Annotated in this window: 96 protein-coding genes (1 of these 96 running past the window's edge); 27 read left to right on the top strand and 69 right to left on the bottom strand. The window is 66.1% G+C overall.

The annotated features are described in order from the left end of the window. From FB600_RS25955 to FB600_RS25930, 6 genes are all read left to right on the top strand, one after another. On the top strand, positions 1-440 hold the 3' end of the coding sequence (locus FB600_RS25955; RefSeq protein ID WP_043216233.1) for a helix-turn-helix domain-containing protein. Its footprint begins 505 nt before the window's first position; the window shows 440 of its 945 coding nt (coding positions 506-945); its start codon lies beyond the left edge, outside the window; it ends in the stop codon at positions 438-440. 290 nt (positions 441-730) lie between these two features. Further along, complete coding sequence (locus FB600_RS25950) at positions 731-2170, top strand: APC family permease (protein ID WP_017918300.1); 1440 nt, start codon at positions 731-733, stop codon at positions 2168-2170. A 263-nt stretch (positions 2171-2433) separates the two neighbouring features. Next, positions 2434-3879, top strand: coding sequence for an aldehyde dehydrogenase family protein (locus FB600_RS25945; protein WP_098182633.1), 1446 nt, complete (start codon positions 2434-2436; stop codon positions 3877-3879). Between the two features lie 54 nt (positions 3880-3933). Beyond that, a complete protein-coding gene (locus tag FB600_RS25940; protein ID WP_098151771.1) occupies positions 3934-5298 on the top strand; it encodes an aspartate aminotransferase family protein in 1365 nt (454 codons plus the stop codon). 170 nt (positions 5299-5468) lie between these two features. Then, positions 5469-6032 (top strand): cytochrome b, encoded by a 564-nt coding sequence (locus FB600_RS25935; RefSeq protein ID WP_098151770.1) that lies wholly within the window; start codon positions 5469-5471, stop codon positions 6030-6032. Between the two features lie 179 nt (positions 6033-6211). Further along, on the top strand, positions 6212-7360 hold the full coding sequence (locus FB600_RS25930; RefSeq protein ID WP_145757569.1) for a porin: 1149 nt from the start codon (positions 6212-6214) through the stop codon (positions 7358-7360). A gap of 19 nt (positions 7361-7379) precedes the next feature. On the opposite strand, the gene FB600_RS25925 is transcribed toward FB600_RS25930, so the two are convergent. Beyond that, complete coding sequence (locus tag FB600_RS25925) at positions 7380-8432, bottom strand: porin (RefSeq protein WP_145757570.1); 1053 nt, start codon at positions 8430-8432, stop codon at positions 7380-7382. A 238-nt stretch (positions 8433-8670) separates the two neighbouring features. Between FB600_RS25925 and FB600_RS25920 the strand changes: the two genes are divergently transcribed. Continuing rightward, positions 8671-9399, top strand: a complete 729-nt coding sequence (locus tag FB600_RS25920) for an IclR family transcriptional regulator (RefSeq protein ID WP_098151767.1) — start codon at positions 8671-8673, stop codon at positions 9397-9399. A gap of 49 nt (positions 9400-9448) precedes the next feature. On the opposite strand, the gene FB600_RS25915 is transcribed toward FB600_RS25920, so the two are convergent. From FB600_RS25915 to FB600_RS25840, 16 genes are all read right to left on the bottom strand, one after another. Continuing rightward, positions 9449-10900, bottom strand: coding sequence for an NAD-dependent succinate-semialdehyde dehydrogenase (locus tag FB600_RS25915; RefSeq protein ID WP_186023397.1), 1452 nt, complete (start codon positions 10898-10900; stop codon positions 9449-9451). An 85-nt stretch (positions 10901-10985) separates the two neighbouring features. Beyond that, positions 10986-11315, bottom strand: a complete 330-nt coding sequence (locus tag FB600_RS25910; RefSeq protein ID WP_047837908.1) for an NIPSNAP family protein — start codon at positions 11313-11315, stop codon at positions 10986-10988. Next, positions 11305-12933: a bifunctional 3-(3-hydroxy-phenyl)propionate/3-hydroxycinnamic acid hydroxylase gene (locus FB600_RS25905; protein ID WP_145757571.1), complete on the bottom strand. Its 1629-nt coding sequence runs from the start codon at positions 12931-12933 to the stop codon at positions 11305-11307. The genes FB600_RS25910 and FB600_RS25905 overlap by 11 nt, the downstream gene beginning before the upstream one ends. Before the next feature lie 3 nt (positions 12934-12936). Next, positions 12937-13815: an alpha/beta fold hydrolase gene (locus FB600_RS25900; protein WP_098153165.1), complete on the bottom strand. Its 879-nt coding sequence runs from the start codon at positions 13813-13815 to the stop codon at positions 12937-12939. 27 nt (positions 13816-13842) lie between these two features. After that, entirely contained in the window at positions 13843-14448 is a 606-nt protein-coding gene (locus FB600_RS25895) for an amino acid synthesis family protein (protein WP_098153164.1), read from the bottom strand. A 51-nt stretch (positions 14449-14499) separates the two neighbouring features. Beyond that, a complete protein-coding gene (locus FB600_RS25890; protein ID WP_098151764.1) occupies positions 14500-15015 on the bottom strand; it encodes a VOC family protein in 516 nt (171 codons plus the stop codon). A gap of 12 nt (positions 15016-15027) precedes the next feature. Next, complete coding sequence (locus tag FB600_RS25885) at positions 15028-16065, bottom strand: WD40/YVTN/BNR-like repeat-containing protein (RefSeq protein ID WP_098151763.1); 1038 nt, start codon at positions 16063-16065, stop codon at positions 15028-15030. Between the two features lie 14 nt (positions 16066-16079). Then, the gene (locus FB600_RS25880) at positions 16080-16892 is read right to left on the bottom strand and encodes an SDR family NAD(P)-dependent oxidoreductase (protein WP_145757572.1); all 813 of its coding nucleotides are present in this window, start codon (positions 16890-16892) and stop codon (positions 16080-16082) included. Positions 16893-16938: 46 nt separating this feature from the next. Then, a complete protein-coding gene (locus tag FB600_RS25875; RefSeq protein WP_098151761.1) occupies positions 16939-18516 on the bottom strand; it encodes an acetolactate synthase large subunit in 1578 nt (525 codons plus the stop codon). An 815-nt stretch (positions 18517-19331) separates the two neighbouring features. Next, entirely contained in the window at positions 19332-20858 is a 1527-nt protein-coding gene (locus tag FB600_RS25870; RefSeq protein WP_145757573.1) for a UxaA family hydrolase, read from the bottom strand. Then, on the bottom strand, positions 20855-22015 hold the full coding sequence (locus tag FB600_RS25865) for a mannitol dehydrogenase family protein (RefSeq protein WP_145757574.1): 1161 nt from the start codon (positions 22013-22015) through the stop codon (positions 20855-20857). Before FB600_RS25865 ends, FB600_RS25870 begins: the two co-directional genes overlap by 4 nt. A gap of 31 nt (positions 22016-22046) precedes the next feature. Further along, complete coding sequence (locus FB600_RS25860; protein ID WP_013689624.1) at positions 22047-23057, bottom strand: zinc-binding alcohol dehydrogenase family protein; 1011 nt, start codon at positions 23055-23057, stop codon at positions 22047-22049. A gap of 72 nt (positions 23058-23129) precedes the next feature. Further along, positions 23130-24146, bottom strand: a complete 1017-nt coding sequence (locus FB600_RS25855) for an aldo/keto reductase (RefSeq protein WP_145757575.1) — start codon at positions 24144-24146, stop codon at positions 23130-23132. An 83-nt stretch (positions 24147-24229) separates the two neighbouring features. Next, a complete protein-coding gene (locus FB600_RS25850; protein ID WP_046580384.1) occupies positions 24230-25177 on the bottom strand; it encodes an ABC transporter substrate-binding protein in 948 nt (315 codons plus the stop codon). A gap of 55 nt (positions 25178-25232) precedes the next feature. Further along, positions 25233-26264 (bottom strand): ABC transporter permease, encoded by a 1032-nt coding sequence (locus FB600_RS25845; protein WP_098151756.1) that lies wholly within the window; start codon positions 26262-26264, stop codon positions 25233-25235. Beyond that, positions 26257-27810: a sugar ABC transporter ATP-binding protein gene (locus FB600_RS25840; RefSeq protein WP_046580386.1), complete on the bottom strand. Its 1554-nt coding sequence runs from the start codon at positions 27808-27810 to the stop codon at positions 26257-26259. Before FB600_RS25840 ends, FB600_RS25845 begins: the two co-directional genes overlap by 8 nt. 225 nt (positions 27811-28035) lie before the next feature. Between FB600_RS25840 and FB600_RS25835 the strand changes: the two genes are divergently transcribed. The 4 genes from FB600_RS25835 to FB600_RS25820 all read left to right on the top strand — a co-directional run bounded on the left by FB600_RS25835 (position 28036) and on the right by FB600_RS25820 (position 32049). Further along, positions 28036-28737 carry a FadR/GntR family transcriptional regulator gene (locus FB600_RS25835; RefSeq protein WP_046580387.1) on the top strand — a complete coding sequence of 234 codons (702 nt, stop codon included), beginning with the start codon at positions 28036-28038 and terminating at the stop codon, positions 28735-28737. 150 nt (positions 28738-28887) lie between these two features. Further along, positions 28888-30126 carry a chromate efflux transporter gene (chrA, locus tag FB600_RS25830; RefSeq protein ID WP_186467880.1) on the top strand — a complete coding sequence of 413 codons (1239 nt, stop codon included), beginning with the start codon at positions 28888-28890 and terminating at the stop codon, positions 30124-30126. 316 nt (positions 30127-30442) lie between these two features. Next, a complete protein-coding gene (locus tag FB600_RS25825) occupies positions 30443-31360 on the top strand; it encodes a LysR substrate-binding domain-containing protein (RefSeq protein ID WP_145757576.1) in 918 nt (305 codons plus the stop codon). Then, positions 31357-32049, top strand: coding sequence for a DUF6196 family protein (locus FB600_RS25820; protein WP_233632219.1), 693 nt, complete (start codon positions 31357-31359; stop codon positions 32047-32049). Before FB600_RS25825 ends, FB600_RS25820 begins: the two co-directional genes overlap by 4 nt. Before the next feature lie 79 nt (positions 32050-32128). On the opposite strand, the gene FB600_RS25815 is transcribed toward FB600_RS25820, so the two are convergent. The 13 genes from FB600_RS25815 to FB600_RS25755 form a co-directional block, all read right to left on the bottom strand. Then, positions 32129-33316, bottom strand: a complete 1188-nt coding sequence (locus tag FB600_RS25815) for a M20 aminoacylase family protein (protein WP_145757577.1) — start codon at positions 33314-33316, stop codon at positions 32129-32131. A gap of 81 nt (positions 33317-33397) precedes the next feature. Further along, positions 33398-34867 carry an aldehyde dehydrogenase family protein gene (locus FB600_RS25810; protein WP_096752667.1) on the bottom strand — a complete coding sequence of 490 codons (1470 nt, stop codon included), beginning with the start codon at positions 34865-34867 and terminating at the stop codon, positions 33398-33400. Beyond that, positions 34864-36141, bottom strand: coding sequence for an NAD(P)/FAD-dependent oxidoreductase (locus tag FB600_RS25805; RefSeq protein ID WP_145757578.1), 1278 nt, complete (start codon positions 36139-36141; stop codon positions 34864-34866). The genes FB600_RS25810 and FB600_RS25805 overlap by 4 nt, the downstream gene beginning before the upstream one ends. Positions 36142-36224: 83 nt before the next feature. Continuing rightward, the gene (locus FB600_RS25800; protein ID WP_046580394.1) at positions 36225-37550 is read right to left on the bottom strand and encodes an NAD(P)/FAD-dependent oxidoreductase; all 1326 of its coding nucleotides are present in this window, start codon (positions 37548-37550) and stop codon (positions 36225-36227) included. A gap of 2 nt (positions 37551-37552) precedes the next feature. Then, positions 37553-38287, bottom strand: coding sequence for a cupin domain-containing protein (locus FB600_RS25795; protein ID WP_096752666.1), 735 nt, complete (start codon positions 38285-38287; stop codon positions 37553-37555). 120 nt (positions 38288-38407) lie between these two features. Continuing rightward, positions 38408-38854 carry a helix-turn-helix domain-containing protein gene (locus FB600_RS25790; RefSeq protein ID WP_096752665.1) on the bottom strand — a complete coding sequence of 149 codons (447 nt, stop codon included), beginning with the start codon at positions 38852-38854 and terminating at the stop codon, positions 38408-38410. 23 nt (positions 38855-38877) lie between these two features. Next, on the bottom strand, positions 38878-40155 hold the full coding sequence (locus tag FB600_RS25785) for an NAD(P)/FAD-dependent oxidoreductase (protein ID WP_046580489.1): 1278 nt from the start codon (positions 40153-40155) through the stop codon (positions 38878-38880). A gap of 170 nt (positions 40156-40325) precedes the next feature. Beyond that, entirely contained in the window at positions 40326-42206 is a 1881-nt protein-coding gene (locus FB600_RS25780) for an ABC transporter ATP-binding protein (protein WP_145757579.1), read from the bottom strand. After that, positions 42206-43165, bottom strand: coding sequence for an ABC transporter permease (locus FB600_RS25775; RefSeq protein WP_145757580.1), 960 nt, complete (start codon positions 43163-43165; stop codon positions 42206-42208). Before FB600_RS25775 ends, FB600_RS25780 begins: the two co-directional genes overlap by 1 nt. 29 nt (positions 43166-43194) lie before the next feature. Continuing rightward, on the bottom strand, positions 43195-44148 hold the full coding sequence (locus tag FB600_RS25770) for an ABC transporter permease (RefSeq protein WP_013689607.1): 954 nt from the start codon (positions 44146-44148) through the stop codon (positions 43195-43197). Positions 44149-44227: 79 nt separating this feature from the next. Continuing rightward, positions 44228-45811 carry an ABC transporter substrate-binding protein gene (locus FB600_RS25765; protein WP_096752662.1) on the bottom strand — a complete coding sequence of 528 codons (1584 nt, stop codon included), beginning with the start codon at positions 45809-45811 and terminating at the stop codon, positions 44228-44230. A gap of 533 nt (positions 45812-46344) precedes the next feature. Then, entirely contained in the window at positions 46345-47883 is a 1539-nt protein-coding gene (locus tag FB600_RS25760; protein ID WP_145757581.1) for a methyl-accepting chemotaxis protein, read from the bottom strand. Positions 47884-48090: 207 nt separating this feature from the next. Then, a complete protein-coding gene (locus FB600_RS25755) occupies positions 48091-48759 on the bottom strand; it encodes a haloacid dehalogenase type II (RefSeq protein WP_145757582.1) in 669 nt (222 codons plus the stop codon). Between the two features lie 314 nt (positions 48760-49073). On the opposite strand from FB600_RS25755, the gene FB600_RS25750 reads away from it, so the two are divergent. The 4 genes from FB600_RS25750 to FB600_RS25735 all read left to right on the top strand — a co-directional run bounded on the left by FB600_RS25750 (position 49074) and on the right by FB600_RS25735 (position 53009). Next, complete coding sequence (locus tag FB600_RS25750; RefSeq protein ID WP_046580399.1) at positions 49074-49934, top strand: GNAT family N-acetyltransferase; 861 nt, start codon at positions 49074-49076, stop codon at positions 49932-49934. 11 nt (positions 49935-49945) lie between these two features. Next, positions 49946-50872, top strand: a complete 927-nt coding sequence (locus FB600_RS25745; protein ID WP_017917765.1) for a 2-hydroxyacid dehydrogenase — start codon at positions 49946-49948, stop codon at positions 50870-50872. Between the two features lie 162 nt (positions 50873-51034). Next, on the top strand, positions 51035-52435 hold the full coding sequence (locus tag FB600_RS25740) for an aspartate aminotransferase family protein (protein ID WP_145757583.1): 1401 nt from the start codon (positions 51035-51037) through the stop codon (positions 52433-52435). An 82-nt stretch (positions 52436-52517) separates the two neighbouring features. Further along, entirely contained in the window at positions 52518-53009 is a 492-nt protein-coding gene (locus FB600_RS25735; protein ID WP_013689600.1) for an Lrp/AsnC family transcriptional regulator, read from the top strand. A 287-nt stretch (positions 53010-53296) separates the two neighbouring features. Here FB600_RS25735 and hpaR read toward each other — a convergent pair whose 3' ends face one another. From hpaR to FB600_RS25685, 9 genes are all read right to left on the bottom strand, one after another. Continuing rightward, positions 53297-53713, bottom strand: coding sequence for a homoprotocatechuate degradation operon regulator HpaR (gene hpaR, locus FB600_RS25730; RefSeq protein ID WP_046580402.1), 417 nt, complete (start codon positions 53711-53713; stop codon positions 53297-53299). Positions 53714-54437: 724 nt separating this feature from the next. Beyond that, positions 54438-54806 carry a hypothetical protein gene (locus tag FB600_RS25725; RefSeq protein WP_127837744.1) on the bottom strand — a complete coding sequence of 123 codons (369 nt, stop codon included), beginning with the start codon at positions 54804-54806 and terminating at the stop codon, positions 54438-54440. 346 nt (positions 54807-55152) lie between these two features. After that, on the bottom strand, positions 55153-56775 hold the full coding sequence (gene groL / locus FB600_RS25720) for a chaperonin GroEL (protein ID WP_036054076.1): 1623 nt from the start codon (positions 56773-56775) through the stop codon (positions 55153-55155). A gap of 90 nt (positions 56776-56865) precedes the next feature. Continuing rightward, complete coding sequence (gene groES / locus FB600_RS25715) at positions 56866-57183, bottom strand: co-chaperone GroES (RefSeq protein WP_013689591.1); 318 nt, start codon at positions 57181-57183, stop codon at positions 56866-56868. 173 nt (positions 57184-57356) lie between these two features. Further along, positions 57357-57992: a diguanylate cyclase gene (locus FB600_RS25710; protein WP_098182616.1), complete on the bottom strand. Its 636-nt coding sequence runs from the start codon at positions 57990-57992 to the stop codon at positions 57357-57359. A 279-nt stretch (positions 57993-58271) separates the two neighbouring features. Beyond that, positions 58272-60932 (bottom strand): 2-oxoglutarate dehydrogenase E1 component, encoded by a 2661-nt coding sequence (locus tag FB600_RS25700; protein WP_145757584.1) that lies wholly within the window; start codon positions 60930-60932, stop codon positions 58272-58274. Between the two features lie 237 nt (positions 60933-61169). Beyond that, positions 61170-62792 (bottom strand): methyl-accepting chemotaxis protein, encoded by a 1623-nt coding sequence (locus tag FB600_RS25695; protein WP_098151749.1) that lies wholly within the window; start codon positions 62790-62792, stop codon positions 61170-61172. An 876-nt stretch (positions 62793-63668) separates the two neighbouring features. Continuing rightward, positions 63669-63974, bottom strand: coding sequence for an H-NS family nucleoid-associated regulatory protein (locus FB600_RS25690; RefSeq protein ID WP_096752650.1), 306 nt, complete (start codon positions 63972-63974; stop codon positions 63669-63671). A 122-nt stretch (positions 63975-64096) separates the two neighbouring features. Continuing rightward, on the bottom strand, positions 64097-64423 hold the full coding sequence (locus tag FB600_RS25685) for a flagellar transcriptional regulator FlhD (RefSeq protein WP_227742735.1): 327 nt from the start codon (positions 64421-64423) through the stop codon (positions 64097-64099). Positions 64424-64669: 246 nt separating this feature from the next. Here FB600_RS25685 and galU point away from each other — a divergent pair, with 246 nt between their 5' ends. From galU to FB600_RS25665, 4 genes are all read left to right on the top strand, one after another. Next, the gene (gene galU, locus FB600_RS25680) at positions 64670-65554 is read left to right on the top strand and encodes a UTP--glucose-1-phosphate uridylyltransferase GalU (protein WP_145757585.1); all 885 of its coding nucleotides are present in this window, start codon (positions 64670-64672) and stop codon (positions 65552-65554) included. Positions 65555-65567: 13 nt separating this feature from the next. Continuing rightward, the gene (locus FB600_RS25675; protein WP_145757586.1) at positions 65568-66161 is read left to right on the top strand and encodes a phosphatase PAP2 family protein; all 594 of its coding nucleotides are present in this window, start codon (positions 65568-65570) and stop codon (positions 66159-66161) included. Positions 66162-66495: 334 nt separating this feature from the next. Continuing rightward, the gene (locus FB600_RS25670; RefSeq protein WP_145757587.1) at positions 66496-67689 is read left to right on the top strand and encodes a hypothetical protein; all 1194 of its coding nucleotides are present in this window, start codon (positions 66496-66498) and stop codon (positions 67687-67689) included. A gap of 62 nt (positions 67690-67751) precedes the next feature. After that, on the top strand, positions 67752-68888 hold the full coding sequence (locus FB600_RS25665; protein WP_244116450.1) for a sialidase family protein: 1137 nt from the start codon (positions 67752-67754) through the stop codon (positions 68886-68888). A 62-nt stretch (positions 68889-68950) separates the two neighbouring features. Here FB600_RS25665 and FB600_RS25660 read toward each other — a convergent pair whose 3' ends face one another. The 13 genes from FB600_RS25660 to FB600_RS25600 all read right to left on the bottom strand — a co-directional run bounded on the left by FB600_RS25660 (position 68951) and on the right by FB600_RS25600 (position 82296). After that, positions 68951-69886 (bottom strand): SIS domain-containing protein, encoded by a 936-nt coding sequence (locus tag FB600_RS25660; RefSeq protein WP_036040556.1) that lies wholly within the window; start codon positions 69884-69886, stop codon positions 68951-68953. Beyond that, the gene (gene kdsB, locus FB600_RS25655; protein WP_145757589.1) at positions 69864-70670 is read right to left on the bottom strand and encodes a 3-deoxy-manno-octulosonate cytidylyltransferase; all 807 of its coding nucleotides are present in this window, start codon (positions 70668-70670) and stop codon (positions 69864-69866) included. The genes FB600_RS25660 and kdsB overlap by 23 nt, the downstream gene beginning before the upstream one ends. Beyond that, positions 70654-71205: a KdsC family phosphatase gene (locus tag FB600_RS25650; RefSeq protein WP_145757590.1), complete on the bottom strand. Its 552-nt coding sequence runs from the start codon at positions 71203-71205 to the stop codon at positions 70654-70656. Before FB600_RS25650 ends, kdsB begins: the two co-directional genes overlap by 17 nt. Continuing rightward, positions 71202-72047 carry a 3-deoxy-8-phosphooctulonate synthase gene (kdsA, locus tag FB600_RS25645; protein ID WP_145757591.1) on the bottom strand — a complete coding sequence of 282 codons (846 nt, stop codon included), beginning with the start codon at positions 72045-72047 and terminating at the stop codon, positions 71202-71204. Before kdsA ends, FB600_RS25650 begins: the two co-directional genes overlap by 4 nt. Before the next feature lie 63 nt (positions 72048-72110). Beyond that, positions 72111-73193 carry a glycosyltransferase gene (locus FB600_RS25640; RefSeq protein WP_096752642.1) on the bottom strand — a complete coding sequence of 361 codons (1083 nt, stop codon included), beginning with the start codon at positions 73191-73193 and terminating at the stop codon, positions 72111-72113. A 55-nt stretch (positions 73194-73248) separates the two neighbouring features. After that, positions 73249-74223 (bottom strand): glycosyltransferase, encoded by a 975-nt coding sequence (locus FB600_RS25635; RefSeq protein ID WP_145757592.1) that lies wholly within the window; start codon positions 74221-74223, stop codon positions 73249-73251. Then, positions 74220-74750, bottom strand: a complete 531-nt coding sequence (locus FB600_RS25630; RefSeq protein ID WP_096752640.1) for a serine O-acetyltransferase — start codon at positions 74748-74750, stop codon at positions 74220-74222. Before FB600_RS25630 ends, FB600_RS25635 begins: the two co-directional genes overlap by 4 nt. Further along, positions 74747-75952, bottom strand: a complete 1206-nt coding sequence (locus FB600_RS25625) for a capsular biosynthesis protein (protein ID WP_145757593.1) — start codon at positions 75950-75952, stop codon at positions 74747-74749. The genes FB600_RS25630 and FB600_RS25625 overlap by 4 nt, the downstream gene beginning before the upstream one ends. Before the next feature lie 28 nt (positions 75953-75980). Next, a complete protein-coding gene (locus FB600_RS25620) occupies positions 75981-77213 on the bottom strand; it encodes a lipopolysaccharide biosynthesis protein (protein ID WP_145757594.1) in 1233 nt (410 codons plus the stop codon). Positions 77214-77279: 66 nt separating this feature from the next. Continuing rightward, positions 77280-79517, bottom strand: coding sequence for a polysaccharide biosynthesis tyrosine autokinase (locus FB600_RS25615; protein ID WP_096752638.1), 2238 nt, complete (start codon positions 79515-79517; stop codon positions 77280-77282). 52 nt (positions 79518-79569) lie between these two features. Continuing rightward, positions 79570-80004: a low molecular weight protein-tyrosine-phosphatase gene (locus tag FB600_RS25610; protein WP_013689571.1), complete on the bottom strand. Its 435-nt coding sequence runs from the start codon at positions 80002-80004 to the stop codon at positions 79570-79572. After that, positions 80001-81170 (bottom strand): polysaccharide biosynthesis/export family protein, encoded by a 1170-nt coding sequence (locus FB600_RS25605; protein WP_145757603.1) that lies wholly within the window; start codon positions 81168-81170, stop codon positions 80001-80003. Before FB600_RS25605 ends, FB600_RS25610 begins: the two co-directional genes overlap by 4 nt. 64 nt (positions 81171-81234) lie before the next feature. Further along, positions 81235-82296: a sugar transferase gene (locus FB600_RS25600; RefSeq protein WP_145757595.1), complete on the bottom strand. Its 1062-nt coding sequence runs from the start codon at positions 82294-82296 to the stop codon at positions 81235-81237. Between the two features lie 34 nt (positions 82297-82330). Between FB600_RS25600 and FB600_RS25595 the strand changes: the two genes are divergently transcribed. Next, positions 82331-82711 carry a hypothetical protein gene (locus FB600_RS25595; protein WP_145757596.1) on the top strand — a complete coding sequence of 127 codons (381 nt, stop codon included), beginning with the start codon at positions 82331-82333 and terminating at the stop codon, positions 82709-82711. Positions 82712-83012: 301 nt separating this feature from the next. On the opposite strand, the gene FB600_RS25590 is transcribed toward FB600_RS25595, so the two are convergent. The 4 genes from FB600_RS25590 to hisN all read right to left on the bottom strand — a co-directional run bounded on the left by FB600_RS25590 (position 83013) and on the right by hisN (position 88892). After that, positions 83013-83948 (bottom strand): helix-turn-helix domain-containing protein, encoded by a 936-nt coding sequence (locus FB600_RS25590; protein ID WP_227743997.1) that lies wholly within the window; start codon positions 83946-83948, stop codon positions 83013-83015. A gap of 1240 nt (positions 83949-85188) precedes the next feature. Next, positions 85189-86793: a methyl-accepting chemotaxis protein gene (locus tag FB600_RS25585; RefSeq protein WP_145757597.1), complete on the bottom strand. Its 1605-nt coding sequence runs from the start codon at positions 86791-86793 to the stop codon at positions 85189-85191. A 492-nt stretch (positions 86794-87285) separates the two neighbouring features. Beyond that, positions 87286-88056 (bottom strand): DeoR/GlpR family DNA-binding transcription regulator, encoded by a 771-nt coding sequence (locus tag FB600_RS25580; RefSeq protein ID WP_098151736.1) that lies wholly within the window; start codon positions 88054-88056, stop codon positions 87286-87288. Between the two features lie 44 nt (positions 88057-88100). After that, the gene (gene hisN, locus FB600_RS25575) at positions 88101-88892 is read right to left on the bottom strand and encodes a histidinol-phosphatase (protein WP_096752632.1); all 792 of its coding nucleotides are present in this window, start codon (positions 88890-88892) and stop codon (positions 88101-88103) included. 276 nt (positions 88893-89168) lie between these two features. Between hisN and FB600_RS25570 the strand changes: the two genes are divergently transcribed. From FB600_RS25570 to FB600_RS25555, 4 genes are all read left to right on the top strand, one after another. Continuing rightward, the gene (locus FB600_RS25570; protein WP_175427826.1) at positions 89169-90185 is read left to right on the top strand and encodes an ABC transporter substrate-binding protein; all 1017 of its coding nucleotides are present in this window, start codon (positions 89169-89171) and stop codon (positions 90183-90185) included. Positions 90186-90266: 81 nt separating this feature from the next. Then, the gene (locus FB600_RS25565; RefSeq protein WP_036054117.1) at positions 90267-91283 is read left to right on the top strand and encodes an ABC transporter ATP-binding protein; all 1017 of its coding nucleotides are present in this window, start codon (positions 90267-90269) and stop codon (positions 91281-91283) included. Beyond that, positions 91280-92965, top strand: a complete 1686-nt coding sequence (locus tag FB600_RS25560) for an ABC transporter permease subunit (protein ID WP_098153161.1) — start codon at positions 91280-91282, stop codon at positions 92963-92965. Before FB600_RS25565 ends, FB600_RS25560 begins: the two co-directional genes overlap by 4 nt. Positions 92966-93541: 576 nt before the next feature. Further along, positions 93542-93904 (top strand): NirD/YgiW/YdeI family stress tolerance protein, encoded by a 363-nt coding sequence (locus tag FB600_RS25555; protein ID WP_096752630.1) that lies wholly within the window; start codon positions 93542-93544, stop codon positions 93902-93904. A 39-nt stretch (positions 93905-93943) separates the two neighbouring features. Here the strand turns inward: FB600_RS25555 and FB600_RS25550 are convergent, their stop codons facing one another. From FB600_RS25550 to FB600_RS25505, 10 genes are all read right to left on the bottom strand, one after another. Continuing rightward, complete coding sequence (locus FB600_RS25550) at positions 93944-95596, bottom strand: APC family permease (protein WP_096752629.1); 1653 nt, start codon at positions 95594-95596, stop codon at positions 93944-93946. A 175-nt stretch (positions 95597-95771) separates the two neighbouring features. Further along, positions 95772-96638: a glycine betaine ABC transporter substrate-binding protein gene (locus FB600_RS25545; protein ID WP_096752628.1), complete on the bottom strand. Its 867-nt coding sequence runs from the start codon at positions 96636-96638 to the stop codon at positions 95772-95774. Between the two features lie 159 nt (positions 96639-96797). Then, positions 96798-97943 (bottom strand): hybrid-cluster NAD(P)-dependent oxidoreductase, encoded by a 1146-nt coding sequence (locus FB600_RS25540; RefSeq protein ID WP_096752627.1) that lies wholly within the window; start codon positions 97941-97943, stop codon positions 96798-96800. Between the two features lie 37 nt (positions 97944-97980). Continuing rightward, positions 97981-99222: an aromatic ring-hydroxylating oxygenase subunit alpha gene (locus FB600_RS25535; RefSeq protein ID WP_013689557.1), complete on the bottom strand. Its 1242-nt coding sequence runs from the start codon at positions 99220-99222 to the stop codon at positions 97981-97983. 54 nt (positions 99223-99276) lie between these two features. Further along, a complete protein-coding gene (locus FB600_RS25530) occupies positions 99277-100062 on the bottom strand; it encodes an electron transfer flavoprotein subunit beta/FixA family protein (RefSeq protein WP_145757598.1) in 786 nt (261 codons plus the stop codon). Further along, positions 100059-101222 (bottom strand): electron transfer flavoprotein subunit alpha/FixB family protein, encoded by a 1164-nt coding sequence (locus FB600_RS25525; RefSeq protein ID WP_098153160.1) that lies wholly within the window; start codon positions 101220-101222, stop codon positions 100059-100061. Before FB600_RS25525 ends, FB600_RS25530 begins: the two co-directional genes overlap by 4 nt. A gap of 4 nt (positions 101223-101226) precedes the next feature. Continuing rightward, positions 101227-103152: a (Fe-S)-binding protein gene (locus FB600_RS25520; RefSeq protein ID WP_096752625.1), complete on the bottom strand. Its 1926-nt coding sequence runs from the start codon at positions 103150-103152 to the stop codon at positions 101227-101229. A gap of 2 nt (positions 103153-103154) precedes the next feature. Continuing rightward, positions 103155-105218: an NADH:flavin oxidoreductase gene (locus tag FB600_RS25515; RefSeq protein WP_145757599.1), complete on the bottom strand. Its 2064-nt coding sequence runs from the start codon at positions 105216-105218 to the stop codon at positions 103155-103157. Between the two features lie 50 nt (positions 105219-105268). Continuing rightward, the gene (locus FB600_RS25510) at positions 105269-105811 is read right to left on the bottom strand and encodes a DUF5943 domain-containing protein (protein WP_017917800.1); all 543 of its coding nucleotides are present in this window, start codon (positions 105809-105811) and stop codon (positions 105269-105271) included. A 118-nt stretch (positions 105812-105929) separates the two neighbouring features. Next, positions 105930-106901, bottom strand: a complete 972-nt coding sequence (locus tag FB600_RS25505) for a dipeptidase (RefSeq protein WP_013689551.1) — start codon at positions 106899-106901, stop codon at positions 105930-105932. 510 nt (positions 106902-107411) lie between these two features. On the opposite strand from FB600_RS25505, the gene FB600_RS25500 reads away from it, so the two are divergent. Together FB600_RS25500 and FB600_RS25495 are read left to right on the top strand one after the other, a co-directional pair. After that, positions 107412-108437, top strand: coding sequence for a GlxA family transcriptional regulator (locus FB600_RS25500; RefSeq protein ID WP_145757600.1), 1026 nt, complete (start codon positions 107412-107414; stop codon positions 108435-108437). 59 nt (positions 108438-108496) lie between these two features. Continuing rightward, a complete protein-coding gene (locus tag FB600_RS25495) occupies positions 108497-109753 on the top strand; it encodes a glycosyltransferase family 9 protein (protein ID WP_145757601.1) in 1257 nt (418 codons plus the stop codon). 93 nt (positions 109754-109846) lie between these two features. On the opposite strand, the gene fdhA is transcribed toward FB600_RS25495, so the two are convergent. From fdhA to FB600_RS25480, 3 genes are all read right to left on the bottom strand, one after another. Beyond that, positions 109847-111043 (bottom strand): formaldehyde dehydrogenase, glutathione-independent, encoded by a 1197-nt coding sequence (gene fdhA, locus FB600_RS25490; RefSeq protein ID WP_017917801.1) that lies wholly within the window; start codon positions 111041-111043, stop codon positions 109847-109849. A 276-nt stretch (positions 111044-111319) separates the two neighbouring features. Next, entirely contained in the window at positions 111320-112393 is a 1074-nt protein-coding gene (locus tag FB600_RS25485; protein ID WP_226285043.1) for a glycosyl hydrolase family 18 protein, read from the bottom strand. Positions 112394-112460: 67 nt separating this feature from the next. Beyond that, on the bottom strand, positions 112461-112706 hold the full coding sequence (locus FB600_RS25480) for a hypothetical protein (RefSeq protein WP_127840913.1): 246 nt from the start codon (positions 112704-112706) through the stop codon (positions 112461-112463). Between the two features lie 277 nt (positions 112707-112983). On the opposite strand from FB600_RS25480, the gene FB600_RS25475 reads away from it, so the two are divergent. Further along, entirely contained in the window at positions 112984-115209 is a 2226-nt protein-coding gene (locus tag FB600_RS25475; protein ID WP_127840912.1) for a DUF4157 domain-containing protein, read from the top strand. Positions 115210-115343: the final 134 nt, after the last annotated feature.

Here is a 115343-nt window from a genome sequence, read left to right as displayed (position 1 = left end):
CGCTGACGGCGCGCGATGCGTTCGACGAGCGCCTGCTGGCCGACTGCGTCGTCGGCATCTTGCTCGACCTCGTGCAATCCGAAGACGCGGATGCCGGGGCGCTGCCATCGGCATCGACGCAGAGCTACATCGTGCGACGCAGCCAGGAGATCGCCCTGGAAAGCGACGAGGTGCCGACGGTCATCGATCTCTGCCACCATCTACGGATCAGCCGCCGCACGCTGCAATACAGCTTTCAGAATGTGGTCGGCACCACGCCGACGGCCTACCTGCGCTCGATCCGGCTGAATGCGGTGCGACGCTTCCTGATGACGACCCCCGAGACGATGCGCATCGGCGACGCCGCGGCCCAATTCGGCTTTTGTCACTTCGGGCGTTTTTCCGCCTATTACCAGCAGCACTTCCACGAACTGCCGTCGCACACCCCGCGACTGAGCTGACGCTTCCGTCAAGGCCAGCACCGTGCGCCATCCGGCCCGGATACGGGTAAATCCCTGGCATGCGGCATGCGCGGATTGCCGATAGCGGACAACGTCCGCTTTTTCGACGCCTTAGATTTTCTCGTCGGCTCCCCATGTACCTCACGGGCAGCCGTCAAAGCGCAGACCTGCGTCGCCGGCGGCCGGCGGCATCGCTTGCCGGATCGCGGGAATCGACCCGCGGCGCAGGGACCTTGACCAGGCATGCCGGTGTCGATTCCTGACGGACGATCCGGTCAGCGGAACTACTCATGAACGAATCGTCACCCCGGTCCGAGGCAGGACTCAGCAGGAACGCCGTCGGACTGTCGCACATCGTGTTCTTCGTCGTCGCCGCGGCGGCACCGCTCACCGCGATGGTGGGCGCCACGCCGGCGGCGTTCTCGCTGGGCAACGGTCCCGGCGTGCCCGGGGTCTTCGTGCTGGCGGGTTTGATGTACCTGATCTTCAGTATCGGCTACGCGGCGATGAGCCGGCACATCTCCAATGCCGGCGCGTTCTATGCCTATATCGCCAACGGCCTCGGCCGCCCGGTCGGGGTCGGCAGCGCCTTCGTCGCGATCGTTGCATACAACGCCGTGCAGATCGCGATCTACTGCATGTTCGGCTTTTTCCTGAACAGCGGCATCCAGCAGCGCTACGGGATCGACATTCCGTGGTGGGTATTCGCCGGGGCCTGCGCCGCAGCCGTGCACGTGTGCGGCGCGCGGCGCATCGAGTTCAGCGGCCGCCTGCTGGGCATGCTGATGCTCGGCGAGATCGCGATCGTGATGCTGCTCGATCTGGCCATCGTGATACATGGCGCCAGCACCGGCGGCTTGAGCGCCAAGCCGTTCAGCCCTTCGCTGGTGTTCACCCCGGGGCTGGGCACCGCGCTCGTGTTCGTGCTCGGCTCCTACATGGGCTTCGAGGCCACCGCGATCTTCTCCGAGGAGGCCCGCGACCCCAAACGCACCATTCCGCGTGCCACCTATCTGGCCGTGATCCTCATCATGGTGTTCTACGCGATCTCGTCCTGGGCGATCGTCGAAGCGTGGGGAGAGGGCCGCATCGCCGCGCAAGCGGCTCACGATCCGGCCAACCTGTGGTTTGCCGTGAGCGGCCGGATGCTCGGCGGCGTCGCGACCGACGCCATGAACGTGCTGCTCGTCACGAGCCTGTTCGCGGCCATCCTGTCGTTTCACAACACCATCACGCGCTACTTCTACGCGATGGGCCGTGAGCGCGTACTGTGGCGCGAGCTCGGCAGGACCTGCCCGGTGCATCGCTGCCCCGACGTCGCCGGCAAGGTGCAGACGCTGATCGCGCTCACGGCCATTGCCGGCTCCGCCGTGTTCCGCCTCGACCCCTTCGCAATCGTATTCTCGTGGATGAGCGCGCTGGCCACGATCGGCATCATCATGGTGCAGATCCTGGTGGCGGCCTCGGTGATTGCCTTCTTCGCGCGAGACCATCGCGACACCGGCCTGCTACATCGCCTGATCTCACCGCTGTCGAGCATCGTCGCGCTGGGCGGCTGCCTCGTGCTGGTGGTACGCAACCTGCCCGTGCTGAGCGGCTCGGATTCGGCCTGGGTGGCGATGTTCCCGTACTTCCTGCTCGCCGTGGGCGCGCTCGGCATCCGCGCCGCGCTGCGATTGAAGCGCAGCGACCCCGACCTGTACCGCGAACTCGGACGCGCCGTCCAGTAGCCCGCGTCCGGCAGGCCTCGCCGCGGCCGATGCCGCGGGCACGTCCCACTTCCCGACACACGCACTCGTCGCCGCGACGCACGCTGCGTCGCGCCGGCGTGTCCGCGTACCGGGTAATCCCTATCGCGATCGGGTGACGGGATTGCCGAAAGCGGACAAGACCCACCATTTCATCGACTTACATTGGACGCGACGTCGACGCCGGAGCATGCAAGCCTTCACCGGCCCGGCCCTTCGACTCTCCCCTGGCAAACACGGACATCATGATGAACATTCAGAACCTGATCGGCGGCCGACACATCGCGGCATCTGCCGGCCGCACCTTCGAGAAACGGGCGCCGGCGACAGGAGACAGCGTCGCCGCCGTAGCGGCGTCGAGCGCCGAGGACGTCGATCGCGCGGTGCGCGCCGCGCATCGCGCGCTGCACGACGAGGCCTGGGCGCGCGCCGGCGGAGCGGCCCGCGCCCGCTGGCTGCTGCGCCTGGCGGAACTCGTCGAGCGCGAGCGCGATGCATTGGCGGAACTGCTGGCCGTCGAGCAGGGACGCCCTCTCGCCGAGATGCGCATGATGGACATCCCGATGTGCATCGACACGCTGCGCTACTTCGCCGGCTGGGCCGACAAGCTCGAGGGCCGCACGATCCCGACCGACGGATTCATGGGACGTCCGACACTCAACTACACGAGGCGCGTGCCGGTGGGCGTGGCCGCGCAGATCATCCCCTGGAACGCGCCCTTGATGATCGCGGCGTGGAAACTCGCCCCGGCCCTCGCGGCAGGCTGCACGGTGGTCGTCAAACCCTCGGAGGACACGCCGCTGGCGCTGTCGCGGCTCGGCGAACTCGTGGGCGAGGCGGGATTTCCCGACGGCGTCGTGAACATCGTTCACGGCTTCGGCTCGGAAGTCGGCGCGGCATTGGTCGCGCATCCGCTGGTAAGCAAGGTCAGCTTTACCGGCAGCACCGAGGTGGGCCGCACGATCGCCCGCGAGGCAGGCAGGAGCTTCAAGCGCGTCACGCTCGAACTCGGTGGAAAAGCCGCGCAGATCGTGTTCCGCGACGCCGATCTCGAGCGCGCGATTCCGTCCCTGATGGCGGGCATGTTCGCCAATCAGGGGCAGACATGTGCCGCCGGCTCGCGCGTGCTCGCGCACCGCTCGATCGCACCGGAGCTCGAAGCGCGGCTCGCCGAAGCGGCCCGCGCAATCCGCATCGGCCCGCCTTCCGAACCCGGTGTGCAAATGGGCGCGCTCATCAATGCCGGCCACCTCGCTCGGGTTCGCGCGCACGTCGAGGCGGCACTGGCCGAAGGCGCGGTCATGCTCGCCGGCGACGAGCAGGTGCCGGCGAGCGGCTGCTTCATGAGACCGACCATCCTGGCAGGCGTGCATCCGGACATGCGCATCGCCCGCGAGGAGGTGTTCGGGCCGGTCGGCATGGTCATGCCCTTCGACACCGAAGACGAAGCGATCCGGATCGCCAACGACACGCCGTTCGGCTTGTCCGCCTCGGTGTGGACGCAGGACCTGGACACCGCGCATCGCGTCGCCGAGCGGCTCGATGTGGGCGCGGTGGCCGTCAATGCCTGGAGCCCGATCGACGCCCGGCTGCCGTGGGGCGGCACCAAGCAGAGCGGGATCGGACGCGACCTGTCCAAGGCCGCGCTCGATTCCTACCTCGAGGAAAAAACCATCACCCTGGCCCTGTGATCGACGACGCACACCGTGTCCCGATCGATTCCCACACTTCTTGACAAAGACATCATGGACTATCAACAGCGACAGAAACGATTCTGGCATCCCATGAGCTCGGCTGCCGCCGGGCATACCACCCCGACCGTCATCATCGAGCGCGGCGACGGCAATCATGTCTACGACGTCACGGGCCACCGCATGCTGGACGGCGTCGGCGGCCTGTGGAACGTCAACGTCGGGCACAACCGGCCCGAGGTCAAGGCCGCCATCGCACGCCAGATGGACCAGCTCTCCTACTACCAGACATTCGACGGCGTGGCGCATCCCCGCGTATACGATCTGGCGGACCGCCTCTGCGCGATGTTCGAGCAGGAGGACATGCAACGGGTCATGTTCGGAAGCGGCGGCTCCGACGCCATCGAAACCGCGCTGAAGATGGCTCGCCAGTACTGGGTCGCAGCGGGCGAGCCGTCCCGGACGAAATTCCTGTCGCTGCGCAACGGCTACCACGGGGTACATATGGGCGGCACGTCGATCGGCGGCAACGGCGTGTACCACTACAATCACGGCCCGCTGCTGCCCGGCTGCGTGCTGCTCGATACCCCCTGGCTGTATCGCAATCCGTGGAACTGCGAGGATCCCCAACAACTCGTCGACCACTGCATCCGGCAACTCGAGGAAGCCATCTCCTTCCATGGCGCTCAGACCATCGCCGCGTTCGTGGCGGAACCGGTGCAGGGCGCGGGCGGGTTGATCGTGCCTCCCGCCGACTACTGGAAGCGAGTGCGCGCCGTGTGCGATCTACACGGCATCCTGATGATCGCCGACGAGGTGGTCACGGGATTCGGCCGCACCGGCAGCATGCTGGGCAGCCGGGGCTGGGGCGTCGCCGCCGACATCCTCTGTCTGGCCAAGGGCATCTCGGCAGGTTACGTGCCACTCGGCGCGACGCTGTACAACGGGCGGGTCGCGCGCGCCATCGAGCAGGGGGCGGGCTTCTCGCACGTCGTCATGCACGGCTATACCTACAGCGGGCATCCGCTCGCATGCGCCGCATCGCTCGCGGTACTGGACATCGTGGAAGCCGAGGATCTTCCCGGCAACGCGGCGCGAGTCGGCCAGCGCCTGCTGGAATCGCTCATGCCCCTGAAGAGCGCATTCGAGACGGTGGGCGACGTGCGCGGCAAGGGCCTGATGCTCGCGCTCGACCTGGTGGTCGACAAGGCAAGCCGCGCCCCACTGGACCCGGCCAGGGGTTTCGCGGCGCGCGTGGCCGATGCGGCCCGCAAGCGCGGCGTGCTGGTGCGTGCGATCGCCAACAAGGTCGTGATGTCGCCTCCGTTGACGCTGCTGCCCGAGGAAGCCGACCTCATCGCGACGACGCTGCGCGAGGCGCTCCAGGAATGCTGCGCGGATGCGCGATCGATCGCCTGAGCGGCCTCGCCCCTACGGATCCGTACGGCATGCCCGGGAGCGGCGCATGCGTTCCATGGGGGCACCTGGACCGCCATCCGGCCTCGGCGCCCACGCCGACGGCCGCGGGCGCCGCGCGCCGGAGCCGGCGTCCCGCGTTTCTCAATCTCGCATCAGGGAAGGCAAGCCAAATGGAAAACCCGTCCGTTGCACACGCAGTCAACAAATACCCGCTCACGATGCGGCTGCTTCACTGGGCCAGGGCAATCCTGATCGGCGCGCAGCTTTGGACCGGATGGACCATGGTCCGGCTCGACGACAACCTGCCCGCCAAGTTCGATTGGTACTACCCGACCCACAAGGAATTCGGCGTGCTCACGCTGCTGCTGGTTCTGACTCAACTGGCGATCCGCTCGGGCAGGCCGTTGCCGCCGTTGCCGGCCAGCCTGCCGAGCCTGGACAGGCGGCTCGCCAGGCTCGCCAATTACCTGCTGTACGCACTGGCCATCATCGTCCCGCTGATGGGTTACTCGATGTCCAGCACGTTCACGCAGAGCGACGGCGTGCCCTTCTTCTTTTTCCGCCTCCCCGAGTTGTTGCCGAAGAACGACCACTGGTTCGTGGTATTCCAGTGGCTGCACCGAACCCTCGCCTATACCCTGCTCGCCCTCATCGTCCTGCACATCATGGGCGCGCTGAAACACCGCTTCTTCGATCCGAACCGAGAAAACGACGTGCTGCGCCGCATGCTGTGAGGCGGCCCCGCCACGGCATCGCTACCCGTACTCGAGCCGCGTTGTTCCAGCGGCTCGATTTATTTTCCCGTTATCAATTCGTTATACAAAACAAATTTCCTCCGCATCGCGTGTCGGGCAAGTCCCGGTCATGAGAAGGCGGCAGTGCATGGCATACCTTCCCCACCTGGAGATCAATGATGAAGAAGATGATTGCGGCCCTGTCGGCCGCCGGCCTCATGGGATTCAGCCTGATGGCCCACGCGCAGAGCAGCGTGACCTTGTACGGGCTGATCGACGAGGGCGTCAATTTCACGAGCAACGCGGCAGGCAGTCGCGCCTACCAGGCGGTCAGCGGCGACACGGTCGGCAGCAACTGGGGGATCAAGGGAGCGGAAGACCTCGGCGGCGGCACCAGGGCGATCTTTCAACTCGAGAACGGCTTCAACACGAACACGGGAGCGCTCGGCGTGACGTCTCGGATGTTCGGCCGGCAAGCCTACGTCGGCCTCGACTCGGAACGCATGGGCATGCTCACGTTCGGCCGCCAGTACGATCCGACGCTCGACATGTGGAGCACATTCACGGCAACCGGCAACTGGCTGGGCGACTTCGGCGCCCACCCGTACGACAATGACAATGCGGACTGGGACTATCGCATCCAGAACAGCGTCAAGTACGTGTCGCCCGCATATGCCGGCTTCAAGGGTGAGGTGCTCTACGGATTCTCGAACCAGGCAGGCAGCTTCGTCCGCAACCGCGTCTACAGCGCGGCGCTCCAGTATCAGATGGGCGCCTTGTCCGCCGCCGTCGCCTACCTGAAGTCGAACAGCGGCGGCACCACGGCGGCCGGCGCGTTGTCGAGCGACGATACGGTCTTCAGCGGCAGCGCCCAGCAGAATATCGATGCGGGTCTGTCCTACAAGGTGAGCGACAAGCTGACCCTGTCCGCCGCCTACTCGCATGTCGACGTCGACGACCCGGAATCGAATCTCTACTTCACCAACCAGCCGGCGGCGCGCTCGCAGAACGCCTGGAAGTTCGACAACTTCGAGGTCAACGGCCAATATTTCTTCCAGCCGGATTTCTGGTTCGGCGCCGACTATACCTATACGCGGGCACACGTCGACACCGTCACGGGCAATGGCTCGCCGAGCTGGCAACAACTGTCGATGATGCTCGACTATGATCTCAGCAAACGAACCTCGACCTACATCCAGGGCGCGTATCAACATGCTGCCGGCAGCACCGGCACCGACTTCGATTACGCGCATGTGCTCGGCACGGCCGCGCAATCGTCCGGACGCAATCAGCTGGCCCTGCGCGTCGGCATGATGCATCGATTCTGAGCCCATGCCTGCGCCGCCTTCAGAATGAGTGGCGCAGGCCGATGCGCATCACGCTCTGCGACGAACCGGCGGCCGCGCCACCGAGCGCGGCCTCGATTCGAGCGCCATAGGCACTGTCGTGCCCGCGTGCGATCACCGCGTAGACATCGGTTCTCCTCGACAGGGAATAGTCCGCCGTCAGACTGATCTGGCTGGCCGAGCCGGCTCCGCCGCGCTGCTGGAACTGGAAACCGGCACCGAGCTGCAGCGCGGGCCGCAGGGCGAAAACCAGGCCCGCCTCGTAGCTGGTGGCCCGCGACGCTTCGGTGTCGCTGATGCGCACGTCCGACACCATGCCGAAGCAGCGGAACCGGCCGAAGTCGTAGCCTGCGCCGCCGGAGAGGTTGCGCAGATTGCCGCCGGCGGCCACGTCGTGCTGGCCGAAATAGGCGAGCGCGGCGCTGAAAGCACCCCGTGTGTAAGACAACATCACGCTGCGCGCGCTGCCGCGCGCGAGCGTGCCGGCAACCTCGCCGAACCCCCACATGCCGCCGAGCGCCCAGCCGTCGAGCGTCGGGCTCAGGTACTTCACGGCATTGTCGACCTGCACGCCCCATACGCGGTTGTCCAGGGCGCCGCCGGCAGCGGCATTCGCAGGCAGCCCCCACGCGATCAGACCGGCCGGCGTGTTCGCGCCAATAGCGAAGGCCGGCATCAGATCGCCGACAAAATCGAATTGCCGCCCCAGCGTCACGGTCCCCCATTCGCCACTCAGTCCCACATACGCCTGCGAGCTGAACGCGGAACCCGGCACGGTCGAGGTGCCGTCCGAGGACTGGAACTGGCTTTCGAGCCGGAACACGGCGAAGTTGCCGTCGCCGAGCGCTTCCCTGCCCGTCAGCCCCCACACGTCGTTGCGCGACACGCCCGCCTGCAGTGCCAACTGATGCCCCGCGCGGGATGCCTGGGCCAGGTTGCTGGTATAGGTGACGCCCACGTCCAGCGACCCGTAGAGCGTCACGCTCGACTGGGCAAACGCTGGAACGACGGCTCCGCATCCGCACCAGGCCAACATCCGGACCCATGTCTTCATCGATCGTTCCTCTTCAAATCTCACCTCCTGAACGCCGCGCACGCGGCCGCCACCGCCTCTGGTCGACCAGGAAGACCGGCTTGTGATGCGTCGGATCGGAGCCTGGGCCGACTCGCCGCTCGCGCCGCCCGGACGACTTCAGTTAGACTACGCGCGGCGCCGCACGGTCCGCTGACGCCAGCCGCGCCCCGATTTTTCCGCGCCACTGCCACGAGCTGCCTGAATCCCGGATCACGTCATGTCGAGCCTGACCAAAATGCTGTCCATCCTCGATGTCTTCTCGTCCTCCGCGACTTCGCTGACGGCCGAGGAGATCGCCGAGCGCCTGGGCTTCTCGCGCACCACGTGCTACCGCTACGTCAAGGAACTGGCTTCGGTTGGATTGCTGGTCGGCAACAACGGCCGCTACACGCTGGGCCCGCGCATCATCCATCTCGACTACAACATGCGCCAGTCGGACCCGACGCTCACGGCAGCGAAACCGGTCATACAGAAGCTGGTCCAGGTCACCGGCGGCGACGCGCTGGTCTCGACGATATTCGACGAGCAGATCATCAACGTGATGCACGAAACCGGCGCGGAAAACCTGCAGTTGGGCTTCGGCCGCGGGCGCATCATGCCGCTGTTCCAGGGCGCCTCCTCGAAGGTGATCGTGGCCGCACTCTCTCGCGCGCGTCTGAAGCGCCTGCACGAGCGACGCAATATCGAGCTCGGCGAGTTCGCGGCCGACTGGCCGCGGTTCTGGAAGCATTGCCAGCAGATCGTCGAAACCGGCTACTGCATCTCCCGTGGCGAACTCGACGAGGGCTTCGTCGGCATCGCCTCACCGATTCGAACCGCCAGCAGCGGCGAGATCAACAGCAGCCTGTCGCTGATCTTCCGGGCCGACCATTTCGCGCTGTTCGACGAGCAGGTGCTGGGCAACCTGCTGATCGAGGCGACCGCCCGGATCGGAGCGGCGACCTGAGGCGTCGCGCAACTGCGCACCGGGCACCAACAGGCCCACGCGGGGCTGGTCAATTCAGCTGCGTGATGAATTTCGTCACCAGGTAGCCGTCGAAGGTCTCGGTACCGCCCTCGCTGCCGAAGCCGCTGTCCTTCACCCCGCCGAACGGAATTTCCGCCGGCCCCATGCCGAAGTGATTGATGTTGACCATGCCGGCCTCGAGCGCGCTGCCGATCCGATGCGCGTTGCGCAGCGAAGTCGTGAAGGCATAGGACGCGAGCCCGAACGGCAGGCGATTCGCCTCGTCGAGCGCCTCATCGAGTACGTCGAACGGCACGATCCCCACAATCGGGCCGAAGGGCTCCTCGTTCATCAGGCGCGCATCGCGCGCCGGGGCAAGCACCACCGTCGGCGCGAAATAGTGCCCGGGACCCGGCAACGCCGCGCCGCCCGCGGCGATCTCCGCGCCTTTCGCCCTGGCATCCGCAACGAAGGCCTCGATGGCGGCCACGCGTCGCGCATGCGCGAGCGGCCCCATCGTGGTGCCTTCGTCGAGCCCGTAGCCGACCCGGATCTTGCCGACCGCCTCGAGATAGGCGGCGACGAAGCGGTCGAACACCGGACGCTGCACGAAGAATCGCGTCGGCGACACGCAAACCTGTCCGGCATTTCGAAACTTGTAGGCGGCCAGCATCGTCGCGGCACGTTCGACCTCCGCGTCGGCGCACACGATCACCGGCGCATGCCCGCCGAGCTCCATCGTCATGCGCTTCATGTGCGCCGCGGCCAGCGCCGCCAGCTGCTTGCCCACCGGCACCGACCCGGTAAACGATATCTTGCGCACCAGCGGCGACTCGATCAGACGCGTGGAGACCTCGCTCGGTACGCCCCAGACGATATTCAGGCAGCCGGCGGGCAAGCCGGCGTCGTGGAAGATGCGTGCCAGCGCAACGATCGCGCTCGGCGACTCCTCCGGGCCCTTCAGCACCAGCGTGCATCCGCAGGCGAGCGCGGCCGCGATTTTGTGGACGGCCTGGCTGAACGGGAAGTTCCAGGGCGAAAACGCCGCGCATACGCCGATCGGCTCCCGCAACACGGTCTGCGTGACGGCGGGCAGACGCGCCGGCACGATCCGGCCGTAAATGCGGCGGCCCTCCTCCGCATGCCATTCGAGCTGCTCGGCCGACGAACTCACCTCGGCGATCGCCTCGTGCAGCGGCTTGCCCTGGTCCATGGTGATGTGGCGGCCGATTTCAGCGCACCGCTCGCGCACCAATCGCGCGGCTCGGCGCAGGATCTCGGAGCGCAGCAGCGGCGATTCGCACCGCCAGGCGGCGAACGCGCGGTGCGCGGCGGTGACGGCCGCGTCGATGTCGCCCAGCATGGCGTGCGGCAGTTGGCCGAGCACGCCGCCGGTGCCCGGATCGAGCACCGCTTGCGTGCGGCGACCGTCCGCGTCCAGGAATCGGCCGTCGATGTACAAGTGCAAGGAGGCATAGTCCGACGACGGATCGGATGCCATGCGGGACGCCCGCGGCGTGAGCGGAATCAATTCGGATACCTCGCAGGAGACGGCACGGTATGGGCCTGGTCGATGGATGATCGGTTCACGGCAGATGGGACTCGGACAGCCGCCCGGCGATCTCCTGTCGAAGGATCTGGTTGTCCTGCCTGACGAGCAGGTGCCGGACCTTGCCGCGAAACGACTTGAACTCGGGATCGGCCATCAGCACGGCGCGCCGCCTGGCGCGATCGTCCAGCGATTCGAAGGCCCAGAGATAGACCAGCTGGTTCAGCGGTCCGATCTCGCTCGAGAAGCAACCGATCATCGCGCCGAGCGCTCGCTCCTGGGCCTGCCTCCCGCATTCGGCATACACCCGCAGATATTCCGGCACGCTGCCCGGCACCAGGGTGTAGGTGCGTTGTTCAACAAACATGTGCTTCCTCCCTTCGTACCGGCGCGAACGCATGGAATGCCGCCGTCACGCCGGACATTCCGGCGACATCCGTCTGCGCCGCCACATAACGGTCGGGGCGCACTACCACCAGGGGGCCTGGATGCCGGTCGAACCACGCCGCCAGCGCGTTGTCCACGTCCTCGACGCACACGCTGCCATGTTCGCTACTCAGGCGCGCCGCGCGCCCGGGGCCGCTGCGCGAGCGGCTGACCTGCACGAATCGCGCCCCCAACGAGCTCCAGTAGGCGCGGTCCTCCGCGCTCATGCCGGCCTGCGGATCGCAGCGCCAGCCAAGGATCGAGAACCAGGGTCCCAGCACCTCGTCGAGCTTGCATCGCGTTCCGTCGGCGGTTTCGACGTCGGGCTGTGCCAACATCGTGCCCACCGCGTCCGATCCCCCCGGCAGCACGACGCCGCGCCGGTAGCTCGGCATCGGCTTGAAGCGCATCTGTACGACATAGTCCTTCAGGCCCGGTACATAGCGCGTGAATCCGAGGAAGCGATCGCGCAGAAAAGCGACCAGTCGGTTGGTCGGCATCAGCATCGCGCCGAAGGCGTCCGCCAGCTCGATCATTGCTTTCGCATGGTCGTGACGCTCCGCTTCGTAGCTCAGGATCACCTCGGGTCGCCACGTTCCGTTGACGACTCCGGCCAGCTTCCAGGCGAGGTTGCCCACGTCGCGCAAGCCGGTGTTCAGGCCTTGTCCGATCCAGGGGGGCGTCAGATGGGCGGCATCTCCCACCAGTGCCACGCGACCGACCACGAAGCGCTCGGCGATGCGGGAATGGTGGGTATAGGTCCTGGCCCGCACGATCTCCAGACGGCCCACATCCTCGACGTAAGGCGCGATCAGCGCACGCACCGACTCCGGCGACGCGATGGCCGCTTCGTCCTCGTGCGGGAACACCAGGAATTCCCAGCGCCGGAAATCGAACGGGAGATGAATGCAGACGTTCGGGCGCCGGGGATCGCAGTTCAACGCCGTGCACGGCTGGTCGAGTCCGGCATTCCTCACGTCGACCACCAGCCACTTCATCGGATGCGTGGTACCCGCCAGCCTGACGCCCAGCATCTCGCGCAGCGGGCTGCGCCCGCCGTCGGCCGCCACCACGTAGTCGGCCATGAGAGTGTGGTGGCGCCCGTCGCCGAGACGCACCTGCAAGGTCACGCCGTTTTCGTCCTGGCGAAGGCCGATCACTTCCTCGCCGGTGCGCAGCGAAACGTGCGGATAGCGAGCCAGCGCCTCGCGCAGGGTGCGCTCGGCCAACTGCTGCATGAAGATGTTGCGCCGCCACCAACCGAACACGCGAGTGGTCGGACGAATGTCGGCGAAACACTGGCCATTCGCTTTGTACATGCGCAGCGGCACGTTCTGGATGATGTCCCGGCTCAACTCGTCCGCCAATCCGACTGTCTGGAACAGCCTCAGCGCCTCGTCGTCGATGCCGACCGCGCGGGGAAACTCGACTATCTGCTCCGTCTTCTCGAGGATCACCGTCTCGATGCCATACAGGCCGAGCAGGTTAGCCATCGCTACCCCGTTCGGGCCCGCGCCGACGATCGCGACCGAGGTACGGTTCGGTGGGCTATCCATCATGCGTCAGGCTCCCGAACGCCATGTCCGATCGTCGAGGCGATCGAGCCAGGCACGCAATTCACGATTGAAGGCAAGAGGCTGGTCGTCGTGCACGTAGTGGGTCGCGCGCGGAATATCCACCCGTTCGATCCAGCGGTTGGCGGCGGCCATCTCGTCGGCCACGCCTGCCGACAGGAAATCCGAATCGCCGCCGCGCAGCAGCAGCGTCGGCACTTGCAGATCACGCACCAGCGGCCAGAGGTCGACTAGTTGCTGCGGCGAGGCGCCGAGCCGGGCAGCGGCGATGCCGGCGGCGTCGTGCCGCCACGCGATGCGCCCCGGCTCCGACTCTCTCAGCGAATGGATGAGGCGGGAGGCAAGTGCGGCCTCCGTGAGGTTCGGACGCTGGCGGCGCCAGAACGCGCGCGCCTCGTCCCACGAGGAAAACGCCTCCGGCGTCTCCAGCAGCTCGCGCCTGATGCGCTGCGATCCCGATGATCCGACCGAGGCGCCGGGCCCCATGTCCTCGATCACGAGGCCGGCCAGGCGCTCCGGCCAGGCGGCCGCGTAGACGAACGCATTGGCGCCCCCCATCGAATGCCCGACCAGGACGAACCGCTGCAGGTCCAGCGCTGCCACCAGCCCCTCGAGATCGCGCACATAGGCCTTCGCATAGTAGTCGCGCCGCGGATCCCAGTCGCTTCGCCCGCGTCCGCGCTGGTCGAGCGCGACCACCCGATAGCGATCGGCCAACGCGTCGGCGACCGGCTCCCAGGTATGCGCGTAGCTGCGCAAGCCGTGCAGCATCACCAGGCTGGGCGCATCCTCGCGCCCCCAGCTCACGTGGCGCAGACGCAAGCCGTCGCTCTCGATCCATCCCTCCTTCACGGCGCTCCTATCCATCATGTCGTCTCCACGGCGCGCCGGCACTCACACCAGGCCGTCCCTGCCGACGATCTCGCTGGCCTTCAGGCCGCCGAGCCGGGCATGTAGGCGTCCACGCGTCGCGAACGCGAAGATCACCAACACCTCGTCGTCGTTCGGTGCATCGGGAAAGAGGCAGCTCACCGTGTCGTAATGCGAGCGCACATAGAGCGCGTCCTTGTGCGCGAGCGGCACATCGATCACGGTATTGATCGGGCCGCGCTTGCCGCTCGACGGCACCCAGGCCTTGCCGCCGCCGAGCGCCCTGCGGATCGGCTCCGCGAAGATCGAGGTGAGGAACGCATTGCCATGTTCGTATTCGCCGGCGGAGCCGACCAGGCACGCCTTGCCGTAGCTCTGGACGGGCTGGTCCGCCGCGAGTGCCGCGATGCGCCGTGCGAATTCCTCGCCGAGCGCCGGCGACGGCCGCACCAGTTCATCGAGGTTTTCGCTGAACCGCCCCGCATAGGGATTGTGGACAGCCGCGGCAATCACGATCTTGCGCAAGGGCTCGCCATCCGCGATCTGCCCGGATTCGTTCGCGAGGGAATCCTCGATCTGCGTGTACCACTTGCGGATATGAAATCCCGCGAAATTTTCCGACTTTTTCATCTGCATTCCTATATAAAAACCAGTCGATCGGGAGGCTGGATGACCGACACCTCAGTCGAACAGGGGATCGAGGCTCGTGGGATCGCTGGGTGCGTTGTAACGGTTTAGAACCCGCTTGCCCTCCTCGTCGTCGGTAACGGTCTCGCAGAAGAATTCGAGGCGATTGCCGTCGGGATCGAGGAAGTACACGCCGATACCCACCTTGTGATCGGTAATCTTGACGATCGGCACCCTGCGGCGGATCAGCATGCCGTACAGGCGACGCAATTCGATCAGGCCGCCGGCGATTTCAAGGCCGTAATGCTGCAACCCGATGGTGCCGAGCTCCGCGTCGGAGGCCGCGCGAATCAGTGCGATGTCGTGGTGCTTCTGCCCGAAGGACATGAACACCCATTGCTCGCCTCGCGCGGTCTCCGCCATGCCCAACACCTCGGCATACCACCGGCTCGAGCGCAGCGGGTCGCGCACGAACAGCGACAGGTGCGTGCGCTGGATGCGCGGGCTCGGCAAGGGCAAGCCGCTGGCATCGGCCCGGTCGGCCAGTTTCCGGAACTCGGACGGTATCATCGCTAGCTCCGCTCAATGGGTGGATTGCGCGTGCGCGACGAGCGGCGCCTCGAACGGCGTCCACGCCAGCGCGGTGATCTCGCTGAAATCGCGCCACACCTTGACCCAGCTGCGGCCGCCGTCGCGCGAGCAAAACAGGTGGCCATACTTGGTGCCCGCATAAACCAGCCCGGGCTGCGCCGCATGAACGCCGAAGGCCCAGAATGTCGAATTGGGCGGCGTGCGAAGATCCGTTTCCTGCCATGCCTTGCCACGATCGGCGGAGCGGTAGATGCGGCTGCGCGTGCCCGGCGTGCCATCACCGATCGCCATCAGCAGGTCCCCTCCGGGCTCGGGCAACTGCACCACCGTGCGCGTGTAATACAGACCGTCGAAGCGATCCCGCGAAAGCTTGCCGTCCCAGGTCAGGCCATCGTCCTCGCTGACATGCACCGCGTTCACGGTCAGCAGCACGGTGGTCTTCGGCCTGCCCTGAACGGCGGACAGAACGGCGATCGCATGGATGTCGCTGTTGCGGATCGCGCTGCCGGGGCCGTCCACGCGCGACCAGCTCGCACCGCCGTCGCGGCTGCGCCACGCACCGCCCTCCTCCACGCCGTACCATACGTTGCGGCTATCGTCCGGGTCCACGCAGATGGTCAGCAGCCGCGGGCGATTGACGCCCGAGCAGAACTCCGGGAACTCGGGTGCGGTTCGCACCCAACTCAGGCCGGCGTCGACCGATTTGTACAGCGCAGCACGCGACGGCGCACCGGTGCCGGCGTAGAGCACCGATGGGTTGGCGGGATCGATCGCGATGGACCACACCGTCTGCCCGTTCAAGAGGTTGTCGGGTCGGAACCAGTGGGCACCGCCATCTTCGCTGATGCACAGTCCGGCATCCGCGCCTGCGTAGACACGCGACGGCGTCGCGGGGTCCACGGCGAGCGCGCGCACGATACCGTCGAACTCGATCGGCTCGGCCAGGCCGAGGCGATGCCAGGTCACGCCCTCGTCATTCGAGCGCAGGATGCCCTGCCCGGCCGTGGCCACCAGTACGGTTGAAGTCATGAATGCTCCCGGTGTCAAAGAAAGATGCCGCGCGTGAGGCCGCCGTCGCAGCCGATCGACTCGCCGGTGATGGAGCCGGCTCGCGGCGAGGCCAGGAACGAAACGATCCAGCCCATTTCCTCCGGCTGCAGCACACGCCGGATCGGCGTGACCTTCACGTAGTTGGCTTCGACCTCCTCGGCTGTCAGCCCCTGTTTTCGGGCTTCCTTTTCGTAGAGTTCGTGAATGTGCGGCGTCTCGACCACGCCGGGGTGAATCGTGTTGACCGTGATGCCGAATGGGCCGAGCTGGTCCGACAGGGTTTTGGTCAGGTGGACGATCGCCACGTTTCGCATTCCCGAGATCTGCTTGCTGCCGCGCCCGGTCAATCCGCCCACATTGACGATGCGACCGAAGCCGTTGAGCCGCATATACGGTGCGGCTGCCTTCGCGCAACGCAGATAGCCGACCACCTTGATATCGATATCCTGGAGCAGGCCCTGCGGGTCCGCGTGCTCGAGCTCCGCGCGGACCAGGCCACCCGGGTGGGCCGCGCCGTTCAGCAGGATGTCGAGCCGCCCGAAGCGCTCGACGCACGCCGCCATCGCGGCTTCGACGGACAACATGTCGGTGGTGTCCAGCGTGACCGGCAGGATCGCGCCGGCCGCCGCGCGCAGCGGGGCGAGCGCCGTGCGGATCTCGGCGGCGGCGGCCTCCAGATGTTCCATGCGCCGCGCGGCGATGGCGACATTGACGCCCTCGCGGGCCAATTCCAGCGCGACCGCCTTGCCGATGCCCATGCTGCCGCCGGTGATGAACGCGGATTTTCCTTTGAGTTGCAGATCCATGACGAGGAAGAGTGAAAGTCGATTGATGGGAACGCAGCGAGTCCGCTCAGGACAGGCGCATTTCGATGAGTGTCGGGCCGTCGGTGCGCGCGAGCGCGTCGTCGAGTGCTTGGGAAAGCGCCTGCACCGTACCCGCGCTCTGCGCCGGTACACCGTAGCCGCGTGCCAGCGCGAGCCAGTCGATGGGCGGGTCGTCGAGCAGCGTCAAGCGGCTGGCGTGCGGCGTGTCGGCCGGCAGGCCGCTGCGCGCGAGTTCGGTCTGCAGGATCCCGTAGCGCCGATTCGACGCGATCAGCACGACGATCGGCAGCCGCTCGCGTGCCATCGTCCAGAGCGCCTGGATCGTGTACTGCGCGCTGCCGTCGGACTGCAGCGCGAATACCCTGCGAGCCGGGCAGGCAATGGCGGCACCCAGCGCCACCGGCAGGCCCTGGCCAATCGCGCCGCCGGTATTCGTCAGGATCGTGTGGCGACGCGCACGCGCCGACGCCGTCACGAACGGGTAGCCGCAAGTGCCGCCTTCGATCGAGACAATCGCGTCGTCGGGCAAGGCATTCGCCAGCACGCGTCCGACGGCCTCCGGCTTGAGCGCGCCCTCCCCGACCGGCCAGCGCTCGAGCGCCACGCCGCCCGCTTCGCGGGGTGTGCCGATGCGCTCGGCCAGGGCATCCAGTGCCTCGTCCGCGGCGTCTCCGGGCTCGGCCAACGTGAGGATGTCCTCGGGGCGGGCCAGTTCGCCGGGGATGCCTTCGTAGCCGAAGTAGGTCACCGGCGCGAGGGCCCCGGCCAGCACCACATGCCGGCCGGCAAGCACGGCGCGCGCCGGCTCGGGGAAATAAGGCAAGCGGTCGATGTCCGGCAGGCCGCCGCCGCGCTCCGAGCGCGCCGGGAAGGTTTCGCTGAAACAGAGGGCACCGGTGGCTGCCGCGATGCGTGCAGCAGCGCGCTGCCCACGGGCGGACAGGGCGCGGCCGCCCAGCAGCAGCACCGCCGGATGGCCGCCACGCAACGAGCGCGCAACCTGCTCGAGCCGGGCGGCGTCGAACGATACGCTAGTCGCGTGTACGCGTGCCGCATCCGTGCGGCCCACCGCGACCGACTGGAGATCCACCGGCAACACGAGCGTCGCGACGCCGCGTTGCTTGCCCATCGTCGCCGAAATGGCGTCGGCGGTATCGGTGGCGAGATCCTCGCTGCGCGCCACGCTGCGATACCAAACCGATACCGGACGGGCGAGAGATTCGATGTCGGAGGTCAGCGGCGCGTCATATTTCAGATGCGCGCGCATGTGGTCTCCGACGATGTTCAGGATCGGCGTGCGGGCGCGGCGCGCATTGTGCAGATTGGCGATCCCGTTCGCGTGACCGGGCCCGAGATGCAGCAGGGTCATGGCCGGCTTGCCCGCCATGCGGCCGTAGCCGTCGGCGGCGCCCGTGCATACCCCCTCGAACAGCCCGAGCACCGAGCGCACGCCGCTGACCGCGTCGAGCGCGCCGACGAACGGCATCTCGGTCGTGCCGGGATTGGCAAAACACACGTCGACGCCCGCATCGCGCGCCGTGGCGAGCACCACGCTCGCCCCGCTTTGCGTCCCGACGACGCCGTCCAGTTGTGGAATTTCCATGCGATCGCTCGAGATTTGAATGAAGTGGAATGAACTCTAATCCCGAAATACGGGATTTGTCAAACAATCATCCAAGGATCGAGCGCTTGCCCCGATCTGAACATGGAACCTCATTATTGCGATCATTCTGAGGATTACGATTCCATGACGAGCATCCAAAAATAAATAATATTCCCTCAATATGGAATTGATGCCAACATCGCCCCGCCCCACCAACGTCATCTCGTGTTCCCTCGTGCCGACCCGGGGCCGACACCATGCCGCCCACGTCGGCGCCGGCGCCGCCACGCGCCTGATGGCGGGAACGCGATGAACGCACGGCCGCTCGCGACAAGCTCCGGTCGTGGCGGGGCCCGGTCCGGGCAAGTCAGGATGGAAAGGGGGTGGCGTCACGCCGTGCTGTCGCGGCGTGATCCTGAAAGGCAGGAAAAGGAACCGGTTCCCCGGTCTGGGCCGGCGTCACGGCGGGCCCATCGGGCGCGAACGACTGCATTCGTGCGCGAGGAACTCGCGCGTCACGCGGTCACCGACAGGTTGCGACCGGCAGTCTCATTGCTGCTGGATCATGCTTTCCAGGGGCGATCGCCCCATGGCTTCGGATCATCTTCGATTCATCGGTGATCGCGCCGCGGCGGCCGCGTCATGCGCGCACCGCGCGCAGGGTACAGGTCGACGCCGAGGGGCCGAGGCGGCGTCGGCCCGACCGCCGGGAGGAGCGCAAGATCGGGATCGCCGCTCCCGCTCTGCGTCATGCCGCGGCGCGACGGCATCTGCCCGGTCCTTCTATTGCCGCCCGCCAGCCTGGAAGCGGCGCGCTACATCACCGCGCCGCGCAACCAGGGCACGAACTCGCGCTCGCCCACGCCGTTGTCCTCGCTGCAGGTCCGGCGCCCCGAGGCGACCTCCAGGATCAGCCGATAGAGATGCGCGCCGGCCTCCTCGACGTCGAGCGTCCCGTCGACGATCACGCCGCTGTTGAAATCCATGTCGGCGCGCATCCGCTCGAACAGCGCGGTCGTGGTGGCGATCTTGAGGGTGGGTACCGGCTTCGAGCCGAACACCGAACCGCGGCCGGTGGTGAAGCACACGAGATTCGCGCCGCCGGCGATCTGGCCTGTCGCCGAGACGGGATCGTAGCCGGGCGTGTCCATGAACACGAGCCCCTTGCCGCGCACCGGCTCCGCGTAGTCGTACACCGCCTCCAGCGGCGAGCTCCCCGCCTTCGACACCGCGCCGAGCGATTTCTCGAGGATGGTGGTGATGCCGCCGGCCTTGTTCCCCGGCGAGGGGTTGTTGTTCATCTCGGCGCCGTGCTGCCGCGTGTAGCCTTCCCACCAGCGCAGCTTGTCCATCAGGCGCCGCGCCACCTCGGCCGACGCGGCGCGCTCGGTCAGCAGATGTTCGGCGCCATACACCTCGGGCGTCTCGGAGAGAATCGCCGTGCCGCCGCTGCGCACCAGCAGATCCACCGCCACGCCGAGCGCCGGGTTGGCACTGATGCCGGAATAACCGTCCGAGCCGCCGCATTGCAGCCCGAGCTTCAGCAGCGACGCCGGCACCGGCGTGCGCGTGGCGCGATTCGCGGCTTCCAGTTCCTCGCGAACGATGGCGATGCCGCGCGCCACGGCTTCGCGCACGCCACCCTCGTCCTGGATCACCAGGGTGCGCACCGGCCGGTCGGACGCCGCGTCGAGCTGCTCGGTCAGCCCCGTCACCTGGTTCACCTCGCAGCCCAGGCCGACAAACAGCACGCTCGCGAAATTGGGATTTCGCGCATAGCCGGTCAGCGTGCGGCGCAGCAGGTCCATCCCCTCGCCCGCCGAGGACATGCCGCATCCGCTCTGATGCGTGATCGCCACCACGCCGTCCACGTTCTCGAAGGCCGCGAGCGCATCGCCCCGAAAAGCGTCCGCGATCGCGTGGCAGACGGTGGCCGAGCAGTTCACGCTGGCAATCACGCCGACATAGTTGCGGGTGCCGGCCTGGCCGTCCGCGCGCGGGTAGCCGAGGAAGGTATCGGCGCGGGGAGCCGGCGCGGCGTGCCGGGCCGTTGCGGCTGCCTGCGCCTCGCTGCGATGCAACGGCGGCATGCCGAGATTGTCCACATGCACGTGTTCGCCTGCCGCGATGTCCCGCAACGCGATGCCGATGGTCTGCCGATACTTGGTGATGCGCTCGCCGTGCGCGATATCGCGCACGGCGAGCTTGTGCCCGGCAGGGATGGGCGAGCGGATCCGCAGCGCCCGGCCGTTCAGTTCCAGGCGCGCATCGGCTTCCAGCGCCCGCATGGCGACCGCCACGTTGTCGTCGTCGTGCAGCGCGATGAGATCGCGATCCTTCATGATGCAAGCACTCCTTTGCCGGACGAAGACAGCCCGTGCTCCGCCAGCATTTGCCTCAAGCGCGGCTGCGCCGTCGGCAAGGACAGGGACTCGGCCAGCTCGACGAGTGGCAAGACCCGGCGTTCGACCTTCTGCCGGTGATTGACGGCAATGTCGGCGATGCGATGCGCGAGGAAGGGGTTCAGGAATCGCTCGCGCACCGTGTCGAGGTAGGCTTGGGCATCACCCTGCAAGGCCAGCGCGCCGAACACGGGCAACACCTCGTCGTGCCACACGCTCTCCAGCGCCTCGCGCACGCGGGGCGTGCGCATCGCGTCGAGCACGGTTTCATTCTCGGCACGACGCTCGCCGAGCCACTGCCCGGCCAGCCAGGTATGGCCGAGGTTGAGGAAAAACAGCTTGAGCCGCGCGTGGCGGCTCAGTTCGTCGGTGAGCACGATCTGTTCGTGGATGCAGGGCAGCGTCATACCCGCGCGTCGCTCGATCGCCCACAGCGCATAAGGCTCCGCCACCGCGCCGACCGGCTCGAGCGGTGCCGACACGATGCGGTCGACCAGCGAATTCACCCACACGCAATGCGTCTCCAGATAGCGGAGGAACGATTCGGGCAGCGTCCATCGCCGGGCCAGGCCGAGCACGATATCGCGCAAGATGTCGCCATTGCGCTCGATCAGCTCGCATGGATAGAGCGACACGCCATGCCCTGGCCGCTCGCGCCAGCGCGCATGCAGCAGCACCAGCAGCTTCGCGGGATAGCTGCGCGGCACCCTCGTCTCGTCGGCGAGCAGTTCGGCCGAGTCGTGCTCGTCGAGCGCGTAGCCGGCGTCGCCGGTATTCGAGACGATGACGCGCGCCTCCCCGATCGCCACGCGACGGATCGCGGCCCAGTCCGTATCGGCCGTCCAGGCATGGCGCACCGCCGTGCATTCGACCCGGCGGTCCACCACGCGGCCGCCTTCGCGGCCCTGTATATGCACCGGGTAGCGGCCGGTCCCGGCCAGGGCCGCGATTCGCGCGCGGCTCGCCGGGTTGGCGGTGGTCTGCACGATGCCGATGGCGCCGATCGCATCTCCGCGCGCCAGCGCCTCCGAGACGAACAGCGCGACGTGCGCCAGCAGGAAACGGCTGGTGCCGAATTGAAGGATCGGTGTACTCATGCAGGCGGTCCTGGTTGAGCAGCGGCGCGCTTCAGCATTCGACCAGCGCCTTCACCACCGTTTGCCCCGGTTCGAGCAAACGCGGAAACGTATCGGGCAGCTCGGCCAGGCGCAGTCGATGCGTGTTGAGCGCCTGGTCCGGAATCCGGCCGGCGCGCATCGCCTCGAGCACCGTTTCGAAATCCTCGGCGGTGGCGTTGCGGCTGGCGAGCAGGGTGGTCTCCCGCTTGTGGAACTCCGGATCGGAAAAGCTGATCGTGCCGGGCACGATCGAAATGAGCGTGTAGGTGCCGCCGTGCGCCACGAAGCCGAAGCCGCGGTTCATCGCGTCGACGTTGCCGGTGGCATCGAACACCACGTCGAAGAACTCGCCGTTCGTCAGCGAGGAAAGCCGTGCCGTGTCGTCGGGACCGACCGGCACGGCGGCGTCCACGTCGAGCTGCGAGCGGCAGAATTCGAGCCGGTCGGCGCGCGTGTCCAGACACACGACCTTGCCGCCGCGCAGCTTCGCGAAGATCATGGCCGCCATGCCGATCGGCCCGGCGCCCACCACCAGCACCCGCTGCCCCGCCTCCACCCTGGCGCGCCGCACCGCGTGCGCGCCGATCGCGAGGAATTCGAGCATGGCCGCCTGGTCGAGCGACACGCCTTCGGCCTTGTGGACGAACTGGGCCGGCACGCTCAGGTACTCGGTCATCGCGCCGTCGCGATGCACGCCGAGCACCTTGATGTTCACGCAGCAGTTGGTCTTGCCCTGTCGGCAGGCCACGCAGTGCCCGCAGGACAGATAGGGCATCACGTACACGCCGTCGCCGGCGGCGAGCCCGGCATCGCCGTCGGCCTCGACGACCACGCCGGACAGCTCGTGGCCCATCACGCGCGGGTATTCGAGGTAGGGCTGGTTGCCGGTGAAGATATGGAGGTCGGTGCCGCAGATACCGACCCGGCTCACACGCAGCAGCACCTCCCCGGCCTTGCGCTCGGGCAGCTCGGATTGGTGCGCGCGCAGCACGCCGGGAGATTCGCAGATTACGCTGAGCATGTAGAGGTCCTCATGAATGGAAAACAGTCGGCTCGCCGGGCGCGTCGACCAGCCGGATGGTCGGCGGGAACATCAGGTCGCCTCCCCGGGCAGCGGCGCGCGGGCATCGACCAGCCCGGCCTCGCGCAGCGCGCGCCAGAGTTCGTCGGGTATCGGCCGTTCCAGCCAGGCGATGTTCTGCTGCAGTTGCGCTGCATCGCTCGCGCCGACCAGGCACGACGCCACGGCCGGGTGCGCGAAGGGAAATTGCAGCGAGGCCGCGGGCAGCGGCACCTCGAAGCGCGCGCATACGGCCGACAGCCGGCTGACCTTCTCCAGGATGTCGGCGCTCGCCCGCGCATAGTTGAACTTGCCGTTGCCCACCAGCACGCCCGAATTGAAAACGCCACCGACCACGATCGCAGTGCCCAGGCGCGAGCAGGCGTCGAGCAGGGGCGCCAGCGCGCCCTGCTCCAGCAGCGTGTAGCGGCCCGCCAGCAGGATCGCGTCGAGCTCGGCCTCGTCGAGCGCGTCGGCGGCCACTTGCCATTCGTTGACGCCCAGCCCGATGCCGCCGATCTCGCCGCCGGCGCGCAACGCCAGCAAGGCGCGAAAACCGCCGCCCTCGGTCAGTTGCGCCCAGTGCCGCGCGTGCTGCCCGCCATGGGTCATGCGGCCGATATCGTGCACGTAGAGCAGGTCGATGCGCGCCAGCCCGAGACGCTGCAGACTGTCCTCGTAGGAACGCATGATGCCGTCGTAGCTGTAGTCGAACACCGGGCGAAACGGCAGCGGCTCGGCCCAGTTGTCGTCGCCGGGCCTGACGCTGGCGTCGGGGCGCATCAGCCGGCCCACCTTCGTGCTCAGCGTATAGGCGCCGCGCTCGCGCGCGCCGAGCGCCTGCCCGACACGCCGCTCGGAAAGCGTATAGCCGTAGAACGGCGCGGTATCGAAGTAGCGCAGGCCCGCGGACCAGGCGGCGTCGGCCAGCGCGGCGGCGTCGGCTGCCGCCATCGGCTGGTAGAGCCCGCCGAACTGCGAGCAGCCGAGGCCGAGCGCCGTCAGCGTCAGCCCGCTGCGCGGCAGGGTGCGTATTGCGCTTGCCTTCATGAGCGGTAGGAATTCATGAATTCGTTGTGCCGAATCGTCGACGGGACCCGTGCCCGTGCCAAGGCGCGGGTCGCCGCCATTCGTCAGTAGAGGACGTTCTTCGCCTGCTGCGAATCGAGGTTCTGCTTGTCGACCATCACCACGCCCGTATCGATCTGCTTGGGCACCGGCTTGCGCTCGATCACGCCGATCACCGTCTCGATGCCCTTGTGCCCCATCTGCCACGAACCCTGCACCGCGATCGCCTGCATCGTGCCGTCGCGCACGAAGCCTTGCAGGTCCTCGTTGCCGTCGAAGCCGATCGCCACCACCTTGCCGGCCTTGCCCGTCTGCTTGAGCGCGCGCCCGACGCCCACCGCGGTCGGCTCGTTGGCGCCGAAGATGCCCTTCAGGTCGGGGTTGGCCGACAGCACGTCGGTGGTCTGGTTCAGCGCCATCGCCATCTGCGACTGCGAGTAGTACGGCCCCACCACCTGCAGCTTGGAGTGGCTGGCGATGTACTTGCGGAAGCCGCCGACGCGGCTCACCTCGGAGCCGGCGCCCGGCACGTAGGACATGATCGCGATCTTGCCGGTCTGCCCGACGCGGTCGATCAGGGCCTGCGCGCAAAGCTCGCCGGCCTTCTCGTTGTCGGTCGAGAGGAAGGACTGGTAATACGACTTGCCGGAAGGAGAAATCGCCGAATCGATCAGGACCACCGGGATATGCGCGTTCCAGGCCTGCTTGATGGCCGGCACCAGCGCGTCGGGATCGGACGGCGCCAGCACGATGCCCGCCACATGCCGGTTCACCGCGTTGACCACCATGTTCACCTCGTCGGCGATATCCGATTCGGCCGCCGGGCCCTGGAACGTCATGGTGTAGCCCTTCCGGTCGGCCAGCGCCGCGTTGGCGCCCTTCTGCACGTTCTGCCAATAGTTGGAATTGACCGTCTTGACGATCACGGCGATCTCGCCGCCCGCCGCCTGGGCGCCGGTACTGAACGCGGCCCATAGCAGCGCGGAGGCCGCCAGCATCGGGAATGTCTTCATGTCTCGCTCCTGTCTTTGGTGGTTGGACTTCTTATGACTGCCTGTGCGACTGGGTTCAGCGCTTGCGGTTGCGAAGCTGGTCGATCCAGACCGTGCCGAGGATCACCACGCCGATGATGATCTGCTGGATGAAGCTGGACACGCCGTTCATGTTCAGCCCGTTGCGCAGCACGCCGATCACGAAGGCGCCGATGGCGGTGCCGGAAATGGTGCCGACGCCGCCCATCAGCGAGGTGCCGCCGATCACCGAGCTGGCGATCGCGTCGAGTTCGTACATCACCCCTTCGTTGGGCTGCCCGGTCACCAGCCGGGACATCAGCACGCAGCCGGTGACGCCGGCCAGCACGCCCGACAGCACGTAGGTGAACAGCTTGACGCCCTGCACGTTGACGCCGGAAAGCCGCGCCGCCTCGGCGTTCGATCCGACCGCGTAGATGTGGCGGCCGAGCGAGGTCCTCGACAGCAGCACGGAAACCACCACGAACAGCAGGATCATGATCACCACCGGGTAGGGAATGCCCGGGAAGGTGGTATCGGGGAAACCGTCGGGCCCGAGATGGGAGACGCGGAACAAGGCGCCGTTGCCGAGCGCGCCGAAGGCGTCGCCGAGGTCGGACACGGGACGCGCGCCGGTGATCTGCAGCGCCATGCCGCGCGCGACCAGCATCATGCCGAGCGTGGCGATGAACGGCGGCAGGCCCATGCGCGTGACGCAGATACCGTTGATGAAGCCGCACAGCGCGCCGACCAGGACCCCGCCCAGCATCGCCAGCGGCACCGGCACGCCGGTCTTGGCGAGCAGCGCCGCGCACACGCCGGCCAGCGCCAGCACCGAGCCGACCGACAGATCGATGCCGCCGGTGATGATCACGCAGGTTGCAGCCACGCCGAGATAGGCGATCGAGGTGACCTGCAGGCCCACCGTCATCAGGTTGTCGACCGAGAAGAACGCGGTGCTCGTGATCGAGAACGCGATCACGAGAATCACGAGGCTGCCCAGCGCCGCGAATTTCTGAATGAGTTCGCGTCGCCGCTGCTGGGCGGATCGATTGGCGGTGTGAGTGCGATCCGATGTCATTTCAAGCATGGGTGCGCCCCGAAGCGTAGTGCATGATCTCCTCCTGACTGGTGTGTGCCGTGTCGAGCACGGCAGTGATGCGGCCTTCGTGAAACACGGCGATGCGGTCCGTCATGCCGAGCAGCTCCGGCAGCTCCGAGCTGATCAGCACCACGCCCACGCCCTCGGCGGCGAGCCGGTCCATCAGGCCGTAGATCGCGAACTTCGCGCCGACGTCGATGCCCCGCGTGGGCTCGTCGAAGAACAGGATCCGCGAGCCGCGATAGAGCCACTTGCCGATCACGACCTTCTGCTGGTTGCCGCCGGAAAGATTGCGCGCGACCTGGTTGACCGAGGGCGTGCGGATCGCCAGCTCCTGCACGTAGCGCTCGGCCACGCGCGCCTCCTCGTGGAAGCGCAGGAAGCCGGCGCGCGAGGCCACGCCGCGCACGTTGGCCAGCGTCACGTTGGCGGCGACCGGCATGCCCAGCGCCAGGCCTTCCTTCTTGCGGTCTTCCGAGAGGTAGGCGATGCCATGGCGGATCGCCTCGCGCGGCGAGCGGATCGTGACCGGGCGGCCGTGCAGCGACACCGTTCCGCCGTCGAGCGGATCGGCACCGAAGATGGCGCGCGCCACCTCGGTGCGGCCCGCGCCCATCAGCCCGGCGAAACCGAGGATCTCGCCCTTGCGCAACTCGAAGGACAGCGGCCCGAACACCCCTGCTCGCCGCAGGCCGTCGACGCTCAGCAGCACCTCGGCGGTCGGCACCGATTGCCGCCGCGGATAGGCATCGTCGAGCGAACGCCCCACCATGCGCGCCACCACGTCGTTGACGGTGAGCGCGGCGAAATCGTCGGTCGAGATATGGCGGCCGTCGCGCAGCACCGTGACGCGATCGACCACCTCCGCCATCTCGTCGAGACGATGCGAGATGTAGAGGATGGCCACGCCCTCGGCGCGCAATTCCTTGATGATGCGAAACAGATGGACGGTTTCCGATTCGGTCAGCGAGGACGTCGGCTCGTCCATGATCAGCACCTGCGCATCGAGCGACAGCGCCTTGGCGATTTCCACCATCTGCTGCTGCGCGATGGACAGCGCGCCGACCTTCGTGGTGGGCGCAAGCGAGAGCCCGATACGCGCCAGGCATGCCGCGGCATCCGCGTTGAGCCGGCGCCGGTCGACGAAGGGGCCGCGCTTGGGCTCGCGCGCCAGGTAGAGGTTCTCGGCGATGGACAGGTCCGGAACCAGGTTCAGTTCCTGGTGGATGATCGCGATGCCGGCCGCCTGCGCATCGGAGGTGGAGCGGAACTCCACCGCCTCGCCGCGATACCGGATGCTGCCGCCGTCCGGGCGGTACTGGCCGCTGATGATCTTCATCAGCGTCGACTTGCCCGCGCCGTTTTCGCCGCAGATGGCGTGCACCTCGCCGCAGCGCAGGTCGAGGTTCACGCCATCGAGCGCGATGACGCCGGGAAACTGCTTGCGGATGCTCTCCAGTCGCAGGATCTCGCGATCCGCGGCCAGGTGGTTCGACTTGCCGGCAAGGTCCCGCTGGCTGCGAGGCGTGCTCATCCTGTCTCCTGTGACGGCTGGCCTCGTGCCGCTGGCCAGTCCAATTTCGGCACATTAAAACGCAATCTCCCAGATCGGTCAAGCCAATTTGTAAATTTACAAATTGACCTGACCAAATCCGGCGGCATGCCGCCGACGGCACATTTGCGGGGCGGCATCGGCCGCTGCTAGACTGCGCCACGACGCTATTCCAGGCGTTTTCCGTGGACTGGATGCTGGCTGTTTATGAAATCACAAGAGCCCAAGCGGCTTTACCAATCGATAGCCGCCGATATCCTCACGCTGATTCGCCAGGGTGAGTTTCCCGTCGGCGAGCGCTTGCCGGCCGAGCGCGAGCTCGCGCTAAGGTTGGGCGTGTCGCGTCCGTCCTTGCGCGAGGCGCTGATCGCGCTGGAGATCGGCGGCCGCGTCGAGATCCGTGTGGGCTCGGGCGTCTATGTGCGCGATCCCGGCGCCGACGATGAAAGCGCTGTGGGCGCGCTGGGCGACAGCCCTTCGGAGCTGATGCAGGCGCGCGCGGCCATCGAGGGCAGCGTCGCGGCGCTGGCGGCTGCGCGCATGACGGCCGCCCTGGCCGATCGATTGAAGCGAACGGTGGACCGCATGCACCGGTTCGCCGCGGCCGGCAAGACGCCGGTGGATGCCGACCGGCAATTCCACATGCTGATCGCCGAGGCGGCCGGCAATTCGGTGCTGGCGCGTTTCGTGGGCGAGCTGTTCGACAGCCGCCACGACCCGATCGCCGCGGCGATGCGCGGCCATACCGAAAGCGCGCAAACCTGGACCGATGCAGTCAACGAACATCGGGAAATCCTGCGTGCGTTGCAGTCGGGCGACCCGATCGCCGCGCAGACCGCGATGCGGGCCCATCTGATGGCCTCCGAAGCGCGATGGGTCGGCGGCGCGCTGAAGCGGGACGCGGAATGAGGCCGCCTGGCGTGGCCGTTGGCGAGGCCCTGTCCACTGCGTAGCGGAACCTCGCGATGACTTGGCCGGACTCGCCATCCCGGCTCCCGCGTCGAACCACCCGGCGCCTCCCACGCGCGACGAACTTTCATCCTTGAGATTCCGATACCCATGGACGCCGATCGCATGCCCTCGTCGAACCCGCCGCGCGGCGGCACGGCGTCCGAGGTTCTCGCGGTCTTCCTCAAGCTGGGGCTGAGCAGCTTCGGCGGTCCCGTCGCGCATCTGGCCTACTTCCGCCGCGAGTTCGTCGAGCGCCGCCGATGGCTGGACGACGAGGCCTATTCGGATCTGGTCGGCTTGTGCCAGTTCCTTCCGGGGCCGGCCAGCAGCCAGGTCGGCTTCTCCATCGGCCTGCTGCGGGCCGGCTGGCTCGGAGGGCTGGCCGCCTGGCTCGGATTCACCCTGCCCTCCGTCCTGCTGCTGATCGCCTTCGCGGCCCTGGCCCCGAGCCTGGGCGGCCCGCTGGGCGAAGGCCTGGTTCACGGCCTCAAGCTGGTGGCCGTCGCCGTGGTCGCGCAAGCCGTGTGGGACATGGCGCGGCGACTCTGTCCCGATCGCCGCCGGGCCTTTATCGCGCTCGCGACACTCGCCCTGCTGGCGGTCCTGAGAACGGTGTATGCGCAACTGATCGGGATCGCCCTCGGCGCGGCGCTCGGTCTTCTGCTCTGCAGGGGCGCGACCTTGCCGGGCACGAACCGCAGGCAGCTTCACGCGGATGCATTCAGGGTGTCGCGACGGGCAGGCGGTATCGCGCTGCTGCTGTTCTGCGTTTTGCTGGCCGGGCTGCCGACCCTGGCGCCATCGACTGCGAGCCGCGCCCTTTCCGTGTTCGACGGCTTCTACCGCTCGGGCGCGCTGGTGTTCGGGGGCGGCCATGTGGTGCTGCCGCTGCTGCAACAACAAACGGTGGCGACCGGCTGGGTCTCGCCGAACGCCTTCCTCGCCGGCTATGGCGCCGCGCAGGCGGTGCCGGGCCCGCTCTTCACCTTCGCCGCCTTCCTAGGCTGGATCATGCCCGCGGCACCGAATCATTGGGCCGGTGCGCTACTGGCCACGCTCGGCATCTTCCTGCCCGGGCTGCTGCTCGTGCTTGCCGCGCTGCCCTATTGGCAGGCGTGGCGGGCCCGGCCCGCCATGGCGGCGGTGCTTGCCGGCGTCAACGCGGCGGTCGTCGGGCTGCTGGCAAGCGCGCTCTACTCGCCCGTGTGGACCAGCGCGGTGAACGCCTCGATCGACTTCGCCGTCGCGGCGATCGGATTTTTCCTGCTGGCTCGCTGGAAAATACCCCCGCTCGCGGTCGTCCTGCTCGGTGCGCTGGCCGGCGTTGCCGAAGCCGTGCTGCGGTAAGGGGCGCGGGCAATCGACGCGCGCCGCCGCGGGTCGCGCAGCCGAGTGGCGTGGCTCATGTCGTCGTCGGCCAGCTCGCCTCGCACCGCCTGCGGCTCGTCGCATGTCGCGATTGTTCGGTTGGGTTGCCTCCCGCGATACATCGCTTCGTGGCCTTGCCGGCACGGCAAGACCACCGGCATGCGTGCATCGGCAAACGGAATCCGAGCCCCGTGCGTGACACGGCCGGCCGAGGCGGATGAAGCGATGCAGCGTGCGATAATCCCAACCCGACATGGGTCGCGCTCGACCACCTCCATCGCAAGTATTTCGATACATGGCTGCTCGAACCAATCTCGACATGGACGTGCTGCGGACCTTCGTCCTCGGTTTCCAACTGGGCAGCTTCGCACGTGCCGCGGAGCGGCTCGGACGTTCCCAATCCGCCGTGAGCACCCAACTACGGAAGCTCGAGGATCAGGTCGGCGCGCAACTGGTGCGACGCACCGGAAGAGGCCTCGCGCTGACCGCCGCCGGCGAGGCCTTGCTCGGGTATGCGCGGCGTCTGCTCGAACTGAACGACGAGGCGCTCGACACGGTTCGCGGCACCGAGCTCGAAGGCTGGATTCGGCTCGGCATGCCGCAGGATTTCGCCGATACGTTCCTGCCGGGCGTGCTGGGGCGGTTCACTCGGGCCCATCCGAAGGTGCGGGTCGAGATGCACGTCGAGCGCAGCGCACCCTTGAAGCACAAGGTCCTCAAGGGCGCGCTCGATGTCGCGCTCGCCTGGAACGACGGCGATCCGGCGTCGCGCGAATACCCGATCTCCGACGTCCCGATGGCATGGATCGGCCGCCCGGACTTGCTCGATCTGGAAACGCTCGCGGCGGGCCCGGTTCCGCTGATCGTGTTCGAGCAGCCCTGCCCATTCCGCGCCGCCGCCATTTCGGCCTTGGACAAGGCTGGAATCGCCTGGAACCTGGTGTTTTCGACGCCAAGCCTGTCCGGCATGTGGGCGGCAGCCGAGGCGGGGCTCGGCGTGGCCGTGCGCACCGCCGTGGCCGTGCCGCATGGTGTGGAGGTGCTCGATCACGCCGCGCTGGGCCTGCCGGCACTGCCCAGCATTGCGCTCGCGCTGTACCGCGCCGACAGCGACGCCAGCCCGGCCCACGAGCGGCTTGTCGAACTCGTTCTGGACGCGGTGCGCGAAGCCATCGGCCGACAAGGCAAACGGAACGCCGATACCTCGGCTTGACGCCCGACTTCGAAAACGCCGAAGTCAGTCTTCGGAATTATCAAATTCCCCCGCGAAAGTCGAGTGTTAGATTGTTGCCAGCCGAGCATCGCGACACGACGAGCCATACAGCGAGCAAAACGGCGCGCTCCGGCCATCCGGCCCGAGCGAACCGCAGGTCGCCGGCGATGAGACGATCGCCGCGCGAGTTCATCGAGAGTGCCCCGATGGTCGATATTTCACGCGAAACCGCCGAACAAACCGAGTTGCGCCTGCGGCGCGTCATCACGCAGGCGCAGTTGGTCGTCTATCCCGGTTTGTACCGTTTCGACGAATTTCCGCTGGACCGGTTTCCCGACGCGGCGAGAAGCGACGCGCTTGCCTTGGTGCGCGACGATCACGTCTGGAGCCAGCTGGTTCCGTGCGACGAGACACGATACGAGCGCTTCGGCCTGTTCCGCTTCCATTTTCCCGAGGACGCCGACAACAGCGGCTTCGTCGGCTGGCTCGCCACGCATCTCAAGCGCCGCTTCGGTACGGGCGTATTCGTGACCTGCGGGCAGAACAGCGCCGCCGGCGGCATCTTCGATTACTGGGGCGTGCCCGCCGAGCTGGCGGACATGGTCTTCCAGGAAGTCGGTCGACTGGTGCAAGGCGACGTGAATTCCGCGCCCGTCGTCAACGGCGAACCAGGTGTCGAGGTTCGGTAACTTCGCGGCTCATGGGCACGCGACACGTCGTCCGTCACGGACCGTTCATCCCGCCAAAGCCGCTCGCCACGAACGAAGTTCACGGTGAGCGCATGAAGTAATGCCGTGCCAGGGCGACCCAGTATCGAACGCCCGCCGAAATGATGTCGTCGTTGAAGTCGTATTTCGGATGATGCAGTGCCGGGGCGGCAGCGCCGGCCCGCGCATTGCCGATCAACACGTAGGCGCCGGGCCGCTCTTCCAGCATGAAGCCGAAATCCTCGGAGGTCATGTTCGGCGGCACGTCGCGACGAAGACGTGCTTCACCGAAGGTCTCGCGAATCACCGCTTCGCACAATGCCGTCTCGGCCGGCGCATTGACCGTCGCCGGATAGTACTGGAAGAATTCCACGTCGACCTGCGCGCCGTAGGCGCGGGCAAGTCCGGCACACGCCAGTTGAACGTCCGTCTGCAGCTTCTGCTGCAACGCCGACGACAGCGTGCGGATCGTGCCGCGCAGTTCCGCCGTGTCGGGAATGACGTTGTCCGTCGTGCCTGCCTGGAACATGCACACGGAAATGACGGCGGGGTCGACGGGATCCTTGTGCCGTGCCGCGATGGTCTGGCACTGCAGCACCATCGAGCAGGCCAGCGGTATGGGATCGATGCCCAGATGCGGCTGCGCCGCATGGGCCCCCTTGCCGGTGACCTTGATCCTGAAGCGCGAACCCGCCGCCATGATCGGGCCGGTGCGCAGCCCGAAGTGCCCCGCCGGCAGACCAGGCCAGTTGTGCATGCCGAATACCGCTTCCGTCGGACATTGCTCGAAGAGCCCGTCGTCGATCATCTTGCGCGCGCCGGCGCCGCCCTCCTCTCCCGGTTGAAACACGAAGTGGACGGTACCGGGCAACTGCGGCAGCGCCTTCATCGCGCGCGCGGCCCCGAGCAGCATCACCGTATGACCGTCATGGCCGCATGCGTGCATGATCCCGTGCGCGCACGATGCGTGCGCGAAATCGTTGGCTTCCTGGATCGGCAACGCGTCCAGGTCGGCACGCAACACGATGCCGCGGCCCGGGTCCGCGCCCGGCAGGCTGGCTACGACGCCGGTGCCGCCCAGCCCGCGCGACACCGCATAACCGAGCGCCTCGAGCTCGCGGGCGACGACGTCGGCCGTCCGGTGCTCCTCGAATCGCAGCTCGGGATGCGCATGCAGGTCGCGCCGCAGTTGCGCCCAGTGTGCATGATGGTCTTGCAGCCAGGAATCCGGAATGACGGGATTGTCCAATTTCGGTACCTTCGAAAGGTGGGACGCTTTTACTCTCAGCCGCGGTCCGATCGGCGCGGCGCACGCATCAGTCGTAAAGAATCAGTCGTAGAAACCGACGATCGACTTGATCTCCATGTACTCCTCCATGCCCTCGATACCGTACTCGCGCCCATTGCCGGACTGCTTGTAGCCGCCGAACGGCGCCTGCGGGTCCCATGCCGGATAGTTCAGATGCACCTGTCCCGCCCGGATCCGGGCGGCCACCTCGCGCACGCGCTCCCGGTCGGTGCCCTGCACATGGGCGCCGAGCCCGTAGACCGTATCGTTCGCGATGGCGACCGCCTCGTCGACGCTGTCGTAAGGCAGGATCGCGAGAACCGGGCCGAAGATTTCCTGCTGCGCGATCGTCATGTCCGTGCGCACCTCGGAAAAGATCGTCGGCCGCGCATAGAAGCCGCGGTCGTATCCCGCGGGCCGTCCGGGGCCGCCGGCGACGAGCTTCGCCCCGTCGTCCAGGCCCGCCTCGATCATTCGCGCGACCCGCTCGAACTGGGCGCGATTGGCCAGCGGCCCATGCGTGGTGGCCGCCTCGAACGGATCGCCGACGACCATGTCCTGCATTGCCCGCTCGGCCAGTGCCTCGACCTGGCCGAGCGCGCCGCGCGGCACGATCATGCGGGTCGGCGCGCTGCATGATTGCCCCATGTTGCGAAACGCGGCGGCCACGCCGGGCGCGATCGCCCGCTGCAGGTCCGCATCCGGCAACACCAGGTTCGGCGACTTGCCGCCCAGCTCCTGCGCGACGCGCTTGACGGTTGGCGCGGCCGCCTGCGCGACCAGCACGCCCGCCCGGGTCGAGCCGGTGATCGACACCATGTCGACCTCCGGGTGACAGGACAGCGCGGCCCCCACCTGTTCGCCGCTGCCGCTGACCAGGTTGAACACCCCCGCCGGCACGCCGGCATCCGCGACCAGTTCCGCGAACAATATCGCGCTGAGAGGCGACAGCTCGCTGGGCTTGAGCACGACCGTGCAGCCTGCAGCCAGCGCCGGCGCGACCTTGGCCGTGATTTGGTAGATCGGCCAGTTCCACGGCGTGATCAGCGCGCACACGCCGATCGGCTCGCGCGCGATCGCGGTCGTTCCGCGCCGCCTGATGAAGGGGTAGTCCGCCAGGTTGTCGCGTGCGACGCGGATATGTTCCGCCGCGAGCGGCACATGGGCACCGCGCGCATAGCCGATCGGCGCGCCCATTTCCATCGTGAGCGCCATCGCGAACTGCTCGGCGCGCGCCAGCATCAAGGCATGCATGCGCCCGAGCAGCGCGGCGCGCTGCGCGGGCGAGGTGGCGGCCCAGCCCTCGAACGCGTCCCGCGCGGCCTGCACGGCGCGCTCGGCGTCACGGGCGCTGCCGAGCGGGATCTCGCACAGCCTGTCCTCGGTGGACGGGCAGACCAGTTCGGCCCGTGCGCCGCCCTCGGGCCTCACCCAGTCGCCGCCGACGAAGAAGCCGTCCAGTCTTCCCGCCTGCGCCAGGCGGGAAATCGTTGAATCGACACGTGCATTCATTGCAGGAAGTCCTTGATTCGATACCATGCGCCGACCATCGGCAGGAACCATGGTTTGCCGAAATGGCCGGGAATCGCCGGCCAATCGAAACTGCTCCATGGATTCAGATCGGCGCGCCCGTCCATGATCTCCGCCATCAAGGTGCCCATCAGGGTGGCCATGTGCGTTCCGTGGCCGCTGTAGCCCATCGAGTAATACATGCCGTCGCGCTCGCCCGCGCGCGGCAGCCGGTTGGCCGTCATGTCGACCATGCCGCCCCAGCAATAATCGATGCGCGCCGTGGCCAGCTCGGGGAACACGGCGACCATCTGCCTTTGCAGAATCCGTCCGCTCTTTTCATCCGATCGCGGATCGGACGCGGCAAATCGCGCACGGCCCCCGAACAGCAGCCGCCCGTCGGGCGTCTCGCGGAAGAAATTGACGAAATTCCGGGTGTCGGTGACCATCCGGCGGGTCGGCAGCAGTCGATCGAGCACGGCACGCGGCAAGGGTTCCGTGACGATGATGAAGGCGCCGACCGGCACGATCCTGCGCCGGATCCAGCCAAACGGCCCGATCTGCGAAATGCCGCTGGCGAGCAGCACCTGGCGAGCGCGGATCGCGCCGAGCGGCGTGCGCGCCACGTAGGCCCCGCCCGCTTGCCGCGCCAGGCCGAGAACCGGCGTGTGTTCGAGGACATGCGCACCGCGCGCCTGCGCGGCATTCGCCAGGCCGCGCACGTAGCGGCCCACGTGCATGCCCGCGCTCTTGCTCAGAAGCAAGCCGCCGTGATAACGGTCCGAGCCGATCTCGTCACGCAGTTCCGCCTTCGACACCACGCGCGTATCGGGATCCACGCCGGCGGCCAGCAAGGCCTGGCTGCGCACCAGCCTGTCGTAGTGCTCGGGCTTGGCGGCGAGCTTGAGCTTGCCGAAGCGCGCGAAATCGCAGTCGATCGATTCCTCGCGGATCAGCCGTTCCACCATGTCCACGCCCGCATCGAACGCGAGATAGAGGCGGTTGGCCAATTCCGTCCCCAGGCGACTCGACAGGGAGGCGTAATCCTGCGCGAACCCGTTGTTGCACATGCCGCCGTTGCGCCCGGATGCCGCCTGACCGACCGTGCCCGCCTCGCAGACGACCACGCTCGCGCCTTTCCTGGCCAGCGCCAATGCGGCCGCCGATCCGGTAATGCCCGCGCCCACCACCAGCACGTCGCAACTTCCGCCGGGCAACTCCCGGGAGCGGCCGGCGAATGGCTCGCAGGTGTCGAGCCAATAGGAACTGAAACGCATCACACTCCTCGATTGGCGTACCGGGAAGCAAGCCGCCCCGTATTCGGGCGCGGCGCGATCCTGGTTCACCCGATTGCCTCGAATCAGAAATCCGCCACCTTGCTCCGGCTGGCATCGTTGAAGCGGGCGGGACGATACGGGACGGGGTCCACGATCGGCGCCATGCCGGTGGCGAGATCCGCGATCAAGTGCCCCGCGCCCGGGCCGATGCCGAAGCCGTGCCCGGAAAAGCCGGCGGCGAGGATCAAGCCCGGCATGCCCGGCACCTCGCCGATTCCCGGCACGCCGTCGGGCGTGCTGTCGACGAAGCCGGCCCAGGCATGCGTGATGGTCGATTCGCGCAACTCGGGCAGCAACTCGACCGCGCGCCGGTAGGTTTCGGCCACGGTCGGCCGGTCGGGCTTCGGATCGAGGATGCGCACCCGCTCCATCGGGGTCGGCGCATCGAGCCGCCAGCGCGTCAAGGTCTCGTGGCCGCCGCGCACACCCTCGAGCCCGCCCGGCAGGAGATTGCGCCAGCGCTTGGCGAACATCGGCAGGAATTGCGGCGCGAAGCGCAGGAACTGCGGTGTCAGGTCCACCCGTGCGCGGCCGCTGATGGCCAAGGCATACCGCCCGTCGCCGCGACGCGTCACGGATACGCCGGAGGTGTACAGGGCGTCCGGCAAGCGATGCGCCACCGGCGAAACGCTGAGGATCGACTGACGGACCGAGGCCTGCGGAAAACGGATACCGAGCTGGCGGCAGAACGAGGATGCCCACGCCCCGCCGGCGAGCACGGCGGTACGGGTCTTGATGACGCCGGCTTCCGTGACGACGCCGCTGACCCGCCCGCCCTCGAACTCGATGCCGCGCGCGGCGCACCGCTGATGGATGCTGCCGCCCAGCTTCATGGCGGCGGCCGCCGCGGCGGGCGCCGCCTTCGCCGGATCGGCGGTGCCGTCGCTCGGCGAGAACACCCCACCCTTCCATTGCCGCCCGGTCGCGCGCCCGCGCTCGCCGGCCTGCCGGCTGTCGAGCATGTAGGTGGTCACGCCGGCAGTCTTCGCGAACTCGCCCCAGCTGGACCAGCGGGCGAGCTCGGCCTCGTCGTTGCTCAGGTACAGCAGCCCGCAGCGATGAAAGCCCGGGTCCTCTCCCGATTCGAGGGCGAATCGCTCCCAGAGATCGAGGCTCTTGCTCGCCATCGGCAATTCGCGCGCATCGCGGTTCTGCTGGCGGCACCAGCCCCAGTTGCGGCTGGACTGCTCGGCGCCGATGCGCCCCTTTTCGACCAGGGCCACCGACACGCCGCGCCGTGCCAGGTAGTAGGCGGTGAACGCGCCGATGATGCCGCCGCCGATCACGACGACATCCGCGGTGGCCGGCAGTACCGACGAGGTTTCCAGTTGGCGCAGCGGAGGGGACATGTTCAGTCTCGTTCGTTCGATACGTCAAGGTTCTGCACGACGAAGAATTTCGCCACGCGCTCGCTGCTTTCCCACCCGATCGACGCGCCGCGCGGCACGAACAGCGCGTCGCCGGCGCCGAGCGACAGCACGCTGCCGTCGGGCGCGGCGAAACGCACGCCGCCGGACAGCAGTTGCATGAACTCGTTGACACGATGCGGGCGGACGATCCGGTGATAGGGCGTCGAATCCCAGGTGCCCGCGCAGCAGCCGGCGCCGTCCTCGACGAACACGTTGTCGCTGCGGCATTGCGGCGCCGGGCCGAGCAGCACCTCCGGCGGCAGCGAGCCGGATGGCTTGAAGTCGGCATCGGCCCGCAGCCGGAACACCCCGCGCTTGGTCGGGCGCGCGCACCCCGCCGAGCAAAACAGCAGGCGCACCGCAGCGGGCGCGCTGACGCGCAAGGCCGTGCCGGCGCCGATGACGACGCCCTCGCGCGGCCCGAGCACGCATGGCTCGGCGCCGTCCACGTCGATCGTCAGCACGCCCTCGACGACCACGATGGTCTCGATATGGGGAAAGCTCGGGACATCGAGGGCGCCCGTGAAGTCGATACGACCCACGGCCATCGCGTCCGGTCCCTGCCACGCGATCTCGCGATAAGGTGCGAAAGGATCCGCCTCGCCGCATGCCTGCCTGCGAAAGACGGTCGGGAAAGGCGTGCCGTCGGCACGGTGCAACACCAAGGCTGCGGTCATGCTTGCTCCTGCGCGTCGCGCGAAGTGGGTGGAAGACATGCCGGCGTCGGAGCCGGAATGACGGTAGCGGCGGCCGCGCGGCCGCCCTGCGCGAAAAGCCTCGGCGCGAACCGCGAGCGGCTAGGCGGCATGGCGGGACGCATCGTGGCATTCGGCTCGCGTGCGCATCGACGGCCGTCGTGCGGAAGCGCCGCCGGGACGCCCGATCACGAAATCGCGCGGCGTGACGCCGAGCACGCGCCGAAAGTGCCGGCACAGATGGCTTTGATCGAAAAAGCCGACCTCGGTCGCGACCAGCGACGGAGCGAGCCCGTCGCACAACAGATCCTGCGCCCGCCGCACCCGCACCAGGCACAGATAGCGATGCGGCGACAAGCCGACTTCATTGCGAAAACGCGCGGTGAAACGCGACACGCTCAATCCGGCCACGGCCGCGAGCGTGTCGAGGCTCAGCGGCTGCGCGAACGAGGCGTCGATGGTGCGCAGCACGTCGCCGATCGCCGACGACACGGAGCGTGCCACGCACGGCGCGGCTGCCACGGGCAGGCGAACGAATCGTGCTGTCATGTCGAATCCTCCCGGAGCGCGCTTCAATGCAGCCAATCCTGCATGCGGTAATACGCGCCGACGAGCGGCAGGAACCACGCATGCCCGAAATGGCCCGGCATCGCCGGCCAGTCGAGCTCGCGCCACGGATTCGACGCGCTCGCCCCAGACAGCACGTCGGCCATCACCTGGCCCATGTGCACCGACATCTGCACACCGTGGCCGCTATAGCCCATCGAGTAATGGAGTCCATCGTGCTGGCCCGCGCGCGGCAGACGATCGGCGGTGATGTCGACCAGCCCGCCCCAGCAGTAATCGAGCCGCACCCCGGCCAGCTCGGGAAAGTATTCGGCCATGCCGGCACGCAGCACCGCGCCGCTTTTCGCGTCGGAGCGCGGGCTCGACATCGCGAAGCGCGCGCGGCCGCCGAACAGCAGCCGGTCGTCGGGCGTCACGCGAAAGTAGTTGCCGATCTGGCGCGATGTCACGTACGCCCGACGATGCGGGAACAAGCGCCGCAGTTGCTTTTCCGGAAGCGGCTCGGTCACGACGATGAAGCTGCCGACCGGCGCGATGCGGCGCCTGAACCAGCCGAACGGGCCATGCTGCGAGGCGCCGGTCGCGATCAGCACGCGCTCGGCCACCAGCGTGCCGCGCGTGCTGGTGATGACGTGGCGCTCGCCGCCGAGCCGTTCGAGCCGCGTGACGGCGGCCTGCTCGTGGATGCGTGCACCCGCGTGCGCGGCCGCCCGCGCGAGGCCGACGCCGAACTTGCCCATGTGCATCTGTACGCCCTTGTGCTGCAGCAGCCCGCCATGGAAGCCGTCGGAGGCGATCTCGTCGCGAATGCGTCCGGGCTCGATCAGCTCGATGTCCGGATCGACGTCGCGGCGCAGCGCGTCGAAGCTGGCGGCGAGCGCCGCGAAATGGCCCGGCTTGGCGGCCAGCTTCAGCTTGCCCGCGCGCCGGAAATCGCAGTCGATCGCGTGCTCCGTCACGATCGTCTCGACGCTCTTCACGGCGCTTTCGTAGGCGCGATAGAACTGCCTGGCGGGCTCGGCACCAATGCGTGCGACGAGCGATGCGTAATCCTGCGCCACGCCGGTGTTGCACTGCCCGCCATTGCGTCCGGACGCCTCGCCCGCCACCTGCGCGGCCTCGAGCACGACCACCGAGACGCCGCGCCTGGCCAGCGCGAGCGCCGCCGACAAGCCGGTGAAGCCGCCGCCGATCACGGCAACCTCGGCGCGCCCTTCGACGGGCCCCTCGCAACCGTCTCGAAACTCGGGGCGCGTATCCAGCCAGTACGATTCGAATTTCATCGGATCCTTCTCGAACAGTGCAGCGTCGACGATCGACGATCGTCCCTCGACAAGCATTTAATCATCGGCAAAAAGCGCGGTTGTCGCGTATTCGCGCGGGATGCAGGTGCAATCCACTGTTTTTGCCCAGCTCGGCGGCACGTCATGCGCAACGCCAGGCACCGCGAGGCTCACGCGCGCGACAGGCCAAGCGGTCCTGCCGGCACGGCCTCGACCGAGGGCTCGACCTGGAAGCTCGCGAGATCGGCCCCGCTGCGATGGCACAGCACGCGGGCGCCGCTGTCGAGCGTGCGCAGCGGCGGCACCACGCGATTGCACAGGCCGTCGACCCGCATCGCGCAGCGCGCCAGGAACGGACACAGCCCGGCGTGCTCCGCGCTGTCGCCGATCGACACCAGCGGGCGATGGCAACGCTCGGCCGCCTCGTCGAGCCAGCCCGCGCGCAACTCCGGCGCGGACGACACCAGCAGGTGCGCATACGGGTGGTAAGGCGGGGCGCACAGGGCCTCGCGGCTGCCGGTCTCGACGCGGTGGCCCGCGTACAGCACGACGATCTCGTCGCTGATCGCGCGCACCTTCGCGATGTCGTGGGTGATGAACACGTAGGACACGCCCAGCTTGGCCTGCAGGTCGCGCAGCAGCTCCATGATCGCGGCACCCACCACCGTATCGAGCGCCGAGGTGACCTCGTCGCAGAGGATCAGGTCGGGTTGCGCCGCCAGCGCGCGCGCGAGGTTCACGCGCTGTTTCTGACCACCGGAGAGCTCGCCCGTGCGCCGCGCGGCCACCGCGTGCGGCAGTCGCACCAGCTCGAGCAGTTCCGCCACGCGCCGCCGCGCGGGCGCGCCCTTGATGCCGTGATAGAACGCGAGCGGCCGCGCCAGCGTGCGCTCGACGGTATGCACCGGGTTCAGCGCGGTGTCGGCATTCTGGAACACGATCTGCACGCGACGGTGCTGCTCCTTCGTGCGCTTGCCGATGTCGAGCGCGAGCGGCTCGCCGTCCAGCAGGATCTCGCCGGAGGTGGCCGGCACGAGGCCCGCGATCACCTTCGCGAGCGTCGTCTTTCCGGACCCCGACTCACCGATCACGCCGACCGTCTGGCCGCGCCCGATGCGCAGGTCGACTTCGTGAAGGATCCGCTTCCCCGGCCTGCCCTTCGCGACGCGGCCGCCATAACCGGCCACCGCGCCGCGCACCTCGAGCAGCGGCGCCGGCGCGGCGGGCGCCGGCTTCTCGGCGCGCTCGCCCGCGCCGGGCGTGACCGCGGCGACCAGGCTGCGCGTGTACGGGTGCGCCGGCGCGTGCAGGATCTGCCCGGTGTCGCCCGCCTCGCGGATCACGCCGTCGCTCAGCACCACGATCCGGTCGGCCATCTGCGCGACTACCGCCAGATCGTGCGATACGTACACCGCGCTCATGCCGTACCGCCCGATCACGCTCTTGAAGGCCTGCAGCACGTCGATCTGCGTGGTCACGTCGAGCGCGGTGGTCGGCTCGTCGAGGATCACCAGCTCCGGATCGGTGATCAGCGCCATCGCGGCCATCAGGCGCTGCAACTGGCCGCCCGACACCTGGTGCGGATAGCGCTTGCCGATCGCCTCCGGCTCCGGCAACGCGAGCGCGCGGAACAATTCCACGGCCTTCGCCCGGGCGGCCGGCCGGGTCATCGTCCGGTGGATCAGCGCGCTCTCGATCACCTGGTCGAGGATCGTGCGCGACGGATTGAAGGCGGCGGCCGCGCTTTGCGCGATATAGGCCACCTTGCGGCCACGCAACGCGGCCAGGGCGGACGCGGACAGCGTGCACAGGTCCGTGCCGGCGAGCCTGACCGAGCCGCCGGCGATACGGCAGCCGGCCCGCGCGTGGCCCATCAGCGACAGCGCGATGGTGGTCTTGCCGGAGCCGGACTCGCCGATCAGCGCGAGCACCTCGCCGCGCCGGATCTCGAAGTCGACGCCATCGACGATGGTCGTCTCCTCGCCGCCCGGCCGCCCGCCGACCACGCGCAGCCCGCGCACCTCGACGAGCGGATTCGATTCGTATGCCATCAGTGTCCTCCCGCGGCGCCGGCGGCACCCTTGCGGCGGCCGCGATGCGGCAGGCCGTCGATCAACAGGTTCACGCCCACCGTGAGCACCGCGATCGCCAGCGCGGGCATGATGGCCACGGCCGACCCGTCGCCGAGGCTCGCGATGTTCTCGCGCACCAGCGAGCCGAGATCGGCATAGGGCGGCTGCACCCCCAGCCCGAGAAAGCTGAGCCCGCTGAGCAGCAGCACCACGAAGGTGAAGCGCAGCCCGGTATCGGCGAGCATCGGGTGGATCATGTTCGGCAGCATCTCGACGCAGGCGATGTACATCGCGCTCTCGCCGCGGGCCCGCGCCACCTGCACGAATTCGAGCGTGCTGATGTTGACCGCCAGCGCGCGCGCGATCCGGTAGGACCCCGGCATGTAGCTCACCGCGGCGGTGAGAACCAGCAGGGGCAGCGACGAGCCGAACGCCGCGACGAACATCAGGGCGAACATCTTCGACGGAATCGACGTCAGCGCGTCGAGCAGCCGGCTCATCGTCTCGTCGATCGCGCGGCCCGACACGGTGGCGAGCAGGCCCAGCGTGGTGCCGGTGAACGCGGCGAGCAGCACCGCCGCGAGCGCGAGCAGCACGGTCAGCCGGGTGCCGTACAGAATCCGGCTCAGCATGTCGCGGCCGAGGTAATCCGAGCCGAGCGGCAGCTTGCCGCCGAACGGCGCGAACACATCCTGCGTGACCAGCGTGCCGACGTCGTGCGGCGCGAGCAGCGGCGCGAACACGGCGATGCACAGCATCGAGGCGACCATCGCCAACCCCACGCGGCCGCCGGCGGTCAGCGGCATGCGCGCCGCGCGCGGCCGGCGCGGCGGATCGGGAATCGGGGCGGCCGGCGGTGTCGCGCCGCCGCCGGCCAGCTGCGGATCGCCTGACGGCGGCGCAGCGCTGCTGCGCGATACGGGTTCGGTCGGGTACATGGGCGGCATCTCGGAAAGGGGCGGACCGCTCAGGTCCGCAATCTCGGGTTGGACACGATCGAACAGAGGTCGGCGAGCAGCACGAGCGTCAGATAGGCGATGCAGAAGATCAGCGTGCAGGCCTGGATCAGCGGGAAATCGCGATTGCTGACGGCATCGACCATCAGGCTGGCGAGTCCCGGATAGTTGAAGATCGTCTCGACCACGATCACGCCGCCGAGCAGATAGGACAGGCTCAGCGCGATCGCGTTGGCGATCGGCCCGACCGCGTTCGGCAGCGCATGGCGCAGCACGACGCGCGCGGGGCTCGCCCCCTTGAGCACGGCCATCTCGACATAGGACGCGCTCAACTGCTCGAGCACCGCGGCCCGCGTCATCCGCGCCATCTGGGCGATCACGACCGCGCACAGGGTCAGCACCGGCATCGCGTAGGCGCGCAGGAAGTCGTGCAGGCTGTCGATCGAGCCGCCGTACGAGAGCGCGGACAACCAGCGCAGCTTCACGGCGAATACCAGCACCGCCAGCGTCGCGATCAGGAACTCGGGGGTCGCGACCAGGGACAGCGTGCCGAGGCTGATCAGGCGATCGACGATCGATTCGCGCTTGACCGCCGCGAGGATGCCCAGCAGCAGTGCCGCCGGTACCGACACGACCGTGGTGATGGCCGCCAGCGTGAGCGATTTCGGCAGGCGCGAACCGATCATCTCGGCCACCGGCATGTCGCCCGACAGCGAACGGCCGAAATCGCCGTGCAGCAAGCCCGCGAGCCAGTGCAGGTAGCGCAGGTAGGCCGGCATGTCGAGGCCGAACTGCAGGCGCAGCGCGGCAACCGTTTCGGGCGTCGCCGACTGGCCGAGCGCGGCCTGCGCGGCGTCGCCGGGCAGCAGGTTGGTCATCGTGAAGATGATCCCGGACACGATCAGGAGCGTCACCGCGGTGATGGCGATGCGCCGGCCGATCAGCCCGAGCAGGATTCGATTCATGAAGCGGCCCTCCGGAATGGATCGCACGCGGCCGGCACGGTGGCCCGCGCCGTCCGCGCGGCGTTGGAGCGCGGCGGCGTCAGGCGTTCCACCACACGTGCTCGGCGAACATGAAGCCCATCATCCCGCCGGTCGGTATCGAGGCCAGGCCCGAGAGCCGCTTGTCATAGCCGTCGAGGAAGCTGATGAACGCCGGGATGCCCACGCGCCCCTGCTGGGCGACGATCACCTGCATCTCGCCGTACATCTGCTTGCGCTTGGCGTCGTCGGTTTCGGAACGGGCGGCCAGCAGCAATTGGTCGAACTTCGCGTTCTTCCAGCCCGACTCGTTCCACGGCGCATCCGACTTGAAGAACTGGGTGAACAGCACGTCGGCGCTCGAGCGCGGGTTGATGTTGCCGAAGCCGAGCGGATGCTTCATCCAGTGGTTCGACCAGTAGCCGTCGGGCGAGACGCGGTTGACCTGCAGGTTCAGCCCGATTTTCTGGCCGGCCTGCTGCAGCAGCACCGCCATCTCGATCGAGCCGTTCGCGTCGGACGTCGCATAGATCGGCGGCAGCGTGGTGCCCAGCGCGCCGGCCTTCTGGAACAGGAACTTCGCCTTGTCCGGGTCGTGAGGCCGCTGCGCCAGCGAGGCGTTGAAGTAGCGATGGCCGGGCGGAATCGGCTGGTCGTTGCCGATCACCGCATAGCCGCGAAACACCGCCGAGCGGATCTGCTCGCGATCGAACAGGTACTTCATCCCTTCGACGAAGTCGGGATTCGCGGTGATCGGGTTCTCGCTGCGCATGATCAGGTCGGTATAGAGCCCCGACTTGGTTTCCTTGAGCGCATAACCGGGCGTCGAGGCAACCCGCTGCGTCGAGCGCGGATCGATCGCGTTGATCAGGTGCACGTCGCCCGACAGCAGCGCGTTCAGGCGCGCGGCGCTGTCGCTGATGCCGATCAGCTCGATCTCGTCGAGGTAGGGCATGCCGGGCTTGAAGTAGCTGTCGTTGCGCACGCCGACGGTCGACACGCCCGGCTTGAACGACTTGAGCTTGTAGGGGCCGCAGCCGATGGCGGCGGTGAAATCGGCGGTGCCGTCCTTGACGACCACCAGTTGCGGGGTGGCGAGAATCACCGGCAGGTCGGCATTGGGGCTGACGAGCGTGAGGGTGACCTCGTCCGGGCCGCTCGCCTTCACGTCGGCGAACTGCTCGGCGAGCGGCCTGACCTTCGAGGCGGTGGCCGGGTTCTTGTGGCGCATCAGCGAGAACACCACGTCGGCCGGCCCGACCGGTTTTCCGTCGTGGAAGGTGACGCCCTTGCGAAGCTTGATGATCCACGTCTTCGCGTCGGTCGTCTGCAGCGACTCGGCGAGATTCATCTGCGGCGTCAGGCTCGCATCGAGCTGCGTGAGGCCGCTGTAGAACATGAAGAAACGAATGTAGTCGGCGCCCGTCGAGCCCTTGGCGGGATCCAGCGTATCGGCCGTCGAGCCGGACTCGTTCGCAACCCGGATCTTGCCGCCGCGCTTGGGCGCCGGCTCGGCGAAGGCGGGCGCGGCGCCCGCGAGCAGGCCCGTGCCGCCGGCGGCCATCATGCCGCTCGCCGCCATGGCCCGCATCATGTCGCGGCGCGTGAAGCCGCCCTTGCCGCCGTTGTCGATATCGTCGCTCATCCGAACTGCTCCTGACTGTGGAAAGTGGGTCCTGGGTTCCAGCCTGATTCGAGAATCCCGCTGCGCCGGCCTGCTGGTGGCGCGTGCAACGTCGTGTACATGCAATTCATTTAAGCATCGCCAAAATGGTGGTTGTCGCGATTCGGCGCGCCCGCACGATACGATTCGACCGTTTTGAACCGCCTGCGCAGCATGATTTGCTGCGTGCGCGGGCAGGCCGGGGGAAGGAAAGATCGGATGATTGAGGGGCGAGGATCAGGCGGTCTCAGCCGGGAAGCCGCGATCGCGGTCGCCGCGCGCGTGGGCCCGGGTGTCGGGAGGCATGCCGGATACTTGTGAGCGCAAGCTTCGGAGGATGAAGCCGATGCCCATGCCGGCGGCGGCCGGCGCGTTCACGTGGCCAGGCGGGAACGGGAGCGGCTGCTCTCGTGGGCGGGTCGCGGTCCTCGTGCGAGGATGCGTGGCGTGGCGCGCCCGGGAGGCGCGCGCCGGACAGACTCGGGCCCCGCGTCCGCGGGGAACCGCGCCGGCCGTCAGGCCGCCAGCCTGAAGACGGAAACGGCGGACCGCAGGCGTGCCGCCTGCTCGTCCAGCGAGGCCGCGGCGGCGGCGGCCTGCTCGACGAGCGCGGCGTTTTGCTGGGTGACTTCGTCCATCTGCGCGACGGCCAGGCCGACCTGCTCGATGCCGGTGCTCTGCTCGGCCGACGCCGCGGAAATCTCGCCCATGATGCCGGCCACCCGGTCGATCGAGCGCACGATCTCCGTCATCCGCTCGCCCGCGGCCTCGACCAGCCGGCTGCCGTCGCCGACCCGCTCGACCGAGGTCCCGATCAAGCCCTTGATATCCTTCGCGGCCGCCGCGCTGCGCTGCGCCAGCGAGCGAACCTCCGAGGCCACGACGGCGAACCCCCGCCCCTCCTCGCCGGCGCGGGCCGCCTCGACCGCGGCGTTGAGCGCGAGAATATTGGTCTGGAACGCGATGCTCTCGATCACGACGGTGATCTCGGCGATCCGCACCGACCCGTCCGAAATCAGGCGCATCGTTTCAATCACGTCGCGCACGGCCGCGCCGCCGAGCTCCGTCGCCTCCTTCGCCTGGCTCACCAGTGCATTCGCCTGGCGCGCGTTGTCGGCGTTCTGCTTGACCGTCGAGGTGATCTGCTCCATGCTCGCCGCCGTTTCCTGCAGGGAGGCCGCCTGCTGCTCGGTGCGCTGCGACAGGTCCTGATTGCCCTGCGCGATCTCGCCCGCGCCGAGCGCGATCGAATGGGTGGTGGCCTGGATTTCGGCGATCGTCTCGCTCAATCGCGTCTTCATGTCGCCGAGCGCCACCAGCAGGCTGCCCGGCTCGGCGCGGGCCGTGTCGAACCGCACATCCAGCTCGCCGGCGGCGATGCGGGCCGCGACCCGCGCGGCCTGCACCGGCTCGCCGCCCAAGGTGCGCCGGACGCTGCGCAGCACGCCCCAGGCAATGGTCGCCAGCGCCGCGGCAATCACCAGGGTGATGGCACCCAGCCACAGGGCGAGCCGGGTAAAGGCCGCGTCGATGTCGTCGTAGAAAAAGCCCGTGCCGATCCACCAATCCCAGCCGGGAACGGCGACCACGCCCTGCAGCTTCGGCTCCGCCCGCGCGTCGGGACTGCGCTTGACCAGCACGTCGACGAGCGCGAAATGATCGCGGGCCATGCCGGCACGATAGGCTTCGCTGTCGGTGAGGCCGTCCGTGGTGCGGTTACCCTTGGCGCGCGTGCCAATGAACTTGGCGTTCGGGTGCACCAGGTTGACGCCGTCCGACGTCGTCACCCAGTAGTAGCTCCGCGAATTCGCGTTGAGCGCCGACAGCGCGGCCTTGGCCTGCTGCTGCGCCTGCTCCTGCGTGAGCGTGCCGCTAGCCTGCATCGCGCGATACGAATCGACGAGGTGCTCGGCCTTCTCCAGAAGAATGACGATCTCGTCGCGGCGGCTGTCGACCAGGGCGCCGCGCAGCGTGTGCAGCGACAACGCGGCGAGCAGGACGATGCCGAGCAGCGCGGCGGCGACCAGCATCAGCAGTTTCGTGGACAATTTCATGCGGGGCCTCCCGAGGTTAACCGAATGGTACGGATATCGGCCCGGGAAGCCTCGCCTTGAATGGCGCGGCCCTGGGAATTACCCTCGATTCGTGCGCTGATCGCACGCGCGAGGGAAAACAGCCCCACGGCCGTGCCGAGCCGCGTTCGAACCCCGCCACCGGCAAGTGTGGCGCACCGCGCGCCGCGCCTGCCGGCGCGCTGCCGTTCAGAGGCCGAGCTGCGTCGCGAGATGGCCGATGTCGGAAACCTCGTAGTAGTTGTAGAACGGGGTACCGGGTTCGTGGCCGCGATTGACGAAGGCCTTGTGCTTGATGCCGAGATCCTCGGCGGTCATCAGGTCGTAGCGCAGGCTCGACGATACGTGCAGCACGTCTTCGGGCTTGCAGCCGAGCTTGCCGAACATGTACTCGAAACCCTGCATGCGCGGCTTGTACGACTGGGCCTGCTGGGCGGTGAACACCGCGTGGAACGGCGCGCCGAGCTTGTCGACGTTGCTCATGATCTGATCGTCCGAAGCGTTCGACAGGATCACCAGCTTGTATTTGCTGGCCAGCCGCGAGAGGCCCGCGGGCACGTCCGGATGCGGCCCCCAGCTCGGCACCGCCAGATAGAAAAGCTCGGCCTCGGCTTCGTCGAACTTCACGCCGAGCCGGTTGCAGGTACGCCGGATCGCATTGACCACCACGTCGCGGTAGGGCTTCCATGCACCGAGCACCTCGTCGAGACGGTAGCCGGCGAACGCGCGCACGAATTGCTCCATGTCCACCGGCGACAGCCGGTCCGCATAGACCTCGCGCGCCATCTCCGCCATGCGAAAGCGGGTCAGCGTGCCGTAGCAGTCGAACGTGATGAATTTCGGTTCAAATTGAATCATGATGACGTCCTGTCGGTGTGAAGCCCCGGCAGGGCCGGGGACGGGCTGGGTTCGACAAAATTGGAACAGGGCAAAAAAACTTTCGCATATCGTTCGACGCCGCCCGAAACGCAGAACCGCCGCGTGTTGCCGTCGCCGCGCGGCACGATCTGCGGCGCGCCTTGCCGGGCGGCGCCGGGCCTCGCCCCAGTGGGCCGTCGGGTCATCGCAAGCCGCTGCCGGCCTGCCGCTAAAAAACAGGCGAATCGTCCTATCCTGGCCGCGGACGCGCTGGCAAAGTGGGGAGGACATCTTCCAACGCTTCGGAGTCCAGCGTGACCGATCACCCTTCTTCAAGCACGCTCATCTATCGCAGCTTGACCGAAACCGACCTGCCCGCCGCGCATCAACTGTCGGAGGCAGTCAAATGGCCTCACCGCCTCGACGACTGGCGCTTCGTGTACCAACTCGGCGCCGGCTTCGTCGCCGAGAGCGAGAACGGCATCGTCGGTACCGCGCTGGGCTGGACCTACGACGCCTCGCATGCGTCGCTCGGCATGGTCATCGTGTCGCCCGAACAGCAGGGCCGCGGTATCGGGCGCGAGCTGTTCAGCCGCGTGGTCGACAGCCTGGGCACACGGACCATTTTCCTGCATGCCACGCCGGCCGGCGAGCCGCTCTACGCGAAGTTCGGCTTCACCGCGACCGGCACGATCGACCAGCACCAGGGCGCCGCCTTTCGGCCGCCGCTGATATCGCTGCCGTCCGGCGAGCGCCTGCGCCCGCTCGGCGCGAACGACGGGCCGCGGCTCGCCGCGCTCGCGTCACGGGCAGCCGGCTACCGACGCGACGCGGTGATCGAGGCCCTGCTGGGTGTAGCAAACGGCATCGCGCTCGATCGTGATGGCGAGCTGCTCGGCTTCGCCTTGTTTCGCCGTTTCGGCCGCGGCCATGCGATCGGCCCGGTGGTGGCGCCGGACGCGCTTCGCGCGCAAGCATTGATCAGCCACTGGCTGGCGCTGCACGAGGGCATGTTCGTGAGGCTCGACGTGCCCGGAGACAGCGGCTTGTCGGACTGGCTGGAGGGGCTCGGGCTGCCGCGCGTCGACACCGTGCTCGCCATGACCCGCGGCGCGACACCGACGCGCGAGTCGGCACTGCGCACGTTCGGGATCGTGAACCAGGCACTCGGCTGAGCGGCACGACGATGAGCTTCCTGTACAAGGCCGATCCGGTGCGGGGCGCGCAATGGGCACGGCGCTTCGCGACGTTGGCCCCCGAACTCCCCTTCCGGATCTGGCCGGATATCGGCGATCCGGAATCGGTCCGCTATCTTGCCGCCTGGCAGCCGCCGGAGGACCCGCTCGCGCTGCTGCCGAATCTCGAGATCGTGTTCTCCGTGGGCGCCGGCATCGACCAGTTCGACCTGTCGCGCGTGCCCGCGCATATTCCCATCGTGCGCATGATCGAGCCCGGCATCGTCGAGGGCATGGTCCAGTACGTGACGCAAGCCGTGCTGAGCATTCATCGCGACCTGTTCGACTACGCCGCGCAGCAAGGTGCGCAGGTATGGCGCGAGAAGCCGGTGCGCGCGGCGGCCGAGACACGCATCGGCGTGCTCGGGCTCGGCACCCTGGGCCAGGCCGTGCTCGACATGCTGCGCCGCTTCGGTTTCCCGTGCGCGGGCTGGAGCCGCACGCCGCGCGCGCTGGACCACATCGAGTGCTACGCGGGCGAGGCCTCGCTCGACACGTTCCTCGCCCGCACCGATATCCTGATCTGCCTGCTGCCCTTGACCGACGACACCCGCGGCCTGCTCGGCCAGCGCGTGTTCGACGCGCTGCCGGCGGGCGCCTCGCTGGTTCAGGTCGGGCGCGGGCCGCAGCTCGACGCGGCCGCGCTGCTCGCGGCGCTCGACAGCGGCCGGCTCGACAGCGCGATCCTCGACGTGACGGATCCCGAACCCCTGCCGGCGGGCCATCCGTTCTGGACGCATCCGCGCATCCGGCTCACCCCGCATATCGCGAGCGCGACGCGACCCGACACGGCGGTCGACGCGGTGCTGGCGAACCTCGCGCGGCACCGCGCCGGGCAGCCGATGATCGGCCTCGTCGATCGCGCGCGCGGCTATTGACCCGACCGGCAAGCGGCCAACGAGGCCGGCAGCAGAAGATGCCGAAGTGCCGCGCGCAAACGCCTTGCCCGTGCGTTTGCGCGCTCGAATTGAAGCGACACGCGCATTTCTCGCCCGGTAGCATGGTTTCACCCCTGACACCCGACGAGAGTCCGCCCCGCCATGAACCACGCCGCGCTGATCGAAGCCGATCGTCAACATCTGATCCACCCTGTCGTCAACTACCGGGCGCACGAGGCGCGCGGCGTCACCGTGCTCGAATCCGCGGACGGCGTGTTCCTGCGCGACGCGCAAGGCCATACGCTGCTGGACGCCTTCTCGGGCTTGTGGTGCGTGAACGTCGGCTATGGCCGCGACAGCATCGTGAAGGCCGCGGCCGAACAGATGGCGAAGCTGCCCTATGCCACCGGCTACTTCCATTTCGGCTCGCAGCCCGCCATCGAACTGGCCGAGCGGCTCACCGCGCTCGCCCCCGCTTCGCTCACGCGGGTGTACTTCACGCTCGGCGGCTCGGACGCGATCGACTCCGCCCTGCGTTTCATCACGCATTACTTCAACGCCACCGGCCGCCCCTCGAAGAAGCACATGATCGCGCTGGAGCGCGGCTATCACGGCTCCTCGTCGCTCGGCGCGGGCTTGACCGCGCTACCCGCCTTCCATCGTCATTTCGACGTGCCGCGAGCGGAGCAGCACCACATTGCGTCGCCCTACCCCTATCGCCATCCGCTCGGCGACGATCCGCAGGCGCTGATCGACGCGTCGGTGAACGCGCTGGAAACCAAGGTGGCCGAACTCGGCGCGGACCGGGTCGCGGCCTTCTTCTGCGAGCCCGTGCAGGGCTCGGGCGGCGTGATCGTGCCGCCGCCCGGGTGGCTGAAGGCGATGCGCGACGCATGCCGGCGCCTGGGCATCCTGTTCGTCGCCGACGAGGTGATCACCGGTTTCGGGCGCACCGGCCCGCTGTTCGCCTGCGAGGCCGAAGGCGTGGAGCCGGACCTGATGACCGTCGCGAAGGGCCTGACCGCCGGCTATGCGCCGATGGGCGCGGTGCTCATGTCTGATGAAATCTACGAGGGACTCGCCGGCAGCCACGGCGAGTCGGCCGTGGTCGGCCATGGCCATACCTATTCCGCGCATCCGGTCAGCGCGGCCATCGCCCTCGAGGTGCTGAAGCTCTATCACGAAGGCGGCCTGCTCGCGAACGGCCAGGCCATGGCACCGCGTTTCGCGGCGGGACTCGACGCGCTGCGCGCGCATCCGCTGGTCGGCGACGCGCGCTCGATCGGCCTGCTCGGTGCGCTCGAACTGGTGTCGAGCAAGGCGGGCAAGACGCGCTTCGATCCGCTGCTGGGGCTCCCCGACAGGATCGCGGCGGCCGCTTACGCCAACGGCCTGGTGTTTCGCGCGTTCGGCGACGGCGTGCTCGGCTTCGCCCCCGCCTTGAGCTTTTCCGCCGGCGAGTTCGACCTGCTGTTCGAGCGCTTGCGCAAGACACTCGACGATGTACTGGCGGAGCCGGACGTGCTGCGCGCGCTCGACGACGCGCACGTGCAGCCCGCTTGAACGGGGCGGCGGGCGGGCTTGTAACAACAACCGTTCGCCTCTAAAGTAACCGGACATTCCATTAATCGGCGTCTCGAAGACCATGACGGACAGCAAGCTGGATCGAATCGACCTGCGTATCCTCTCCCACTTGCAGAAGCGAGGCCGCATGAGCAATGTCGAACTGGCCGATGCGGTGGGGTTGTCGCCGAGCCCGTGCCTGATTCGCGTGAAACGGCTCGAGAAGGCCGGCTATATCTGCGGTTACGGCGCGCATATCCAGCTCGAGAAGCTCGGCGACGTGCAGGTGGTGTTCACCGAGGTCACGCTGGCCGACCACCGCCGCGAGGACTTCGAGCGTTTCGTCGCGGCGATCCGCAATGTCGACGAGATCGTCGAGTGCCATCTCGCCAGCGGCGGCTACGACTACCTGCTGAAGTTCATCACGCGCAGCGTGAGCCATTACCAGACCATCGTGGAAGGGCTGCTCGAGCAGAACATCGGCATTGCGAAGTATTTCAGCTACGTGATCATCAAGTCGCCATTCGTCAAGCGGCAATACCCCCTGGAATCGCTGTTCGGCGCCCAGCCGTGATCCGTCTCGGTCGCGCGTGCCGCGCATGCCGCCTGCACCTTGTCGTCGCCATCAGTGGTCGCCGCGTCCGCACTCGACATCCTTTGTTCAGGTGTCCCGCACAACATCCCCCTCAGGGGGTTTTGAACTGGCCCCCCAGGAATATTGAACTACGATAGAGATCGGTTGGGCGCCGTATCGACCTCGGCTTCGCGCACCGGCGTCGCCGAAGGACGATGCCGGTGCGAGTGCATGAGGGATCTCGTCGGTGTGCGTCCCGACGCCTTTGAACATAGATCAAGCGCTCCCTAATCCTTTAATCCATGAAGCGCAGTCAATACATTCTGCAGATTTTCATGTCCATATACCTCCTCGACCAAGCGATATCGCACCTCCATTCGCTCATTGATTGTCAAGAATAGCCTCCTGCCGCGCGCCGTCAATTTAATCAGCTGCCTTCGCGAATCGATATTCGAAATTTCTCGCGTAACGACGCCATCCCGCTCCAATCTACTCAGTATGCCCGTGAGGCTGGGGTGAAGGATGCAGCACTGCTTCGCGATTTGCCCAGGGCCGAGCCCGACCGTATCGTCGTTCGCAAGGGCGGAAATAATCCGCCATTGCTGTTCCGTCAGCGCAAACTCGTTGAGAATCGAACGAATCGGAGCAAGCAATATCTCTCGCACCTGGAGAAGGCTTATTAACAAACCATGAATATTGCACATATAAAATAATCCTTTAGAACGCGGTGGCGAACATGACCGCGACAACGCGATCGAGGCTGGCGTCATGGTTGAACCGGTGACGCACCTGCATCCGTGAATTGGTTTGATTGCCTACGCGCGGAATTCCAGGGGCGCCCCACGCGACAGCGATGTCCCTGGTGCCCGCTGGCGGGGTTGGACCTGGTGTGCCGATACGCGCCAAAGCGGTTGCCTACCCCAAGGCGCGGCTTCCTCCTGCAGGAATGCCGGAACGGCATTACCGAAATGATCGATCACGGTTTCTCCCTTCGTGGACGAGGCAAGCGTCGCGAACGGTCGGACGCCCTCATTTGCCTTGTGCAACAAAGCGGGAAAAGTGACACTGCCGCCCGAAAATTTTCAAGCCAGTCGAAACTTGAGAGAGGGAGGTCCGATCGGGCGCGATAGTCCCGGGGAAAACCGGATCACCCACGGACAGACGGCCGTCGCCGTGGGCGAGGTGGAAGAGTCGTCGGATGTCTGAAATCGGGAACGATGCCGATCACCGGCAAGCGGCAACGGCATTTCGCCAACGCAGCAGATACTCGCCAGGCGCGGGGCGTACGCGGTGGTGGATCGGCCCCGATTCAGACAGGCGCCCGCGTGTTGGCCCAAGGTCGCGTGTCGTGTCGACGCGCAGCCCCGCCTCCCAACGAAAGCAGAGCCAGTCCGATAAGGCGCGACCGGCGCTCTGCGCAGGGATAGCTCACGCTACCGCCGGCGAATGCCCTTGCATTGGGCCTGGGTCCGGTGACAGGTCGGTGCGCGAGCCGCGCGGAAATGGATACGGTTTCATACGCAACACGTCCCACCATCGTGTCCGTTCCAGAGCAGCAAGCCAGTCCAGGCAGCCACGGCCGTTATCGGTCAATTCGGCGACGTATTCCGGGACCGGCACGCCGCCAGATAGTGGGGAGCCCTCCAATTGCGAGCGCCGGATCGGCTGGCGCACCCACATCACAAAACCCCAGCGAGCCAGCGTATCCACGATGGCGTCATGCCGGTGTCGCACCACCTGGCGCAGGCAAACGTGGCGCAAACCGTCCAGAACGGCTTGGTGGGAGGGATAGAGCATGTGCACGGTCGAACTCGTCATTGCTTCAATGGTGCTTAAGTCCAGGACACGGGCGGGCACCTCGGCAGGCTCAGGGCCGTCACAGCCGACGAGAGACGCCACGGCCACCGACGAGCAAGGCCGCAACCCTCGCCCCATTCGCCAATACCCCTAAGGTCGTGGGACGCGCGAGGCGACAAGGCGGCTTGATCATGAACGACTTTTTTTGGGGGGAGACCGGCCTGTATCCCACCAAATCGTGTCCGCCCGACATAGAGAAGCCGTATCGAAGGCTGGCGGCAACCTGGCTGCCGAACAAGCGCCCCGGCCCGGCCATCCATCGCGGAAGACCGGGCCGGATCTCCGATCAATAGTCCATTTCAGGCGCGGTCGCGGGCACCGGCTTTTCGTCTTTCGGCGCTTCGGCGACGGTGGCGTCCGTGGTCAGGATCAGGCCCGCGATCGATGCCGCGTTCTGCAGCGCGGTTCGCGTCACCTTGGTCGGATCGACCACGCCGGTTTCCACCAGGTCGCCGTATTCGCCGCTGGCAGCGTCATAGCCGAAATTGCCCTTGCCTTCGAGCACCTTGGCAATCACCACCGACGGTTCGTCGCCCGCGTTCGAGGCAATGACGCGCAGCGGCGCTTCCAGCGCGCGCAGCACGATCTGAATGCCCGCGTCCTGCTCGGCGTTGGCGCCCTTCAGGGAAGACAGCCCGGCACGCGCGCGCAGCAGCGCCACCCCACCGCCCGGTACGATGCCCTCCTCGACGGCCGCGCGAGTGGCGTGCAGCGCGTCGTCGACGCGGTCCTTCTTCTCCTTCATCTCGACCTCGGTCGCGGCACCGACCTTGATGACCGCGACGCCGCCCGCGAGTTTCGCAACCCGCTCCTGCAGCTTCTCCCGGTCGTAGTCGGAGGTGGTGTCCTCGATCTGCGCGCGGATCTGCTTGACCCGAGCCTCGATGCGCTTGGCCTCGCCCGCTCCGTCGATGATGATCGTGTCTTCCTTGCGGATCTCGACACGCTTGGCTCGCCCCAGGTCCTCGAGCGTCGCCTTTTCGAGCTGCTTGCCGGTTTCTTCCGCGATCACCGTGGCCCCGGTGAGGATGGCGATATCCTCGAGCATGGCCTTGCGGCGGTCGCCGAAGCCCGGCGCCTTGACGGCCGCCACCTTCAGGATGCCGCGCATCGCGTTCACCACCAGCGTGGCGAGCGCTTCGCCCTCGATATCCTCGGCCACGATCAGCAGCGGCTTGCCGGCCTTGGCTGCCGCTTCGAGAATCGGCAGCAGGTCGCGAATCGCGGAGATCTTCTTGTCGTGCAGCAGGATCAGCGCATCGTCGAGGTAGGCGGCCTGCTTTTCCGGATCGTTGATGAAGTACGGACTCAGATAGCCCCGGTCGAACTGCATGCCCTCGACGACATCGAGCTCGTTGTCGAGCGACTTGCCATCCTCCACGGTGATCACGCCTTCCTTGCCGACCTTCTCCATCGCGTCGGCGATGATCTTGCCGATCGCCTCGTCCGAGTTGGCCGAGATCGAACCCACCTGAGCGATTTCCTTGTTGGTCGAGATCGGCTTGGACAGCTTGCGCAGTTCGTCGAGCACGGCACCCACCGCCTTGTCGATACCGCGCTTCAGGTCCATCGGGTTCATGCCGGCGGCGACATGCTTCATGCCCTCCTGCACGATCGCCTGCGCGAGCACCGTAGCCGTCGTGGTCCCGTCACCGGCCACGTCGGCCGTCTTCGAGGCGACCTGCTTGACCACCTGGGCGCCCATGTTCTCGAAGCGATCCTTCAGTTCGATTTCCTTCGCGACGGACACGCCGTCCTTCGTGATCGTCGGCGCACCGAAACCACGTTCGATCAGCACGTTGCGGCCCTTCGGACCGAGGGTCACCTTCACGGCGTCGGCCAGCACGTTCACGCCCTTGACGATGCGGGCGCGGGCGCTGTCATGGAATTTCACGTCTTTTGCACTCATGTCGTTGCTCCGGGAAAAGTCGTTGACTCAACACGTCGCGAACAGCCCGGCGAAAAGAAAATGAGGACGCTGTCCGCGACACGAACGATGTCAGGCGGCCTGGCGGGCGACATCCTGGCCCGCTTCGAGCACGCCCATCACGTCTTCTTCGCGCATGACGAGCAGTTCCTCGCCATCGACCTTGACGGTCTGGCCGGAATACTTGCCGAAGATGACCTGATCACCGACTTTCAGTTGGAGCGCGCGCTGCGTGCCATCCTGCAGCAGCCGGCCACTGCCGACGGCGATCACCTCGCCTTGTTCGGGTTTTTCTGCGGCGGAGTCTGGGATGACGATGCCGGAAGCCGTCGTGCGCTGCTGTTCGATTCGCTTGACGATCACCCGGTCGTAGAGGGGACGAATCTGCATTTCCATCTCCTGAGCGATAGATAGATAACCAAAGGGAATCCGGCCGCGCGTCGGGGCGCAAGCAGGTGCTTCGCGCGACGCGCCGGCCGTGCCATGTTCGGCGGAATGCGAAATAGAGGCGGAGCGCACACGCTTCAAGAGGCGGGTGTCGCCCGAATGTGTAACAAAAAGTTTCAGCGCAGCAGGATGTGTCTCACCGATCCCAACCGGTACACGATTCGGCCCGGAACGCCACGCGCGCGCGGGTTGGGCACCACCGGACAGGGCGACGTGCGGCCGCCGTCGGCGTCCAGCGAGTCGTCCGGTTCGTCCAGCGCGCGAAGCACGCCGCCCTTGACCGGGCGGAACAGCCAACGCAGGTAGCCTCGGCGCGCCGCCAAATGCATGAGCCCCTCGCGATCCGGCGCGCCGTCGAGCAGACGCTCGGCCGTCGGCGCGCCTTCCCCGTAGTCGCCGAATGCGCGGCGGCAGGCAAGCGCCTCCGCGCCAGACGCGCCGATCACGTTGCAGGCGCGCCGCTCGATGCGTTCCACCTCCCACGCGCCCAGGCGCCAGGCGGCATCGAGCAGCGCCATATCGACCGCCTCGAAGCTGTGCCACGGCGCGCCGATCTGGATCGCCGAGCCCGGCACCGGCCGCGCCGGAATGTCGACACCAGGCAATACGAGCGGGGTGGCTCGGCGAAATCCGTGCCAGTGCAGGATGGCGACGAGGGGAGTATTGACCTGCGCCACGGCGGAAACGGTCACCGCATAGAGCGGCAGCTTCACGGTTTCCATCTGCGCCTGCACGATATCGAACAGATCCATGCAGCCTCCTTCCACGAAAATGCCTCACGGCCCTGAAATGATGGGTACTCCGTCTTATTTTAGATTTTGTCGGGGCGCTCGCGCGAGCCCAGGATCGGGCATTTCGAATGGCTCGAAACGCTGTTCAACGAGACGCCCGAAACGCGCGACGGCCGCATGACCGTGCCGACGCGGCCGGGCCCGGGCCTTACGCTCGGCGAGCGTATGACGGAGCATAGGGTGCAGGGCGCCCGGCCGCCGCATCGCGCGCGGCGGCCTGCCCACGCACGCTCGGCTATCTCATGCCGCGGCCGCCTCGACATGCTCCACAGCGCCGACGCGCGACGCCTCGGCGCCGGCATGCCCTCCTGTCGGTGGCACGAGTTCGCCCAGCGCGCTTGCCACCAGCCGGCGCTGCTCGGCCTGATGCGCACGCACCGACGAATGCGCGCCCGAGGCGCTCGCCGCCCGGCACACCGCCGTCAGCCGGCAACCACTGGGCAGCACCGCTTCCAGTTCGTCACGCACGAACCGCCAGGCCCCCTGGTTCACGTCCTCCTCCTGCGCCCAGACGACTTCCTCGAGATTGCCGAAGGTCCCGAGCACGCATGCCAGCTCCAGTCGCGGAAACGGGTACAGTTGCTCGACGCGCACCAGCGCGATGCTCGTGTCGCCGGCGGCGTCGCGGGCGTCGCGCAGCGCGTAATGGAACTTGCCGCTCGACAACACGACCTTCCTCACGCGCATCGCATCGGTTACCGAATCGTCCTGGATCACGGTGGCGAACGCGCCTTCCAGCAGCGACGGCATGGCCGAATGCGAGCGCGCGTCACCGTACAGCTGAGATTTCGGAGACATGACGATGAGCGGTTTCGGCTGGCGCGCGGCGGCCTGTCCTCGCAGCAGGTGGAACCACTGCGCCGACGTGGATGGGCACACCACGCGCATGTTCTCGTCCGCGCACAGCTGCAGGAAACGCCCGAGGTAGCCGTTCGAGTGCTCCGGCCCCACGCCCTCGTGCCCGTGCGGCAGCAGCACGGTCAGTCGCGATCGACAGCCCCACTTGTGCTCGCCGGCCGCGATGTACTGGTCGACGAAAACCTGGGCGCCGTTCACGAAATCACCGAATTGCGCCTCCCAGATCGTGAGCACCTCGGGTGCCGCCAGGCTGTAGCCATACTCGAAGCCGAGCACCGCCTCCTCGGTCAAGGGCGAATTCACGATGTCGAAGCGTCCCTGGCCGGCCGATAGCGCGCCGAGCGGCACGTGCATCTCGCCGACGCGATCGCCGCCGTCCTGGAAGTGCCACACGGCCTGCCGGTGCATGAAGGTGCCGCGCCCGACGTCCATGCCCGAGAGCCGCACACCGAAGCCGTCGTCGAGCAAGCACGCGTAGGCGAGGTTCTCGGCGAAGCTCCAGTCCACGCGGCCGGCTTCGTCAGCGACCGTGTCGCGCCAGCGGGCCGTCATCCTTGCGATGAACTCGTGGATCCGCACGCCGGGCGGCACGCATGTGAGCGCGTCGGTCAACCTGCGCAGCCGCTCGAGCGACAGTTCGGCGAACGGTGTCGTCGTGGTGTCGGCCTCCTTGCTCGCGTGCCGCGCCGAATCCGGCGTGCCGGCATGTCCGTGCAGCAACACCTGCAGGGCCGCCCGCCGCAGCCCGTCCAGCGGCGCAGTGCCGCCGACCGACGCGTGGTACAGGTCGACCACGCCCGGGTGCACGCCGATCACCGCCTGTAGCGCCGGTTGCGTGAGCGTCGGGGTGTCGTGCTCCGAATGGCCGAGGCGACGGTAGCCGATCAAGTCGATCAGGATATCGGCCCGGAAGATCATCCGGTAGTCCAGCGCGACCGCCACGGCGCGCAGTACCTCGTCCGGCCGATCGGCGTTCACGCGCAAGACGGGCGCGTCCACGCCGCGCGCCACGTCGGTGCAGTAGACATGTGCCGCAGCGTCCATCCGGTTCGGCGTGGTGAACCCGATCTGGTTGTTGACGATCACATGAAGGGTGCCGGAGGGCGAGTAACCGGCATGGCGCGCGAGGTTGAGCGTCTCGGTCACGACGCCCTGCCCGGCGAACGCGGCATCGCCGTGCACCACCACGGGCAGGCAGCCGGCCTCGCCATGCGCGTCCTGCCAGGCACGCGCCATGCCGACCACCACCGGGTAGACGCTTTGCAGATGGGATGGGTTGTGAGCCAACTGCACGGTGACCGCGCCGTGCGGGGTACGCTTGCGCGTGGTTGCGCCGAGGTGATACGGCAGGTCGGTTTGCGTGGCGGCGATGTCCGAATCGGGATCGAGTCGGGCGAGGACGTCCGCCGCGCTCGCATCCATCACGTTCACGAGCGCGTTGAGCCGGCCGCGATGCGGCATGCCGAGGAACAGCCGGACGATGCCGTGGCGGCCGGCGTTGTCGATCACAGCGGCCAACAGCGGGATCAGGCTTTCGCAACCTTCGAGCGAAAAGCGCTTGGCGTCGGCGAACCGTTCGGCCACCACGCGCTCCCACGTTTCGGCCGCCAACAGTTGGCCGAGCACGGCGTGTCGCTGCCCGAGCGACGGCACCGGATTCGATGCGGTCGACTCCATCCTTCCGAACAACCAGCGTCGTCGCGTCTCGTCGCGCACGCCGCTGCAGTCGAGCGCGAGCGCGCCGCAGTAGATCTGCTTGAGGCGCCGCGCCAACTCGCCGACCGTGCGAGCCGTCTCGAAGCCGACGAGCGGCGTGTCGAGCGGTTCATCGGGGGCGAGCCCATGGAAGCCCGGGTCGAGCTCGGGCACATCGGGGCAGGCGGCGAGCCGCAACGGATCGATGTCGGCCACGCGGAAGCCGGCATGGCGGTGCGCGTCGATGAAGCGGCCGATCAACAAAGGCTTGGCGCTCCGCGAGGCGTCCCGCACCTCGGCGCGGGCGAAACCGACAGGGGTAGCGTATTCGGGATATCGACTAAACATGACGAGTGCCTGTATGGACAGAATCGGTTAATCGAATCTCGCCATCCGGACTCCGGTACGCGCACTCCCCGCCAACTCACGGATCACGGCCACGGGGATGAGCATACCAACGGATCGCGATCCGGCCGGAGCGCCTGCGTGTCTTGTATAGGCGCTCCGTCATACGTCATCGACCCGTACGCATACGGCTCGTGTCTCCGTCCTTGATGTGTCGGTCACCTCCGATTCATGGCCCCCTCAGGTGGCGGAGAGCAGGGGCATGCTGGATGCGTGTCGGGTGGGGCGAGGCACCAGGCCACCGGTGCGGTGCGCATCGCCGTCGAGCCGGAACGCGGCAACGGTGCTGGCCAGCGCGTCGGCCTGGTTGCGCAGCGCCTGGGCGGCCGCCGCGCTTTCCTCGACGAGGGCCGCGTTTTCCTGCGTGACCTGGTCCATCTGCGTGATGGCGTGGTTGATCTGCTCGATGCCGTCGCTCTGCTCCAGGCTCGACGCGCTCATCTCGTTGACGATCGACGACACGGCCGTGATGCTCTTGACGACCTGCCGGATCGTGTCGCCCGCCTGCTCGACGATGCCGGTGCCCGTGTCCACCTGGTCGACCGACTCGTCGATCAAGGCCTTGATCTCCTTGGCTGCCACCGCGCTGCGTTGCGCAAGGCTACGCACCTCGCCTGCCACCACCGCGAAGCCACGGCCGTTCTCGCCGGCGCGCGCGGCTTCCACGGCTGCGTTCAGGGCGAGGATATTGGTCTGGAACGCAATGCCTTCGATCACGCTGATGATCTCCACCACCTTGCGCGAGGACGCGTTGATCGTGTTCATGGTGTCCACCACGCGGTCTACCGCCTCGCCACCTCGCACCGCTACCGCCGACGCATCGCCGGCGATCTGGTTGGCCTGCTGCGCGTTGCTCGCGTTCTGCTTGACTGTCGAGGTGAGCTGCTCCATCGCGGCGGCGGTCTGTTCGAGGGCGCTCGCCTGCTGCTCCGTGCGGGTGGACAGATCCATGTTGCCGCTCGCCACCTCCTGCGAGGCGAGCGTGATGGCGTGGGTGCCGGTACGCACGCTTCCCACGATGACGTTGAGGCTGTCGGTCATCTTGCCCAGTGCCGCGAGCAGGCGCGAAACCTCGTCCTTGCCGGTGGTGTCCAGGCGGTGGGTGAGGTCGCCGCCGGCCACGGCCTCGGCCAGCACGACCGCGCTACGGATCGGGCGGGTGATGCTGCGCGTGATGAACCATGCCGTGAACACCGAGATCAGCAATGCGCAGAGCGCGAGGATCCCCATCTGCAACTTGGCCCGACGGCCCTCGGCGGTCGCCTTGTCAACGTCGGCGCTCATCTCGCCGGCCTGGAAGTCCACCATCTTGTCGACCAGCGTGTAGTAATCGTCCTGCAGGCGCGCCATCTCGCCCTGGTAGACGTCGCGAGCGGCTTCCTGGTTGTTGGCGGCGATCAGGCTGAAGAATTTCTTGACGCTCTGGCCATAGTCGCTGCGTGCCTGGAATTGGCTTCTGAACAGCGCCTTGCTCTGTTCGTCGGTCAGTTGTTTTTCGAATTTCGCGTAAGTGTCGGCGTTCAATTTGCGGATGACGGCATAGTCGTCCATATACTTTTTCGCCTGGTCCGCATTGGTCGCCAACAGCAGGTTGCTGAGGATGCCGCTGGCCTTGTAGCCGTTGTTCTTGATCTGGGTGCTCGATGCGATCAGCGAATAACGTTGGCTGACAATGCCGTTCATTCTGACCACGCTCGACTCGATATTGCGCACGCCCAGCAGTGTGGTGCCGATCAGCAGCGCAACCACGATGCCGAATGCCGCGCTCAAGCGAACCCCGATTTTCAGGTCGGAAATCTTCACGATACGTTTCCTTGCAAAAGGACGCTATTTTCAATAGTGCGTTCCTTTTCCCAAAAACCGAATGAAGCATTCGGTAAGTCGCGCGATCGCAGGTGCCATGGCACGGATACGAGGATCGAGCGGCAGAAGAAATTGGAGGCCCCGAGCACTATCTCTCCAGCTTGTTTACGGCACGCGACGAAAATCTTTGAATTTCTTTTTCGATGATCGAAATGTACCGGCCCCGTCGATTTGCCACGCACCCTATGCAATGCCGGAATTGGCCTCGGCTCGCATGGTTTCGGCATCCAGCGCCCTTCTCCACCAGTCGAAATTCGATCGAAATGCCATTCATCAATGAATACGACAGGCGCGATTCTATGTCGGTCAAAAAGTTGACGCGCATGGAAAATAATTGATCCGGTGACGCTGCGCGATACGGTAGCCGCTGAACGGTTTAGGCTTCATGACCTGTCAAAACCGGCAGGGAACAGCGGAAGGGATTTCGGCATCTCCCCTCGGAACGCACGGCTTGCCCGCGTGCAAGCGGCCATTCAGGCGCGTGGGAATGTTCAGCACGATCTCGTCTTTCAATTGCCCGATATGAATTCTTCAAACTCCCGCTATCGAGCCTCGTGCCGACCCGAAGGCAGGTATTGTCGAACGGCTATTGGCCATAGCCGAGATGAAATATGCACGAAGGCCCGGATCACCCGGCATGGCGACATGCAACGTGTATAGCGAGGGCAAACAAGCTGAGTTGAACTGACGGGTCATATATCGCCAAGATGCAGCGAGACGACGTGCTCGCGCGGTGCGCCATGCACATGCGTTCATGCAGGTCTGCCCATGCGGCGACGACTGTATTCCGCCGCCTCCCATTACGCGGCCACGCGTTCAGCCGGTGCTGGCCTCGATCAGGAAAAGTTCGCGACGACCGCCCTTGATCCAGCGAGGCTCGCGACCACGGCCACTCCATGTCGCGCCGGTCTCGGGATCGCGATACCGGGGCATCGAGGCACGCTTTCGCCGCATCGCCTTCGAAGCGCGGTGCGGGCCGAATATCTGTCCGGACGTCAGGCCGTATTCGGCCACCCGGGCACGAACCTCATGAATGACAGTCTCGAGTTCGGCGAGCCGGGCTTCCTCGACGCGCTTCATCAATTCGTCGGCTTGTGCCTTCAATTCGCGATAACCGGACATGCGGCCTCTCCATGTTTCATGAAGTGTCAAAGGACGGAACAGATACGTCGACAGCAAGATGGCAGGGATGCGATTCCCTGAACGACGTGCGAAGCACCCACCCAGGGAAAACCGGAAACGGATCACCCTCGTCCAGGAATATTCTCGACGCGGATTTCGCAACACAGCTCGGTGGAGGCCGCGTGCTCGTCGATCTGCTCCGGCGTCATGGCGACGATCCACGCGGCAACCTCGTCCGTGACACCCAGTTGACGCTTGCCCTGTTCGCGGTCGGTGCGCAATATGCGCTGTGCGAGCAAGAGGTACGCGCGGTTGAATGCCGTGATTGCGTCGACGATATCGCCCTGACCGTTCATGATTGCTCCCGAGCCGACGGCGACCTTGCGCGCGGCGCCGGTCTGACCGTCCTGTATTGAATGCCCGAGTCTATGGCACGCGATCGGCGTCATGCCGACAATTCCTAGACGGCATCCGACATTCGCGGCACTGGCGATGGCGATTGGTGATCAGCGATTTACCACTGTCGGATTGAGCCTAGATTCGGTCACTCCCCGAAACCGATACCTCCGTACGATTTTCGGACGGGGTGCAGAACCATAAGCGCGAGCGGCGCGGCATCGGCCAGCGACAACCGCATCGTCGCCTCTCCTCCGAAATGTCGATGTCCTACTCTGAACGGATGGAGTCCGAAAACCATGTTGAAAGTGACAAAAGCCGTATTTCCGGTCGCCGGCCTCGGCACGCGATTCCTGCCCGCCACCAAGGCCAGCCCGAAGGAAATGCTGCCGGTCGTGGACAAGCCGCTGGTTCAATATGCGGTCGAGGAAGCGATCAACGCGGGTATCACGGAGATGATTTTCGTGACCGGTCGCAGCAAGCGCGCCATCGAGGATCACTTCGACAAATCCTACGAAATCGAGGCGGAGCTCGAAGCGCGCGGGAAGGAAAAGCTGCTGTCGCTGGTTCGCAGCATCAAGCCGAGTCATGTCGATTGCTTCTACGTGCGCCAGGCGGAGGCATTGGGACTCGGTCATGCGGTGCTGTGCGCGGAAAAGCTGGTCGGCAACCAACCTTTCGCGGTCATGCTGGCCGACGACCTCCTCGACGGCCCCACACCCGTATTGCGCCAGATGATCGAGGTGTTCGATCACTATCACGCGTCGGTAATCGGCGTGGAGGAAATCGCGCCCGAGGCATCGAGCTCGTACGGCGTGATCGAGGGCAAGCGCTGGGAGGACAACCTGTTCAAGCTGTCGGGGATCGTCGAGAAGCCGGAGCCGGCCAAGGCACCGTCCAATCTGGGCGTGGTGGGCCGCTACGTACTGAAGCCGAAGGTGTTCGAGCATCTACGCGCGCTGCGGCCCGGTTCCGGCGGCGAACTGCAATTGACCGACGCGATCCAGTCGCTGCTCGCCCACGAGCAGGTACTCGCCCACCGCTACGAAGGAACGCGCTTCGATTGCGGCAGCAAGCTCGGATACCTGAAGGCGACGGTCGAGTTCGCGCTGCGGCATCCCGAATTGGCTGCGGATTTCGAAGACTATCTCGCCGCGCGGATGGCGCTGCAACCGGCCGTTTAACCGGGAAGTCGGCATGAACCCGATGACGTGGAGCATGGTCAGCGACCTCGGCGACGCGGCGATGACCTTGCCTCTGGCCGTCGTTTGCCTCGCGTGGTTGACGCGTTCGGCCACCGGGCGGGATCAGGCGATCACGTGGGCGCTGATGCTCGCGGCTGGAATGGTCTTGGTTGGCGTCACCAAGATGCTGTACGCGGGCTGCGGGGTCCAGATTCGCTCGATCGATTTCCGCGTGATCAGCGGGCACACGATGCTCGCGTCCGCGGTGTGGCCGATGGCTTGCGTGCTCGCGCTGAACGGTGATGCACGATCGGGGGCCAGCGTGTCGCTCGGGCTGGGGCTCGGCGCGCTGATCGGTATTTCACGCGTGATCGACGGCGCGCACACACCGTCGGAAGTCATCGCTGGCTGGCTGGTCGGCTCGGCGATTGCGCTGGCCTTCACATCGCGGCATGGAGCGCCGCGCCTGAATGCCCGGAATCGCACGCTGGTCGCGGGTTCGCTGTTGGCGGTATCGGCCCTCGCCTACGGTCGTCACGCACCGATTCAGGCGGCGATCGAGCTGTATTCGCCGTTCCTGTGCGGGCGCTTCGCACTGCCGCCCTGAGCGCCGCCGTCGCGCACGAGCACACATCGCAAAGCCGCTCGGCGCGATTCGGCATGGGTCGAGCGGCTATCCCGCGCCGCTGCGCGGCGCCGACCCTGCCGGAAACGACGGAATACCATCCTGATCAGACAGCCCCCCTCGCCCGGCCTTTCGGGCCACTATGCTCGTTCCTCGGAACCGCTTCCTCGAAAGCGACCAAGCGGTTCCGCTTGCGCGACGGCGCGCAAGCCAGCCCTGCCCGCCAGGCACCTTGCCCGCGCGGCACGGCTTCTCGCCGCGCGGTGCCGGAACCGCCTGCACGCAGTGAATCCGCAGTCTCCGATCGGGCGCATGCATGTCGACCTTGCTCTTTTCCGCCAGCGTGGTGTTTTTCTCGCTCAACGCCTTCAGCGTGCGCGCAACCTTTGCCGCGTATTTCCTGCTCTGCACGCTCGCCTTCCTGCGCGCACCGACGCTGATGAACCACCAGCGACACCTGTTTCCGGCTTGTGCATACTGGCTGGCCAGCATCTCCCTCGCCTTCATCCTGTCGGCATTTGGCGATTTCTACGTCAACTTCTTCATCAAATTCGTGCTGATCCAGGCGTATATCGCGCTGAGCTACTGGATGTTCGCGGCCGGCGCGCTCACGCGGCATTCGCTCGACACGGCATGCCGCGCGCTCATCTACATTCACGCCGCCTTCTTCACCTTCCAGCTCGTTTATTACCTCGGGACCGGCACCTTCATCGACTTCGACAGCTATGTCCGCGAAGCCGATTCCGAGGCACTCTATGCGACCAAGGCGCTGAGCGACAGCTTGATTTCCATCCGCGCGCTGGGCCTGTATTCCGAACCGTCGTTTTATGCGATGACGGTCGTGCCGGGCGCGGTGCTGCTCCTGCTGTCGCAGCGACGCATCACGCTCGCGCCCATCGTCGGCTTCGCCACCGCCTTGCTCAGTTTCTCGGTGGCATCGATGGCGGTCTGCGCGGCGCTCTGTGGACTGCACATGCTCGCCGGGCGCGGGCGGCTGCGGACCCGGCTCGCCGTCCTGGCCGTCGCGCTGGCGTGCGTACCCTGGCTCTACAGCGTCTATGACCAACGGGTCAACCAATCCGTCGACTACGATTCGGTCGGCAGTCGTACGCTGGTGTTGACCGAGCTGACCGAGCGCGACGCCGTCGCGAACGTGTTCGGTGGCGGCCTGTTCTGGGACGAGCGCAACAACGTCGGGAAGACTCACCTGCGCGGCTATCAGGTGCGAGACAGTTCGTTCTACATCTACCTGGTGTTCGCCAGCGGCGTGCTGGGTTGCGTCGTGTTCTTCGGCACGCTGCTCGCCCTGTTTCGCCGCAAGGGCCGACGTAAATACCTGCTCTACCTGCTGCCGATCCTGCTGTTCAAGTATCACGTGCTTTATGGCATGCTCTGGCTCACCATCCTGCTGTTCCTCGTGCTGGCCGAGCAGAGCGAGCCTCGTCGGCGCGCCCTCGCCCGCCCCGTCGTCCATCCATCCGGGCGCACCCCGCTCGCGCAGCTCACATGACATCGATCCGAGCCGCCTCGACATGGCGCGCGGCAAAACAGGCGCTTATCGCGGCGCTGTGCATGAACTACGCCGCGATGGCCGCGCACGCCGCCCCCGTACCCGCACCGCCCGGCGAGGTCATCGCGCACAGCCCGGCCGCCACGCGTGTGTACCTCGGCTCCCCGTCGCTGGCCGTGCTACCGAACGGCGACTATGTCGCCAGCTTCGACACGTTCGGCCCGGCGGCGCCGCAAGACCGGGTTTCGGTGTTCAGGTCGCGCGACAAAGGCTTGACCTGGTCGAGACTCGGCGACGTGCCGGACCAATACTGGTCGTCGCTGTTCGTGCTGAACGGCGCCCTCTACCTGATGGGCACCAACCGCGCGATGGGCACGCCGTCGATTCGCCGGTCCGACAACGGCGGCGCATCCTGGACCACGCCGGCCGACGCGTCCACCGGGCTGCTGTCCCGAGCGGGGCGCTTCATCACCGGACCGGTTCCCGTACTCGTCGATCACGGGCGCGTCTGGCGCGCATACGAAAGCGTCGAGGACGGCGACCTGCGTGCGCTGGTGATGTCCGCACCCCTCGATCGTGATCTGCTCGATGCGCGCAACTGGCGTGTGTCCGCGCATCTGCCGTCGGACAAACGCTGGCTGGACGGCAAGTTCCTGTCGTGGGAAGAAGGCAACATGGTGGGCCGGCAGCACGACACTCCCGTCGTCATGCTGCGGGTGAACACCGCGAACGGCCGGGAAAAGGCCGCGCTGGTAGCGACCCGCGACGAAGGCCGCACCCTGTCGTTCGACCCGGCGCGCGATTTTGTCGACCTGCCCGGTGCCGGGAAGAAATTCACGATCCGCTTCGACCCGCAATCGAAGCGATACTGGACCATCACGAACGCGGTGCCAGACAGTGCCGGGCGCGTCAATCTCGAGCGCATCCGCAACACGCTGGTTCTGCTGTCATCGCCCGATCTACGGCAGTGGACCGCGCACCGCATCCTGCTGCAGCACGAGGACATGAAGCGACACGGCTTCCAGTACGCCGACTGGCAGTTCGACGGCAGCGACATCATCGCCGTGCTGCGCGTCGCGTTCGACGACCAGGAAGGCGGCGCGGCGAGCCAGCACGACTCGAATTTCATCACCTTCCTGCGTGTGCGCCAGTTCCGTCAAAACACCGACAGCCAGGCCCTGACGCAAAACCTGCAGTAAGCCTCGCCGGCCCCAGGCGCGACTCGCGGGTGCATGGCGAGGTGCGTGGGCATCGAGCCCGCCTATTTCTTGAACACACCGACGACCTCGCAGCCATCGATCACCAGCAAGGCACCGATGCCCTGCTGCTGCATCAGCAGCAGGGCATCCTCGATCCGCGTGCCGGGCCGCACGGTGGACGGGGCGATGGACATCATGTCCGCCGCCGTGCGCCGCAACACAGCATCGCCATGCCGCTCGATCGCCCGACGAATATCGCCGTCGGTCACGATGCCCCAGCCCGGCACGCGCCTCACTATCGCAAGCCCGAGCCGGCCGTGCGTCATCGCATCCAGCACGTCCAGCGTCGGGGTGTCCTCGTTCACGAACGGCAGGTTCTCGCGAGCCATTTCATCGTCGACCGTGCACAGCAGCCGGCGGCCGAGCGAGCCCCCCGGATGGAAGCGTGCGAAGTGTTCCGGCTGGAAGCCCCGCGCGCGCATCAACGTCACCGCCAGCGCATCGCCCATCGCGAGCGTCGCCGTGGTCGAAGCGGTCGGCGCGAGCTGCAGCGGGCAGGCCTCGCGTTCCACGCCGACATCCAGGTGAACGCGCGCGGCGCGTGCAAGCGTCGACGCGGAGTTGCCGGTCAGCGCGATCAGCACGTTTCCATTGCCGCGCAGGAATGGAATCAGCTTGATCACCTCGTCGGTCTCGCCGGAATTGGAAATCGCGAGAAACACGTCACCCGGCGTCACCATGCCCAGGTCCCCGTGGTAAGCCTCGCCAGGGTGCATGAAGAAGGCGGGCGTACCGGTGCTCGACAGCGTCGCGGCAATCTTCCTGCCGACGATGCCGGACTTTCCCATCCCGCATACGACAACGCGGCCGTTCGACGCCAGGATGAGCTCGACTGCCTGCTCGAAACTCGCGTCGAGACGGGCGGCCACGCCGGCCAATGCCCTCGACTCGATATCGAAGACCTGCCGCGCGGATTCAAGATGGTTCTGTCTCGTCATGAACTTGTCGTTTGAGAAGGGAGACGACACGGGCCACGTCGTCGGATGTATCGACGCCGGCGGGCGGCGCGTCGGGCCAGCGCATCACGTCGATCCGCATGCCCAGCCAGAGCGCGCGCAACTGCTCCAGCTTCTCCAGTTGCTCCAGCTCGCATGGCGCGGCGCTCGCCAGTGTCTGCAAGGCAGCGTTCGAATAGGCATAGAGGCCGACATGGCGGATCAATGCTCCGCCCTCGGGACCGGCCGCCTGGGTCGGCCGGCCGTCGCGACAGAAGGGTATGGCCGCTCGCGAGAAGTACAGCGCCCGGCCAAGCTGATCGACGACGAGCTTGACGATGCTCGGCTCGTCGAGCAGCGCGATATCGCCGATCGGGCATGCCACCGTCGCGACACCGAGTTCCGGCGCCGCAAGGCAAAAATCGGAAAACGCCTTCAGAAGCGCGATCGGCACGAGCGGTTCGTCGCCCTGCACGTTAAGCAATACGCCGCTGTCGAGCCAGCCGAATTCACGCGCGACCTCCGCGGCGCGATCGGTGCCGGATGCATGACCGGGATCCGTCATGGCGAAACGGATGCCGCGAGCGGCCAGCACATCGGCCACGCGCGCGTCGTCGATCGCAACCACGATGTCGGCATCCGGCAGCGCTTGGCGCACGCGCGCATGGACGCGGACGATCATCGGCTCGCCGTTCAGATCGACGAGCGGCTTGCCGGGAAGCCGCGTCGAGCCGTAGCGAGCCGGAATCACGACGCGCGCCGTCCGGCCGCTATTGAACGATGGCATGGCCGCTCCATTGCGCGAGCAAAGGTCGGTACGCGTCATCGAGCGAGAGCCCGGCGCCCCCAAGCAGATGCTCCGCCACCTCGCGCGCGACGCCGCGGCCGCCGGCCGTGCGCGCGACATGGTCGACACGCGCGCGCACCAGCCGATGCGCATCGGCTGGCGCATACGATACGCCGACACGCTCGATGACAGGCAGGTCATTCACGTCATCGCCGACATACGCGACCTCGTGATCCTCGATTCGATATCGCGCCTTGATATCCGCATAACCGACATCCTTGTCGACGCAGCCGGTCACGACCACGTCGACGCCCAGCTGCCGCGCCCTCCAAGCCAACGCGTCGCTGTGCCTGCCCGACAGGACGCCGCTGCGAATCCCATGTGCGCGTAGCAGCGCGATCGCGACGCCATCGTGCACGTGAAAGCTCTTCATGAACTCCCCGTCGGCCGTCACGTGGAGCAGGCCGTCGGTCAGCACGCCATCGACGTCGAACAGCACCAGGCTCACCGTCCCCCGATACATCGCGCCGCTCATCGAATCTCGAGCGGCGCGAGCCGCTTGACCAGGTCGTCGACCGCCTTCACCTGCTGCAGGAACGCATCGAGAAGCGCGAGCGGCAATGCGCTCGGTCCGTCGCAGCGCGCCCTGTCGGGATCCGGATGCGCCTCGAGGAACAACCCCGCCAGCCCGAGCGCCATCCCGGCGCGCGCGAGATCGAGCACCTGGCGGCGCCGGCCGCCCGATGCGGCACCGTGCGGATCGCGCATCTGGAGACTGTGCGTGACGTCGAAGATCACCGGACAATCGCCCGTCGAATCGCGCATCTGGCGAAAACCCAGCATGTCGACGACGAGGTTGTCGTAACCGAACGAGGTGCCACGCTCGCAGAGGATCAGCTTCTCATTGCCGGCCTCTCGGCACTTCGACACGACATGCCCGATCTGCGTCGGGCTCATGAACTGCGGCTTCTTGATGTTGACGGCATTGCCGGTCCGCGCGATCGCGACCACGAGGTCGGTCTGGCGCGCGAGAAACGCCGGCACCTGCAGCACGTCGGCCACCTGTGACACCGGCACGGCCTGCCACACCTCGTGCACGTCGGTGATCACCGGCACGCGGAACCGGCGCTTGACTTCGTCGAGGACCTTGAGCCCCTCGTCGAAGCCAAGGCCTCGATACGAGTGGATCGACGAGCGGTTGGCCTTGTCGAAGGACGCCTTGAACACCAGCGGAATGCCGAGACGACGCGTCACCTCGACGAACGCATTGCAGACCTCGAGCGTGAAGTCCAGGCTTTCGACCACGTTGAGTCCGCCGAACAGGACGAAGGGCAAGTCATTGCCGACGCTGACGTCGGGCGTGATACAGATATTCACACGGTTCTCCACAAAATAGAGGCGACGATGCGCGTGCCGCGCGAGCACCGCCGGACGTCGTTGTCAGCGAGCCGCCCCCGCCGCGTAGAGCGGCGCCAGCTCTCCGAAAAAGCGGTCTTCGCCGTAGCGATGACGCGCCTCCCGGAGCGCCAGGCGGGTCAGTTCGCGACGCAGCGCCATGTCGCCGGCAAGGCGTTCGAGCCACGCGACCGCATCCGCGGCACTCGTATAGATCAGGCCGGTCTGCAGATGGCGCACCACGTCCACGTTGCCGGCGCAGTCGGACACCACGACGGGCCGCCCGGCCAGCATCGCCTCGATGACCGACACGGGCATGCCTTCCCAAGACGATGTCGACAGATACACGTCCGCGCATTCGAGGCGCCTTGCCACCTCGTCGTGGGGCAGCCAGCCGGTTATCTCGACGCCTGCATCGGCAAGCCTTGCCTTCGCGGCCTCGTCGCCATCGCCAATCCAAACGAAGCGCGTCCCACGCGCGCGCATGCGATGGGCGATCCGCGCGAATAGCTCCGGATTCTTCTGCACGCGGATCCCGCCGACGGTCACCACACACGCGATTTCATTCACCGGTCGCCTGACGTACCCCGGACTCGCGGACGACGGCACGCAGCTCACCGCGTTCTCGACCACCACCACGGGCTGGCGAAGCCATGCACGGATCGCCCGCCCCTCGCTTTCCGAGCACGCCACATACAGGCATTGACGAACGCTCGCGATCCATTCGAGGCCGACGAATATCAGGCGCTTCAAACCCGAGATGTCGCGTCGCATGAACGATATGCAGTGGGGGCTATAGAAGAACGCCGCGTTGGGCAAGGTGAATAGCGCCGACAGCCGCCCAAGGAACCCGGCGAACGAGGAGTGCAGATGGACGACGTCCGGTTCGATCTCGTTGAGCGCCGCACGCAATTGCATGACGGTTCGCAGCAAACCCACTTCCTTCATCTGGACATGACGCAGCGATACCCGCGCATCGAACATCGCGGCGAGCTCGGGCGGCGTGTCCGGGCGGAGCGAGTAGACGATATGCACCTTGTGGCCTTCACGCGCCAGGCGATTCGCGATCAGGCGCACCATCGACAATGTGCCCGTCGCGCTGGATTCAACTATGTGGACGATCTTCATCGGGATCCGGATTCCATGAGGTAACGGCCGTCGCGCAACAACGGCGGATGGCGACTCAGACACAGGAACGGCGCCCCGCTGCCGCATCGATATGGGCGAGCACCCCCGACCTCTCGATGACGCGCCCCCATTCGAGCGATCTCATCGCGGCCGGGTCGGGACGAACCGCGCGGATTCTCGACACTGGAAACAATTCGTCGAAGATCGTCTCGCCGGTGAAGTGGCATTGCACGCCCAACTCATTCGCAGTGCGAATATTTGAGGGCGCGTCGTTACACACTATCTTCTTACCCAGAGATGCATATTCGAGCAGCTTCGTGGGCGTCTGGAAGCAATGTGGCCGGTGATATGGAAAGAAGCAGACCGCATATTCACTGTCGCGGACGATGCGCATCGCGTCGGGCTGCGGTACGCGCCCGACGAAGCGGATACCCGGCGTGTCGGCGAATTCCGTCCGGATTCCTGGTTCCGGCGCGCCAACCAGGACCAGCGTGTCCGACGCATCGCGCCGTGCGTCGCGGTACGCGGCCAGCACCCGGTGAAAGCCGCGCTCGCGGCTCATTTCGCCGATATAGCAGAACCGTGCGGAAGGTGCACGCCCGGTGTCGCGCCCGCTCGATCCGGCGGCATCGACATGAGCGTCGGTCGGATCGAAGAGCCAGTCCGGAACGCCCATCGGCAACAACAGTTCGTTCACGCCGTCGCGAAACGCCATCGCGGTGCGCATCCGTTCGTTTTGAAATATGCGCAGGTCGGGCCGCACGTTCAGCACGCGCTTCACCCGATCCTTCATGGCGGCCAGCCGGCCCACCGACAGCGACCGATAATCGTGGATCACGAACCGTGCGGGCGGCAGCACGCGATAGAAACCCATGATGCACCACAGGATGCAGGCATGCCGACCTGGAAAGCGCGTATATGCGTCGAGATCGCCGTCAAGCACCTCGAAGCCATGCACTCTCAGGCGGTCACTGTAGGCGGCGATCTCCGGATAGTTCGCCTTGCCGGGATGCAGAATGAACACCTTCATTTCGGTTCCTGTTCTTTATCGAGAATACGTGCCGGCACGCCGACCGCCACCCTGCCGGCCGGCACGTCGCGAAGCACCACCGCCCCGGCACCGATGCGCGCCCGGTCGCCGATGTGGATCGAGCCAAGCGCGACGCTGTGCACGCCGAACTCGACGTGATCGCCGATCGTCGGCACCCCGCCGATCGAGCCGTTCCTGTCGATGGTGTTGCCGATGGTCACACCGTGTCGCAACGTGCAGTAATCGCCGAGCACCGCGTAGCCGTTGATTACCAGCCCGGTGCCGTGATGGATCGTGAGCCCCTTGCCGATCTTCGTCTTCACCGGAATCTCGATGCCCATCAGCCAGTCACACAGCACGATGTAGAGCAGGATCAACGGTGCGCCGGCCAGCAGCGTAAGCCGGCTCCGGCACGCGAGGTAATGCACGACGCGGTAGAAGATCACCACCGCGCGCGGCTTCACGAACATATTGCGGCGGCAGTCTTCGATGATTGCCTCGGCGGTCTGTCGCAACGTGACGCTCATGTCAGTGCCGCCCTTTCGAACACGCGCCTGGCCGCGTGGGCGGGGACGCGATCGGTGCCGAAGTAGTCGATGTCGTCGATCAGGAACGAATGGATGTACCTGAGCAGCCGATGGCGATCGAATTCCTTGTAGAAACAACGGCCCAGCGACACCACGCGCTTTCCGTACAGCATCGCCTCCAGTCCGACCGTCGAATTGATCGTGACGACGGCTTGCGCATGTCGGAGCAGTTCCGTGGTCGGCGATGTGACGATCTCGAAGTGATAGGTTTCCCGCAAGCGCAGGATTGCCTCGATCTCGTTCTCGTCGGTCTCGGCCGGATGCGGTTTCACGAACAGGTCGGCCCCTTCGTTCATCGCGAATTCGGACGCGTGGCGGATTGCGTCGAGATTGTCGACATCGGAGTGCAGCTTGATCTGCGTGTCGCCGGAAACCTGCAGAGGCAGAAACACATAGCGGCGGGTCCGCAGCGTATCGGGCGACATATGGGTCGCCTGACGCGGCACGCGAATCGCGTTGCGCGCGCGCACGCTGGTCAGGCGCCGGCGCGCGACGCCTCGGCTCACCGACTTCAACAGGTAATTGGCCGCGGAGGCCGCCTTGCGCGCGAATGATGTGCTTGCCTGCGGCAACGGCATGCGCTTATAGCGCTCATAAGTCGACAGCCAACGTGCATGCGTGTCCTCGTCGGGCAAGGGCAGCCGATCGATGAGTGCCGGATTGCGACTGATGGTCGACAGCGCGTTGACGCCCAGGGCGTCGACGAACAGCTTGCCCGGCAGATTCGAGATCTCCATGAAGCAGGTCGCGATGCCGTAAGCCTCGCACGCCTGCCGTACCGCGCGACACACCAGTTGCTGGCCGTTCCACATCACGCACTGCTCGACCCGCGAACTGCACAGGAATTTCGAGGCGATGTGGAAGATCGAAGCCGCCTCCCGCTTGGCTCGCGCCTCGCCGATCTGCCCGTTCAGCACCTCGATCGACGACGAGTAAGGCATGCGGTCGACATGAGCGCTGTCGGGCACCTCGATCGGCATCATCCGGTTCAGGTACACCGAACGGTAACCGCCCAGCAGCAAACCGAGGTGCGCGAGCGGTTCGCTCGTCAGGAAGGCGAACCGGTATTCGTGCCGGACCGCGCCTATCAGGCGAGTCGCGAAGTAGTAGCGCTCGAGGGAATCGATGACGATCAGGATCATGATGAGTTCGTTCTTCGCATCAGCAAGGTCACGCCGGCGCCCGTGACGGGGGAAGGCTCGTATCGAGGACCCGGTACGTCAGCCCGATCCCGACCACCATCAGCGCTGCGCCGGTCAGGGAAAAGATCCGTATGCTCGCCGGGGCCGACAGGTTCGATATCCACGCGATGCACAGCGCGCCGGCGAGACACCCGCCGCAGCTCAATTGGAACAGGAAATCGATGCGCTGCGCCTGGGTCGCGAGGAAGACCTGGGATAGCGGCACGTAGATCAGCTGCATCATGAACAGCGGCATCAGGCTGTAATAGAACCCGACAGCGCCTCGCCACCCTTCGCCGAAGAACAGGTCGACGAGCGGCGCGAACAGCGACAGTCCGCCGACCATGTACACCGCGGCGAGTACCATGAGCGCGCGAGCATAGGTCCAGTACACGCGCGGAACCGCTGTCCGCGCATCCACGCGCGCCATGGCTCCGATCGCGTCGCGCCGGAACACGCCGCCGACGCTCTGCGCGATCAGCGATACCGGAAAGAAGCCGAATCGGTACGCAGCCGCGAAGTTGCCGGCGCTCTGCGCATCGAACCAGTGCGGGATCGCGATCGACAGCGCGTAGGTCAACACGGACGCACACAAGGTCGACGGCAGGACATACAACGCGAACCGGCGGTTCCGCATGAAGAACTCGCGCGACAGCCGAAACGAATACCCCGAGCGATAGCCGGACAACAGGATCGCCACGATCATCACGCCCGACACCGACGCGTTCACCCATGCGTATATCGCGAATGCGTCGATCTGCACGCAAGCGCGGCAGGCGAGCGACAGCAGAAGACCAACGAGAAACGCGCCGTTGACCACCACGCGTGACAAGGCAATCGATCCATAGCGCCGCATGCTGTTCAGGTAGGACCCGGCAGCCAGTTGCACGAACATGGCCAACGCATAGACGGCGACGATACGGAGATCGCCGCTGCCGGCGACAAGGATCGCGACGCCGAGCAGCGAGATCACGACCAGACTCAGCGCCGTCACGTGGACGAACGCGTTGAACGACACTGCCGGCACGTCGTCGACGCACGCGAGTTCATAGCGGAAAGCCAGTAGCGTGCCAGCGAAGGTCGCGAGCGCCAGCAGGTAGTTGAACTCGCCGAGCGAGGCCGGCCCGAACCATCGTCCGATCAGGAAGATGCAAAAAAATAGTGCGATCTGCCCGATCACCACGCCGGCGAGCGACACGATCGAATCCCGCGCATTGATCATCGCGCCTCCATGCATGCAGCCCGAGCCGCCACGCGGGGCGGAACGCCGACCTCGACGGCAGACGCCTCACGCATCTTGAGTCCCGTATTCGTAGGGGATATAGCGATAACCGCCGTATTTCGACCCGTATCCGTACTGTCCGAGCCGCGGGTTGACGCCATTGAAGACGATGCCGTTCAGGCGAACGCCGTTCTGCGCGAAACGCTTGGCGGATTCGCCGATCTCACCGAGTTTCGTTTTGCCAGCCATCGTGACGAGCAGTGCCGTCCCGGCCAGCGCGCCGAGAATGCCGGTATCGGGCACCGCGAGTACCGGCGCCGAGTCGATCACGACGATGTCGTAACGAGAAGACAGATCGCCCAGTCGTGTCGCGAGGCTGGGGTTCAGCAGCAATTCCCCGGGGTTCTTCGGCATGGTCCCGGTCGAGATGAAATCGAGCCCCTCGATCACGTCGCGATGGACGACATCGTCCACGCACGCGCTGCCGTCGACCAGATCCGTGAAACCGCGGCCGCGAGGCACGCCGAGATAGTCATGCAGGCAGCCCTTGCGGATATCGCCGTCGATCAGCAGCACGCGCTTGCCGGCGCCCGCCATCAGGACCGCGAGGTTCGACGACACGAAGGTCTTCCCCACATTCGGTGCCGGCCCGGCGATCAGCACGATGTCGTTCTTCGCCTCGAGCATCGCGAACTGCAGCGCCGTGCGCAGGCTGCGCAGGCACTCGACGGCCGGATCTCCCGGGAAGGCGATCGACAGTATCGATTGGTGGCCCCGCTTGCGCGCGGCTTCCTGCGCCAGCTCGCGCTGATGCTCGCTGTTCGGGACGGTGGCGTATACCGCGAGGCCGAGACGACGCTCGATCTCGTTGTGATCGGAGATGCCATGAAACAGCATCGAGCGTACGATCGCGGCGCCGCACCCGGCGAGCAGCCCGAGCAGCAGGGACGCCAGCGCGACCAGCACCTTCTTCGGTCGCACCGCCACTTCCGGCACCGCCGCCGTATCGACCAGACGCACGTTGCCGACCTTGCCCGCCTGGACGAGCTGCAATTGCTGCATATTGTTCAGCAAGGCCGTATAGAGATCGGTGTTGACCTTCGCATCCAGCATCAAGCGCACCGTTTCCTGCTGAAGGTCCGGCAGGCGCCGGATCTGCTGCTCGGCCTCACCGCGGTAGGCGCCCAACGCGGCGATCTGCTCGTCGATCGCGACGACGCTGGGATGCCGCGCCGTGAATCGCGACATCAGCTCCTGGCGCTTCTGCTGCAATTCGAGCAGGCGCGTCCTCGCATCGGCGGTCTGCGCCAGCGCGAGCTTCGCTTCCTCGCTGAGATCGACCGTGCCTCGTTCGTTGCGCAGCTTCGTCAGGCGCGCCTCGGAATCGGCCAGTTGCTGCTTGAGCTGCGGCAGCTGTGCGGTCAGGAATTCGAGCGATTGCGCGGCTTCCGCCGATTTCCGCTCGATGTTCTGCCGCACATACTGTCGACCGATCTCGTTCATCGTGTCGCTGACCCATTTCGGATCGGTGTCCTGCAAGCTCGCGACGACGACGTCCGACTGCTTGACGCGTTCCTGCACATTGAGGCGGTCACGGATGTCCTCCACCGTCTTTAACCGCGAGTTGCGCACCAGGAGGAAGGCGGCGCCCGGTTTCGCCGTGACGGACGCGATCTGCAGCACGATCGGGCCGCGCGGCGAGGGAAAATGCTCGAGCTTGCCGATCGTTCCCTCGACCGCCGCGTCGAGGTCTCCGCCTTCGAGCCGGTAGCGCCCGCCGGCGAGGGCCGTCAGCGTGAACGTGTCCCCTTCGTTCCTGATGGGCACGTCGAAGCGCGCCACGTCGATTTGCTCGGCACCCCATGCATAGCCGCCAAAGCCGGCCAGCCCGGGATCGGACAGGCCATCGTGATGGCGAGCGATCCAGTCGCCGATCAGCGGAAAGCGCTTGGGCGATACGTCGATGAACAGCTTGAGCTTGTCGACCGCGCGTTCGACGACCAGCCGAGACGCGAGAATCTGCTCCTCGGCGGCGGCCGAGGACTTGACGTCGAATAGCGCCGAGACGTCGCTCAGCAGCGACTTGGCGGCCGAGGTGTCGGGGCTGTCCTCGACCTGGACCATGATGTTGGCCTCGAATACGGGCTTGCTGAAAATCGCATAGGAGAGGCCGGCGAAGAGCACGACGCAAGTAATGCTCGCGATCAGCCAGCGGCTTTCCAGCAGGATGTCGAGCACCGCGACGAAGTCGGTCTCGCTGCCGTCTTCGGTGGCGTGCTGCGACGGGGCTGGGGCTTGGATCATGGCAACGATGGAAGACTTATGGGGTTGACGTGGCGCACCGATCATCGGCGCGTCAAACGATACGAAGGCGCCTCGACCACTCCGACACGCCGAGCTCGATCAATCGCGCACAGCGTTCGAATACGAATCTGGGCTGGCGGTACGGATCGTGCACGTCGAAATCCGTGTGTTCGCCGAGACGAAACACGCGTCCCCGTACAAACGGGAACCGGCTCTCGAGCGACAGGCGCTGGCCACGGGCCATCACGAGGATCAAGTCGGCGTCGGCGCACAAGCAGCGGCCGATCTGCTGCGCACGATGCGTCGAGACGTCGAGGCCGCGCATGCGCATCACCTCCTGCGCGTAGGGCGAGGCCGGCATGCCGACCAGCGCGTTCAGACCGGCGGATGCGACGCGACGCCCGGGCACCGCCTGACGCAGCATCGCTTCGGCCATCGGACTGCGGCAGATGTTGCCCTCGCAGACGATCAGGATGGAGTCCATCATTTGGTGGCGATCGCCGTGGTCAGCCCGGCGTTGATGGCCGGCAGCAACAGGCTGAGTACACGGCTGAAGCGCACGAGAGCGTTGCCGTCGACATACACGATGTCCTTGGGTTTCAACTGGAACTGATTGGCCAACACCATCGCGACCGGCGAATGGGCGTCGAGATGGAAGACCTGCAGCTGCTCGCCCTGCATCCCGCGTACCACATAGAGCTGCGCGGCGTCGGCCGTGTTCGCATTCAGGCTGCCGGCCTGCGCGATCGCATCGCTCAGCGTCAGTCGTCCATCGCGCATCGGCAGCGCCGTCACGGGCTTGTTGACTTCGCCCATCACGAACACGCCGCTGTCGTCACGCGACAGCACCCGGACGAGATCGCCGTTGCGCAGTACGATCTTCGACGGATTGCGCCCCTGCTCGGCCATTTCGACCAGGTCGACGCGGCGCTCGATGCCGTCACGCACCAGCACGATGCGGCTCTGGTCCGCTGTCGACGAGAAGCCGCCGGCCCGACCGATCGCGTCGTAAATCGTCATCGGGATATCGTTCAAGGCTTGCGAGCCCGGCGTATGCACCTCGCCCTCGATATACACCTGCTTCGCACGGAACGATGCGATACGCACCGTGACCTGCGGATCATTGAACGTCTTGTCGAGACGTCGCGCGAGCTGCGCCTGCACCTGCTCGACCGTCGAACCGGCAACCGGAAACCGGCCCGCAAAGGGAAATTGCAGCGTGCCGTCCTGGTCGACGACGAATCCCGGCGGCGCATCGGCAGTCCTCGGCGCGGCCTGTGGCGACGCACCCTGCGCGAGCGCAAGCTCGGGATGGTCCCAGACGGTGATCTGCAGCACATCGCCTCGACCAATGGTGTAGGCCTCCGGGGACGCGACGATATCCGGGGCAAGGCCGCGTCCATTACGTTCCATCTCGTGCATGCGCCGGATCAAGGACAAGTCGATGTTAGTGACCGGAATCGGCAGCGCGGCACGATGGTCCGGCGTCGTACCGCTTTCCAGCGGGATCGACACCGGCTGCTGCATGCTCATGCCGGGCGCGACACCGCACGCGCCCAGCCACGCACAGAGCGGCAGGATCAGCACGAGCCGGCCCCATGATCGATACGGCCTGCGTCCGTGTGCCAAACCCGTTTGATGCAACCTCTGCATTACCACCTCGCACTTTTCAATTTGGAACGACATCGGCCGCCTCGAGGTTCGGGCGCGATGGCAACTAATACGCCCCCGAACCTCGCACCACGACACGAAGTGTCCGAAGCAGGATCCCCATGTCCAGACGCAGCGACCAACCGCGCACGTAGGCCACGTCGAGCGACACGCGTGTCGAGTAATCGGTGTCGTTGCGGCCGCTGACCTGCCAGAGGCCAGTCATTCCGGGCTTCGCCATCAGGTAATAGCGCACGTCGCCGCCATAGCGCTTCAGTTCCGCCTCGACAATCGGACGGGGGCCCACCAGGCTCATCTCGCCTTTCAGCACGTTCAGTAGCTGCGGCAGTTCGTCGAGACTCGTCCTGCGGAGCAGGTGACCGATCGGAGTGATGCGCACATCGTTCTTCAGCTTGAATTCGCGGTCCCATTCCGCGCGGGCGTTGGCATCGCGTTCCAGCAGCGTCTTGAGCGCCACATCGGCGTTCGTCACCATCGAGCGGAACTTCAGGCACTTGAATCGCCTGCCGTCACGGCCGACCCGCTCGTGCCCGAAGATCGCCGGCCCGCGATCGCGTCGTACGGCCCAGGCGATGCCCAGCAATACCGGGGCGAGCACCACGAGCAATACCGACGCGCCGACCAGGTCGAAGCCGCGCTTGAGCATCCGCTTGAAGCGTCCGGCCGCGCGGTGGCCGCGCATATCGGCGTGGGCGATCGCCGCCGCGCGCACCTGCCGGCTCCCGTGCGCGATGATCCCGAAGATCGCCAGGGTCAGCGCGCGAAACGCTATCAAGCCGATCCCGCTGGCAAGCGTCCAGTACACGAACCATTCGCTCGACAGCACGTGCACGCGATGCAGCAGGTACAGCAGCGCGGTACTCATGCCCTGCACGACGACCCACGCCATGCCGGTCCGGCCGAGCAGGCGCAGCACCGAGCGCCTGCGAGCCGGCTCGTAGATGCCGCATGCGGGAAATACCGACAACGCCAGCGCGGCGGCAAAGGCGACGAGTCCACCATCGAACAGGGTCCCGCGCGCTCCATTGGTGGCATCGATCAAGGCAGGAATGAACGCGCCCAGCACAATCAGCCCGACATCGGTCGCACGGTTTATCAACGCATTCATTGATATGAACTCCTAATTCATCATCCAACGGCCGTTGACGCTGCAGCAGCCGCATCATGCGCGGCACGACGTTCGTCAGGGGCAGGCATTCGAACTCGCCGCGACCGTACCTCGCGATGCCGGTTGCTCGATGTTTCCGCAGCGCATCATATTCGCCGCGCCCCATGCTGTTATCGCCTGCGTCCGAATCCGCCTCGTTGATGGCGGAACAAATCAAGACCGTTGCATGAATCCATTATTCGATCGATTCCACGAATCAATCGAAGCGCAGGCAAGTCGAAAACACCGCTCGCGCGCAACGGTTCATGCTCGCGTTTCAAGCGTCTGGACGATGCTTCGTCGGATATCACGAGGCATCTCCGGTATGCCGCAGGCACAGGCCATGCCGACAGCCGAAAGCTCGCTCTATGGATGAAAAGGACTGCCGATGCGCCGGCACGGATGGATTCCGAGAATTGCCGCGGCGACACCGCCTCCGATACCGGCGGCGAATCGATGCCGCGATGCCGTCTCGAAGCAGCCGGCATTGGGTCGCTCCACGATTGCGGCAATTCCGGCCAGCTCGCAACAGGCAGGCGAGCAGATTCGAACATTTCCTGTTTCGCGGCGGTATCGCCGCCATGACAGGAAACACCGACATTGGGAAATGGGCTTTTATTCGCGCAACGAAATCCTGCCGATCGCCCCTGGACGGTCAACGCATCCAGCTCGACGGACTAGGATGGCGCACGATTCATCCAGTTGCCGAGATCCGACCCGTAGAGCGTGTCAATCAACGTGTCGCTGTTTTTTCGCGTGGCTGCCCGATATTCGGTCGGCGAAATCTGCAAGTGCTGACGAAACAGTTTTGCCATTCGATCGCCGCTTCCGAGGCCCGTCCGTCGCGCGACCTTGTCCGCCGGAAGGTCCGTTTCGATCAACATGCGGCACGCCTTCTCGAGGCGGGTTTTCAGCACGAATTCGGTAGGCGTGACACCGATTTCGTTCTTGAAGCGCCGCAGGAAATTGCGCTCGCTCATCGCCGCGGCCTGCGCGGCGTCGGCAATGGAAATTCGATTCTCGCTGTTCAACCGGAGGTGATGCGCCGCCATCCGGATCGAGGCGCTGGCCCGGGCGACGCGTGCACCGAACAGCACGTCGGTCAGTTTCCGGTTCGCACCGGAGACCATGCACATCACGATTTCCTGTGCGATTTCGTAGCCCATGTCCACCCGCACGATCGACAATGCATCCGAGAACGGGCCGTCGTCCTCATCGCCCGACGCTTCGCCGCCGGCGCATCCGGGGAACAAGCTGGCGCCGGCCCCCAAGGACTTTTCGCCTGCCTTTTGCGACAGATGGATTTGCTTGAGCAACTTTTGGCCGCCACCACTGCACCGAACCACGCGTGCGCGCTGGTGCGCATGTCTGACCCAGGTGATCAGCTGTTCGTTGAGCTCGCCCATTCCACCCTGTCCGCTCAATACGAACATCGCATGCACCTTGCTCGCTTCCAGTGTGCGGGCCGCTTCCGTCCAGATGCCGACACCCGAGGACGAACGGACCGGCCCCCCATGGACGGAATACAAGCGCAATTCGTAATGGTCGTTCAACGTGCCTCTGGCCTGCCCAAGCTGATTGGCGAGTTCAAAAACGGCAGCCAGCTTGCCCATGTGCATGATGGAAAAACCCTCGAGCAACAGGACGATTACGCTTGCTCGTTGACGCTCAGTGCCCGCGCTTCTACCACGATTCACGCTTAACCCCGATGAATGATTCGGCACACTCTGCATCATTGCGACCCCTTAACAATTTCTTACATTTCTGTTTTATGCGCCGTAGCATAGGGGCGACCTTCGCCCGCCGATTTGCGAATGTCTGTTCTCGCCGTGTTGTTGTCGGAATCAATCAAGCCGCCAACATGACACTACTTATTGTGATTTGTCACATTCGGCGGAAATGCCTGCGCGAAGTTCAGGGGAAATTGATTTCAGTCAATGCATTGAAATTTGACGCGGAGTAGCAGACTTCATCGAGACGAATAAGGACCGGCTGGGAACGACCGAGTGATTGCTCATTTCCGAGAGGATCGGAACGGAAGAAGGGACGGGATCGAGAACGTTTCAGCCGTACATGGCGGGATGCCGCGCGGCTTTCCGGATGGAGTGAATGGCGACATGGGCCACTGCACTGGTTAATCCTGCACCACTGCAAATGTTTGCGTCAAAGCCAAACGTCAGGAATTTCGAAGGATTGTGAGCGGTAACTGTCGGCGTCGTGCATGGTCGGCAAGGCTTGCCGAATTCGGATCGGCGACACCGTGTTTACATTCGCCCACACAATGTCGAAGCATCACCCATCGGGAAATTTTCATGCAACTTCAATTGGAATTTCGACAGGCCGGTTTTCGTATCCCGACAAAATTTCGATGCAATGAAGATCTGCTGATATTTCGCGCGCAAACGTTGTCGGTGAAACGAAGACGTTCCGAAGTGATGCCTCATCGATGCGGGATTACCAGACTTCAGGCGTCATGCGGAATGCGCGTACCGCCGATTGGTTCAATCCGGAGGGAGCCGATACCTCCCGGCATCGAGTGCTTCGCAGCCGCGGTCATGTCCTATTCGGCGAAGTCTGGATGCATTCCATATTGGCTGCGACTTCGCGCATCATCGACGCGAAGTCGCCAGCGATCGCGCGACGCTGCCCACGGCCTGTCGGCTCTCGACCGAAGGGCGTGCCGTGCGAGGCTGGCGAGGCGCTCGGTGTCGAGCCGGACCTAGTCGAGCGCGCGGCGAAAGTGCGCCCCGGTTCGACTCGAAAGCGGATCGGCTCGCGCGCCTCCCGGCGGCGAACCTGGACGAACGGACATCGGGCTGCTGCAGAATCAATCCGCGATGCCAACGCGTCTACCTAGTTGTACACAGGACTGCGTAAGCCATCGCGGCTCCCCAGGCCGCCCGCCGCGCCAATCCTGAAGAATCTGACCGCATCGCGTAGCGTCGTGGCCTGCTCCGCCATGGCTTGCGCTGCCGCGGAGGCTTGTTCCACCAGCGCGGCATTCTGCTGTGTCACCGCGTCCATCTGGCTTACCGCGGTATTCACCTGTTCGATGCCGGTCCCCTGCTCCTCGGACGCCGAAGCGATCTCACCCATGATGTCCGTCACCTGACGCACCGACTTGACGATCTCGGACATGGTGGAGCCCGCCAGATTGACCTGCTCGGCCCCTGCCGCTACGCGCTCGGCCGAACTTTCGATGAGATCCTTGATCTCCTTGGCAGCACTTGCGCTGCGCTGGGCGAGCGTGCGGACCTCGCCGGCCACGACGGCAAAGCCCCGCCCCTGTTCACCCGCACGTGCGGCCTCGACCGCGGCATTGAGGGCGAGGATATTCGTCTGGAACGCAATGCCTTCGATGACGGAAATGATTTGGGACACCTTGCCCGAGCTTTCCGAAATCGACTGCATGGACTCGACAGCCTGGCTGACCACCGTCCCACCACGCACGGCCACGTCGCAAGCATTGGCGGCAAGCATGTTCGCCTGCTTCGCGCTGTCGGTATTCTGGCGGACGGTCGAGGTCAATTGCTCCATGCTGGCGGCGGTCTCCTCCAGCGAGGCCGCTTGCTCCTCGGTTCGTTGAGACAAGTCCAGGTTGCCTTGGGCAATTTCACCCGAGGAAGCCGTAATCGCTTCGGCAGACGATTGGATTCCGGATACGATGCCTCTGAGTTGCAGCCGCATGGCTTCCAGGGAAGCCATCAGGCTCGCGCGATCATCGTTCCGAGTGGGTGCCGAAACCGAGAGATCGCCCTGCGCTATGCGGGCCGCCACCTGGGCCGCCTCGACGGGCTCACCGCCCAATGACCGAAGAATGCCGCGCGTGATGACCACGCCCAGCACGATCGCGAGAATGATCGTCACAAGACCCGAGACAGCCAGCGACACCTTCGTCGAGGCACTCAGCGCCATGACATCGCCGGAGCGCTGATCGAGCAGGACCTGCTCGGCGCCGTTGATTTCAGCCGACACCGCGCGGTAGCGATCCATGAACTGCTTGTCTTTCCCCTGGGTGAAATAGTCGACCAATGCGCTCTGCTGTTGGGTGCCTGCATTGACGTCACGCCTGAGCGCGATCAGCTTCTGGTCGACGTCGCCGACCTCCTGGCGCAATTGCTGCAGCTCATCCAAACGCCGTTGCTGCGCGGCATTATCGACGGTGAGAGCGTGTATTACCTCATATGATTTCGCGAACTGGCTCTGACCGGTTCGATAGGGATCGAGAAATTTTTCATCTCCGGAAATCACATAGCCCCGCACTCCCGTCTCCATGTTGACCATGCTGGCCAACATATCGTCGTTGGCGCGCAGCACGCCATAGCTGTGGATATTCCATCCGTTGGCTTCGTTCAGGCGCAGGAAATTGATGATGGAGATCGCGCTGCCGATCAACGATATGAGGATAACGACGCCAAAGGCGCCGGCAAGTCTTTGACCTACGGTTAGTTTCTTCATTGGCCTACCCCGATGTGGTTGTCGTTACATGCTATTTCGGCAAAAGAATCAATTACTGAAATAATTCAACGAAACGATCGGCCAGAAATTTTTCCCAGGCGCGCGCAAAAGATGTTGCCGCCGCGAATCGGCACCTGGCACCCAGTCATCCCGGATCCGCAAACGGTGTCGCAAGTGAAATCCACTTTTCGCCAGGCCGAACCTGGATCCAGCGATCCCCTGGATTCCTCATTCGTATCCCAAACGCGGCCAGCACACGTTCGCCGATGCGCGCCACGTCGGCTACCGGTTCGTCCAAGATCACGAAGGAGAAAGCGGCTCCTCGCAGCGCTGTCACGATGAATATGAGCGCGCGTCGGTCGACGGCTGCGATTTCGGAGACGTAATGAAGCGCAACACCCGCCGGCGCGGGGCGGCATCCCGCGCCATCGGCGCAATCACCGCGCCGACGTAAACGGGCAGGCCGGCTGCTCCGGCCTGCGCGAGGTATGTTCAGACGTAGTCGATCGCGGACACCACCTGGTCCAACGCCTGTGCATGAGGCGACTTCGCCGCCCGGGTGTTCGTGACAATGGCCGAGATGCGCTCGATGGGACATGACACCACTCGGCTGCGCACACCGATCTTCGAATAATCGGCGAGGACAATGGTCTGCCTCGCGTTACGGCTCATGGCATCGGCCATCTCCGCCTCCTCCTGCACGAAGCTCGTCGCACCATGGAGCGCATCCACGCCAACCGGCGACAGCAAGGCGACATCGGCGTAGAAGCGATGCACCTCGGCGATCGCGGCACCTCCATACGTCGCGCCGATCGACGCATTGAACGTCCCGCCAAGCAGGTGCACCGAATGCCCCCCCGACTTCGCGGCGCGCTCACCGCTCAATTCGTTGGCGACGGCAACCGAGTTCGTGACGACGTGCAGCCCGCTCAGCGAACCGAGTGCTTCGGCAAGAATGGCCGTGGTTGTGCCCGCATCGATGAACAGCGTCTGACCGCTACCGATATAAGCCTGCGCTGCGCGGGCGAGCGCACGCTTTTCCTTCACGCGAATGCCCGCTCGCACGCTGATCGGCAGCTCGCTCTCCACGAGCATGGCGCCGCCATGCACGCGCCGGATTTCGCCCGCCGTCTCGAGTTCGACAAGGTCGCGGCGAACCGTCTCGCGCGAGACGCCGAGCGCTTGCGTCATATGCTCTACCGACACCGTGCCGTGCGACTTCAGCAGCGTGCGAATACGGCGATATCGCTCCTCAACCAACATGGACTGTCTTCCTCCTTCTTGCGTGTTCGGTCCGACTTCCGCGCTCACAGACGACGGGTGAACTCGATGATCTGCGCATGCAGTTCGGGCGTAGCCGCGGCGACAATCCGCCCATCGCTTTCCATGCCGACCGCGCGGCCCTGCCAGTCGGTCACGCGCCCACCCGCAGCCTCCACGACCGGCACGATAGCCAGATAGTCATAAGGCTGCAAGCCCGCTTCGACGACGGCATCGACATAGCCCGACGCGACCATCGCGTAACTGTAGCAATCGCCACCGAACCGGCGGCTGGCGGCCGCGCGGCACACCGCTTCGAACACCGGCAGTTCATTGGCATCAAAGATATCCGGAGATGTCGCGTAGACATTTGCCGCCGCGAGACTCGTGCACCCGCTCGTGCGCAAGGGCTGCCCCTGGACGTCGAAGGCGCCCGGTTCGCCGCCGATCCATCGCTCGCCGGTCACGGGCACATCGATGACACCGAGTATCGGTTCACCGTCTCTCAGCAGCGCGAACAACGTTCCCCAGATCGGCCAGCCCGTCACGAAACTGCGCGTGCCGTCGATCGGATCGATAACCCAGACGTACCGTGCGTCGGTTCGCTCCCGCCCGTGCTCCTCGCCGAAAATGCCGTGCGCCGGGAAGCGCTGCGCGAGCCGCGCGCGGATATGTGCCTCGATCTCGCGATCGGCAATGGTCACCGGACTCTCGTCCGACTTGGTCTCGACATCGAGCTTCTTGCGGAAATAGCGCAGCGAGATCTCGCGCGCCTCGTCGGCGAGCTGTACTGCAAATGCCTCGAATCCGCCCAGCACGTCGTCGCTCTCCTGATTCATCTTGAACGCCCTCTTCCGGGGCAGCGCTGACGCTGCCGTGTCAAAAATAGTATGGCAAGCCCGCTCGCGAGCCAGGCGCGCGAAGGCCCGCTTTCGCGGTGACGCCATCATGGCAGCAGATATTTTTGATTGCTAGACCCAATGCCAATATTCTGCAAACATCCCCAAAACAACACATCATCGAGACATGGTCCGACACCGACGGCAACAGCACGCGCCTCGTGACGTTGTGGGGTTCCTTCTTCGGTCGCCTCTTACTCTTACAGGAAGAACGCAATGCGTATCCGCAAGACACTGACTTCGCTTTTCGCCCTCGGGCTGCTCGCGTGCACGATCTCGAACGCCGCCCTGGCCGGACAGATCACGGTGTACTCCGCACTGGAAAGCGACGAAATCGCCACGTACCTTGCCGCCGCGAAAAAGGCGATGCCCGATGTGCAGGTCAACGTCCTGCGCCTGTCCACCGGCGATCTCGCCGCGCGCCTCATCGCCGAATCCGGCGCGCCGCACGCGGATGCGGTCTGGGGCGAGGCGCTCACGAACCTGCTGGATCCGCGCATCGCGGACCAACTCGCGCCGGTGAGCGGCAAGACCATCTCCAGTCTGCCGAAGCAGTTCCGCGATCCGGCCGGCAAATGGTTTGCCGCAACGGGTTACATGGCCGCGCTCTGCGTGAACACCGAAGCGCTCGCCGCGAAGAAGCTTCCCATGCCGACCTCGTGGGAAGACCTCGCGAAGCCGGTCTACAAAGGCAATCTGGTGATGCCCGATCCGGCCTCTTCAGGAACGGGTTACCTGCAGATCGCGGCGATCCTGCAAGGCGCGGGGGAGGAAAGAGGCTGGCAGATCCTCAAGGGTCTCGGCGCGAATGTCGCGCAGTTCACGCCGTCGGGCTCGCAACCCTGCAAGCTCGCCCGCACCGGTGAATACGCCGTCGGCGCATCGTTCGCGTTCGTCGCCATGCAGTCGATCAAGGCCGGCTTCCCGGTGAAGATGGTGATCCCGTCGAAATATGTCGGTTACGAGCTCGAAGGCTCGGGCATGCTCAAGAGTTCGACGCATCAGGCCGATACCCAGCGCTTCCTCGAATGGGTCGCCTCGCCTGCCGCCGCGAAGCTCTACCAGCAATACAAGGAAATCGTCACGACGCCCGGCATCAAGCCGACTCCCGAGCAGATCGCCGAAGGCTTGCCCGCCGACGTCGCCAAGGTGCTGTATCCGATGGACTTCGCCGCTTCCGCGAAGATGCACGATGCCGTACTCAAACGCTTCAAGACCGACGTGATGCATTGAGCGCAATCGCGCGGTCCCGCATCCTGTCCATGTCCGGCGCAATGCCGGACAACCCTGCCTTGGCCACACTGGGAAGTCACCATGCATCTCACCGTATCCGATCTCATCAAGACATTTTCCGGGCACGTCGCGCTCGAACGCATTGATTTCGACGTGCGGGAGGACGAGTTCGTCTGTCTGCTGGGTCCGAGCGGTTGCGGCAAGACTACCCTGCTGCGTATCATCGCCGGGCTGCTCGATGCCGATGGCGGGAAGGTCATGATGGGCGAGCGCTCGTTGCTGGAGATTCCCGCGCGCGAGCGCGGCTTCGGCATCGTGTTCCAGTCCTATTCGCTGTTCCCGAACATGACTGTCGCGCAGAACATCGGCTATGGGATGAAAATTCGCGGCGAACCGCGCGCCCGGATCGAAGCACGTTGCCAGGAACTGCTCGAGCTGATTCGCCTGCCGCATCTTGCCGGCCGCTATCCGGGCCAACTCTCCGGTGGTCAACAGCAACGCGTCGCGATCGCGCGCGCCATCGCTGTCGATCCCGCCCTCCTCCTGCTCGATGAGCCGCTCTCCGCGCTCGATGCCCAGGTGCGCGTCGAAATGCGCCGGGAAATTCACGATGTCCAGCGCCGTCTGCGTATTCCCACCATCATGGTGACGCACGATCAGGAAGAGGCGCTGACGCTCGCCGACAAGATCATTTGCATGAATCACGGGCGCATCGAGCAGATCGGTTCGCCGCGCGAGCTGTACGAGCGCCCGCGCACGCGCTTCGTGGCAAGCTTCGTCGGCACGTCGAACCTGCTGCCGGCGTCATGGGTACGCGACGCGCTCCCCAACTTGATGCAGCACCATCCGGGCGGCGCCGATACTGCATTCGAGGCATGCGTGCGGCCCGAGGATCTCATGGTGTCGCCGTGTGAACATGGCGAAACGGCACCCGCGCGCGTGATCGAATCGATCTTCCTCGGCAGCACCACGCGCATACGCGTGCAGTGGTGTGGCCGCGAACTGCTCGCGGAACAAGCACGCGGATTGCCAATGGAAGCCGGTACGCCGGTTACCCTTTCCGTCGCCAATGATCGCTGCGCATGGGTGGCGGCATGAACGCCTCGCTCGCCGGCAAGACCGGCTCGCGCGCCGCGCGTACAAGCTTCACGATGGGCCCCGTGCTGCGTGTCGCGATGGTCGTGGTGCCGCTCGCCTGCCTAGCGCTCTTCTTTCTCTACCCGCTTGCGGTCATCGCGTGGCACAGCCTGCTGAATGGCAACGCAAGACTGGGACTGGACAACTACGTCGCCCTCTGGCGCACCCCCCGCATGCTCGATGCGGCGTGGCACAGCCTCGTGCTGAGTACCGCGACGACGCTCGTGAGCATCGTCCTCGGCTTCATGATCGCGTTCACCCTGCAACGCTCGCGCCTGCCTGCCCCGAACGCGATCCGCGCGACGCTGCTGCTTCCCATGCTCGCGCCTTCGCTGATGCAAGGCCTCGGCATGCTGTTCCTGCTCGGACGCAATGGCCTGGTACACAAGTGGACTGGCTGGGACATCGACATCTACGGCTTTTGGGGACTCCTGATCGCTGACGTGATCTATGCCTTGCCGCAGGCCGTGCTCATTATCGGCGCCGCCCTCGCACAATCCGACGCCCGCTACTACGATGCCGCCGACGTGCTCGGCGCTCGACGCTGGCAGCAATTCCTTGCACTCACCTTGCCGAACACGCGCTTTGGCCTGCTGTCCGCGGCCTTCGTCGTGTTCACCGTGACGATCACGGACTTCGGGAATGCGGTGGTGATCGGCGGAAACTATCACGTGCTCGCCACGGAAATCTATAACCAGGTTTCCGGGCAGATGAACTTCGGCATGGGAGCGGCAGTCGGCATGGTGCTGTTGCTACCCTCGCTCGCCTCGGTATATATCGAGCGCGCGGCCTCCCAGCGGCAATTCGGCGGTGCATCGGAAAGCCGTGTACCGGTGACGCCCGGCGTGAATCGCCTGCGTGACGGACTGCTCGGCTTCGGCTGCCTGCTCGCGCTGTTGCCGATCCTGGCGTCCGTCGCCACCGTCGTCTTTGCCAGCTTCGTGCGCTTGTGGCCGTACCGGCTCGACTTGACACTCGCCAATTACGGGGGCGAGTTGTCCGGCGGATATGGCGCAATCTTCACATCACTGGAAATCTCGCTCGCGGCCGCCGCGCTGGGCGTGGTGCTGTTGTTCTGCCTGAGCTACGGCGCGCGCAGCATGCCGGGCGCGGTATCGCGGTTGATTTACACCGTGGCCGTGTTGCCGGCCGCCGTGCCGGGGATGGTAGTGGGCCTCGCCTACATTCTCGCGTTCAATGGCGGGCCGCTGGGGACCTGGCTTTATGGCAGTGCCACCGTTATCGTGCTCTGCAACTTCTACCACTACCACACGCAGGGTTTTCTGACGATGAGCACCGGATTGCGCGCAGCGCCGGCGGTGCTCGAGGAGGTCGTGGATTGCCTGGGAGGGGGCCTGCGTCACGCACTTCAGGACGCCGTGCTGCCCTTCGTCGCCGCGACGGCCGTGAGCGTATTTTTCTTTCTGTTCATGCGCTCGATGGTGACGCTCTCGGCCGTCGTCTTTCTGGTCACGCCCTCGCTGAATCTCGCTTCGGTCGCCGTCATGCAGTTGGATGAAAACGGCTTCGTTTCACAGGCCGCCGCTTATTCCACCTGCATCATGGCAGTGACGTCGCTCGCTCTCGTGCTCATGCGCCTGGCCATGAAACGCCTGGTGATGCGACAACATGTAGTGTCATGACGATTACATCGCCTTGCGATATACGGCCGGAAACCAGCGATCAATGTCGATATTTACATATCAAATGGCAACCCAGCGCGACAATGCCGAAAACTGGCGTGCATGCCGAGATGAAAGTCACGAACAGCTTGTCGGATGTATGAAAAAAGAAATGGATGACCACATGAGCGGAAATGTATGCATAAAATCCCAACATGACGCTGCATGTCGAGCGCTGCTTCGGGCGAGTCTCTAGGGATTGCACCGGCGTCCTCACATAGGCGTTGTGTCGCGAAACATGCTCACGTGTACTTTGGCTGGGGCAATTCTCGCCGGAATGACTCGGAATTTTTTTCCAAAAATAAGCGCATTTTTGTAACTCCTTGCCAATCGCATCGCCAAGCCTTGGAAGCCATGCAAAAAAAGTGGCTACGCCAGATGCCCCCGGTGGGCACTCATTCTTACTCGTCCAATGTGGCGCCGTGCCGCTTCGACGTCTCCCGCCGATCTGCTTAACCTTCCGATTCCCGAACCCCGGCCACGGCTTGCCACGCGGCATCCCCAGCGCGACAGCCAGCCAAGAACAGGAAGAAGATCATGAAGCACTTCGCCGGAATCATGACAGTCACCCTGGCCAGCCTGCTGGCTTCCAACGCCCAGGCCCAATACACCGGCCCTTCCGCGAACACCATCACCACCGTGAAGGACATCCTCGCAAACGGCTGGCACGACCAGCCCGTGCAACTGCAAGGCCGCATCGTCCGGCATCTCGGCGGGGAAGACTACGAATTCGCCGACTCGACCGGCACGATCCACCTCGAGATCGACGACAAGATCTGGCGCTGGGTGCCGGGCAAGCCCGTCAACGAGAAGAACGAAGTGAAGATATTCGGCAAGTTCGAGCGCAAGGGCTGGGGACACGCCAAGGTCGACGCCGACCATGTGGAGGTATTGCGCTGACCCAAATAAAAAGCGGAGCCCGAAGGCTCCGCTTTTTCATCAATGCCAGGCCAGGTAGTAAGACACCGCGATCGTCAGCGCCGCCGCGATCAGCGCTGCATAAGGCAGCATCTCGTAGATGGAATGCCGTCGCGGCACCGCCAGTTCCATATCCTTCTGCATCTGCTTCGGGAACCGCCCGCGATCCTGCCAGTAATGGCGATAGAGGAATACCGGCACGATCAGCAGCATCGCGATCAGCCCATTGCGCAGCGTTCCCTCGCCTTGCAGGTTCGCACCCGCGCCCACATAAACGAGGTTCAGGTAACCGCAGATCGAGCCGGCCACCAACAACCAGGTCGGGCACTTGAACGGCCGCTTCCACTCGCCGCGATCCATGCGATGGATCCAGCCGGATTGCAAATTCAGGAACACGAAGATCATGTAGCAGACGTTCGAGATCGACAGCACCGTCATGTAGTCCGACATCATCAGCAACACGAGGTTGAAGCCGAGGTCGGTCCACATCGCGCGCGTCGGCGAACCGTGCTCGTTCACATGCGAGAGGTAACGCGGCAGCCAGCCATCGACCGAAGCCTGGTACAGCGTGCGCGACGAGCCCATCATCGAGGTCATCACGATCAGCAGGATCGACAGCATCAGCATCACGACGATGGCATTGGCCACCCAGGCGCCGCCCCCCACCATCCTGGCCATCGCGGCGGCCACGCCGGTGCCGTCGCCGATCTTCGGATCGAGCATCGCGCTGGTGCCGAGCGCGCCCTGGAAGGCCATCGGCACCAGGGTCATCACGATCAGGCACAGCGCGCCGGACCAGAAGATCGCCTTGGCGGTATCGCGCGCCGGATCCTTGAATTCACGCGTGTAACAGACCGCGGTCTCGAAGCCGTAGGAGGCCCAGCCGGCCATGAACATCGCGCCGAGCGCCATCACCACGCCCTGCCCGTTCCAACTGCCGAACGTCGCCGCGGTGAGATTGCCCTGCGCATCGTGCCCGAGCGGGAGCAGCGGCAAGAGATGCGACATCGGCACATCGCCCGTCACGAACGGAACGATACCGACGATCAGCAAGGGCGTGAGCGATGCGATACCGAGAATGCGCTGCGTCTTGGCAGCCTTCGACGCCCCGCTGTGCTGGAGCCGGAACGTGATCAGCAGCAGGATCGTGGCGATCACGAAGGTCGCGTTGATGCGCAGCGTGAGCCCGGGCTTGATGAAGCCGAGATTGGCGATGGTCAGTTGCCAGTGCTGGATCGCGGCATCGGCGGGGAACAGGGAGGTGAGCGCGTAGCTCGCGGCCAGGCCGCAGCCGAGCGCCAGCATCGGGGACCAGGCCAGCCAGTTGCACCACACCGACACCGGGGCGATCAGCTTGCCGTAACGTACCCAACCAATCGCGCCGTACACGGACGCGCCGCCCGATTTATGTGGAAATAGCCCCGATATTTCCGCATAAGTCGCGCTTTGCAACAGGCCCATCGTGATCGCGCCAATCCATATGGCCCACGCGGGCTGGCCGATCGTGGCGCACACGCCGCCGATCGTGAACAGCACACCTGCCGGTACGCCGCTGGTGACCCAGAATGCATCCTTCCAACTGAGGCCGCGATGCAGGGAACGGCCTTCTTCCGCATGTGAGATGGTCTTGTCGACCTCGCTGGTGCTGCGCGCGCGCAGTCCTGCTTGACTCATCCAGAACCTCCTAGTAAGAGTCCGCACAAGCGGCATAGTGTAACAAGCTTTTCACAAAATGCCTGGAAATATGCGGTTTTTTCGAGCAAAACAATGCCCGTCCGACCTAGGATCGGACGGGCATTTTTTACTTCGTTATCTTGAATGTCGTTATCTTTCTGCCAGTCGAGGAGGCTTATTGCGCGCCGTCGGTCCAGCTCTTGACGCGGTCGCCGTGCTGCGAAATCCACTGCTCGGCGGCCGCATCGGGCTTCGCTCCGCCCTGGATCGCCAGCATCACCGCATCGAGTTCGCCCGGTTTCCACTGGAACTTCTTCAGGAAGGCCACCACCGGTTTCGCCTTGGTCTCCAGGTTCGGATTCGCGACGCTGTCCACGTGCTCGGCTTCGCCGAACACTTTCTTCGGATCGTCGAGGAAGCGCAGGTCCCACTTTGCGAACATCCAGTGCGGCACCCAGCCCGTCACGATGATCGGCTTCTTCGCGTTCTCGGCGCGCGCCAGCTCGGCCGTCATCGCGCTGCCCGAACTCGCCATCAGGTTGTACGACAGGCCATAGGCCTTGATCGCGTCATCCGTCTTGCGCATCACGCCGGCGCCGGCGTCGATGCCGACGATGCGGCCGGCGAAGTCGGCCTTCTCGCCCTCGAGGTCGGCGATGCTCCTGGCCTTCACGTAGGTCGGCACGATCAGGCCGATCTTCGCGCCCGGGTAGTTCACGCCGAGATCGACCACCTTGCTCTTGAACTGATCCCAGTACGCGCCGTGCGTCACCGGCAGCCAGGCCGACAGCGTCGCGTCGAGGTCGCCGCGCGCCACGCCCTGCCACATCACGCCGGCCGCCACCGGCACCAGCTGCACCGGATAACCGAGCTTCTTCTCGATGATCTGCGCGGCCACGTTCGAGGTGCCGACGCTGTCATCCCAGCCTTCCACGTAGCCGATCTTGATGGTCGGCTTGGTATCGGCGACTGCCGCGGGCGCCACGGCCGTCAGCAGCGCCGCGAAGGCGCCGCACCAGGCCAGCTTTCCGATGAAATTCATGGTCGATCTCCTTGGGGTGGTCCTGAGCAATCCGTAGCGTTGCTCTATGGGGTCTCTCTAGGTTCCGTAACCACAATTCCCCGGTATCGTCGTTTTCCGACACGTCCTTGCTCATACGCGACGCGCCGGATTTCCCGCGGTATTGCTATGACAAGTGCCTTACTTGTCGACCACCAGATCCGACAAGGGCTTGCTGCAGCACAGCAGCACCATGCCCTGGTCGATCTCGCGCTGGCGGATGCCGCCGTTGTGCTTCATCTCCACCTGGCCCGACACGAGCTTGACCTTGCAGGTGCCGCACATGCCCTGCGAGCACGACGAAGGCAAGCGCACGCCGGCCTGGCGCGCGGCCTCGAGCACATGCTGGTCGGCGCCGCAGCTGATCTCGCGGTGGCTCTTGGCGAAGCTCACCGTGTAGTGCGTGGTATCGGGCACCGGCACGCCCTCCTCCACCAGCGTCTCCACCACTTCGGGCGCAGCCTCGTCGAGCAGCGTCTCGAACGAGAAGCTCTCCTCGTGATACTGCTTGCGATCGAAACCGGCTTCGTCGAGCAGGTCGCGCACGGCCTTCATATAGGGCGCCGGCCCGCAGGTGAAGATCTCGCGCTCCATGAGATCAGGCGCGATCAGCTTGAGCAGCGGCAGCGAGAGATAACCCGTCACGCCGTGCCAGTTGGTACGCGTGCCGATCCGCTCGCAGACGAACGAGGTGCGGAAATTGGCCTGGTTGGCGGCGATCAGGTCCAGCTCGCGCGAAAAGATGATGTCGTCGGGCGTGCGTGCGCTATGCACGAACACGATGTCGCGATCCTCGGCGAGGTCGTGATGCGCGCGGCTCATCGACATCAGCGGCGTGATGCCGGAGCCGGCCGAGAGGAACAGGTACTTGCGCGCCGGATGCCGCGCGCAGGTGAATTCGCCGGCCGGGCCCAGCACGCGTACCTGCGCGCCGGCCAGCAGGTTGTCGTGCAGCCAGTTCGAGACCTTGCCGCCCGGCACGCGCTTGACCGTGATCGACAGCGTATGCGGCCGCGCCGGCGAGGACGAGATGGTGTAGCAGCGGTTGATGGTCTCGCCGTCGATGTCGAGCTCGAGCGTGACGAACTGGCCCGGCTCGAAGGCGAACGAGCGGCCCGAGGGCGAGCGGAAGAAGAAGCTCTTCACGTCGTGCGTTTCCTGCCGCACATGGCAGCAGATCAGCGTTTCCTCGACGTCGCTCGTCCAGCGTTCCGGTACGGCGCGCCAGAATTCGGGCTGCGTCACGCGGCTGTCCACCGGTTCGAAGTTCGCGGCATCTCGCATCATGTCTTGCTCCGCCTGTTCCTGTCAGTGCTGTCGGGGGTCAAACGCCGAGGTGGTCGGCCATGCGGCCGATATACCAGGCCGAGAATTTCTCGACCAGGCCTTCCGTGTAGGGCGAATACGGGCCCGGCTCGTAGGCGCTGCTGGCCGCGCCGCGCTGCGAGAATTCCACCAGTGCACGGTCTTGATCGTTGGTGGCGTTCCACACGGCCGTGAGGTTCTTCACGTCGTAGTCGATGCCCTCCTTGGCGTCCTTGTTCACCAGCCACTTGGTGCGCACCAGGGTCTTGCCGGCCGACAGCGGGATCACCGAGAAGGTGACGATATGGTCGGCCATGAAGTGATGCCAGGAGTTCGGCTGGGTCCAGAACGACAGGCCGCCGAGGTCGGCGCGCTCGAACTCGCCGAGCAGCTTTTTCGAGGCGGCCTTGGCGTCGAGCGTCTGCGATTCGCCGGCACGGTCGAGCGGCAGGCGCTGGGTGCGGAAGCCCGTGGTGTCCAGCAGGCGATCGACCTCCACCGAGGGCAGGCCCAGCTCGCCCCACTGCTGCTCACGCTCGACGCAGGTGCGCTCGAAGGCGGCCATGCCTTCGGCGGTGGCCGGCGAGGGCTGGTAGCCGAAGCCGTATTCGTAGAGCGAGATGGTCAGCTCGGGATGGTTCGCGACGCAGTGGTAGCACTCGCGATTGTTCTCCATCGTGAGCTTCCAGTTGCCTTCCTCGATGATGTCGATCTGCGCGGCGATCTTGGTGTTCGGCAGGTCGTGCGGCAGCAGGTAGGGCTCCATCGCGGCGCGCAGGTTCTCGAAGTCGGCCGGCGGCTCGTCGGCCAGGCAGACGAACAACAGGCCGCCCAGGTTCTGCAGGTGCACCGACTTCAGGCTGTGCTTGCAGCGGTCGAACTTCTCGCCCATGTGCTCGGCGAACATCAGCGCGCCGCTGAGGTTGTAGGTCCAGCTGTGATAGGGGCAGACGATATTGCCGACGGAGCCCTTGTCCTCGTTGCAGAGGCGCGCGCCGCGATGCCGGCACACGTTGTGGAAGGCGCGGATTGCCATGTCGTCGTCGCGCACGATCAGGATCGAATCGCTGCCCAGCTCGACGGTCACGTAGTCGCCCGGTTCCGGCACGTCCGGTTCGATCGCGACCTGAATCCAGTGCTTGCGGAAGATCGCCTCCATGTCGAGCTGGAAGATCTCCTCGCTCAGGTAGAACGGGGCCTCCAGGCTGTAACCCGCTTTGCGGCGCTCCACCAGCGCGCGAACGTCTGCCGTTTGATTCATCGTTTGCTCCGGACTCAATTCTTGGTTCTTGCCGACAGGCATGGGTCAGCGATTTCAGTAATCGATCAGTTGATGCTCGCGCAAATACGCCAGGATCACTTGTGCTTTTTCGACCGAACTCCCCTCAATTACGACGTTCCCGCCGCGGCTTTCGGTGGTGGTCGCGGACAGCATCCGAGCATGCCCGGAGCGCTTCTCGGCGGCCGCGAGCTTGACGGGTTTGCGCTCCACCGGGCCGGTGCGCCAGGCCGCCGAATCGGCCGAGGCGGCGGCGGCCACACGCACCGGCGCGATGCTGCCGGCCTGCTGGCGCGCGAAGGCGTAGCGCGGCTGGGCATTGGCCAGCGGATGCACGGCCACCAGCGCCGGCAGGCGCACCGCCACCTTGCGGCGCAGGCCCTTGGGCAGGAATTGGCGGATCACCGCCTCGCCGTTCGCGACCTCGATATCGACGGCCGCGCCGGCCAGGCCGACATCGAGCCGCGCGGCGAGCTGGTAAGGCAGCAGGCCGGTGTCGAAGGCGCCTTCGGCACGCGTGCCGGTCAGCACCAGGTCGTAGCCGGCAAGGCGCTCGGCCAGCGGCGCGACGGCGTCGTCGCCGGGCCTGCATTCGAGCACCTCGACCTTGCGCGCGCCGAGCGCGAGATAATCGGCCAGCGCCGGATTGGCTGGGTCGCCGGCATGCAGCACGTCGAGCTGGGCGCCGTGTTCGCCGGCCAGCTTGCGGCCCAGCTCCAGCGCCGCGGCGTCGTTGCGGCTGTAGCGCGGCGTGCCGCTGACGGGATGACGGCCCACCGAAACCAGCACGGCGAGCTTCGCGAGTTTGCGCGGGGCGTTCATGCAGCCACTCCTTCCAGGTGCCGGTTGCCGTGTTGCTCGGCCCGGCCGCGGGCCGCGCGCGCGGCATTCACTTGTTCGATCAGGGCGGCGATGGTCGCCTGCGTGTCGGCCACCACGGTCAGGTTGGCGCGCTTGGCGATCGGTGCGCTCGCATCGAGGTTCACGGCGATCACGTGGCGGCAATCCTTGATGCCCTGCAGATGCTGGACCGCACCCGAGATGCCGAAGGCGATGTAGACGCTGGCCTCGACGGTCTTGCCGGTGGCGCCCACCTGCTTGTCGCGCGTGAAGTGGCCGTTGTCGACCGCCACGCGGCTCGCGCCGATCGCGGCGCCGAACACGCCGGCCAGTTGCTCGAACGCGCCGATATCGGTCACGCCGTTGCCGGCCGAGACGATGAAGTCGGCTTCCTCCAGCGCGACCTGGGCCGCGTCGATCTCTTCCAGGCCGAGGTCGCGATAAGCGCCGATGCGATCGGCGCCGAGCGAGAACGGCGCGTCGATGCGCTCGCCGGCGCCCACGAAGGGCAGCTTCGGCTCGACCGCGTTGGGCGCGAGCAGCACCACCTCGGGCAGCGCGCGTGTCGAGAAGGCCCGCTTCGCATCGGCGTAGACGCCCACATGCTTCGCGTCGATCTCGACCACCTGCACGGCCACGCTCGCGCCGAGCGCGGCGGCGTAGCGACGGCCCAGGTCGCCGTCGCCGGTGGCGTTGTCGGGAAGGAATACATGGCGCGGCGCGAGCGCCTCGGCGCAAGCCAGCAGCGCGCGCAGCTCCGCGTCGGGCGCGAAGGCGCGGCGCTCGAAGCCGGGCAGCTCGATCAGCCGATCGGCACCGAGCGCGGCCACCTCGTCCTTCAGTTCCCCGAAGGACAGCAGCACCACCTCGGTGCGCGCGTCGGCCAGCAGCGCCGCGGCGGCCAGCACCTGGCAGCCGTGATCGTCGAGCGAGCCGCGCTCCGGATGCGCCACCACCAGCAGCCGGTGTTCGGCCGCCTCGATCTCGCGCCTCGGCTTGGGCGCGTCCTTGCCATGCCCGTGGCCGGTCCAGAGCGCGACGTTGCCGCCCGCCACGGCGACCTCGCCGAGGGTGATGCGCTTGAGTCCGGCCGGCGTGACCACGAAGGGCCGGCGCGGATCGATACGTTTGATGGTGTTCATCGATTCACTCCAGCGAGGCGGCGACCAGTTCGGCGACATCGAGCACGTCCGGCCGGGGGCCGACCACGCCTTCGAGCATCGCGGTGCAATTCGGGCAGCCCACCGCCACCACCTCGGCGCCGATCGCGCGCGCGTCGGCGATACGGATATCCGGGATCCGCTGCTTGCCGGGGATGTCGGTCAGGGGTGCCCCCCCGCCGCCGCCGCAACAGCGGCCGCGCAGGCCGTTGCGCTCCATCTCCACCACCTGGATGCCGATCGACTTCAGCAGCTTGCGCGGCGCTTCCGTCTCACCGTTGTAGCGGCCGAGGTAGCAGGGATCGTGATAGGTGATGGTCTTTTCGCGCAGCGTCTCGCTGGCCTTCGGCGCGATCCTGCCGGCTTCGGCCAACTCGGCCACGAAGGCCGTGTGGTGCTTGACCGTGTAGCGGGCGCCGAGCGCGCGGTATTCGTTGCGCAGGCTGTGCATCACGTGCGGATCGGCGGTGACGATCTGCTTGAACGACAGCTCGTCGAGCGTCGCGATCAGGCGTTTCGCCATCTGCTGGAAGGTGGCCTCGTCGCCGAGCCGGCGCGCGGTGTCGCCGGTATCGGTCTCGGCGCGGCCGAGCACGGCGTAATCCACGCCGGCCTTGTTCAGCACCTTCACCAGGGCGCGCAGCGTGCGCTGGTAGCGCATGTCGAAGGCGCCCTCGCCGGCCACGATCAGCACGTCGACCGGGCGGCCCGGCTGCGCCACCGGCGCCTCCAGGTCGACCGACCAGTCGTAGCGCGCCGCCGTGTCGTAGCCGCCCTGGGTGCCGGTCTCGCGCAGGTTCGCGATCACCTCGGCGCCCTTGCCCGGCACCGTGCCGTGCACCAGGGTCTGGTTGCGGCGCATGTCGACGATCGCGTCCACGTGCTCGATCAGCATCGGGCACTCCTGCACGCAGGCTCGGCAGGTGGTGCAGGACCACAGCGTGTCGGCCTCGATCAGGCCCGAGACGATCGGCCCGTTCGGCTCGCCGCCATGGCGGCCCACCGCGATGCCCGGCGTCGGGCTGCCGGCATAGGCCGCGTCGGTGCCGCCCGCCATGCCCGTCACCAGGTCCTGGATCAGCTTCTTCGGGTTCAGCGGCTGGCCCGAGGCGAAGGCCGGGCAGGCCGCCTCGCACTTGCCGCATTGCACGCAGGCGTCGAAGCTCAGCAGCTGGTTCCAGCGGAATTCGACGGGCTTGCCCACGCCGTATTCATGCTTGCCGATGTCGGGCAGCTTGAGCGCCGTCGGCGGCACGGCCGAGCCGTTGCCGGTATAGCTCTCGCGCGTCGCCGCGAAGCGCTCCTGACGCGGATGGAAGGCCAGGTGGAGCAGGCCGGCGATGGCATGCTTCATGGGGCCGCCGCGCGCCGCGCCGAAGGTCATCGCGAACGCGCCGATCGCGATCAGCACGGCGCAGATCACCGCCACCGCGCCCGACATCGCGCCGGCCGGCACGATCGCGTAGAGCGTGAGGCCCAGCGCGAACGAGCCGAGCAGCCAGGGCAGCGTGTTCCAGGGGCCGCGCGAAAGACGCGCCGGCACGTTCCTGGCGGCGCGGCGGCGCCACACGAACACGGCGCCGACCAGCATCGCCAGCGAGGCCAGGAAGATCAGCTTGTCGAGCCAGGGCGAATAGATCGCCAGGCCGTAGTTGACGAACACCAGGCCGAGCGCGGCGATCGCGCCGCCGGCCGTGGCCACGTGGGTCTTGGCGATATACGGGTCGCGCGCCACCACGTGGTGCAGGTCGACGAAATAGCGCTTGGGGATGGTGAACAGGTTGGCGATGCCGAAGGCGCCGGGCGCGGTGGCGCGCCCTACGCGCCAAAACGCCGAGCGGCGCGCCACCGCGAACGCGAGCCCCGCCACCGACAGCCACAGCAGCGCGGTAATCAGGAAAGCCGGATTCATCGTCAGAAGTCCTTCACGAGACGCAGCGAGTCATAGATGGCGCCGTGCACGTTGTGCATCGAGATGCAGTCGCCGACACGGAACAGCAGGAAGCGGCCGTCGCCGAGTTCCTCCGACAGGCAGGGCTGCGGCTCGGCCGCGAACAGCGTGTGCGGATCGATCTGGCCGCGGTTCAGCGATTCGGGCTTGAGCTTCCAGTACAGTTCGTCGTTCGGCGAGGAACCGTTCTCGATCACAACCTGGTCGACCGCGCGCTCCTCGAGCTCTTCCGTGTACTCGTTGCGCAGCACCGCGATGGTCTTGCCGTTTTCCTCGTAGACGCGGTCCAGCATGTAATTCGGCGTGTGGATCACGCCATAGGCATAGAGGCGCCGGTAGAAGATCGGGAAGGTGGTGCCGCCGCAATCGTCGGCCACCTTCACGTCGGGCGTGACGATCTCCACCTGCGAGCCGCGGCTGGCCATGTAGTCGGCCACGCCGGCGCCCGCGTGGGTGCTCACGCCGTCGAACAGCAGCACGTTCTTCCCGGGCTCGACCTTGCCGGTCAGGATGTCCCAGGAACTGACGGCACGGCCTTCGGCCACGCCCCAGCCCGGCACCTGCCAGGTGAAGCTCGAACCGCCGGTGGCCAGCACCACGATGTCGGGCTTCTCGGCCATGATCATCTTCTCGTCGGCGGCCACGCCGAGCCGGCGATCGACGCCCAGGCGCCGGGTCTCCATGTCGAACCAGCGGATGATGCCGGACATCTGCTCGCGTTGCGGCGCCTTGGCCGCGATCATCACCTGCCCGCCCACTTCCGGGTTCTTCTCGAACAGCACCACCTCGTGGCCGCGCAGCTTGGCCACGCGCGCGGCCTCCAGGCCCGCCGGACCGGCGCCGACCACCACCACCTTGCGCTTCGGCCCGCGCGAGCGCTCGACGATGTGCGGCATGGTCGCCTCGCGCGAGGTGGCCGCGTTCTGGATGCAGAGCACGTCCAGGCCGTTGTACTGGCGGTCGATGCAGTAGTTCGCGCCCACGCACTGCTTGATCTCGTCCTCGCGGCCGTCGCGGATCTTGATCACCATGTGCGGATCGGCAATCTGCGCACGCGTCATGCCGACCAGGTCGATCATGCCGTTGGCGAGCAGGCGCTCGGCCTGGCCCGCGTCGCGGATGCTCTGCGCGTGCATCACGGGGATCTTCACCACCGACTTGATGCCGGCCGCGAGATGCACGAAGGGCTCCGGCGGCAGCGCCATCGGCGGCATGCAGTTGGCGATGGTGTTGTGGGTGTCGCCGCCCGAACCCACCACGCTGAGGTAGTCGATCAGGCCCGTCTCCGACATCGCCTGGGCGATCTCCTTGAGGCTCTCGTGGTCGAGCCCGTCCTCGTGGAATTCGTCGCCGCACATGCGCAGGCCGACGCAGAAGTCCTTGCCCACCGCCTCGCGTACCGCGCTCAGCACCTCGATGCCGAAGCGCAGCCGGTTCTCGAGGCTGCCGCCCCATTCGTCGGTGCGGTGGTTCGAGCGCTGGCTCCAGAACTGGTCGATCAGGTGCTGGTGGGCGGCCGAGATTTCGATGCCGTCCATGCCGGCGGCCTGCACGCGCTTGGCGGCCGCCGCGAAATCGCCGATGATGCGGCGGATTTCCTCGATCTCGATGATCTTCGCGTTGCCGCGGTGCACCGGCTCGCGCACGCCCGAGGGCGACATCAGGTGCGGCCAGTGCTCGCCGTGGAAGGAGGAACGGCGGCCCATGTGGGTGGCCTGGATCATGATCTTCGCGCCGTGCTTGTGCATCGTGTCGGCCAGGCGCGTGAGCGGATCGATCACCTTGTCGGTCGACAGATTGACCGACTTCCACCAGCCTTGCGGGCTGTCGATCGACACGGGGCTGGAGCCGCCGCAGATCGCCAGGCCCACGCCGCCCTTCGCCTTCTCTTCGTAGTAGCGGATGTAGCGGTCGCCCGGCAGGCCGCCCGGCTCCGCGTACACCTCGGCGTGCGCGGTGCTGACGATGCGATTGCGCAAGGTCAGCTGGTTGAGCGTCATGGGCTTGAACAGGTTCGGATAACGCATTGGGGGCGACCTCTGGCGGGCTCAGTCAGGCGTATGGGTATGAAGGTGGATCAGGCGGCGAGCGGCGAGACTTCGAACACGCAGTGGCCGTGATGGTCGGCATGCTCGCCGGCGCAATGCGCCTCGGTCGAGAAGGCGCGCGGCGCGCCCTTGCCTTCCGGCGTGGTGTCGTTGACCCAGTCCATCGCGCCGGCGAACCAGCCCGCGAACATGTAGCAGAGCTTGCCGATCTTCTCGGGCTGCTGCAGTACAAAGGAGGAATGGCGCAGCTCGATGCGGGCGCGCGCGCTGGCCGGATCGGCCTCGATGATCTTGAACAAACCCCAGCCGCGCTGCGAAAGACGGTTCAGGTAGTGCTCGAACACCGCCATGCCGCTCAGGCCGTGCAGCGCCGCTTCCTTGTCGCACCAGTGGTAGGCGGACTTGTAGCCGGCCTTGTAGAGGATCTCGGCATAGGCGTCCTGGCCCAGCGCTTCCTCGACGGCCACGTGGTTGTTGGTGAAGAAGTGGCGCGGCACGTACAGCATCGGCAGCGCGTCGGTGGTCCAGACGCCGGTGTTGGGATCGACGTCGATCGGCAGTTGCGGTTGCATCGTTGACTCCAGGAATGGCTCGCGGCGCCCGTCGCCGGGCGCGACTTCCCCCGCGCGCCTTCGCTACACGAGCGGGCGCGGGCGGGATCGATGAGGGAAAAGCGTTGTCAGGCCAGGCTCAGGCGCCCCACACGTCCTTGAACACGCGCACCCAGTTCTCGCCCATGATCTTGCGGATGCGCGACTCCTTCCAGCCGGCGCGTTCCATCGCGGCGGTCAGGTTCGGGAATTCGCCGATGGTGCGGATGCCTTCCGGGTTCACCACCTTGCCGAAGTTGGTCAGGCGGCGGTAGCGGCCCTTGTCGTGGGTGAGCATGTCGAAGAATTCGGTGCTGTAGCCCTGCGTGAAATCGGTGCCGATGCCCACCGTGTCCTCGCCGATCAGGTTCACCACGTAGTCGATCGCCTCGATGTAGTCGTCGATGGTGGCGTCGATGCCGCGCTTGAGGAACGGGGCGAACATGGTCACGCCGACGAAGCCGCCGGCGTCGGCGATCTCGCGCAGCTGCTCGTCGCTCTTGTTGCGTGGGTGTTCCTTGAGGCCCGAGGGCAGGCAGTGCGAATAGGTGACCGGCTTCTTCGAGAAGGCGATCGCTTCCGAGGAGGTGTTGCCGCCCACGTGCGAGAGGTCGACCATGATGCCGACCCGGTTCATCTCGGTGATCACCTCGCGGCCGAAATCCGACAGGCCGCCGTCGCGTTCGTAGCAGCCGGTGCCCACCAGGTTCTGGGTGTTGTAGCAGAGCTGCACCACGCGCACGCCCATGTCGGCGAAGGCTTCGATATAGGACAGGTTGTCCTCGAAGGCGTGGGCGTTCTGGAAGCCCAGGATCACGCCGGTCTTGCCTTCGCGCTTGGCGCGGGCGATGTCCTCGGTGGTGCGCACGAGCGTGAGCAGCTCGCTGTTTTCGCGGATCTGCTGCTTCATCGTGCCGATGTTGTCGACCGTCTTGATGAAGCTGTCCCATACCGACACCGTGCAGTTGGCAGCCGTCACGCCACCCTTGTGCATATCCTCGAAGACCGACCGATCGAACTTCGAAATGTTCAGGCCATCGATGATGATGCTGTCCTGGTGCAGCGTGCTCATGGGGTTCTCCAGATTGTCGCGTAGTGTGGGCGATCGGTCGGTGGATCGGGCGGCTGGCGTTTTCCCTGAGAGGCCCGTCCTGCAAGGCTTCAGGGCGGGTTTCGGGAGCGGCTGCCGACGGCTCTATTCTTGTCGTTCGGATTTTTTGCCGATTGATGAATTCAGACGCTTTCTTTGCCTTTTCCGACATGCGCGTCCGTTTTGTACAAGTCGGCCCGCAATCGCCCGCCCGGCCGTCGTTCGCGGGCAGATGGCGGGTCGTTTCCAGGCAGATGGGCGGGCTACGGGTCTACCCCTAGCCGGACAGCACCGGCGCGGTGCCGAATGCGCGCCCGAAGGATCGGCGCGGTGCAGAGGCTCCCCGCCGCGGTGCGCCGCAGCATGAGGCGCGAAGTCCCGACGTACGTAGCGATCAGGGTTTAGCCGTATGGCATGCTTGTTGCGCGGGATTCCACAATAGCCGAGCCGTGTTCCCCGGCGCGCCGATTCCCGATTCAAGGAACGCTCCCCATGTCCCCCGACCGCACCGCGTCGTTATCCCACTTCGCGTTCGTTCCGCTGCCGAACTTCACGATGATCGCCTTCACCAACGCGATCGAAGTGCTGAGGATGGCCAACTACCTCAGCGGCCAGCCGCTCTATCGCTGGTCGGTGGTCTCGCCTGGCGGCGGCTCGGTCACGGCCAGCAACGGCCTGAGCGTGGATACCACGCCCGCCGAATGCGTCGGCCAGCCCGACGTGGTGTTCGTCTGCGGCGGCGTGGACGTGCAGCGCGCCACCACCGCCGAGCACCTGGCCACGCTGCGCCGCTTCGCGCGTGCGGGCGTGGCGCTCGGCAGCCTGTGCACGGGCACCTACGCGCTCGCCAAGGCGGGCCTGCTGGCCGGTTACGCCTGCGCGATCCACTGGGAGAACATGTCGGCGCTGAAGGAGGAATTCCCCGACACGCGCTTCCTCAAGGAACTGTTCGTGATCGATCGCGACCGCATCACCTGCACGGGCGGCGTGGCGCCGCTCGACATGATGCTGAACCTGATCGCGCCGCGCGTGGGCACCGCGCGCGTCACCCAGATCGCCGAGCAGTTCATCGTCGAGCACGTGCGCGATACCAGCGCCCAGCAGCGCATGCCGCTGGTGGCGCGGCTCGGTTCCGCGAACAAGTCGCTGTTCGAGGTGATCGCGCTGATGGAGAACAATATCGAGGAGCCGCTCTCGCGCGAGGAACTGGCGCGGCTCGCGAACATGTCGCAACGCCAGTTGCAGCGCCTGTTCCGCGAGCACCTGGGCATGACGCCCACCCACTACTACCTGACGCTGCGCCTGCGTCGCGCGCGCGAACTGCTGCTGCAGACCGACATGTCGATCATGCACATTACAATGGCATGCGGTTTCCAGTCGGCCTGCCACTTCAGCAAGAGCTATCGCGACGCCTTCGGCACCGCGCCCACGCGCGAGCGCCGCAAGCAGGTGGCACCGCTGGCGCAAGCGATGCTGCCGATCGGCGCATCGCAACCGGTGCTCGCGCTGCACGCCTGACGTCCCCGCCCCCGGGCGGACACGGGCTGCCGCCCGGCACCTCCGCCCCCGGGACGCACGTGCAAGACCCAGCCGCGCTGGCGAGCGCCTATCTCGCCTACCTGAACGACCCGCACGGCGACGCGGGGCTGGCGCTCGCGCGCCGGCTGCGCGAGGCCGGCCATGCCGCCGCCGCGATCGAGCAGGCCGGGCGCTGCGCGGCCGCCGCCGAGACGCCCTTCGCGCTGGCGCTGGCGGGCGTGGAGATGAACTATCTCGGCCGCTTCGCCGAGGCCGAGGCGCTGCTCACGCGCGCCGAAGCCGGCCTGGCCGGTGACCCGAACCTCTACATCGTGCGCTTCGAGCAGACCGTCGCCCGCTACAGCCAGGGCCGCTATCGCGATGCGCACCGGCTCTACCGGGAACTGCGCGACGCCACGCATCGGCGAGTCATCGTCGAGACGCTCTACCCCGGCCATCGAGGCAGCTTCGAATGGGCCGAACGCAAGTTCCTCGGCCATCACGATTCGGTGGCCGGCAAGCGCGTGCTGGTGATGATGGAAGGCGGCGCGGGCGACCTGTTCATGCATTCGCGCTACCTCGCGTGCCTGAAGCAGGAAGGCGCCGCATCGATCGACGTGCAGGTCCCCGAGGTGGCGCGCGGCGTGCTGCGCAGCGACGGCCTGGTGCGCGAGTCGGGCCCGCACATCGGCTCGCTGGCCGAGGATTGCAATTGCGTGACCTGGTTGTTCAGCCCGTTCGCGCGCTACCAGACCACGCCCTACCAGCCACGCTTCGACCAGCCCTATCTCGAGGCGCCGCCGGCAGCCGCGCTGCCCGAAGCCGTGCGCGCCGCGCTGGACGCGCCGAACCAGGCGCGCATCGGGCTGGTCTGGCGCAGCAATTCCGGCGTGCGTCACGAGCCTTATCGCTCGATCGCGCTCGACGCCCTGGCGCCGCTGCTGGGGCAGCCCGGCTGCCGCTTCTATTCGTTGCAGGTGGGCGAGCCCACCGAGGCGGAGCGCGTCGCGATCGCCCGGCACGGCATCGTCGATCTCGCGCCGGCGCTGCGCAGCTTCGCCGACACGGCCGCCGTGCTGGACCGGCTCGACCTGCTGGTCTCGATCGACACCGGCGCGGCGCACCTGGCCGGCGCGCTGGGGCGCCCGGTCTGGCTGCTGCTCTCCCAGGCCGGCGACAGCCGCTGGCTGAACCACGTCGACTACACGCCCTGGTACCCCACCATGCGGCTGTTCCGCCAGCCGACGCTGGGCGACTGGCAAGCGCCGGTCGCGGCGGCGGCCGAGGCGCTCGGTGCACGCGAGTTCGTGGGCTGAGCGGCGGCTGCGTCTTTCCTACCCGTTGCACGCGCAACAAACAAAACGGCCCGCGCCGAAGCGCGGGCCGTTTCCAGTCGACTACCCGCGGATTCAGGCCGCGATCAGCCCATGCGGGTCGATCACGAACTTGCGCGGCGCGCCGCCATCGAACTTGCGATAGCCTTCCGGCGCCTGGTCGAGCGAGATCACCGTGACGTTGACGATCTCGGCGATCGGCAGGCGATCGAACAGGATTGCCTGCATCAGGTTGCGGTTGTACTTCAGCACCGGCGTCTGGCCCGTGTGGAAGGTATGCGACTTGGCCCAGCCCAGGCCGAAGCGGATGCTCAGGCTGCCGTGCTTGGCGGCGGCGTCCTTCGCGCCCGGATCGTCCGTCACGTAGAGGCCCGGAATGCCGATCGCGCCGGCCGGCCGCGTGATCTCCATCAGCGAGTTCAGCACCGTGGCGGGGGCCTCCTCGGCATGGCCGGACGAACCGTGGCCGTGCGCCTCGAAGCCCACGCAGTCCACCGCGCAATCGATCTCGGGGCGGCCGACGATCGCCGCGATCTGCTCGCCGAGCGGCGTGTCCTTGGACAGGTCGACGGTTTCGAAACCGACCTTGCGTGCGTGCGCGAGACGCTCGGCGTTCATGTCGCCGACGATCGTCACCGCCGCGCCGAGCAGGCGCGCCGAGGCGGCCGCCGCCATCCCCACCGGGCCCGCGCCGGCGATATAGACGGTCGAGCCCGGCTTCACGCCGGCCGTGACGGCGCCGTGATAGCCGGTGGGCAGGATGTCGGACAGGCAGGTCAGGTCGCGGATCTTCGCCATCGCCTGGTCGCGATCCGGGAACTTGATCAGGTTGAAGTCGGCATAGGGCACCAGCACGTATTCGGCCTGGCCGCCGATCCAGCCGCCCATGTCGACATAGCCATAGGCGCCGCCGGCGCGCGCCGGATTGACGTTCAGGCACACGCCCGTGCTCTGTTCGCGGCACATCGGGCAACGCCCGCAGGCCACGTTGAACGGCACCGTGACGATGTCGCCGATCTTGAGCGTCTCCACGTCGCTGCCCAGCTCGATCACCTCGCCGGTGATCTCGTGGCCGAGCACCAGGCCGACCGGCGCCGTGGTCCGGCCGCGCACCATGTGCTGGTCGGAGCCGCAGATGTTCGTGCTCACCACCTTCAGGATCACGCCATGGCCGATCTTGCGACCGCTCGGATCGACCATCCGCGGATAGTCGATCTTCTGCACCTCGACCTGGCCCGGGCCCTGATACACGACTCCTCGATTGCTGCTCATCGCTTCGTCTCCTGTCTGTCTGGCTGGGTGCTGCGCGTCGCCCGGCGCGGCCGCGCGCGGGTCGGGCAGCAAGCCCACAGAGGGTAGTCCGCGGGCCGGGGCGCACGGCGTGCAAAACCCGACACGCGGTTGACCGTGGCCGACATCGGCAATGCGGGGGATTGCCGTGGATTGCGCAATGCACGCGGCTTTTGTTGCGATGCGATAAACGTGCGAAGGCCGCGCCTTCCTCGCGGAAGGTGCGGCCCGTCAGGCCAGGCTCGGGTACTCAGGCGTTCACAGCCCCAGCGCCGAGATGAAGCGGTTCGTGAAGCCCAGCGTGCCGGCCTGGCCGTAGCTGTTGCAGGTCGGCGACGCCCAGCTTTGCGTGCAGTCGTTGTCGCGGTCGAAGGACCAGAAGTGCACGCCGGCCAGCCCGTTCTGCTGCGCGAAGCTCGACACCGTGGCGACGTCGGCCAGGGTGAAGGTCTCGCCCTGCGTATCGTTGCCGCCGATCATCGGGGTCAGCTCGATCTGGTTGTACGGCACGCCCCAGTAGTTGTGCAGGCTGTTGGCCGCGGCCACCGCCGACTTGCCCATGTCGCACTGGCCGCTGCCGTTGAGCGTGCAGTTGCTGGCGTTGGCGCTGCCGTAGTCCATCGTCATCAGGTTGATGGTGTAGTTCTGCAGGCCGGCAGCCTTGATCGCGTTCATCACCACCACGCCCGTGTCGCCCAGGCTCTGCGCCGCGTTGCCGCCCAGCGTGGCGAGCGTGAAGCTGAAGCGCAGGTTCGGGTACTTCGGCTGGGCGGCCTTCACGCGCTGCACCAGGGCGTTGATCACGGCCTGGCTCTGGCCGGCCTCGATATCGAAATCGATGCCCTTCAGGTTGGCCGAGTTATAGGTGTTGATGAACTTGGTGAAGTTCGCGTCCGAGCCGCAACTGAACGAACCGGCCGCGCCGCCCGTCGAGATGATGTAGTTGCGGCCCGCGTTGACCATGTTCTGCACGTTGGCCGCGGCCACCTGCGAGCCGGTCAGCCCGGACCAGCTCTCGCTGCCGCACTCGCCGGTGGCGAACGACCAGGTCAGCGTCTTCAGCTTGGCCGGCAGCACGCTCAGGACCGGCTGCAGCGAACCAGTCACCGCCGTCGAGATGACGTTGGTGTTCCAGTTCAGGTTGATCGTGATGTCCTTGTAGGCACTGAAAATGAAATTCGAGGGCAGCGCCGCCGCGGCCGCCGTGTTCGCCGCCGCCTGCACCGAGGGTGTCGCCTGCGCCTTCAGCAGGCTCGCGCCGCCGGCGCCGTCGTCTCCGCCACATGCCGCCAGCACGAGACTGGAAAGCCCGATCACCAGACCATTTATCATTTTTGCGTTCAAAATCATCTCCTGATAGTAATGGAACATTTATCCATCTTTAATCGGCCAGACACTTTCAACCACAATGCACTACATGAAAAATCAGGCCGGCGAATTTCATTTTGATATTGGCCGGCGAATTTGGCGAAGTGAAATCCATTGCGCGAACCGGCCGCAGCGAAGGCACCGTTGCAAGATCCGGAATTGAAAGAAGCGCCGAGAATTCATGACCAGCATGGTTTTTCATGCCTTCAACGAACAGGATCAATTGGCGGATCGGGCTTCCCGGGCCGTTGCCGCGCGAGAAACTTACCGGAAGCAAGGATAGTATTTTTCCTCGAAAATACACCTGTTTACTTTGATAGGTAAATGGAAAATTTTCGAATCGATGGATTTTATCAAACTTTTAAGTAGTTACATCAATGTGATATTAGATAATCCGCCATGCCAATTTTATTTGAATTGGCGGGGGCAATATCCGCGAAAAATCGCGGCGGGCGGACGGATCGACCGGACAGCATCCGGCCGCGCCCCGGGCCGCTATACTTGCCGGACCTTGCTGCTTCGACTCCGCATTGCCCGTCCAGGACAGAACGACGATGCCCGGCTCCAGGAAAACCAGCCTGATCACGCCCGCCATGGCGCCCAAGCGCGTCGAAGCTCGGGAATCCCCGCCCGCGCCCGGCCTCGCGCCGCAGGCCGAGCATCTGGTCGCGATGGGGGAGTTCCACTACGCAGCGGCTGCCGGCAGCCCCTTGCAGCGGCGCGCCACGAACGCGGCGGCCGGCCCTGATTCCGCCGGGCCGCCCACGGCGGCCGGGCCGGCAAACCGGAACGCGCCGGCCAACCGCACCGGCCTGCCCGATCGGCTGAAGGCCGGCATCGAATCGCTGTCCGGCTACAGTCTCGACAAGGTCAAGGTCAGCTACAACTCGTCCCGGCCGGCGCAACTGATGGCGCATGCCTATGCGCGGGGCCACGAGATTCACATCGCGCCGGGCAAGCAGGCGCACCTGCCGCACGAGGCCTGGCACCTCGTTCAACAAGCGCAAGGCCGCGTCGCGACCACCTCGCAGGCGGCCGGGCTGCCCGTCAATGACGACGCCGCCCTCGAACGCGAGGCCGACGTGATGGGCCGCAAGGCCGCGGGCCTATCGCCCGATCGCGCGGCCGGCACGCCGGCCACGCTTGAGCCGATCCCCGCTGCCACGAGCCCCGCTGCCGCCGGCCCTGCCCAACTGGGCAAGTTCAACGACGAGGAACGCAAGCGCCTGTTCGAGAAACTGGCGAAGTCGCGCCTCAGAAACCAGTTCAAGAAGGCGCGCCCGAAGGGCCGGCGACGCATCATCAAGAAGCAGGCCAGGTTCAACTACGGCTACAAGGAAGCGGACCTCGCGCGCCTGCTCGGGGGCGACCCCGACGCCGGTCGGGCCCTGATCCCGTACAACCCGCAACTCAATCCCGACATCAACCCCGCCTATTCGCAGATCGACCTGGGCGACACGCGGGGCTATTACCGGCGCGGATTCGGCGGCCAGCCGTTCCTCTATCTCGACTCGTCCGCGTATTCGGACAAGCAGATCCCCAGCAACTACGACGACGTCATCGCGCACTTCAAGGGCCGGGACGCCGAGGTGGCATTCGACATCCTGAGCGCGATCGAATCGGGCGAAACCAGCGGCAAGGACCGCCAGGGGCAGGCCAGGTCGCTGTTCCTGCTGCTCACGCAATTCATCGAGCCGCACAGCACGCGCGTGCCCGGCGCCGACAAGCTCGCGCGCGCGCTGTTGCGGCGCATCGCGCTGGGACAACTGACGTTCCAGCAGGCCTTCAATCGCAAGAACGGCCTGTTCGTATCGGCCTGGGCGACCAAGGGCGGCGCCCCGAAGGGCGGCCAGGTGGCGGGCCGCGCCCTGTTCGGCTTCAGCAAGGACAGCGACCGCTACGACCTTGAAAGCCTCGAGGACTACCTCGGCGATTCGCTGGTGGACGAGCTGCTCGAGACCGTCGACGGTTACTACAGCGACGAAAGCGACACCGAGGACGACGGGGACGACTTCGTCGACCCCGGCGCCGATGTCGGCACCGACCCGCGCAACGTCTCGCTGGAGAGGATCAACGCGGCGCTCGAGACGCTGGGGCTGTCGGCCCGCGTCCACCACCGCGACCAGGTGGTGCTGTTGCCGAGCATCGAGAAATTGATCAAGGACGAGGGCCGTAAGCTGCTGCGGCTGCACCATCCGGACAAGGGGGGCTCGCAGGACGCGTTCGACCGGATCTGGAGCGCCCGCCAGTTGCTGCTCGACCTGGTCGCCGAGTTCACGAAAAAAGGCTTTATCGACATCAACCAGCGCAACCTCGATATCCATCTGAACAACGAGGGCCTGGCGCCGCAACCGGTGGCCGGCGACGGCAACTGCTTCTATGCGGCGGTGCTCGACCAGATCCATTACCTGGACGGCATCGCGGCGGACCCGGCGGTGCTGCGGCAGCGCGTGGCGCAACTGATCCTCGACAACGCCGCGTACTTCCAGGTCTTCACCACCGGCGAGCAGTTGAACCGGATCGTCGACGACATCCTGACCAGCCGCAGCTGGCGCAATATCGGCGGGGATTTCGCCCCGCAACTGATAGCGACCGTCCTGCAGCGGCCGGTGCGGATCATCCAGCCGTCGGGGCCGCTCGTGATCGATCCAATCGGCGGGCTGAACCTCGACGGCACCAACACCTTCGTCACCGGCAACCGGCGAATCAACCTGGCCTACGACGGTCAAACGCACTACGACTCGACGCGCAACACGCGGCAGCAATTGCAGGACGGGTGAAGGGCCGCCCGGCTTGATGATTGGTGTCAGCGGCTCTTGTTGGCCCGGATCACCGCCTGCGCCGCCGCATCGGCCTCGGCCGCCACGCTGTCGTGCACGCGCGTGCTCTGCCCCGGCAAGGGCGATTCGTTGTC

The sequence above is a fragment of the Burkholderia sp. SJZ089 genome, from assembly GCF_007828315.1.
Lineage (GTDB): Bacteria > Pseudomonadota > Gammaproteobacteria > Burkholderiales > Burkholderiaceae > Burkholderia > Burkholderia gladioli.
This window is presented reverse-complemented; position numbering and strand designations above follow the sequence as displayed.

What these genes read in the sequence shown, in the direction of transcription:
- FB600_RS25890 (WP_098151764.1), bottom strand. Translation starts at nt 15,015, where the DNA reads ATGATACCGTCCGAGTTCCGGAAACTGGCCGACCGGGCCGATGCCAGC.
- FB600_RS25525 (WP_098153160.1), bottom strand. Translation starts at nt 101,222, where the DNA reads ATGAACACCATCAAACGTATCGATCCGCGCCGGCCCTTCGTGGTCACG.
- FB600_RS25555 (WP_096752630.1), top strand. Translation starts at nt 93,542, where the DNA reads ATGAAGCACTTCGCCGGAATCATGACAGTCACCCTGGCCAGCCTGCTG.
- FB600_RS25560 (WP_098153161.1), top strand. Translation starts at nt 91,280, where the DNA reads ATGAACGCCTCGCTCGCCGGCAAGACCGGCTCGCGCGCCGCGCGTACA.
- FB600_RS25875 (WP_098151761.1), bottom strand. Translation starts at nt 18,516, where the DNA reads ATGGAAATTCCACAACTGGACGGCGTCGTCGGGACGCAAAGCGGGGCG.
- FB600_RS25625 (WP_145757593.1), bottom strand. Translation starts at nt 75,952, where the DNA reads ATGATCCTGATCGTCATCGATTCCCTCGAGCGCTACTACTTCGCGACT.
- FB600_RS25540 (WP_096752627.1), bottom strand. Translation starts at nt 97,943, where the DNA reads ATGATGCGAGATGCCGCGAACTTCGAACCGGTGGACAGCCGCGTGACG.
- FB600_RS25885 (WP_098151763.1), bottom strand. Translation starts at nt 16,065, where the DNA reads ATGACTTCAACCGTACTGGTGGCCACGGCCGGGCAGGGCATCCTGCGC.
- fdhA (WP_017917801.1), bottom strand. Translation starts at nt 111,043, where the DNA reads ATGAGCAGCAATCGAGGAGTCGTGTATCAGGGCCCGGGCCAGGTCGAG.
- FB600_RS25580 (WP_098151736.1), bottom strand. Translation starts at nt 88,056, where the DNA reads ATGTTGGTTGAGGAGCGATATCGCCGTATTCGCACGCTGCTGAAGTCG.
- FB600_RS25545 (WP_096752628.1), bottom strand. Translation starts at nt 96,638, where the DNA reads ATGAATTTCATCGGAAAGCTGGCCTGGTGCGGCGCCTTCGCGGCGCTG.
- FB600_RS25590 (WP_227743997.1), bottom strand. Translation starts at nt 83,948, where the DNA reads ATGGGCAAGCTGGCTGCCGTTTTTGAACTCGCCAATCAGCTTGGGCAG.
- FB600_RS25950 (WP_017918300.1), top strand. Translation starts at nt 731, where the DNA reads ATGAACGAATCGTCACCCCGGTCCGAGGCAGGACTCAGCAGGAACGCC.
- FB600_RS25535 (WP_013689557.1), bottom strand. Translation starts at nt 99,222, where the DNA reads ATGAATCAAACGGCAGACGTTCGCGCGCTGGTGGAGCGCCGCAAAGCG.
- FB600_RS25755 (WP_145757582.1), bottom strand. Translation starts at nt 48,759, where the DNA reads ATGATTCAATTTGAACCGAAATTCATCACGTTCGACTGCTACGGCACG.
- FB600_RS25920 (WP_098151767.1), top strand. Translation starts at nt 8,671, where the DNA reads ATGTCGAGCCTGACCAAAATGCTGTCCATCCTCGATGTCTTCTCGTCC.
- groL (WP_036054076.1), bottom strand. Translation starts at nt 56,775, where the DNA reads ATGAGTGCAAAAGACGTGAAATTCCATGACAGCGCCCGCGCCCGCATC.
- FB600_RS25510 (WP_017917800.1), bottom strand. Translation starts at nt 105,811, where the DNA reads ATGCAACCGCAACTGCCGATCGACGTCGATCCCAACACCGGCGTCTGG.
- FB600_RS25880 (WP_145757572.1), bottom strand. Translation starts at nt 16,892, where the DNA reads ATGGATCTGCAACTCAAAGGAAAATCCGCGTTCATCACCGGCGGCAGC.
- hpaR (WP_046580402.1), bottom strand. Translation starts at nt 53,713, where the DNA reads ATGTGCAATATTCATGGTTTGTTAATAAGCCTTCTCCAGGTGCGAGAG.
- FB600_RS25685 (WP_227742735.1), bottom strand. Translation starts at nt 64,423, where the DNA reads ATGACGCCGATCGCGTGCCATAGACTCGGGCATTCAATACAGGACGGT.
- FB600_RS25565 (WP_036054117.1), top strand. Translation starts at nt 90,267, where the DNA reads ATGCATCTCACCGTATCCGATCTCATCAAGACATTTTCCGGGCACGTC.
- FB600_RS25585 (WP_145757597.1), bottom strand. Translation starts at nt 86,793, where the DNA reads ATGAAGAAACTAACCGTAGGTCAAAGACTTGCCGGCGCCTTTGGCGTC.
- FB600_RS25850 (WP_046580384.1), bottom strand. Translation starts at nt 25,177, where the DNA reads ATGAAGACATTCCCGATGCTGGCGGCCTCCGCGCTGCTATGGGCCGCG.
- FB600_RS25500 (WP_145757600.1), top strand. Translation starts at nt 107,412, where the DNA reads ATGTCCCCCGACCGCACCGCGTCGTTATCCCACTTCGCGTTCGTTCCG.
- FB600_RS25530 (WP_145757598.1), bottom strand. Translation starts at nt 100,062, where the DNA reads ATGAACGCCCCGCGCAAACTCGCGAAGCTCGCCGTGCTGGTTTCGGTG.
- FB600_RS25845 (WP_098151756.1), bottom strand. Translation starts at nt 26,264, where the DNA reads ATGCTTGAAATGACATCGGATCGCACTCACACCGCCAATCGATCCGCC.
- FB600_RS25630 (WP_096752640.1), bottom strand. Translation starts at nt 74,750, where the DNA reads ATGAGCGTCACGTTGCGACAGACCGCCGAGGCAATCATCGAAGACTGC.
- FB600_RS25930 (WP_145757569.1), top strand. Translation starts at nt 6,212, where the DNA reads ATGAAGAAGATGATTGCGGCCCTGTCGGCCGCCGGCCTCATGGGATTC.
- FB600_RS25700 (WP_145757584.1), bottom strand. Translation starts at nt 60,932, where the DNA reads ATGTTTAGTCGATATCCCGAATACGCTACCCCTGTCGGTTTCGCCCGC.
- FB600_RS25775 (WP_145757580.1), bottom strand. Translation starts at nt 43,165, where the DNA reads ATGTACCCGACCGAACCCGTATCGCGCAGCAGCGCTGCGCCGCCGTCA.
- FB600_RS25895 (WP_098153164.1), bottom strand. Translation starts at nt 14,448, where the DNA reads ATGAAAAAGTCGGAAAATTTCGCGGGATTTCATATCCGCAAGTGGTAC.
- FB600_RS25600 (WP_145757595.1), bottom strand. Translation starts at nt 82,296, where the DNA reads ATGAATGCGTTGATAAACCGTGCGACCGATGTCGGGCTGATTGTGCTG.
- FB600_RS25795 (WP_096752666.1), bottom strand. Translation starts at nt 38,287, where the DNA reads ATGACCGCAGCCTTGGTGTTGCACCGTGCCGACGGCACGCCTTTCCCG.
- FB600_RS25860 (WP_013689624.1), bottom strand. Translation starts at nt 23,057, where the DNA reads ATGCTCAGCGTAATCTGCGAATCTCCCGGCGTGCTGCGCGCGCACCAA.
- FB600_RS25550 (WP_096752629.1), bottom strand. Translation starts at nt 95,596, where the DNA reads ATGAGTCAAGCAGGACTGCGCGCGCGCAGCACCAGCGAGGTCGACAAG.
- FB600_RS25855 (WP_145757575.1), bottom strand. Translation starts at nt 24,146, where the DNA reads ATGAAGGCAAGCGCAATACGCACCCTGCCGCGCAGCGGGCTGACGCTG.
- FB600_RS25520 (WP_096752625.1), bottom strand. Translation starts at nt 103,152, where the DNA reads ATGAATCCGGCTTTCCTGATTACCGCGCTGCTGTGGCTGTCGGTGGCG.
- FB600_RS25810 (WP_096752667.1), bottom strand. Translation starts at nt 34,867, where the DNA reads ATGAATGCACGTGTCGATTCAACGATTTCCCGCCTGGCGCAGGCGGGA.
- FB600_RS25515 (WP_145757599.1), bottom strand. Translation starts at nt 105,218, where the DNA reads ATGCGTTATCCGAACCTGTTCAAGCCCATGACGCTCAACCAGCTGACC.
- FB600_RS25925 (WP_145757570.1), bottom strand. Translation starts at nt 8,432, where the DNA reads ATGAAGACATGGGTCCGGATGTTGGCCTGGTGCGGATGCGGAGCCGTC.
- FB600_RS25835 (WP_046580387.1), top strand. Translation starts at nt 28,036, where the DNA reads ATGAAATCACAAGAGCCCAAGCGGCTTTACCAATCGATAGCCGCCGAT.
- FB600_RS25840 (WP_046580386.1), bottom strand. Translation starts at nt 27,810, where the DNA reads ATGAGCACGCCTCGCAGCCAGCGGGACCTTGCCGGCAAGTCGAACCAC.
- FB600_RS25770 (WP_013689607.1), bottom strand. Translation starts at nt 44,148, where the DNA reads ATGAATCGAATCCTGCTCGGGCTGATCGGCCGGCGCATCGCCATCACC.
- FB600_RS25910 (WP_047837908.1), bottom strand. Translation starts at nt 11,315, where the DNA reads ATGTTTGTTGAACAACGCACCTACACCCTGGTGCCGGGCAGCGTGCCG.
- FB600_RS25935 (WP_098151770.1), top strand. Translation starts at nt 5,469, where the DNA reads ATGGAAAACCCGTCCGTTGCACACGCAGTCAACAAATACCCGCTCACG.
- FB600_RS25570 (WP_175427826.1), top strand. Translation starts at nt 89,169, where the DNA reads ATGCGTATCCGCAAGACACTGACTTCGCTTTTCGCCCTCGGGCTGCTC.
- FB600_RS25825 (WP_145757576.1), top strand. Translation starts at nt 30,443, where the DNA reads ATGGCTGCTCGAACCAATCTCGACATGGACGTGCTGCGGACCTTCGTC.
- FB600_RS25660 (WP_036040556.1), bottom strand. Translation starts at nt 69,886, where the DNA reads ATGACGAGACAGAACCATCTTGAATCCGCGCGGCAGGTCTTCGATATC.
- FB600_RS25665 (WP_244116450.1), top strand. Translation starts at nt 67,752, where the DNA reads ATGAACTACGCCGCGATGGCCGCGCACGCCGCCCCCGTACCCGCACCG.
- FB600_RS25640 (WP_096752642.1), bottom strand. Translation starts at nt 73,193, where the DNA reads ATGAAGATCGTCCACATAGTTGAATCCAGCGCGACGGGCACATTGTCG.
- FB600_RS25780 (WP_145757579.1), bottom strand. Translation starts at nt 42,206, where the DNA reads ATGGCATACGAATCGAATCCGCTCGTCGAGGTGCGCGGGCTGCGCGTG.
- FB600_RS25760 (WP_145757581.1), bottom strand. Translation starts at nt 47,883, where the DNA reads ATGAAATTGTCCACGAAACTGCTGATGCTGGTCGCCGCCGCGCTGCTC.
- FB600_RS25865 (WP_145757574.1), bottom strand. Translation starts at nt 22,015, where the DNA reads ATGAGTACACCGATCCTTCAATTCGGCACCAGCCGTTTCCTGCTGGCG.
- chrA (WP_186467880.1), top strand. Translation starts at nt 28,888, where the DNA reads ATGGACGCCGATCGCATGCCCTCGTCGAACCCGCCGCGCGGCGGCACG.
- FB600_RS25620 (WP_145757594.1), bottom strand. Translation starts at nt 77,213, where the DNA reads ATGATCAATGCGCGGGATTCGATCGTGTCGCTCGCCGGCGTGGTGATC.
- kdsB (WP_145757589.1), bottom strand. Translation starts at nt 70,670, where the DNA reads ATGCCATCGTTCAATAGCGGCCGGACGGCGCGCGTCGTGATTCCGGCT.
- FB600_RS25710 (WP_098182616.1), bottom strand. Translation starts at nt 57,992, where the DNA reads ATGGATCTGTTCGATATCGTGCAGGCGCAGATGGAAACCGTGAAGCTG.
- FB600_RS25675 (WP_145757586.1), top strand. Translation starts at nt 65,568, where the DNA reads ATGAACCCGATGACGTGGAGCATGGTCAGCGACCTCGGCGACGCGGCG.
- FB600_RS25900 (WP_098153165.1), bottom strand. Translation starts at nt 13,815, where the DNA reads ATGGATAGGAGCGCCGTGAAGGAGGGATGGATCGAGAGCGACGGCTTG.
- FB600_RS25905 (WP_145757571.1), bottom strand. Translation starts at nt 12,933, where the DNA reads ATGATGGATAGCCCACCGAACCGTACCTCGGTCGCGATCGTCGGCGCG.
- FB600_RS25915 (WP_186023397.1), bottom strand. Translation starts at nt 10,900, where the DNA reads ATGGCATCCGATCCGTCGTCGGACTATGCCTCCTTGCACTTGTACATC.
- FB600_RS25505 (WP_013689551.1), bottom strand. Translation starts at nt 106,901, where the DNA reads ATGAGCACGCTGCACCAGGACAGCATCATCATCGATGGCCTGAACATT.
- FB600_RS25670 (WP_145757587.1), top strand. Translation starts at nt 66,496, where the DNA reads ATGTCGACCTTGCTCTTTTCCGCCAGCGTGGTGTTTTTCTCGCTCAAC.
- FB600_RS25740 (WP_145757583.1), top strand. Translation starts at nt 51,035, where the DNA reads ATGAACCACGCCGCGCTGATCGAAGCCGATCGTCAACATCTGATCCAC.
- FB600_RS25475 (WP_127840912.1), top strand. Translation starts at nt 112,984, where the DNA reads ATGCCCGGCTCCAGGAAAACCAGCCTGATCACGCCCGCCATGGCGCCC.
- FB600_RS25650 (WP_145757590.1), bottom strand. Translation starts at nt 71,205, where the DNA reads ATGAGCGGCGCGATGTATCGGGGGACGGTGAGCCTGGTGCTGTTCGAC.
- FB600_RS25745 (WP_017917765.1), top strand. Translation starts at nt 49,946, where the DNA reads ATGAGCTTCCTGTACAAGGCCGATCCGGTGCGGGGCGCGCAATGGGCA.
- FB600_RS25605 (WP_145757603.1), bottom strand. Translation starts at nt 81,170, where the DNA reads ATGCAGAGGTTGCATCAAACGGGTTTGGCACACGGACGCAGGCCGTAT.
- groES (WP_013689591.1), bottom strand. Translation starts at nt 57,183, where the DNA reads ATGCAGATTCGTCCCCTCTACGACCGGGTGATCGTCAAGCGAATCGAA.
- FB600_RS25805 (WP_145757578.1), bottom strand. Translation starts at nt 36,141, where the DNA reads ATGCGTTTCAGTTCCTATTGGCTCGACACCTGCGAGCCATTCGCCGGC.
- FB600_RS25610 (WP_013689571.1), bottom strand. Translation starts at nt 80,004, where the DNA reads ATGATGGACTCCATCCTGATCGTCTGCGAGGGCAACATCTGCCGCAGT.
- FB600_RS25870 (WP_145757573.1), bottom strand. Translation starts at nt 20,858, where the DNA reads ATGAAGGATCGCGATCTCATCGCGCTGCACGACGACGACAACGTGGCG.
- hisN (WP_096752632.1), bottom strand. Translation starts at nt 88,892, where the DNA reads ATGAATCAGGAGAGCGACGACGTGCTGGGCGGATTCGAGGCATTTGCA.
- FB600_RS25800 (WP_046580394.1), bottom strand. Translation starts at nt 37,550, where the DNA reads ATGTCCCCTCCGCTGCGCCAACTGGAAACCTCGTCGGTACTGCCGGCC.
- FB600_RS25485 (WP_226285043.1), bottom strand. Translation starts at nt 112,393, where the DNA reads ATGATAAATGGTCTGGTGATCGGGCTTTCCAGTCTCGTGCTGGCGGCA.
- FB600_RS25790 (WP_096752665.1), bottom strand. Translation starts at nt 38,854, where the DNA reads ATGACAGCACGATTCGTTCGCCTGCCCGTGGCAGCCGCGCCGTGCGTG.
- FB600_RS25635 (WP_145757592.1), bottom strand. Translation starts at nt 74,223, where the DNA reads ATGAAGGTGTTCATTCTGCATCCCGGCAAGGCGAACTATCCGGAGATC.
- FB600_RS25725 (WP_127837744.1), bottom strand. Translation starts at nt 54,806, where the DNA reads ATGCTCTATCCCTCCCACCAAGCCGTTCTGGACGGTTTGCGCCACGTT.
- FB600_RS25940 (WP_098151771.1), top strand. Translation starts at nt 3,934, where the DNA reads ATGGACTATCAACAGCGACAGAAACGATTCTGGCATCCCATGAGCTCG.
- FB600_RS25785 (WP_046580489.1), bottom strand. Translation starts at nt 40,155, where the DNA reads ATGAAATTCGAATCGTACTGGCTGGATACGCGCCCCGAGTTTCGAGAC.
- FB600_RS25690 (WP_096752650.1), bottom strand. Translation starts at nt 63,974, where the DNA reads ATGTCCGGTTATCGCGAATTGAAGGCACAAGCCGACGAATTGATGAAG.
- galU (WP_145757585.1), top strand. Translation starts at nt 64,670, where the DNA reads ATGTTGAAAGTGACAAAAGCCGTATTTCCGGTCGCCGGCCTCGGCACG.
- FB600_RS25615 (WP_096752638.1), bottom strand. Translation starts at nt 79,517, where the DNA reads ATGATCCAAGCCCCAGCCCCGTCGCAGCACGCCACCGAAGACGGCAGC.
- FB600_RS25765 (WP_096752662.1), bottom strand. Translation starts at nt 45,811, where the DNA reads ATGAGCGACGATATCGACAACGGCGGCAAGGGCGGCTTCACGCGCCGC.
- FB600_RS25735 (WP_013689600.1), top strand. Translation starts at nt 52,518, where the DNA reads ATGACGGACAGCAAGCTGGATCGAATCGACCTGCGTATCCTCTCCCAC.
- FB600_RS25945 (WP_098182633.1), top strand. Translation starts at nt 2,434, where the DNA reads ATGATGAACATTCAGAACCTGATCGGCGGCCGACACATCGCGGCATCT.